Origin of the sequence: Spirosoma utsteinense (genome assembly GCF_014282275.1) — a bacterium.
In the GTDB taxonomy this organism is placed as follows: domain Bacteria; phylum Bacteroidota; class Bacteroidia; order Cytophagales; family Spirosomataceae; genus Spirosoma; species Spirosoma utsteinense.
This window is the reverse complement of record NZ_VFIA01000023.1, coordinates 1-99,958: the sequence shown is the minus strand read 5'-3', so window position 1 is coordinate 99,958 and position 99,958 is coordinate 1. Positions and strand designations below refer to the sequence as shown.

The following is a 99,958-nucleotide window of genomic DNA, read 5'->3' as shown; positions in this document are numbered from 1 at the left end:
GCCCACTGGTAGTCGGTCAGTTTAGTAAATTGTTTGGTCACGGCTTTGTTGCTTGGTCGCTACAAAGGTGACACGACTACCAGCCTTTTTCAATTCCCCAACACGTTCTTAATCCATAGAAATCGGTTCGGTCTGTTGTGGTCCATGCCACAACAATCGGCCTGTTCATCTATCAGTTTTACTTTGCTGATAAACGCAATTAAGCCACTACCTATTTTTTTGGTAAATCTGAATGTGATTTTCGTAAACGGTTCAATCGAATTATTCACTGGTACTGATGGACATTCGAAGGCTATTTCACTGGATACCATCTCATCGATCAGCGCATTAAAGAAAATTTTTGTTGAGCGCCGGAAGCAAACTCACTCGTCGACTTTAGCTCATTTCAACTATAGACTGACATACACCGCTGGTGACCGCTTTCCGGCAAACGCGTCTCAGAAAGCATCCACACTATCCAGGACCGGCACGATCGATTGTGCCGTCCGATTCCACACCATGAAGAAACCGTCGACGAAGACAGACTTATACTTCGCCTGCTTTTTTACTATCTCCGCCAGTGTATTGATGTACCTGCTGTGGCATAACTCGTTTGTCGCCCGGTGGCTGCTGCTGTCCGGTACGGCGGGGATATTCGTTACAATGCTGAAAGCTTGGTATACGGTGGCGACGCGGCCCCATAATCCCGCTTATGATGAAGCCATTCGTTGTAACGAGCAGGACAAGCGGGATTTTCACGACTTCGTCTGCGCTATGGACGAAGATCGCTACTGGGCGCTGTGTGATGAGGTGAGGCCAGAAGCCTTCGAAGCTTATCTGTTCGAGATTTACGAACGGGAAGCCAAACCCAATGGCACCAAGTATTCAGGCAAACCCGTGTACATGTATCCATAATATTTCTGTGCCGACCGCCGGATCATTACAGCCCATAAGCGATGGCTCCGGCATGAACCAGCCCGTTTGGGTCTGACCGTAAAGAGTCAGTTTATGATTGCCTACCCCGCTTCTGCCCCCCACAAAGGGCGTTCGACCACGTGGCCGCATCTGCTCCAGCCATAACCACTACATATCCTCCATCTTCCCATTCATTTTTCGCTAAGCGAGAAGTGAGACGGGTTACAGGACGTTTATAGCCACTCCATCAACTTTTTCTATTCTTACTCAGATAGCGTTTGCCCGTTTGGGTAACATTCGTATATTTGGCACTGTTGGGCAATCGGTTTTTAGGCCAATTCGTTCGTAATGAGCGTCTTTTGTCTTCTCTCTAATGGCCCCGTAACGCTCGCTCCAACGGGCTTCCTCACACGAAACGTTCACCCTCCAGTTAGTCCCGTTGGCCAGGAGCCGATGGGCTGGCTACTGTGTAGCATCATGAAAATCGCGCCCACGCAACCGTTCCAGATCGTTTACTCGCTGCTCAATCACGAGTTTCTGGGTTATCTCATCGAGGCCTTCGTGGTGCAGCGCAACAGCCGGGGCGAACTGACGCTGCTCAACCAGACCCTCTCGACGCAAAACGTAGATGAGTTCGCCAAAGAACTCGACGAGCGCGATTTTGAACTCGTCCGGCTCATCGACAGTATCCAGCAGGATACCATCGTGAAGAAGTTCAACACCCGACGCTTACCCGCCGTTGACTTCTTTCTGAAAATATACGACCCAAACAAAGGCGACAAACTGGTGCAGGAGGCTATCTGCGGTTACCTCGAAACCATGAAGTCGCAGATCATGGCGCTGCTGCCCGGCAAACCTTTTTATGTAATGGGTAATGATGGTAACCCAGCCTGGACGCCCATCCAGTGGATGCCTGAGCCAGCGCGGGTCCATTTTCACTTCGTTCGCAATGCCGACTCCACCCATTATTTTCCCATTGTCCGGTATCCGGTGGGGCGGGAACTGATGACTTCCGATGCGCACGCAAAGGTCCGTGGCGTTCCGGATACGGTCAGGAATGAAATACCCGGCGGAAGCGCCGAAACGGTACGCGTCGATTTCCAGTTCAAGGACGCGCTCATGATCTGCGACGAACCCGCCTGGATGATGGTCGACAACAAACTCTACCATTTCAGTAAGAACGTAGACGGGAAGAAGCTTCGCCCTTTTTTCACCAAGAACCACATTGTCATTCCCCGTAATATCGAGCAGCAATATTACGAGCGATTTGTAACCCAGCTGATCGCAGCTTACGACGTTTACGCGAAGGGGTTCGAAATCAGGGCCGAGTCCATTGAGCCGGTACCCGTATTGACCGTTTCTGAACTGGTAATGACAGGGAAGGGCGTTGCCGTACCGCTGTTCTCCGGCGATTCGGATACGGTTGAAGCAGAGCATGATACCGGGCAGCGTATTGCCTTTGACTTATCGTTCCGATACGGTGATTTTACCTTCCGGTTCGATAGCTTCGGGACGGCCGCTAATGTTAGCCTGGAGAAAAAAGGCGATGACTATGTGTTCCACAAAATTCGCCGGGATCAGCGTTTGGAACGCCAGAAGCTGATATTCCTTCGTGAAACCGGCCTCGACCTGCGCCACGGACGGCTGGCCATTCCGAAGGTAGAAGCCTTCAACTGGCTGTCGGACCATAGCGTTGACATTCGGAATGCGGGCTTTGTGCTTCAACAACATGCTCAGGATACCAAACGCTACTTCCTCGGTTATTCGAGCATCAACGTATCCATTCAGGAGGGCCGCGACTGGTTCGACATTTACGCCAATGTACGGTTTGGCGAGTTCGAAATACCCTTCCTCAAACTCAGGACGCTTATTCTGAACAAGAAGCGGGAGTTTACGCTACCCAATGGCGAAGTAGCCGTTATTCCCGAGGCCTGGTTTACGAAATACTCCGAGCTGTTCGGTTTTCTGGAACACGCCGACGGCATCGATCGGCTGGTACTCCAGAAACACCACCTGGCCCTGGTGCAGGAACTGGAGCGCGATGGGCTGGCAGCAACCATCATGAGCCGCAAACTCGAACGACTGCGCGACTTCGAAGAAATTGAGTCGTTTCCGCTGCCCGCCGAGTTCAGGGGAACCCTGCGCCCCTACCAGCAGGCAGGCTACGACTGGATGAACTTTCTGCGGCAATACCGATTTGGCGGCTGCCTGGCCGACGATATGGGCCTGGGAAAAACAGTGATGACACTCGCTATGCTTCAGGGACGCAAAGAAGCCATTCAGGCAGCCCTGGCAAAAAACGACGAAACAGGCGAGCCGGTAGAGAGCCGACCCAGCCTGCTGGTGATGCCAACCTCGCTGCTCTACAACTGGGAACTCGAAGCGCGTAAGTTCACGCCCGGTTTGCGGGTAATGGTGTATACGGGCACCTACCGCGACAAGAACACAGCCCAGTTCGACGACTACGACCTGATCCTGACCTCGTACGGTATCGTCCGGATCGACATCGGCTTGCTGAGCGACTACCGGTTCGACTATGTGATTCTGGATGAGTCGCAGGCAATCAAAAATCCATCGTCGCATATTACCAAGGCCGTCATGCAGCTCAACACGGCCAACCGGCTTATCCTGACCGGCACCCCCCTCGAGAACAGCACGCTCGACCTCTGGACCCAGATGTCGTTCATCAATCCGGGTTTGCTGGGTAGTCAGTCGTTCTTCAGGAATGAGTTTCAGGTGCCAATCGAGAAACGGCACGATGAGAGCAAGACCGGGCGGCTCTACGGACTTATCAAGCCGTTCATGCTCCGTCGTAACAAATCGCAGGTAGCAACGGACCTGCCCGAAAAGGTGGAAAGTGTGCTGTACTGCGAAATGTCGGCCGATCAGTCGACCCAGTACGAAGAAGCCAAGTCCTATTACCGAAACCTGATTCTGGAGCGCATCGAGGAAGAAGGCATGGCCAAGTCGCAGATGGTGGTGTTGCAGGGACTGACCAAGCTCCGGCAGATTGCCAACCACCCCCGCATGGTCGATGCTGATTACGAAGGCGATTCGGGCAAGCTGGACGATGTGCTGATGCGGCTCGAAAGTGCCATGACCGAAAACCACAAGGTGCTGGTATTTAGTCAGTTTATTAAGCACCTGAACGTAGTGCGCCAGTATCTGAAGGAGAAAAACATCAAATATGCCTATCTGGATGGATCAACATCGGACCGCCAGAGCCAGGTCGAGCTGTTTCAGACCGACGATTCGGTGAAGCTGTTCCTGATCTCGCTGAAAGCGGGTGGGCTGGGTCATAACCTCACCGCAGCGGATTACGTATTTATTCTGGACCCCTGGTGGAACCCCGCTATTGAGGCCCAGGCCATTGATCGGGCGCACCGCATCGGGCAGCAAAAAACGGTGTTCACCTACAAGTTTATTGCCAAAAATACGGTCGAGGAGAAAATCCTGTCTCTGCAACGGGCTAAACAACAGCTGGCTGGCAGCCTGATCACGACCGAAGAAACGTTTATGAAGTCGCTTACCAAAGAAGATATTATGGTGCTGCTGGAGTAAGCAGCCCGAACCACTCGCTTGATTTTTGAGGACGATTGAGCCCATTATACGTTTATCAACTGATCATTCACCAATCACCAACCAACGCAACGTTATGAATACAAAAAGTGTGTTCGGCATCATCCTGACGCTCATCGGTTTAGCCGGTCTGATCTATGCTGGTATAGATTTCACAAAAGGGGGCATAGCGCAGGCTTCATTCGTATACCTCATTCTGGGCGGCATTTTCTTCTTCGCCGGTATCAGCCTCATCCGCAGCACGAAGGCTTGACAAGACAGCAGGAAAAAGATTTAACAACTTTCCCTATTCTAAAGAATGGGATTCGACAGCAGGGAAACTAAAGGTTTGTCCTTATGCTATCCCAATTTAGTGTATGGATGCTGCTTATTAGTGGCATTTATGCACCATGAGCGGATATCCAATACTACCCCCTTTTGAAAAATTACCGAATGCATTCAATAACGCTCGGTGTACTCTTGTTGTACTAAAGTAATCGCTCTAGACGGAAAGCCGGTTACAAACGAGTCTGAGAGACTAACTAAAATTTAGTTAGTCTCTCAGACTCGTTTGTAACCGGCTTTATATCAAATAGTTAAGTTTAAGATAAGGCTTTTTCAGGTTTGCTATATGATTTTGTGAATGTCTTACTTTGACAACTCGTCTGTTAACAGCTGGTACGTCGCAGTCATTAGACCAGCTTGACTGATGGTCCTTGCTCGAGTTGGGTAGCGGTGATGTATGCTCACAACGGTAACAAATGCTTGTTGATTGGATTACTAATGCCACTGGAACGAGTAGAGAGGGTCTGATAGAATTTCTCAGCAACAGAAATAAGCCAACTAAAACAGCCGGTATACTCAAAATTTGACCCATATTAAGGTTCATGCTGTCTTCAAAAGCAATCTGGTTTTCTTTGAAGAATTCCCAGACGAACCTTAACCCAAAGACCCAGACCAAAGATATGCCTAACATCGTACCTGGTGCTGATTGCTTTCGATACGTTTTCCAGTACCAGAACAGCACAACGAATAATATCAGGTAGGATAAGGATTCATACAACTGAGTTGGATGGCGGGGCACCTGGCTAAACTCATGGTCGCGAACAAAAACAAAGGCCCAGGGTACGTTAGTGGGCTTACCAAAAATTTCTGAGTTCATCAAGTTGCCAAACCTAATGAAAGCCCCGGCAAGGGCAGCGGTAATACACATACGGTCAGTGATCCATAAAAACGTTTGACCAGTCGTCTTGCTGGATGAACGTTGCGAATAGAGCCATAAAGCAATAATAGCGCCTATTATGCCTCCATGGCTGGCAAGACCACCAAAAGGAGGGGTTATAACTCGTAATGGATTATGCAGAAATTCGGTAGGTTCGTAAAAAAGAAAATGGCCTAACCTTGCACCCAAGAAAGTTGACAAGACCATGGTTGTCAATAATGGATCGATGTCAGCTAGAGGTTTTTTCTCCGTCTTGAAGATGAACGTCATTAATTGGACTCCAATTAGAAATCCGGCTGCAAAGAGTAAACCATACCACCTTATGGGCCAAGACCCGATACGAATAATGTCTGGATCAACATCCCAAACGATATACTGAAGCATAGTCTCGTGTTATGTAAGTAAACATTATGTTGAGAAACTTACTAACCTTCCGGCCCACTTGCAAAAAACAGCATCTTGGGTGATGCCTCATCTTTTTGGTGCATCCCAGGATCCTAAAATCTCAATGTATTTGGCATTCTTCTTCCGTAATGAATCCATCTTCGTGGCAAATTCGGAATGCTCAGGTTTTACCGTTTTAAAGAGTTCCACCCGGTCTTTGATATGACGTTCAAAACCACTTGGTGTAATCGATAGCAGCAGTTTGACGGGAACACTGGCCAGGTTAGCTTGCCCGTGTGGAGTACCTCGTGGAATTAAAATATAGGACCCCTTCGGCAATGTATAAACCGAGTCGGCAACTTTAGCCGTTAGTGTCCCCTCCAGTACGTAAAACGATTCGTCCCAACTGTTGTGTCTATGCATTGGTGTTTTGTAACCAGGCTGTTCCGTTATTTCTACCAGTGACCAAGCTCCATTGGTAGCTGCACTATCCACTAAGAACCTTACCTTACCAAAATCGTAAGGAAGTGCCGCTGGCTCTCCCGTTTTATAGACCACTAGACCTGTTTTCCCAACCTGTTGCTTTCTTAAATCGTTGGCTGTCTTCTGTGCTCGTAATGGCGGTGTAATCGTGAGGCATAGTGCAAGGAAAAGAAATGCAGGTAAGCCTGTTTGATTGAAGACTTTTCGATTTCTCATGCTCTTAGCTTTAGTAGTGATACTAGGTTAGTAAGGAATTACACTCGAAAAAGCAGGTAACCGATGGCTGAACCAGATAAAAACAACGGTACGGGCATCGTCCCCGTAGCAGGCAGAAGTAACAAAAATAAAATCGGCCCTTCCCTGACTTTACCGTAGATAAACGCCCATCTGGTTTTCATCGCTGAGGATTACCTCGACATGGTCGGTCAGGGTCGTGCTCAACTCGTAGCCCTTGTAGTCGGCAGAGACGGGGAAGCGGGGATAATTACGGTCGATTAATACAGCTACCTGGAGCTTTCGTACCGATACACATAAGAACGGCTGTAGGCTGAAAGCCAGTGTCCGGCCCGTATACAGCACATCATCGACTATAATAACCACTTTGTCGGTGTAGTCCACATCGGGATGGCTGGTCCGAACCGGCGGCTGAGTCAACTGGTTCTTATCCAGCTCTAGTTTAATCAGCTCCACCTGAAAGGGTGCAATTTGCTGCAACTCCTGTGCCAGCGCCTGTGCCAGCACATAGCCCTCCCCCGAAATACCGGCCAGCAACAGGGCTGACTCTTCGAAATTGGTCTCATACATCTGAAACGCGATCCGCCGAATTTTCTGGCGGATTTGTTCAGCGTTCAGAATAAGCGTTGGTGTAACAGTATTCATGCAGCGAAGAAACGGGTTAGTCCTGCAAAGATGAGAAAACTAGTTAGCCAACGAAACAGGCTACCAACTTACCAACGTTCAGATTGACCAGAAAAGCAAAAAAAATCTCCCCGCCTTTGGCATAGTTTTCGCCAATCAGGACATAACGACTTGATTTGACTTCCAGCTATGAACCTTGTTATCTGTTCACTTCTAACCATTACGCTCTGGTCGTCCCGGACCAGACCCGCTGCCGACATTGCGCTGACCAAAACCGTACGAACATCGCTGGCCAGCGGTAATGCCCGGCAGTTATCGACGCATTTTGCCAAAACCGTTGAGCTGGTCATCGACACCGAGAACGTCGATTTTTCGTCGGTAGGCGCTACTCACGCCGAAATCATTCTGCGGTCGTTTTTTCGCAAGCATCCCCCCCACCGGTTTCAGTTCGTATACCGGGGCTCTTCGGAGCAGTTGCTCTACAGTACGGGTATCTACGAAACCGACGGCCAGACATTCGATGTATACATACTGATGCGCCAAACGCGCGACCGGCAGTTTGTTATCAATACCCTCCATTTCCGGAAAGAATAATAGGAAAACGAAACAGAAGGCCAAAAAGAAAGGCCAGTTATTAGCCATCCCAACTTTTCGTTTTTTTCCGGTCTTTCCTCCTTTCCCTTTCCTCCTAACAATCGCTTATCTTTGTGCTTTCTCTCAGAAGTGCTATGATTGTTAAGACAAAAAAATACGCGTTAGACCAAAAAACGTACATTAATATCGCCCTGCGGCAGTGGCTGAAAGACAATTGGAAATGGGCTTTTGTGCCGTTAGGTCTGATTATTCTGAACGCTATCCTGAACGTCACGGGGGCTTATCCGAACATCTGGATTTACGTTGTCATCGTCGTGCTCACGATCTTGTATGTTCTATTCTGGGCCGTCCAGATTACGGGCATTGCGCAGATGGAGCAAAGCAAAGCCCTCTTCCAGAAATACGTTTACGAGATCGACAGTCGCCAGATTCTGATGCGCATCAGCGTAAAAGAAGGCGGTTTGCTGAAATGGGACCAGATCAGCAGTGTCGTCAAAGATAAAGATGCCTATATCCTGTTCCTGGACAATGGCGATGCGCTCAAAAGTGCCAAGGCCAACTGGATTGCCCGGACCGTAACGAAAGGGCTGGCCAAAGCGCAGTTCCTGTACCTGCCGTTCAGCATCTTTACCAGCGAACAGGACCTGAAATTCACCGATGCCATCCTCCGGCGGAAGGGCTTCCTGCCCGACAACGCGGCTATTGCTCAACCCTTGAAGTAATCGGCGCTTTCGGCCACCCCCTCCTACCAGTAAGAATCCAGCCCGACTACAGGTTGGATTCCTTATTTCTGCCAGATTTGTTCGACCTATGACTAACTGCCGCCCGCTGCTCCGGCTTCTCCCGCTGCTGTTTTTACTACCAGCCGTTACACCCGCTCAGGCACAGACACAGCAACCTGTTACGCTCGACGACATCTGGGGTCGGAACCAGGGTGTTTTCGACCAGCGCACCATTGAAGGGGTTAACTGGCTCAAAACAGGGGGTTTTTACACCACCCTCAACGCCGGCAAAATCGTTAAATTCGATATTACTACCGGTTCAGCCGTAGCCACGCTCTTCGACGGACAGCAAGCCCCGGCAGGCGGAAACGCGCTCCGTATCGATGGCTATCAGCTCTCGGCCGATGAGCGAAAACTACTACTGATAACCGAAGAGGAGCCTATTTACCGCCGGTCGAGCAAGGCAACATGCTACGTCTATGACCTGGCTACCAAACAGCTCCGGCCCCTGAGCAAGGGGGGTAAACAGCAGTACGCCACCTTCTCGCCCGATGGCAAACGTGTAGCCTTCATGCGCGACAACAATCTCTTTGTGGTCGACCTGTCCGGATCATCGGCCAGCGGTTCAGCCGCTGGTCAGGAAACCCGGCTCACCACCGACGGCCAGCCGAATGCCATCATAAACGGAGGTGCCGATTGGGTATATGAAGAGGAATTCAGTATGGCGCGGGCTTTTGACTGGTCGCCAGACAGCAAACGACTGGCCTGGATCCGGTTCGACGAAAGCCGTGTGCCCGAATATGATATGCAACTCTGGGGGAAATTGTATCCCGTCGAGTACCGGTTCAAATACCCCAAAGCAGGCGAGGCCAACTCACGGGTAACCGTCTGGATAGCCGATGTGGCAAACGCCAAAAAAATACAGGCGCAAACGGGAGCCGAAACGGATATATACCTCCCCCGTATCCAGTGGACCAAAAACGCCGGTCAGCTGTCGATCCGGCGGCTGAACCGGCTGCAAAACAAGCTCGATCTGCTGCATATCGATGCCGCCACCGGCCAGTCGACTACGATACTGACCGAAACCAGTCCTACCTATGTTGATCTGGAGTTCACGGATGATCTGACCTACCTGAAAGATGGCAAATCATTTATCTGGAGCAGCGAGCGCAGCGGCTACAAGCACCTGTATCTGTATGCCATGAACGGCCAGCTTATCCGGCCTGTTACCCGTCCGGCAGGTGCCGGTAGCCCCGACTTTGAGGTGAGCAGCGTGTCGGGGGTCGATGAAACAACCGGTATGATCTATTACACCTCTACCGCCGTATCACCCCTCGAACGACACCTGTACCGCGTTGGCATAAACGGCCAGAACAACCAGCGACTCACGACACTGGCCGGTACCTATACCGCTAATTTCAGCCCCGATTGTGCTTATTACCTGCTCTACCACACTTCGGCCAGTTCGCCAACTACCGTAACCCTACGCCGTACAACGGCGAACACCGACCTGCGCGTGCTGGAATCGAACCAGGATTTAAAAAACAGACTGTCACGCTACGCCTTAGCACCCAAACAGTTTTTCAAGACCAACGCGGCCGACGGCACCCCCCTGAACGGCTGGATGATAAAACCCGCAGCCTTCGACAGTTCGGGGCAGAAAAAATACCCGGTTCTGATGTTTGTTTACGGTGGGCCCGGATCACAAACCGTTTCGAATGACTGGAACGCGCGGGATTTCTTCTGGTATCAGACCCTGGCTCAGAAAGGATATATCATTGTATCGGTCGACGGACGCGGTACCGGTGCGCGGGGCAACGCGTTCCGAACGGCCACCTACGCCCAGCTGGGTAAACTCGAAACCGACGATCAGATTGCTGCGGCCCGCCAGCTCAAAACGCTGCCTTATGTCGACCCGGCGCGTGTAGGTATCTGGGGCTGGAGCTACGGTGGTTATATGGCCGCCCTTTGCATGACGCTCGGCGCCGATGTTTTCAAAAGCGGTATCTCGGTAGCCCCCGTAACGAACTGGCGTTTTTACGATAGTATTTACACCGAACGCTACCTGAAACGTCCGCAGGAGAATGCCAGTGGCTACGACGACAATTCACCGGTAACACACGCGGCCAGGCTGAGCGGCCCTTTTTTGCTGATCCACGGCACTGGCGATGACAACGTGCATTTCCAGAACTCGATTGCGTTTGAGGATGCGCTGATCATGGCCGGGAAGCAGTTTCAATCATTCTACTACCCCAACCGGAACCACAGTATCTATGGCGGTAATACCCGGCTACACCTTTACCAGATGATGACGAATTTTGTAGAAAAGAACTTGTAGGGCAGAAAGGGGAGGAGGGGGACGAAGGGGAAGAGAGGGAGTCCATACCGATTCCCCTTCCTCCCCCTCCTCCCCTTTCTGCCGTCTTACTTAGCCTGATCCGTAAAATCAACGACAGTCACGTCGGCCAGCCACGCGCCAACAACCGACCCAAATTCCTTATGGGCCGGGTGCGGAAGGTAGGCATCACGGTCTTTCTCGTTATCGAACGTCAGGATAAAGGCGTGGGTCAGGCCCTTGTTGAGATTTTCGGGACTGTTATTGGTACCCCATTTAAAGTCTTTTATTTCCTTGATCTTCGACGGCAATGCTTCAAAAGCCGCCACGATCTCTTTTACTTTTTCAGGCGTTGTTTCGGGTTTGAACTTAAACAGGACAATGTGCTGAACGGAGGTTGCTTTCATAGGTTTACGAGGTAATGGGGTAGCCGTGGCCATGTTTGTCAGAGCCATTACAAACAGGAGGCTTGCAAAAAATATTTTCATTGGCTTTTGGGATTATACTGGCTGACTGGCCCGCAGCCAGTTGTCAGTTGATTATGATATATACGATCAATAAAAATCAATAAACCTTATTTCTACTCCAATACGGGTGGTAAAAACCAGCATACGTTCAACATAAGTTTGCATGCCTGGGGTAGGGAACCGCGTCATTCGGTTCAGGATGCAGGCTGTCTAGCTGCTCCCCGGCATACTTTATTAGCTAAGGGCCACCCGTGCATAGATAACGTATACAGGTAAAAGTGTAATCATATAGACTTACTTACTTTTCCTTCATGGGGTAGGGCAGCTCGTGCTGAAGGCGCTTTTTATTGTAAATTCTATTCTGTTATTTTAAACAAATTTTACTATTTAGTTTCCTCATCATCTGGTTGAGTAAATTCGTAAGTTAATTACCCTTATACTTGAGCGTGTGTATAAGAAAAAGTCAAGCTTTGTATCCGACATATTCTATCGTTCAATCTAGCATGTTGGTAGTATAATCAAAAAATCAAATTTTATATACTAAAGAGACAAGCCCGTTTGGTTTTTCGATTTACTACAAATCTATCTTAGCAATGACGATTATTGAATTTAATTCGGGTACACATACGCTGGCCTGCAATGGATAAGCTTTTACGAAGTTGGTTCGATGCATCCCGGCGAGGAGTGGCATTTGTTGTACCTACATGCCCGGATAAGGACGGAAACACCGGATTTTGCTATCAGCTTGTCAATACCTCACTTGCATCTCTGCTCAATCAAACACCCGACTCACTCATTGGCCAGCCCGTTCGCGGACTTCTTCTCCCGGAACGGGAAGCTAACTTCACTCACCAGCTGCTGACAGTTAGCCGGACTGGCGACGAACAAACGCTGGAGGAACCTCTACAACGGGCTGGCGAACACAGCTGGCTTCATATCACCCTAACCCGGCTCGACGAAGCGGTCCAGATCAGCGTTGAGGTAGTTGACAGACAGAACCACCGGGACAGCAAGCATCACACGCGCCGGACGATCGACTCCTTTGTTTCGACGCTATCGGATTGGTTTCTCTCCGCCAATGCCGACGAACTCGATACGCACGTTGTCCACGCCCTGGGCGAGCTTGGCTGCTACAACCAGGCCGACGGGGTTGCCATCGTCAGCTATGCCGGTGCAGAACAGCCCGGATGTCGTATGTACGAATGGCGGGCCAATAGCCCCGAACCCCGTAAAAATGACCTGTCCCATCTATCACACCATGAGTTCAACTGGCTAAACCACCGACTAACAAACGAAATCCCGCTCTGTCTGACCGTCGATGATCTCCCCCCGGAGGCCATTCAGGAGAAACGCCTGTTCGAGTCTGCGTCAGCCCAATCGATGCTGGCGGTACCCCTGATTCGGGATGCCCACCTGACCGGTTTCGTCGGCTTCTTTACAGAAACCCAATCGAAAAAGTGGCCTAAAATCGACGCCAGTCTGCTACAGACCTTCGGCACACTGGTTGTCAATCTTACCTTCCACGTACAGCATCAGCTAGGCGTAACGCGTCTCAACCAGTATTTAACGGGTCTGCATGCGCTCGATCAGACCTTACTGAGCCGTTACTCAACCGACCACTCTCCGCTGGCAATCATCTTGAAGCATATCAATGCACTGGTGCCCTGCGACCGGTTGCGGGTATTTCGCATCGACGAAGCTGCCCGTAGGGTTATTGCCGATTGTCAGATCGTCAATGGTGTTTCTGAGGAAGAAGCTATGGTCATAGACGCTCCTGACTCCTGCTACAGCTACCTTCTCAAGAATTCCCACGGTATCTATCTACCTGTGCTGGAAGCTGAAATGACCGATGTGCCGTTAGCCCAGGAACTTTACCAGCAGGGCGTTCGCTCGCTGCTGATCATTCCATTATTCCGTCGGCAACGATGCCTGGGTGCGTTCACGTTAGCCTCTTATTCACCTGATTACTTTACAGAAGAGCATTTTCAGATTGCCCGGAAATCGGCCACTCACCTAGGCCTGACCTTATACCAGCGATACCTGAATAACAAACAAAAACAACATACCGAACAGCTGGAGCAATGGGTAGAAGAGCGGACCCAGGAGATTGGACACCTGTCGACCTTACACCAGGCTATTCTCAAACATGCCGGTCAGGCTATTCTGTCTACCGACATTCATGGTATCATCCAGACATCGAACCCGGCCTGTGAAAACTTACTGGGATATGGGCCAAACGAACTTATCGGCCTCGTTTTCCGGATTGATGCTGGCTTACCCGACAAACCGACCCCAATCATTTCATACTCAGCCCCCGGGTCTACCTCCTTATCCATAAATAACGTGGCGCTGGCGGTGGCTAGTAAACGGTATTTTTATGAAGAATGTGTCGCCATAGGGAAAGATGGCAGAAACGCCCCTATGCTGTTGACGATAAATGCGCTTCAGGACGAAGCAGGCACAACGATCGGATATATAGGGATCGCCACCGATATTGCTGCGCTGAAAATGGCTGAACAGAAGTTTCAGCAGAAGAACCAGGAGCTGGATACGTTCTTCAACGGGGCGCTGGACATGCACTGCATATCCGATGCCCATGGCAACCTGTCGAAGGTAAACCAGGCCTTTCAGTCCGTGCTGGGGTATTCGGAAGCCGAGCTAATCGCAATCCCGTTTTTATATTTACTACACCCCGAGGAGCAGAAATACGTCTATCAGCAGTTGCTGGCTGTTATCCTTCAGCAGCCGGTTGAGAATCAGATAAACCAGTTCCGCAAGAAAGACGGCACCTACCGTATTATCGAATGGAACGCCATTGCGATCGACAATGTGGTCTATGGATCAGCCCGCGACATTACCGAACGACAGCAGGCTGAAACGCAGTTAAGAAACCTCAACCAGCGGCTTCAGCTGGCTACCCAGGCTTCAGGGCAGGGCATTTGGGAGAATGATCTGAAGCAGGATACCCTGCTCTGGGATGATCGTATGTGGGAAATGTACGGCATGAGACCGGGTAGGCCAGACTGGCGTTTCGAGAACTTCATCAAGATGATCCATCCCGACGATCTGCCTGGATTTATGAAGCGTTACCAGGAACACTTAGGCAGTGAGGTACTGAGCAATGTGTGTCGAATCATACAACCCAGTGGTGCCATCCGGTATATTGAAGCGAATGGATTGATAACCCGGGATGAACAGGGCCATCCAAACCGGGCTATTGGTGTTGCCTGGGACGTAACAGAGCGCAAACTGGCCGAAGAGAGCCTGCGGGAAAGCGAGCAGCGCTTTCGGGAAATTGCCGAAAATGTCGACGAAGTTTTCTGGATTCACTCGGCCACACCCTTCCGGTTACTCTACGTCAACGCAGCCTATGAACGGGTCTGGAACGTAAGTCGTCAGAGCTTACGTGATAACCCCAGATCGTTTCTGAAGGCGGTTGTGGCTGACGACCGACCAGCGTTTCTTGCGTTTCTCAGACAATACCGCGCGGGCATAGAAGGCCAGCTCTATTGCCGCCTGCACGGCCCGGCCAGATCCATACGCTGGCTGTCGATTCGCACGTTTATCATTCGTGATGAGGCCGGTGCCGTAACCCGGCATATCGGTATTGCCAATAACATTACCAGCCAGAAAGAACAGGAACTCATCCTGCAGCAATCCCTGCATCGGGAGCAGGAACTCAACCAGCTTAAGTCGCAGTTTGTAGCAACCGCTTCGCATGAGTTCCGAACGCCCCTGGCTACGATTCAGTCCAGCGTCGATCTGATCAAACTGTACCTGAACCTGAACACGGCCAGCGCCCGCCAATCCATTCATAACCACCTGGCCGTGATTGAGCGGGAGATCGAGAAATTTGGCGACCTCCTCAGCGACATGCTGACAATTGGCAAGATCGAAGCGGGTAAAGTAGTTTTTCGTCCTCACTGGGGGAATGCAGTTGCCGTCTGTGAAAGCGTTGCGGCCATTCACTTCAGCAGTCGTACCGACGGGCGATCGGTTATCCTGGGCGTAGAAGGTACACCCCGGCCGGTGTGGATAGATGAAAAGTTAATGAGCCATGTTATCGTCAACCTGCTGTCGAATGCGTTCAAGTTTTCGCGGGAGTCGCCCCGTCTGCATCTTCTCTTTACCGACAACGGCCTGCGCATAGACGTTATCGACACGGGCATTGGCATTCCTGAAAAAGACCTTTGCACCTTATTCCAGGCTTTTTCCCGCGCCAGCAACACGGCCGGCATTCCGGGTACCGGCTTAGGTCTGGTCATTGCCCGGCAATTTGTTGACTTGCACGACGGACAGCTCACGATCCAAAGTAAAGAGAACAAAGGCACAACGTTTACGATTACGTTGCCAGCAGGCGTTGGCAGTCAGGTTCAGCCTTTCCATAACCCATAATTTATTTCTTCGCTCCTCAAAAAACAATTTACCGAAAGATGGCCACCAAAATACTAGTTATTGAAGATGAAGCACAGATACGGGAAAATATAGAAGAGATACTACTGTTGCATGGATTTCAGGTAGAAACGGCCTCGAATGGAGCTGACGGTATTAGCCAGGCCCTGCTTCATAAGCCAAATCTGATCCTGTGCGATATTATGATGCCGGTAACCGATGGCTACAAGGTACTGGAGGTGATCCGCGCGAATCGATCGCTCGTTACCGTTCCCTTTATCTTCTTAACGGCTAAAACAGACCCCGCCGATATGCGCCGGGGAATGGTTGGGGGGGCCGACGACTACCTGACAAAGCCATTTACCCTGGAGAACCTGATGAAGGCCATCGACAGCCGCCTTCAACGGGAAGTATCGCGGAAGACCGATATACAGGCTCAACTCAACGAACACCGGCGAACGCTGGCTGCCGTCTCTGTTCACGAATACAACACCAGTCTGACGGGTATCATTGGGTTTACGTCGCTACTGATCGATCAGCATCAGGATATCGATAGCGACGACCTGGTTTCCATGCTCACGATGATCAAAGTATGCGGCCTGCGGCTGAAACGATCGCTGGATAATATCCGGCTGATGGACATTCTCCAGTATCTGGACACCTCGAACGACCACTACAGCCATTATACTACCGGCCAAACAGCTATATCCGGCACGCTCGTTCGCCACTGGGCCGAAGCCGTAGAGTACAGGATGGATCGAAAATCTACGTACCTCATCGAGCTGGAAGCCGCTAACCTGGCTATGTCCGAAGAAAATCTGCGCGTATGCCTGGAGGAGCTGTTCGATAACGCCTTTAAATTCTCCAACTCGGTACAACCCATTCGCCTGACCGGCGAAAAAGTAGAATCCAGTTACCGTATATCGCTAACCAACAGTGGTAACCCCATGAAACCGGAGGACATAGCCCGCATATCCCCGTTTACCCAGTTCAACCGCAGTAAGTTTGAACAGCAGGGCTTTGGTCTGGGACTGGCCATTGTAAAAAAACTCGTGGAGCTGAACAGAGGCCGTACGGAAATTGAGAGCAATGAATCAGGGCTAACACAGGTAACCATCTGGCTACCTCAGGCCAGTGAATAAGGGAGGCTAACCCACATACCCAGGCGTTTTATGGCTCTTATCGGTATACGGCCCGTTTTAACGCATTCGTGCCCCGGCTGAGCGATGTATGTCGTCAGCCGGGGCACGAATTGTGTATGGATCAGGCGTTAAGCCAGTCCCCGCTTTGCTTTCAGATTCGTATCCAGCGCATCGAGGAAATCTTCGGTGTTCATGTAATGCTCACCAGCCGTTAGCTTCGTGCCGACAGGATAGGCCGACAGGGCCAGATCTTTCGTCATTTTGCCGCTTTCAACGGTTTCAACACAAACGGCTTCCAGCGCGTTGGCAAAATCGATCAGCTCGTGGTTGCCGTCCAGCAGACCCCGGAAGGCCAGACCACGCGTCCAGGCGTAAATCGATGCAATCGGGTTGGTCGAGGTTTTGTTGCCTTTCTGGTACTCGCGGTAGTGACGGGTCACCGTACCGTGAGCCGCTTCGGCTTCCATCGTCTGGCCATCGGGCGTAACCAGTACAGACGTCATCAGCCCCAGTGAACCGAAGCCCTGCGCGATAGTGTCCGACTGAACGTCGCCGTCGTAGTTTTTGCAGGCCCATACGAAATTACCTTCCCATTTCAGAGCAGAAGCAACCATGTCGTCGATCAGGCGGTGTTCGTAATGAACTTTACCGGCAAATTCGGCATCGTAGATTTCCTGGAAGATATCCTTGAAACGACCGTCGTATTTTTTCAGGATCGTGTTCTTCGTTGACAGGTAGAGCGGCCAGTTTTTCTGCAACGCCATATTGAAACAGGCTTTGGCAAAACCACGGATCGACTCGTCCAGGTTGTACATACCCATGGCTACACCAGCGCCGGGGAAGTTGAATACTTCATACTCCTGCACCGTTCCGTCTTCGCCTTCGAACTTCATGGTCAGCTTACCCTTACCCGGTACCAGGAAATCGGTAGCCCGGTACTGATCGCCAAACGCGTGACGACCCACGATGATGGGGGCGGTCCAGTTGGTAACCAAACGAGGTACGTTGTTCATCACGATTGGCTCGCGGAACACGGTACCGTCCAGAATATTGCGGATCGTGCCGTTAGGCGACTTCCACATCTGCTTCAGATTGAACTCCTTAACGCGGTCTTCGTCGGGCGTAATGGTGGCACACTTGATGCCAACGCCATATTCTTTGATCGCATTGGCCGCATCGATGGTCACCTGGTCGTTGGTTTCATCCCGGTATTCGATGCCAAGGTCATAATATTTGATATCAACGTCAACGTAAGGCAGAATCAGCTTGTCTTTGATAAACTTCCAGATTATGCGAGTCATTTCGTCGCCATCCAGTTCGACAACCGGATTTGCCACTTTAATTTTTTCCATTGGACCAGGGTATAAACGATTGAAAACTACGATACAAAACTGAGCCGCAAAAGTAGTTATAAAGGCGTTACAGGCTGACGAAAATTACTGTAGCCCGTTTATTGAGTGCTGATTTTTAGAATCAGCAGGAAGATTTAATGATTCCGCACCCACTCATGGCTACCCAAATCAATCTTTTGCCGACACCGGCAGAGGAGTTACGCTTTAAATGGGAAGTTGTCGATGTTCCTGACGCGTACTATGCATAACCCGGATGGCCAACTCGCGCTCGCTTCAGCTGACGGTTAATATCCCCGTTCTCCAGCGCTGAGCAACTCGGAAAAGTCAAATTCGTATAAACAGGATAGTTTCCTTATTTTTAGGAGCTAATCCTCAGAAATACCTCACAAAATTTTGCGATACCTATGAAATACTGTACAAATCTTTTATTGGGATTAATCCTGCTCCCGGTGCTGCTGTTCGCTCAGTCGAAAAAAACGGGTAAGCCAAACGACCGCATCGAAAAACTCAAAGCCGAAGCGGTGGCCGCCGTTGAAGCCAATAAGGTGCAGGCCCAGCAGATTAATGACATGCTGTTTAGTTTTTCTGAACTTGGCTTTCAGGAAGAAGAATCGTTCAAATACCTGACTACCCTGCTGGAAAAAGAAGGCTTTACCGTTCAGAAAGGCATTGCCGGTATCCCCACTGCCTGGATTGCCACCTGGGGGTCGGGCAAGCCACTCATTGCGGTTGGCTCCGACATCGACTGCATTCCAAAGGCCAGCCAGAAACCCGGTGTCGCCTACAAAGAGCCGATTGTAGAAGGTGCTCCCGGCCACGGCGAAGGGCATAACTCGGGTCAGGCTCTCAACATCGTGGCGGTGCTGGCGGTAAAAAAACTCATGGAGCGGGAAAAAATCCCCGGTACGCTCATGCTCTGGCCCGGTGTAGCCGAAGAGCTTGTAGGCACCAAAGCTTTTTACGTGCGCGACGGGTATTTCAAAGATGTAGACGCCTGCATTTTCACCCACGTTGCCAACAACCTCAGCGTTGCCTGGGGCGACAATGGGTATAACGGACTCATATCGGTGAGATTTAATTTCGAAGGGCAGGCCGCTCACGCAGCGGGTGCGCCCTGGCGGGGCCGCTCGGCCCTCGATGCGGTCGAACTCATGAACGTCGGCTGGAACTACCGGCGCGAGCACCTCGAACTCACCCAGCGTTCGCACTACGTCATTCCTGACGGGGGCGACCAGCCGAACGTTGTCCCTTCGAAGGCCGCTGTCTGGTACTATTTCCGCGAACGGACGTACCCCAAGATCAAGAAGCTCTTTGAAACAGGCATGAAAATAGCCGAAGGGGCCGCCATGATGACCGATACCAAGTTCACCTACGAGATCTTGGGATCGGCCTGGCCGGTACACACCAACCGCCCGATTGCAGCGGCCATGTACGAGAATATCAAAAAAGTAGGATTACCTACCTGGAGCGCCGATGACCAGTTGCTGGCGCGAGCCTCTCAACTCGAACTTCAGGCACCCAAAGTGGAAGGACTGGCCGTAAAACTGGACTCGATGGGTATGCCTGCCTCAACGGCCCCGGTTGTGATGATGGGTGGCCAGGCCATGACACCGATGGGTGGCGGCTCCGATGATATTGCCGACATCTCCTGGTCGCTGCCAACTATTGTGCTGCGTTACCCAAGCAACATTCCCGGCCTGCCCGGTCACCACTGGGCCAATGCCATTTCAATGGCGACGCCTATTGCCCACAAAGGCATCGTTGCGGGTGCTAAAGCGGAGGCTATGACGCTGCTGGATATGCTGCTGAAACCGGAGATCATCAAGGAAGCCTGGGCCTATTACAAAGATGAGCAAACCAAAGACATCAAGTATGAGCCGTTGATCTCGCCAAAAGAACAACCAGCCATCTATCTGAACAAGAAGATAATGACCGAGTTCAAGCCGAAACTGGAGAAGTTTTACTACGACCCTTCCAAGTACAAAACGTATCTGGAGCAGTTGGGTATCACCTACCCTACCCTGCGCGACGATCAGCGGGAAGCGGTGAAGAAAGAAGTCGAAAAGTCAGCAGCCGCCAAAGTCTCGTCCTCCCGGTAGGTTTTATGATAGGATAGTCATCATGACTTTTTTGTCTTTTTTTGTCATCCCGACGCTAGGAGGGATCTTCGGACAAGACGAAGTGCTCCAACTTACCGAAGATCCCTCCTGGCGTCGGGATGACAAAAAAAGACAAAAAAAAGACGTCAATGTCAAGCGCCGTAGGTGCGATCTGGGAGTTAGGTCGCCCCTACGGCGCTTGCGTTATTTCACAGGAAGGGTTCTTAGCTATTGACAGGCCACCCCGACGGGGTTGATTCCAATGCACTATTACTTCTGCACTACGCTGATCATCACCGGTTGGTGGTCGGATGGGTAGCGCTGTTCGAAGGCGTCGGTCAGGACACCGTACTTGAGGACGTCGAACTGCTTGCTGACAAAAATGTAGTCGATACGTTTGTCCATGGGCGCATCGAATTTGAAGCTGTTGAAGGTTCCCTCCGGCCCGTAGGGCGCGCTGGCCGATACGCTGCGCGAATCATTGAGCAACGTTCCAATGGTTTTGATCTGCTCCGTTTCGGGCGTCGAGTTAAAATCGCCAGCCAGTAAGACCGGCGTATTCCCGGCAATCTCTTTGATCTTTTTCACCATCAGCTTGCCCGACTCCCGGCGCGCTTCAACACCCTGGTGGTCGAAGTGAACGCTGAAAAAGTAGAACTCTTTCTTCGTTGTCTGATCGTTGAACTTAGCCCACGAACAGATGCGGTTGCAGCAGGTAGCGTCCCAGCCTTTACCGGGTTTGTCGGGGGTTTCGCTCAGCCAGAAATTGCCGGATTGCAGGACCTTGAACCGGTCTTTTTTGTAGAAAATAGCCGAGTGCTCACCGGCTTCCTTCCCATCGTCGCGACCAGCACCGATGAAGGCAAAACCCTTCAGTTCGGCAACGTCGTTCAGCTGGTTGCGCAGGGCTTCCTGCGTACCGAACAGATCGAACTCATGGAAACGGATCAACGCTTTTACCTGCTCTTTCCGGTTGGGCCAGGCATTGATTCCATCGCCTTTGTTGTCGTAACGGAGGTTATAACTGGCAACGATGATGGGGGTATCTTTTTGAGCAAACGAAGCTTCAGAAATCAATAGACTACTTAGCAAGAAAAAAATCAGTACGCGCATTTGTGTTGAGTTTAAACGGTTCTAGTTCGTGGTTTGTCGGCGGGCGCATCCGGCTTTGAACCACAACGCCCAACCAACAAACCACAAGCCTGTCAATTTCTACCAGCCGGGGTTCTGCCCAATTTTAGGGTTCACGAGCCGGTCGTTCTCCGGGATGGGGTAGAGATAGAACTTGTCATCCCACTTCCGGGTAATGTTATTCAACCAGATCAACTCGCCGGAGGTGTCGTTCTTGAGCCGCTGTGGGTTGGGCGTTCCGTTAACCGTTTCGGCCACGTTGATGTAGGTGACGCCCGCCAGTTGGGTAGCTGGTTTCACTTTGTAAAACACGACGTCGTTCTTGCCATCTTCGTTTAAATCGAGTGGTTTATCCAGGGCGGGTACGTAGAAGCCGTTCCAGGTCTGCTCCATCAACTGGCCCCGGTTCCAGCGGATGATATCCGAGAACCGGAACCCTTCCAGCACCAGCTCGATCCCCCGCTCCCGCCGGACTTCCAGCAGCGTCGGGTCCGAAATGTTCGGAAAGTAATTGGCTTTCAGATAGGCATCGGCCACCGTGGGTTTTGTGGTCAGGCCCGCCGTGATACCCGCCCGTTTACGCAGCGCACCCACCGTTTTGGCCCAGTCGTCGTTGGTAAGCGTACCAAGTTCCGTTTTGGCTTCGGCGTAGTTCAAGAGAATCTCGGCATACCGCATCAGGGAAATCGAATTGATATTCCGGGTGCCGCCATCGTAATACGTATCGTCCAGCGACCACTTGATGGGCATGTACCCCGTATAGGTGTAGGAGAAAATGGGCGGAGCGGCTTCTACGGCACCTGCATTCGTGCGGGTGTAGTTCCCCATCCGGATCGTCTGTTGCAGGCGCTTGTCGCGGCCTTTCACCTCGTCCATAAACGTCAGCGTCTGGTAACCCGGCTTATCGGTGAAAGGCGTCCCGTCGATGTTCAGGTAGGTGTTGACGAACGTCCGGATCAGGCTCACCCGTGCTCCGTAGGTCGCGCTGGTCCACCACCAGTTGGCATCGTTATAGACGCTGAGCGTAGGGTCGGCAACGGCCGAGAGCATGATCTCGTTGGTTACCGGAGTGGTATTGATGAACAGCTGCCGGTACGACCGGTCATTGCCTCCCGTTTCGTTCAGACTGAATCCGCCCTCTTTGATCACCATGTCGGCCGCGTTGACGGCTTCGGTCAGCCACTTGCTAGCCGTACTGCCGAGGTTATAGCTGGTGCGGTATTTCCGGAAGGTTCCTTCGAACAGACACACCCGCGACTTGAAGCCATAGGCCACACTTTTCGTGATCAGGCTACGGGAGTTATCGGTCGTAGTTTTGATGTTCTGGGTGGCAAAATCCAGGTCGGCCAGCACCGAGTCCATCACGACCGCGCGCGGGTCGCGGCCATTGTACAGGGCCGGATCATCGATACCAACCGCCTGTCCAATCCAGGGAACGTCGCCAAAACGCTTCACTTTATCGAAGTAAAACCAGGCTCTGAAAAAACGGGCCAATCCGATATAATGCTTTCGCGTGTCGAGCGGAATAGCGGGGTCGGTGCAGTTGGCAATGAAAAAGTTGATATTCCGCAGCGGCCGCCAATCCCAGCCCGTACTTTGACGCGGGCCATAGGCACCATCGCGCAAAAAGTCCGGCACCTGCGTCCGGGCCGCAAAATCGGCCATTTCATCGCTTCGGATGATGTCGTTCCCAGTGGGCAAAACACCCGTGTTGGTCCCCTCGTAAAAGGAATTGACGTACAGATCCAGACCACCGACACTGCCGAATACGGCATCTCGGGTAGCGGTCGATTCGGGTACCTGCTCCAGTTCGCTGCATCCGGCCAGAAAGAGGCCCAGCAGGAAGAGTAAGCTATATCTTTTGTTCATAATCGTTCGCATTTATGGGTTAGAAAGTGGCCGACAAGCCCATCGTGAAGCTTTTCAGAATCGGGTAGTTGTTGCCATTGCCACTGTTGCCGTCTGTTATCACCTGATCAGACCGGCCAATATTCTCGATATCCAGATCGCGGGTGATTTTGTAGAGCGGTGACCAGGTCAGCAGGTTCTCGCCTGATACAAACACACGGGCAGTACTCATCCCTATTTTCTGGATCAGCGTCCGGGGCAGGTTATACCCCACCTGAATGTTCTTCATCCGGAGGTAAGCCGCGTTCTGGAGGTATTTGGTCTGGGCCTGCGCCAGCTCACCGGCCCCGTTCTGCGCTACGTAGCCACGGTAGCGGGGCAGGTAGGCGTTGGGGTTTTCTTCCGACCAGATGTTACCCAGTTGCCACTCCGGCAGCTTGCCGTACGGGCGGTTGTACTGACCCCAGAAAATACCCGCTTCCGAACCCGGCCACCAATCCTGTTTGGCAACGCCCTGGAAGAAAGTCGAGATAAAGAAGTTGTTCCAGTCGGCCCCCAGCATGATGCCGTAAGTGTAACGGGGGGTCGAGTTGCCAATAACCCGCCGGTCGCCGGGGTTGCCAACGGTATTGTCGCCGTTGTTGATAACGCCATCGCCGTTGAGGTCTCGGAACTTGATATCGCCCGGCAGCAATTGCCCCGTGTTCGACGCTTTGTACAGGTTCTGCTTCGGCGAATTGGCAATATCATCGAGCGACGTGAAGTACCCCGCCGTTTCGAAGCCCCAGATCTCGCCCACTTTCTGCCCGGCGTAATAATCCGTCAGGCGCTGGTTGGGGTTGTTGAACTTGTCGATCGTGGCCTGATAGTCGGACATGGTCAGGCGCACTTCGTAATTGAACGGTTTGCTGGCCACCTGCCGCTTGTCGCGCCACGTCAGCACAGCTTCCCAACCCCGCGTCGTCAGGTCGGCGTAGTTACCTTTCGGCACGTCGGTTCCAAACACGGCCGGTAAGGTCATCCCGGTGGTGAACATGCCGGTCGTTTTCCGGATGTAGGCGTCGCCAGTAAACGTCAGGCGGTTGTTGAGCATACCCAGGTCCAGGCCAATATCAGCCGTGGTCGACGTTTCCCAGGTCAGCCCCTCGGGGATAACCGTTGGCTGACCGGTCTTCTGCGGCCTGACCCCGTTCAGCACCCGGCCAGACTGCGAAATGGCGAACTGCTCCTGAAAAGCGTAGGAAGCGATGCTGCCGTTACCCAGCGACCCGTACGAAGCCCTGATTTTCAGATCGGTGATGGCTTTGGGCGATACGTTCCAGAACGACTCGTTAGACAGGCGCCAACCCGCCGACACCGACGGGAAGAAGGCGTAGCGCTGGCTGGTCGGGAACTTCGACGAGCCGTCGTAGCGGCCATTCAGTTCGAGCAGGTAGCGGTCTTTGAAGGAATAGTTCAGGCGGTAGAAACCGCCGAGGATTGCCCATTTCTCCGAGCCGCCACTGGTGTTGATCGACTGCCCCAGGGCCAGGTTGATGTCTGTTGCGTCGGGATAAATGAGTCCGTTGCGAACCAGTTCCAGCCGTTTGAACGACGACTGCTCATAGTTGTACCCGGCCAGTGCTTTTACGTAATGATTAACACCAAGCTGGGGTTCGTATTCGGCATACAGGTTCGTGGCCGTATAGAACGTCTCGCGGTAGAGATTCTGGAGGTCGTTGTAATTGGTACCAACGTATTCAATGACGCCCGGTTTGCGGCTGTAGGGCACCGGTACGCGGGTGCGAAATTCGTTATTGTCGGTGGTCTGGAACGTGAAGTTTCCATTCACCCGAAAGGTGTTGTTGACGAACTTCGTTGAGAAATCGGCCGTGTTCCGGAACACCCGCCGGTCCATGTCGATACCGTTCTTACCGTACCAGAAATCACCGACCGTATAGGCCGCCGAGTAGGTCAGCGTACCATCGGGGTTGAACATCGGCGCAACGGTATGCCCTTCGTCCGAGATGTTCCGCCAGATACTGCCTCCTTCGCCTACGTTCAGTGGGTTGTGGTATTTCATGGACGAGAAATCGGCGTTGTTGCCAATCTTCAGCCACGGGTAAATCTGGATAGAGCCCTTGGCCCGCAGACTCAGGATTTTGTAGTCATCGGAATTGTACTTGAAGATACCATCCTGCGCGTAGTAACGGCCGGTTACGTAAAAATCGGCTTTGCCACTGCTACCCGAGAACGACAGATTATGCTCGGTGGCGCTAGTGCTCTTTTTGTAGAGTTCACTATACCAGTCGGTATTCTCGTAATAGACATACTCGCCCGTTGCTGGATCGACCGTTGTTTTGGGCAGCGATGGGTCGTTATTCCGTCGCTCCAGTTCGGTCAGGTAAGCGGGCGAGAACCGCACCGTCTTGTTGATGTTCTGGGGCGTTTGTGCGTAGTCGTTCCAGGCCGACCAGCCTTCGTTGAACATCCTCGCAAACTCGTAGCCATTCGTTACGTACTTCGGCACCGTCGTCGGGCTTTTGATAGAATGGTTAACCGAGTAGGTGAAGCTGGTCCGATCTTTGGTTGGGCTTTTTGTCGTGATCAGCACCACCCCGAACGCACCCCTCGCTCCGTAGATAGCCGCCGAGGCCGCATCTTTCAGGACCGATACTGTGGCGACGTCGTTTGGATTGAGTCGGCTCGGATCGCCTTCGACCCCGTCGATCAGCACCAGTGCGCTGCCACCCTGCCCAATAGACGTTGTGCCCCGAATGTTGTAGGACGGCGACTGCGTAGGCTTACCATCGCCCATGGTCAGGTTAAGGTTAGGAATGGTACCCTGCAAGCCCTGGCTCAGGTTGGGCAGCGACCGGTTGTCGAGCACCTCGCTCGTCACCTGGTCGACGGCCCCGGTCAGGTTCACTTTCTTTTGCGTACCGTAGCCAACCACGACCACCTCTTCCAGCGATTTTGAGTCGGGTTTCAGCGTAACGCTCAGCGTGCTTTGGTTGCCTACGACAACTTCCTGCGGCAGATAACCGACAAAGGAGAAAATCAGCGTGGCTGACGCATCGGGGACGGTAATAGTGTACTGCCCGTTGGCATCGGTCGTGGTACCGCGCTGCGTGCCTTTTACGACGACGCTTACGCCCGGCAGTACTTCGCCTTTATCATCGCTGATGGTCCCCGTCACGGGTTGATCGGCCCGCCAGTTATGTTCATGAGCTGTCAGGGTAAGGTGCACCCTGTTTCTGAAAGCCCAACTGTCAGCGGCTCCCACCAAATGGGGGGCCATAACGACAAGCGCTAACTGCACGGCCACAGGCGTTGCGGCACGGAACAGCCACCTGTTCCGGTATACGTGTCTCGTCATAGAAGTAGAAAGTTTGAGGAAAATTGAAAGAAAAGTAGATTAAATGTTGATCTATAGGACAGCTCAACTTATTAGCAGCAGTTACTCGATTTTGGCGGCACAAAAGTACGGGCGATCATATTAAGGGACCGTTAACGATGGCTCCCCTATGTTAAGCTTTCCGTTGTGGGTGGGGCCTGAAAAAGCCAGTGCCCAACAGTCTGGATCGACCGTTGGGCACTGGCTTTGGCGTAAGTAAAGTAGTCGTTATTTATTCTTCGTATGCGCGTGTCGTATTTCGCGGGCCATGCCCATGAGTCGTTTCCAGCACCGGCTAATGGTCTTTTTTTCGGCTGGAGCCTCCGTTTTTACCGCAGCCGTCGAGGCCGTAGTACCTGTCTTATTGCTCGTGTTCCGAACGAGAACAGTCGATTTAGCGCGTTTGTTGGTTTCGGATTTTGTTGGCGAATCGGTACTGGTCTTCTCTCTTGGCATACTCTGGTCCGGCCCAGCCGCCTTGGCCGAATTGAGCGACACACACACGATGCATGCACCTAGTAGTAGCCACCCTAGCCCGCGCTCCCTCATCTCAGTTCTCATAGGACAGTGTTATAGAAAGTAGTACAATCGTTTCCAAACAGACCTGTGCGAGCACAAATCGATTAGCCCAAATATAACGTAGATTAATACAATTACTTTATGAAGTACGCGTAAAAAGATGAAATAATTGTCTTACGTTGGGTATCACATAAACAATACCATATTTTCGATAGGTGGTAGGGACCCTATCTCACTGCTTGCCGACAGGTCTGCGTATGCCCGCCGGAAACTGTTATCTTTACGGCATCGTTTGCCATAGACTATGTTCGACACACTCCAGGATAAACTCAATAAGGCCATCAAAACCCTCAAAGGGCAGGGCCGCATTACTGAAATTAACGTTGCCACGACCATCAAGGAAGTGCGTCGCGCCCTTACCGATGCCGACGTAAACTATAAGGTCGCCAAAGACATCACCGACCGGATTCGTGATAAAGCCCTCGACCGCAAAGTCCTGATCTCGGTAGAACCCGGGCAGTTGTTCGTCAAGATCGTGCAGGAAGAGCTGACCGAACTGATGGGTGGCGAAGCCGAAGGGATTAACATCAAAGGCGACCCGGCCGTTATTCTGATCGCTGGTTTGCAGGGGTCGGGGAAAACGACGTTCTCGGGTAAGCTGGCCGCTTATCTGAAAAAGCAGGGCCGCAGCGTGTTGCTCGTTGCCGATGACATTTACCGCCCGGCCGCTATCGACCAGCTCAAGGTGCTGGGCGAACAGGTGGGCGTTGAAGTCTACGCAGAACCGGATAATAAGGACGCCGTCAGTATTGCGCTGAACGGCATCAGCCATGCCCGCAAAACAGGGAAGAAAGTCGTTATTGTCGACACGGCCGGACGTCTGGCCGTCGATGAAGCGATGATGAAAGAGATCGAAGCCGTTAAACGGGCTATCTCCCCCACCGAAACGTTGTTCGTTGTCGACTCCATGACGGGCCAGGATGCAGTCAATACGGCCAAGACCTTCAACGACCGGCTTAACTTCGACGGCGTGGTATTGACCAAGCTCGACGGCGATGCACGGGGTGGAGCGGCCCTGTCGATCAAAAGCATTGTCAGCAAACCCATCAAGTTCATCAGTACGGGCGAGAAAATGGAAGCCCTCGACGTGTTCTACCCCGACCGGATGGCCAGCCGGATTTTGGGTATGGGCGACGTTATTTCGCTGGTAGAACGGGCGCAGCAAGCCTTTGACGAAGATGAAGCGAAACGCATCAACGCCAAGATGCGCAAGAACCAGTTCGACTTCGACGACTTCCTGAGCCAGCTCCAGCAGATCAAGAAGATGGGTAACGTCAAGGACCTGCTCGGTATGATTCCGGGTATGGGTAAGATGGTGAAAGACCTCGATATCGACAATGATTCGTTCAAGCCCATCGAAGCCATCATCAGTTCGATGACACCCAAGGAACGCGCCCGCCCCGACATGATCGACGGTAGCCGCAAGAAACGCATTGCCGCCGGTAGCGGCACCGACCTTACCCAGGTGAATAACCTGCTGAAGCAGTTCGACGAAATGCGAAAAATGATGAAGAAGATGAACACCATGCAGGCATCCGGCAAGCTGAACAAGATGATGAAGTAAGGCCGTTTGCTGAACGTAGTATAAAAGGAGAGGGCTGTTGTCGTGACACAATTAAACGTTGTAACACGACAACAGCCCTCTTTTTAGTCTATTACTTACAGCCACCACTACCAGGGGCTTTGTCCACTGGTTGATTTCTGTCATTTCGTTTCGAGTACGGCTGTACGGCTCCACCACTACGTTGATAAACTATAGGGTACTATACCCACTACAAGGGCTTTCAGCCACTGGCAGGGACGTTGCCACCACTACCAGGGCTTTACCACCACTACCAGGGGCGTTGCCCACTGGCAGGGTGCGCAACGCCACGATAATACTACGTCTTCAATCCTGTCTTCCAGCACCCGCCAGCCATTTATCATGCATCGTGGCCGCTTATCCAATCGACGCAACACGCTCATTCTGAGTTGCATCTTTTCTGCGTATCCGAACGACTCGGGTATGTAAAAACAGATGAAGCGTCATGAGAACGGTTAGAGGTTGGTTCGCAAAAACAGCAGTAATGAGCCTGATGGCCTCGTCGCTGGTCTTGGGTCAGGGTGGCCCTTATTACGAAGAGAAAACGTTTGAAACAGCCATGTACCCGGCCCTTGAACCATCCAAAGTATGGCTCAACATTGAGCGGGTAAATCAGCTTGGACAGATTCGCGTCGATATGTGCGACGCCAAAGGAAAGGTACTTTTCTCGGAATGGCTTCCTAAAAAAGAAGCAAAGTTTCACCAGTGCTTCGACTTGAGCGCCGTTGGCGACGGGGTCTACACCTTTGTCATTACCGATGGCGTTCAACGGCAGGAGCGTACATTCAGGCTCAGCACGCCCGGCTTCCAGGAACAACTACCCAAGCGACTGATAACCATGAAGTAAATCATCGGCGAGCAGCCTTCGTGCTCTCCCGTTCAATAGCGCAAACCCCAAACGTTCCCGATATACCTTTCGACAGTGAGCCTATTTGGGTTCATTCACCCGGCAAACATCACCATGCACTGATCAAGCCCAGCGGGCTACGAAAAAGCCGGACAGTCGTTTTGCACGCTGTCCGGCTTTTTTGTGCGTATAAAGTCGTTGTTTTGCGCCCATGAAAAATACCCTTACCGCTTTGCTTCTTCTCGTTGGCATCACGGCCTTCGGTCAAGCATCCGTTGCCTACTACCCCTTCAACTCGGTTATGTCGGTCAGCACCAACGCCGACCGGGCGCTCTGGCTCGATGCCCGCATCCAGATGAATACCGTATTCGGTTCGCTCAGCACAACGATCTGTCCGATGGTCAATGTGGTTCGGCGGGAAAACATCAGTTATTATACCGGGCTGGGCGTTCGTTTCAATGCCCTGAACGGATTGGACGACCGCGACGTGCTGGAAGGCTACTCGCTGCATGTGGGCATCCGGGCTAAAGTCCCCTTCCTGCCCAACCTGCGTGCCGCCTTTGAGGTCGCTCCCTACGCCCGTCAGGATTTCAAGATCGGGGTCATGCAGTCATACCTGGGCCTGGTATACCAATTCAGCAAACGCCCAAAGCCGTTGGAATAAGGAGAAAGGGAGGAAGGAGGAGAGGGAGGATGGAGAAAAGGGATTGCTTTCGCCAGCATGCGTCAGCTCCTTTTCCTCCATCCTCCCTCTCCTCCTTCCTCCCTAAAAGCTACTTCCTCTCCGGGGCGTTATACGTGAACGTGCCGCTTTCGAGTTTGCCGGCCCGGTCAAAAAGTTTCAGCGCTTTCTGGTACGTATCATCCGACTCACCGATGACTTTGAAGAATTCGTTGTTCTGACCGGCTTTATTCTTTTTCTGATAGACACTCCGCGCGACCAATGCTTTGATCTGTGTCCGGATGTAGTTTTTTGAGCGGCCGTATTCTTTCTCGTTAAACTTGATGCCTTCAGCAGACGCAGCTTTCACCAGCCGATTCATCTGCTCATCATTGATCAGCGCCGACCGGTCGAAATCGGCGAACGACATTTTGTCGAGTTTGGCCCGGTTGTCGTTGGCGTATTCCATGGCAAACTCGCGGATGATGTTCTTGCCGTATAACTGAATGAGGTACGGCGTCTGCCAGGTTGAATCGCGCGGGATAAAATAGTCCGGGGTTATACCGCCACCGCCATAGACCACCCGCCCACCGTCGGTTTTGAACTTCAGTTTCGGGTCGTTCTTTATGGAGTCGGCGATATAATATTCACCGCGTTTCGAGCGTAGTTCGAGGTCTTTCTCGTAGTCACCTTCCTGGCCCATCACATAGGGTTTCTGGATGCTGCGGCCGCTGGGGGTGTAGTAGCGCGAGATCGTCAGACGCAGTTCCGAACCGTCGGATAGCTGTACCGGCATCTGCACCAGTCCTTTGCCAAACGACCGCCGACCGGCAATCAGAGCCCGGTCGTGGTCCTGTAACGCACCGGCCACAATCTCCGATGCCGATGCGCTGCCCTCGTCGACCAGAACAACCAGCGGTCCCTCTTCAAACTGACCGGCAATACGGGCATGGGTCTGGCGGTCATACCGGTTGTCTTTGCCATCGGTATAAACCAGCAGCTTGTTGCCCGAAATAAACTCGTCGGCAAGGCTTGTAGCCCGATCCATGTACCCGCCGGGGTTGTTGCGCAGGTCCATTAACAACTGGGTCATTCCCTGCGCTCTCAGCGAGGCCAGCGCGGCTTTAAACTCATCGTACGTCGTTTCAGAAAAGCGGTTGACCTTGATGTAGCCCGTCTTGCTATCGACCATGTAAGCGGCATCAACAGAATAGGTTGGGATCCGGTCGCGGGTAACGGTAAACACCTTCGGATCTTTCTCGCCTTTACGAAGAATGGTCATCTTCACATCGGTACCGCGTTTGCCACGCAGGGCTTTGAACACCATGCTGTTCTCGATCTTACCACCAACGAGGGGCGTATTATCGACTTTTATGATGCGGTCGCCACTCAGCAGCCCGGCCGTTTCCGATGGACCGCCTGAGATGGGCGTTACGACATAAACGGTGTCTTTATAAATATTGAACTCCACCCCGATCCCATCGAAACCACCTTCGAGCTGCGAACGGGCGGCAATAGCATCCTGCGGATTCATGTAGGCCGTATGCGGATCGAGCTTATGGAGCATTTTCTCGATGGAGTAATCCACCAGCTCATCCGTGTTGACCGTGTCGACGTAATTATTTTCGATCAATTGCAGAATCTCGCGGTACTTGGTATATCCCCGCCCGATGTTGTTTAGGCTTTTGGCACCACCGAAGAACGTAGCCCCGATAAGCATCCCTCCTGCCAGGGTAATCCCTAGTAGCATGGGTATCCGGACAGTTGCTTTATTATTCTGAATAGGACTCCCGGCATTTTTGCGTGGGTCACTATTCTGTCCGGTCGATTCACTGCCGAAGTTAGGTTCCTTTTCCATCCCGTTGTCTTCCCCCTGTAACGTATCTCGTATAACTTATAAACGCGTGGAAGATAGCGAAATGTTTACCAGAATGGGGATTGGATAATAAAAAAACGAAGCCGTTCAAAAACAACGGCTTTCCTTACCATAAATACACTGATTATCAGCCACTAAACGGGCACCCTGTTTTCTATCGGAATCAGTGAGTTACCCTCCGGCGCAATCATAGCCGGGATGGATTACCGCTCGATCACAAATCCGGCAAACTGATCCAGCGCAGCCGGATTCCGAAGCGTGTCTTTGCTGGTCACCAGCGACGGATCGACCCCGGAGAGGATCTTCTTGATAGGTGTTTCGAGCTTCTTGCCACTGATCGTATAGGGAACTTCGCTGATGGCGTATACGGCGTCTGGCACATGCCGGGGGCTGAACTGTGTGCGCAGGGCCTGCTTGATGCGGGCTGTCAGATCGGCGGAGAGGGCGAAGCCATCCCGCAGAACGACAAACAGCGGCATATGGTAGCCCCCGTCGGGTTGCTCCAGTCCAACAACCAGGCTATCGGCAATTTCAGGCAGGCTCTCGACGGCGCTGTAGATTTCGCTTGTACCAATCCGGACGCCATCGCGGTTCAGGGTCGCATCCGAACGGCCGTGGATGATGATGCCGTTGCGTTCGGTAATGCGGATATAATCGCCGTGCCGCCAGATGCCTGGGTATTCGGCGAAGTAGCTTTTGCGATAGATTTCATTCCCCGCCGGTCCGTTGTCATTCCAGAAATAGATCGGCATCGATGGCATGGGCTCCAGAATAACCATCTCACCCAGTTCGCCCCGTACAGACTTCGCGTTTTCGTCGAACGCTTCTACTTTGCAACCCAGCAGCCGACACTGGATTTCGCCTTCGTAAACGGGCAGCAACGGGTTACCGCCCACAAAACCACTGCATATGTCGGTGCCGCCACTGAACGAGATCAACCAGACATCCGGCTTTACGGACTCATAGATCCAGCGGAAGGCTTCGGGCGGCAAGGGCGAACCGGTTGAGCCAATACTACGCAGATGAGGCAGCCGAACGGTACTCACGGGCTTGAGTCCCTGCCGCATACAAGCGGTGTAATAAGCGGCTCCCCCACCAAAATGAGCGATTTTGGCCTCTTCAGCCAGCTTCCAGAGTACATCGAGGGCAGGGTAACCGGCGGCTCCGTCGTAGAGTACCAGGGTGGCCCCAACGAGCAGCGACCCAATGGCAAAGTTCCACATCATCCAGCCGGTAGTAGAATACCAGAAATACCGGTCCCCGACCCGTACGTCCTGGTGCAGGGCCAGCACTTTGAGGTGCTCCAGCAAACACCCGCCTACACTATGGGTAATGGCTTTGGGCTTGCCCGTGGTCCCCGATGAGTAGAGCACCCAAATAGGATGACTGAAGGGAACAGCCTCGAACACAATACCATCCGGGGCGGGCGTGTTCAGGACATCCTGCCAGAGCGTAACCATACCAGGCCGGGCCCAGACAGGCTTACTATCCGGCTGCAGGTAAGGCACCCACACCAACCGGCGCAGTGTCGGAAGGCTCTTGCGCAAATCGCCCATAGCCTCTGCTTTATCGATCGGTTTGCCATTGTAGGTATAGCCATCGGCCGCAATCAGCACCTTCGGCTCGATCTGTCTGAACCGGTCAACTATGCTGGCCGTCCCAAAATCGGGGGAACAGCTCGACCAGACAGCCCCAATGGCGTTGGTTGCCAGAAAAGCCACGACAGCTTCGGGGCAGTTGGGCAATATCGATACGACCCGGTCGCCTACGCCTACACCCTGCTCCCGCAACCAGGTAGATACAGCCGCAACCTGATCCTCCAGCTCTTCCCAGGACAGGGCGGTCAGGCGGTGGCGCTCCGACGCAAACATCAGGGCTGGCCGCTGGGGCGTAGCATGGCGAAAGATATGTTCAGCGTAGTTGAGGGTCGCCCCCGAAAACCACTCCGTCCCAATCATGTCGGCTTCGCTGGGTCTGAAAATGACCTGATTATAGGCATCATGGCTCTGTACGTCGAAAAACTGCCAGATGCTCTCCCAGAAATCTTCCAGGTCCGTAACCGACCAGTCCCAGAGGTCGTCGTAATCCCGGAAATACAAGCCTTTTTTAACGAATAACCAGTTCATATACTGTTTCATCAGCGACTGGTCAGTGACTCGCCGGGCGGGCGTATAGAGCGGAGTTAGTGGTGGGCGGGTCATGGAGTTGAGAAGGAAGTCGTAATTGGGTAACGATTCAGACAGGACTTCTCGCGTCTACGGATTGTTTTTTCCGTAAAATACGTTCTGGCTCCGAGGGAGATAGCAGGGCTTCTACGAAAAGCATTAACTTTGCATCCCTTTCTCCCCTCGCTTTGGCAACTACGCTGACAATCAGCACATAAATTACACATCACAGTACGATTTACTGTATTATTCCATGAATAAGGATTCAGACAAGAACGAGAATCGCCGTGACGGTGACAACAGTCGTTCCTTCGGTCGTCGGGATGACGGCCGCACCAGTAAGCCTGCCGGATCACGCGGCAGCGACTCCGATCGTCCACGTTTCAGCCGTAATGACGGACCACGTAACGACGGACCGCGTAATGACGGACCACGTAATGACAGACCGCGTAACGACGGTCCACGTAACAACGACCGGCCTTCGTTTGGCCGTAGCGCCAACGGACCGCGTAACGATCGCGATGGCGGAGCCAAACCACGTTTCGAGCGTAGCGATGATCGCCCCCGGTTTGGCCGTAGCGACAGCAATGCTTCCGATCGCCCCCGCAGCAATGACCGCAACCGCGATGAGCGTCCGGGTGGCTCACCATTTGGAGCACGGGGCCGCAGCGACTCCGACCGCAGTCGGCCCGACCGCCCTGCCGGTCCTTCCCGCCCCTCGTTTGGCCGGGATCGGACCGATTCAGACCGGAGCCGTACCAATGATTCCTCACGGCCACGCTTTGAGCGCAACGACCGTAGTGAGGGTCCGGCACGCCCCCGTTCGACGGATTCAGACCAGCGCCGGGCCCGTCCGGAAAATGACCGCAATACCGACAAACCCCGTTTTGACCGCAACGAGGGCGGAGCTAAACCCCGTAATGACGGACCACGCTTTGAGCGCCGGGACGATTCGGACCGCCCCCGCAACAACGATACACCAAGACCACGTACATTCAATCGCGATGACAAAACCGACCGTCGTCCGGCAGACGCACGGCCCCGGTTCCCGCGTGACGACAACCGGGCCGACAAGCCAGCGGGCCGGGGTACCGCATCGCCCGATCGCTTCAAACGCGTAGGTGGTTTCAGCCGCGAGGCCGACGAGCGGAACCGCGAGAACTGGTCAGCTCCTGAGAAAGAGGATAGCCCAGGTGCCGGTTCGGGATCGAAAAACACCCGTTTCACCCCGGAGCAGCGCAAAGATTCCGGTGATCGGCGTACAGGCTTTTTCGTAAAAGCACCCAACTACGAACTCGAACAGAAACGTATTCAGCGTATCCCGGGCTTCAAAGCAGGCGGGCGGGCGGCAGATGCCGGCGCACGTCCCCGCACAGAACGGTCGGCCCCCAAAGGTCGCCCGGACCTACGCAAGAACACCAGCGAACCGGAACAACCCTCTGCCCGGACGCCTACCGGCGAACCCGGCACAACGCGGCTGAACCGGTATATCGCCAATTCAGGTGTGTGTTCCCGCCGGGAAGCCGACGAACTCATTGCCCGGGGCGACATCTCGGTGAATGGTAAAGTCGTAACCGAAATGGGTTTTCGGGTGAAAGAGGGCGATATGGTGAAATACGGCACCAAAGCCCTTACGCCAGAGCGTTTCGTTTATGTGCTGCTGAACAAGCCAAAGGATTACCTCACAACGACCGAAGATCCAGAAGAACGTAAAACCGTTATGGAACTGGTGGCCGACGCGGGTAACTTCCGCATGTATCCGGTAGGACGGCTCGACCGTAAAACCACGGGCTTGCTGCTGGTAACGAACGATGGCGAACTGGCCGATAAGCTGACCCACCCCTCGAACAACGTCCGTAAAATCTACCAGGTAGAACTGGATAAGCCCATTACGGAGGAGCACTTCGACGCGATCAAGAAGGGTCTCGACCTCGAAGACGGTCCTATCAAGCCCGACGCCCTCAGCATCGTTACCCCTGATGCCTACGTGGTGGGTATCGAGATTCACTCGGGCCGTAACCGTATCGTGCGCCGGATCTTCGAGAGTCTTGGCTACGACGTTACCAAACTTGACCGTACGACCTATGCCGGGCTAACCAAGAAAGAGCTGCCACGCGGCAAATGGCGGTTCCTGGACCCTAAAGAAGTTGTGAAGCTGAAATACCTTAGCTAAGTAAAAAGTAAAGGAGCGAATGAGTGAAAGAGCGACGTATGTTTAGTCGCTTTTTCACTCATTCGCCTTTTTAACCGTTTAGGAAAGAGGGCACCCCCGCGCCTGGCCCGGAGGATACAGGACTATTATGAACCACTTATTCCCTTATATCGAGCGAACGCTGCTGCACCCCGGCGTAACGATCAACGAGCAATACAGTGCGCTCGATGATGTAACGCAGCTTGGTCTGGCTGGCTTGACCGTTGCGCCATTCTGGGTAAAGAAGATCCGGCGCGAACTCGGCGATGACCATCCGGCGGTGCTCTCGGCGGTGGTGGGGTATCCGTATGGCTACCAGCGTACCGAAGTCAAGCAGCTCGAAATTGAGCTGGCCCTCAACGACGGGGCTACCGAAATCGAGGTGGTTCTGAACACATCCGCCCTGTTTTCGCCCTCGTCGGTCTGGCTTAAGATCGAGTTTGCCAAACTGGTCGCCCAGGTGCACCAGCAGGAGAAGTTATTGACCGTCGTGCTCGAACCGTCGCTACTGGATCAGGAGCAGCGGTTGAAGGTGATCAAACTCGCCACCGACGCGGGCTGCGACTTTCTCAAAAACGCGACGGGTGCCGTTTTAACCGATTTTTCGCTGGAGCAGGCGCTACAGTTCCGGCAGGACGTCTCTAAATCGGTCGGCGTCAAGATCATTGCCGATGGCGCAACGGACGAGGAGTTGGAACGACTGGTTGCGGCTGGCGTAGAGCGGCTGGCGCTGGGTCAGGCGCTGCGGTTGACGTGATACCTGCGGTTGACGTGATACCACCACTACCAGGGGCGTTGCCCACTGGCAGGGTGGATGGGTTGCGCACCCTGCCAGTGGGCAACGCCCCTGGTAGTGGTGGTATAGTGGTGATATTATTACAAGGCTTCGGAAATTTCGAGCACAACGCTCGTCCGGCGGTCGTTAACGGCCGGGTTCAGCCCCACCGTCATCAGGAAATCACCCGAGTAGGTGACCGAGCCATCGATGGGCGATTTTGTGCCCGGCATCAGGTTCGTTTCCTGAACCGTATACCGTTTGCCGGGTTGCAGGCCCCGCAAACGGATGGGCGGCAAGTCGCTACCAGCTTTGAAACGGCTGTTTATCAGATACGAAAACCATACCGCCTTATCCTGCTTTTCGCTGACGTACATAACCGACCCCACATCGTTGGTATGGGGCGACTGGAGCCGAAACAAATCACCCTGATAGATGACGGGTTTGAGCCGCCCGTAATTTTTCAGCGCCTGCTGACTGAAAGCCAGATCGTTGGCGTCCAGCTTGCTCACGACAATATCATATCCCATTTTGCCCATCATCGCCACATCCGTACGGAACTTGATTGGAAAATTACCCCAGTCGGTAATGTGGTTGCAACTGGCGATGGCCGGGAAGAAAGCCGAATAATTGTACTGGATAAATATCCGTTCGGCCGGGCTGGTGTTGTCGCTGGGCCAGTACTCGGTAAAATATTTCAGCGCGCCGTAGTCGACTCTCGCCCCGCCCCCCGAGCACAGCATCATCGGTACGGTCGGGTACTTGGCGCGAAGCTTTTCCAACACCCGGTATAAGCCCCGCACGTAATCTACGTACAGGTGACTGGTTTGATTGACCGACGAATAGGCATTATAAATCACGGCATTACAATCCCACTTGATATAGGCCAGTTTCGGATTTTTCGTAAACAGATCGTCGACTACCCCGTACACAAAGTCCTGCACCTTCGGGTTCGACAGGTCAAGCACCTGCTGATTCCGGAACACCGCATCGGGCCGGTTCGGCAGTTTGATTACCCAGTCGGGGTGTTTCGTGTAAAGTTCGCTCTTGGGGTTGACCATCTCCGGCTCAATCCAGATCCCGAATTTCACACCAGCCGCTTCGGCCTGCTGTACGAGATAGCCGAGACCGTGGGGCAGTTTGGCTTTGTTTTCCTGCCAGTCGCCCAGACCCGCTTTGTCGTCGTTGCGGGGGAACTTGTTGCCAAACCAGCCATCGTCCAACAGGAACAGGTCGACGCCGAGTTTCTTACCGTCTTTGAACAGATCGACCAGTTTTGGCTCGTCGAAGTCGAATTGGGTGGCTTCCCAGTTGTTGAGCAGCGTAAGCCGGTCGCCGGTACCCTGCGGAATCCGGTGGTTTCTGGCCCAGCGGTGCAGGCTGCGGCTGGCTCCACCCGTACCCTGGTTCGAATAGGTGTAAATCAGGGCGGGTGTCGTGAAGTCGCGGCCCGGTTCCAGCGTGTACTCCGATGCATACGGGTTGATCCCGGCCAGTAAACGGACATTGTGGTAGGGGTCGATTTCAAACTGAAACTGAAAATTGCCCGACCACGCCAGCGTACCGGCCACCACCTCACCCTGCTCTTCCTGGGCGGGCTGGTTCAGCGAAAGCATAAACATGGGAGCCTGGAGCATCTGTGCGCGCGTCCCCAGCTTACTATCGATCACTTTCATGCCCGCTGTTAGCTGAACCTCTTCGGGACGCACCTCGCTGGCCCAGTTGCCGTGATAGTGGGTCAGATAATACTGACCCGCCGATAGATACAGATTGGCCGAGGCATATTTCTGCAACCGAACGGCCTTTTTCTCCGTATGCCGGATCGTCGACCAGCTTTCCAGCACGTCCTCATTCTGGTAGGCCTTGTAGTTCAGCGTCACCTCAAACGCATACTGCGGATCCTTCAGCAAAATAGTCGTCAGCGTCACGCCCGTCCCGGCGGGTTTGGTTTCATGCCGAACATATACCAGATCGAGCGACGGGTTGCCGTCGGCGTGGGTGGCCTGGATAGCCGGTTCGAGCAGGTTGCGTGACCCCGCAGGCGTGTAAACCGAGTTATAATACTCCGAATAGCCTTCGTTCAGGTGGGTTATACCCCGCAGGCGGGCATACTCGGCCGTCTGCTGCAAACGTTTCCCGTGGTGGACCGTCACCAGGTGGCCGTCATTATCGACACGCAACACAAGGGCCGTCCGGCTGGTTTCTATGGGAATGTCGATGGTTGCGGCAACCGCCGAACTGGAAATGAGCGAAAATAAAGTGAGCAGAAAGCGCATAGACAATAACGTCGACAGAATCAAATGAGCAGGTAGTCTTGAGATGCGGCAAGTTAAGCCGGAAAGCAACAAAAGGCGGCAGACGAGGCTGTATTACCGGCAGGAGCTATTTCTTTTGTGTACTCGCCGTCGCTTTGGGCCGCGCGGTGTATTCCGTTAGCCGAAACACCTCCTGCCGCACCACGTCGAAAGTCCGCGTGGCCTGACTCCGCACCTTGTCTCCCTCAGCCGATGCCCCGGTCGTAGCAGGACCAGCGAGGACGTTCAGGTTAGCAACGGTTTGTACAATGGCCATACCGTAGCCCTTTTCGCTCCCGTTCGGCACCACGAGCCGGGACATATCCCAGCCACCAATGGCGTTCTCCTTAACCCGGGCGGCAGCTATCCGTTTCAGCGGGCCAACCAGACTGAACCAGTCGGCTGCGGGGTCGCGGAGCCGGATGTAGTCGAGCACGACGAGTGGCGTTTTGTCGGGCGCAAAGTCCGGACTGAACACGGCATCGACCGTTTCCCATATTTCCATTTTAACGACGGGTGCCGTAGCCCGGTCACGCTTCTGGAGGTCGGCCATGCGTATCTGTACGCTATCGCCATATACTTTCGCCATACCCGCCGGCGACGCCCCTTTGATGCTCATCGTCGGCGTTACGATGACCGTTACGTAGTCGTACTCGGTCGGGTTGGTATTGGAACTCATCTGCTTGGCCATCATATACCAGCCAATCAGGTTACCTTCATCGACGGAGGCCTGGTTAACGGCTTTCCACTCGCGTTCGACCGGCAGCGCATCCTGTATGGTCAGGCCGGGCGACAGTTTATGGTAGATAAGATAGGTGTACGCCTTGGTTTGAGCGGAGGATGAGACGGCTATCGACAGACAGGCACTAAGCGATAAAAGGGTCAGGTACAGAGAACGGATCATGTTGAACGACGGATGTATGATTGGACGTTAGTTACCGGCCGAAAAGGCAGAACGGTTTACGGAACGTAAGCGGAGAAAGCAGCACAAATACTATTGAACCTTGCAAAAACTGCGATCAGGGAGCATCTGCATGCGACATTCCAGTTTTCTAAGGATTTTCTAAGATTCACCTAAGTCCTTTCTACGTTGAAAAAGCGTAGTTTGTTCTGGTTCGACCCTGAACCCCTAACTCCAACAGCCATGCTTGCATCACTACTGACCTTACTGATTACCATCCCCCGCAGCTCTTTTACTGGTTGTTTTTAATCTATAGAAGCTTGTCCAGTTGATCCTGGAACGTATCCGGGCGGAGGGCTTTTTTGTTTAGTATCTGTACCGCTCACTAACAACCGGCCGTTCGGGTAACCAACTAAATGGTTGATTACCTGTTTTACCGTAACAACATAGTTCGTAGAGGATGAACCAGACAACAGTAAGCAGACGATCAATCGGTGTTACGTTCCCCACCGAACAGGAAGCGAATGTCGTGGTATGGGCTCCGCGTGCGAATCAGGTCGTTATTTCCGTAAATGGCGACGCCCACAGCCTTCCCTTAGCGAGTGACGACACCGGCTACTGGACCGTCACGACCGATCAACTTAAACCCGGCGATTTGTACTCGTTCGTAATCGACGGCGAAAAAGAGTACGCCGACCCGGCTTCGCTGGCACAGCCCCAGGGTGTGTACGGCCCCTCGCAGGCATTCGACACCCGCACGTTTTACTGGGAAGAGTCGTGCTGGGTCAACCCGCCCCTCGACGAGTACATTTTGTATGAACTCGATACGTATACCTTCACACCCGAAGGAACCTTCAAAGCTGTCGTGAAGAAGCTGGGTTACCTGAAAACGCTAGGCATCAATGCCATTGTTATCAGGCCCGTGACGCCCTTTCCGGACTCCCGCAACTGGTCGTCCGATGGGGTGTTTCTGTATGCCGTGCAGGCTTCGTATGGCGGACCGGCGCAACTTCAGCAGCTCATCAACGCCTGCCACGTGAAGGGTATAGCGGTGGTGATGGACCTGGCCTATAATCACCTCGGCAGCCAGGGTGACACCTTCAGCGACTGCCGCACCTACTCCAGCCGCAAGCTAAGCCCCCGCCCCGGCAAGCCGACTTATGTCAGCGAGGCACAACGCGAAGCCGGACGGCGGTATCTGGTTGAGAATGCCCTGATGTGGTTCCGTGATTTTCACGTAGACGCCCTCCGCCTGCATGCCGCTCATACCCTATCTAACCCGGAGCAGCTGCTTAAAGAAATCAGGCAGAAAACCAATGAACTGTCTACCACCACCAACCGTCACCATTACCTGCTCATCGAGAATGGCGTGAACCTGACATCGCCGGTAGAACAGGGTGATGAGCAAGCCAGCCCGCTGGCCGATGGACTCGACCAGATGAGGCAGGGCGAAAGCTATACTACTTATTGCGCGGAACACGAACTCAGCCGACACCTGACCAAAACCTACCGGGAAGATTATCTCTACGATGAGCCTTTTTCAACGGTTTTGCAGGAGTCGTTCGACCGGCATTCAGACACAGAACCCGCGTCAGGCAAGTCGTTTGTGTTATTCTCGCAACCGTATAAGTCGCCGTCAGCAGCTCCCCCCTGTTCAGACCAGACCATCAGCTTCGAGCAGCTGAAGCTGATGGCCGGTTCCATCATGGTCAGCCCCTACGTACCTACCCTGTTCATGGGTGAGGAATGGGGCGTTACGAACCCGTTTGAGCTGGACCAGCCGACGCAGACTGAGTCAAAGCGTAGCGATACCCCAGCCCATCCGGCCTTACCCTGGGAGATGCTCGATCAGGTTCCCAACAAAACCCTGTTCGAATACTACCAGGCGCTCACGAGTCTGCGTCGGCAGCAGTCGGCGCTTCACCATCTGAACCCGAAAGAAGTAGCTGTTATCCAGCACAAAGAACAACAGACGATGCTTTTACACCGCTGGCATGCTAAAAACGATATTGTTTGTCTGATGAATTTCTCGGCCGATCCGCAGGCGATCACCTTGCCGGCACTCGACAGGGAATGGCAAAAACTGCTGGACTCGGCTGACCCCCGCTGGTCGGGGCCCGCTGCCTCACCGGATTCTCTGTCCAACGCTGATACCCTCACGCTACAGCCTGAGTCGATCGTGGTGTATAAAGCCCGGCAATAGGGAACAAACAGAAGGTCGATCGGACGAATGCTATTACTCCAGGTAATGGCATTCGTCCGATCGACCTTCTGTTCTACCAGCGCGTGTTACTTATCCATTACTGATTTGATGATCTGCAACGGTACCCGTACCCAGTCGGGACGGTGGCTGAGTTCATACGTCAGGCTGGAAACCGCCTTTTCGAGCAGATACGTTTCGAGCATCATTTGCTGTTCTTCAGGCTCTTTTGGCACAAACGAACTGTCTCTAACCGTTTCCAGATACGCTTTCACGAAGAATCCCCTCATAGAATTCACCCAGAATTCGGCGAAGGGCAGCAGCCGTAACGTCTCCTCCTGCGGTACCTGATTGTTGTACAGGAAACCTTCGTAGGTGGTGTAGTAGAACGAATGAATCATGGACGCTACGTCGCGCAGCGGTGAACGCTTCAGCTGACGTTCACTGTAACTACGGGCGGGGTCACCACCAAAATCCTGGATGGCAATATCCCGGCCGGTGACCATGATCTTCTCCAGCTTCAGATCACCATGAATACGAATCTTGGTGGTATCCAGCTTCTTGCTGTAGATCCGCCGGAGGGTGGTCAGTACCCTTTCTTTCTGCTCCATCAGCTGTTCTACCTGCTGCCGAACGTCGGGAGGGAGCGATGCCAGCGCTCCTTTATGAATCTGGTGGCTCTCGCGAACCAGCGACTGCAATCCCGAGAAAAGCGAACGCTGGTAGTGAAGCGAAAAATCTTCCGGCGCAAAATCCTTCTGCGACTTACTGGAAGCCAGCGCTTTGTGCATTTGTCCGATCCGGATACCCAACAACCGCGCCTGATCAGCGGCCCGGTTGCCCAGCAGCTCCTGCGTTTCAAAGGGCAGATCGGCAAACGCAACCGGTTCTACCAGCGTCCCCGGCGAGGTGTCTATAGCCAGCGCGAGCTGTTCTTTGTCACGCGCCAGTATTCGCTCGATGTAATTGTTGATCCGTTCCAGCACGTAGCCTTTCCCGTCGCCGTGATTATCAACCATTTCCTGCATGGTTCCCAACATAACCGGCTTGTCGGCCGTCGTCATTTCCAGGGCACCGGCAAAGGCTGGAATAGACTTGAAGTGGGCCGTTTCTGAAAGGAAGCGCGTAATTTCGGTATCGGGGTTGATCGACCGGTCGACTTTCCGGTACAGTTTCAGCAGGAAGCTGTAATCGTAACTGATCGATGCATAGCCGGGACCGTTGGGAATCAGTTTCGACTTTATGTCCGGATGCTCCTCAACATAGGTATCCAGCGCCGGAACGCTCTGGAACGTAAGGTTATTTGCCCGGCCGGCACCTTTCCTGGTCAGATTCATCAGGAAAGCCTGCTGAACAACGGCCATGTACAGACCATCGCACAGCACACCCGTCTCAGCACCAACGTTCAGCGTTGCCAACACAGACTGCGGGCAGTTTTCGCTCAACTTTGTAGCTGCCGACTCGCCCGCAAACGCCACCACCAACTGGAAGAGTTCGGGCAGTCCCCGTTCATACGAAACCTCGATCAGCAATACATACGCTGACCCTTCAGCTAGCGGCAGTGTAGCGTGGTTCACGATGGAAATGCCGTGTAGCACCTGCCCCTTGCCGTTGAACCAGTCTGTTTTCGGCAGATAGTCCGGCAGCACGTCCGTTTCCAGCGTCTGGCGGTTCCGGCCGCTTAGTAACTGATCCCAGCCAGCAATCTGTACCGATGGCAGCGTGTCGGCATTGACGGCTCCGGCACCTGTTTTCTCCAGAACGAACCACTGGTAATCGTGGGGAGCGAGGGTAAAAAAGTAGGCTTCGGTGTCGGAAACGGCTGGGAACGCATTTTTGCTGAATACTTCGACCGGCACATAGCCTTTGAAACCCTTCAGTTCTACCTCCGCTGGCTGAGCGTATTTCGACAGGTTGATAACGATCAGCAGCGTTTCGTCTTCGTAGGTCCGCGTAAACGCCAGCACTTTGGAGTTTTCGACGTTCAGAAACACCAGGTCTCCCCGCCCAAACGCCTTGTGCATCTTGCGCAGGTTGATCATGCGTTTCATGAACCAGAACAGCGAGGAGGTATTGCGTCGCTGGGTTTCTACATTGACCGATTCATAGTGATATTCCGGGTCGAGCACGGTAGGCAGGTAGAGTTTCTGCGGATTCGTACTTGAGAAGCCGGCATTCCGGTCCGGTGACCACTGCATAGGCGTACGCACCCCGTCCCGGTCGCCCAGGTAAACGTTATCGCCCATCCCGATTTCGTCGCCGTAGTAGATAACGGGCGTACCGGGCAGGGAGAACAGGAGGCTGTTGAGCAGTTCTATCTTCTTGCGGTTGTTGCCCATCAGTGGCGACAGCCGGTGCCGGATACCCAGGTTTATTTTTGCTTTCGGGTCCTGAGCGTAAGTCTTGTACATGTAGTCCCGCTCTTCGTCGGTAACCATTTCGAGGGTCAGTTCGTCGTGGTTACGCAGGAAAATAGCCCACTGGCACGTATCCGGAATAGCCGGTGTCTGGTCGAAGATATCGGTGATCGGATACCGGTCTTCCATTTGCAGGGCCATGAACATACGGGGCATTACCGGAAAATGGTAGTTCATGTGGCACTCGTCGCCATCGCCAAAATACGAAGCCGAATCTTCGGGCCACATATTGGCTTCGGCTAGAAACACGACGCTGGGAAAATGATCGTCGATGTGTTTACGGAGCTTTTTCAGGAACGCATGCGTCTCAGGCAGGTTCTCGCCATTGGTACCTTCGCGTTCGAATAAATAGGGAACGGCATCCAGGCGAAACCCATCGACGCCCAGTTCACACCAGTAGTCGATCATTTTGAACACTTCGCTCTGCACGAGCGGGCTGTCATAGTTCAGATCGGGCTGGTGGTAGAAGAAACGGTGCCAGTAATACTGCTGGGCTTCGGGGTCCCAGGTCCAGTTAGACGTTTCGAAGTCCTGAAAGATAATCCGGACATCCTTGAATTGCGTCGGGTCGTCGGTCCAGACGTAGTAATCCCGTTCGGGCGACCCTTTGGGCGCACGCCGGGCGCGCTGAAACCAGGGATGCTGATCGGACGAGTGATTGATTACCAGCTCTGTAATGACTTTCAGATTACGCTGGTGGGCCTCTTCCAGCAGCGTTTTAAACTGCTCGATGGTCCCGTAAGACGGGTTGATGGTGTAGTAATCAGCAATGTCATAGCCATCATCGCGCAGGGGCGACGGATAAAAGGGCAGTAGCCAGATGGCCGTAACCCCTAACTCCTGGAGGTAATCTAACTTTTCGAGTAGCCCCTGAAAATCGCCGATCCCGTCGCCGTTTCCGTCGCGGAAGGCTTTAATGTGCAACTCATATATAATAGCATCTTTATACCAAAGAAGGTTTTCATGTATCTCAGCGTTACTTTTTGTCATAACTAATTACGATTAAGGCTTATTAAGTAGCAGACCCCACGTTTCTGCACCATGCGTCAGTTTCCGCACTTTTAAGTGAAACATTGAGCAATACGGAAGGTTTAGATAAAGTATCGAGTAAGTAGAGCAATACACAAAACCCGGCAACGTGCAGTCTCAAGGTGAGAATCTGCCTGTCATCACACTAGAACTTGCTCAGTGTGGGCTTCTGCCCCCTGGCAAGTACGACGAACCGGCGATTGGCGTTCTAAGGAGTTTCTAAGGTTTACTTAACGCTCCTCTAAGCAGACCTGCCGTATTTTGTTGTACTACGCTGAGCGTTCAGTAACGCATAAATCCAATGAAATCCTTTGAGTCTTCCTTTAAACGTTTACTTATCGTTTCCTATCGTCTACCGTTTACGTTTCAGCAAACCGATGAAGGTGTCGAGCTGGTCCAGAATTCAGGGGGCCTGGTATCGGCGGTACTGTCAATGGCTGAGCGGATGGGCCAGCGGCAGGATGATGTAACATCGAAGATTCACTGGGTAGGGCACTGCGATCCGGCGTTTCAGCATATGGACTCGTCGGCCTTTGAAAACGATACCTTCATTGCACACCCGGTTTTTATGGACAAAGCTGTTCATAAGGGGTTTTATGAGGGCTTCAGTAATGACCTTATCTGGCCTCTGTTCCATTATTTCACGTCCTATGCTTCTTTCAACGAAAGCGACTTCGATAATTACCAGCAGGCCAATACGCGTTTCCTGGAGGAACTGACGGCCCTGATCGAGCCCGGCGATCTGGTCTGGATCCATGATTTCCAGCTGATGCTGCTGCCCGACATGGTGCGCCAGGCCATACCCGACGCTACCATTGGCTACTTCTTCCATATTCCGTTTCCGAACTATGAAATCATCAAACTGCTGCCCCGTACCTGGCGTCAGGTGCTGATAAAAGGCATTTTGGGCGCTGACGTGGTGGGCTTTCACACGACCGATTACGTCCAGCACTTCATGCAGAGCGTTTCGGAAGTACTGACCCTGCCCATCATCGGGCAACGAATCGTCTTTCCCGAACGCTCTGTCGTGGTCCGCGACTTCCCCATCAGCATCGATTTCAACAAGTTCAACCGGAGCGCTCAGGAACCGGCCGTTGTGGAGGCCCGCCAGCAGGACCAGGCCCTGCTTCGGGGTACGAAAATTATCTTCTCCGTCGACCGGCTCGATTATACCAAAGGGATCACCTCCCGCCTACAGGGCTACGAACGGTTTCTGATCCAGCACCCGGAATGGCATGACAAGGTCACGTTTGTCATGACCGTTGTGCCGTCGCGTGATCAGATCGGGCAGTATCAGGAGATCAAACGGGAAATCGAAGAAACCGTTGGCCGCATCAATGGGCTGTTTGGCAGCATTGGCTGGCGTCCTATCGTTTACTCGTATTCCTCACTCGCCTTTACCGAGCTGATGGCCTTGTATACGGCCTGCGATGTGGCCCTGATCACTCCCATTCGCGACGGGATGAATCTGGTTTGTAAAGAATTCGTAGCCAGCCGGTACGACCAGCGGGGCGTCTTGATTCTGAGTGAACTGGCCGGAGCGGCCCAGGAACTGCGCGACGCGGTCATTATCAATCCCACCGATACCCAGGAGGTTGCCGACGCCATCAGGCAGGGGCTGGATATGACTCCGCAGGAACAGGAACGACGGATGATCCACATGCGGAAGCACCTGCAAAACCACGATATTTTCCGGTGGAGCTATAATTTCCTGGCCGCCTTCGACGATATGATGGGCCATCAGCCCGATCTGGAAACCGACCTCGCCATCCAGCCCTTCATGACCGCCTTCCGCGATGCTCGCCAGCGGCTGTTGCTGTTTGATTTCGATGGCACCCTCGCTCCGCTGGTCAATGACCCGGCCGATGCGCGACCATCCGATACGCTCAAAAAAGCCTTGCAGAACCTGGCCGAGAACAGCGACCTGGTCGTTATCAGTGGCCGTAACCGGTCGTTTCTGGAGAAAACATTTGCGGGAATTCCTCTTCATCTGGTAGCCGAACACGGCGCTTTCATGAAAAGACCCGACCAGGACTGGGAACGTCTCGATCTGTCGGCAAGTGACTGGGTAGACCCGGTTCGATCGACAATGAACCAGTTCGTCGACCGGTACCCCGGTTCGTTCGTTGAGCAGAAGGAGACCGCCATCGCCTGGCACTACCGGACAGTCGACGCCGACAACATCGAAGGGCAGGCCATCGAACTGGCCACCCAGCTACGAATGGCCTCTTCCCCCATTCCATTGACGGTAATTCAGGGCAGCAAGGTCGTTGAAGTCAAACCCGCCCAGCACAGCAAGGGTACGGTAGCCCTCAAGATCGTTGAGCAGACTACCTACGATTTTATTGTCAGTATTGGCGACGACACAACCGACGAAGACATGTTCAGGCAGTTGCCAAACTGGGCTTACACCATAAAAGTAGGATCAGGCATTTCGTTTGCCCGGTATCGGCTGGCCCGGCAACGCGACGTCGAAACGTTGCTGCAACGCATGAGCGATGTGCTCATTGAGGTATAATAGCAACCAGCCCACAACTTCAGTTGTGGGTTACGTTCAGTTGCGGGTTACGTTCAGTTGCGGGTTACGTTCAGTTGTGGGTTATTTAAAAATACAAGTTTACGTTATATAAAAATCCAAATAAGCACAATACCATTTAGTACTATTTTACACTGATTATCGTCATTTATAGTTACTTAGCGCTTTAATCAACTATGAATGACAGGCTTAGACTCATCTACGGAAGAAAGGCGGCTTGAAGCGCTGGCGAGTTACGATATTCTCGATTCGCTGCCAGAATCAGATTATGACGCTATCACCCAGATAGCGGCCCATATTTGCCAGACGCCCATCGCGTTGATCTCGTTACAAGATGCAGATCGGCAATGGTTCAAGTCGGAGCATGGTCTAAATATGGGACAGACGCCCCGGGCTATTTCCTTTTGTGATCACGCCATCCGGGTACCTGACCAGATGATGGAGATTACGAACGCACTCCTCGACGAACGGTTTGCTAACAACCCCTTTGTTGTCCAGGCACCCCATATCGTTTTTTACGCGGGTGTTCCCCTGGTAGACGCTGAAGGACATGCCCTGGGTGCGCTGTGTGTGATGGACCATGCGCCCCGCCAGCTCTCGGCTGAGCAGACCCGGCTCTTCAAATCGTTAGCTCATCAGGTAGTGACCCAGCTTAAACTACGCCGGAACCAGGCTCAACTGGCAAAAGCCAGTTTGTCATTACAATCGTTGAATCACGATTTCAAGCGCAGCAATCAGTTGTTGAATACAGTCGTCACTACCTGCCCGGTAGAGATGGTACTTTGGCAGGCCGTGCGGCATAATGGCGCCATCGTCGATTTCCGGTCGTTGTTCACTAACGCCCCGGCTACTTTCAGCGCAGGGGCACCAGGAGAAGCCCTACAGGGAAACTCCCTGAAAGAACAGTTCCCCAGCATGGTTACAGCCGGCTTTTTCGACCGTCTGGTTACCGTTGTTGAAACCAATCAGCCACAGCAGTACCAGGATCGTTTGAACCTGACCATTCCCTGGGGCGACCTCACCCTGACGCCTTGTGGCGATGGGGTTCTGTTTACCGGCCAGGATATAACCCATCTAAAAAAGACCGAAGAACAGTTACGTTCTCATCGGGATGATTTGAATCAACTCGTAGCGGAGCGAACAGCAGAGATCTATCGACTGTCTGCCTTAAAACATGCCATCCTGCATCATGCGGGCATCGCCATCGTGTCTAGCGATATCGATGGCCTTATTAAAACCTTCAACCCCGCAGCCGAACGGCTGCTTGGTTACCAGGCATCCGAACTGATTGGTAAGAAAGAAGTTACGTTCTTACACGACCCGCAGCACCTCCGGAAACTGGCCCAGCCTTTGTTGCCACAAACGAGCCAGCCGCTTCGGGTGGACTTCAGCCTGCTTAAATTATTTACCGATAACCAGGCCCGGGAATACGTTGTGGTAACAAAAGATGGTCGGCACGTCCCGGTACTCCTTACCCGAACGGCGCTCCGGAACGAAGCGGGCAACATAACGGGCTACGTAGGCATGGCTACTGACATTACCCGGCAGAAAGAGAGCGAGCTGGCTCTTCAGCAATTGCTACAGCGCGAGCAGGAACTCAACAGGTTAAAATCCCAGTTTGTCTCCACCGCATCCCACGAATTTCGTACGCCACTGGCCACCATCCAATCCAGTGTAGAGCTGGTTCGGATGCACCTCCAGCGTTTTTCGCTCGAAACCCAGTCGCCCGTTTTCCGCCACTTGGGAATTATCGAAAAACAGGTAATCAATTTCAGTGAATTGCTTTCTGACGTGCTGACACTCGAAAAAATCGAGGCTGGCCGGGTCACGTTCAACTCCCAGCCCAGTGATTTTGTAGCCCTTGTTTACGACATCATCAACACACACTTTGCCGAACGGAAAGACGAACGGCGGTTGCGGTTGGTGATTACCGGACAGCCCACGTTGATCAAGCTGGATGTTCAATTGATGACGCATGTGCTGGTAAATCTGCTGGGGAATGCCTTTAAGTTTTCCAGTTCCAATCCCGAGTTACACATAGCGTTTGACAGCCATCAGGTAGTGGTCCAGGTTATCGACACCGGCATTGGTATTCCGGCAGCCGAGATGCCTCAGTTGTTTGACACCTTTTTTCGGGCCAGCAATGCCGTTAACGTTCCGGGTTCAGGATTGGGACTGGTCATTTCGCGCCAATTTATGGCGCTCCACGGTGGTCAGCTCCATATTGCCAGCCAGGAACATGTAGGCACAACCAGCACCCTGACCTTACCTATCTAGCCGTTCATGCCAGCAACCATTAAAAGCTATGCTTATGCCCACACAGCTACTACTGATCGAAGACGATGTACAAATACGGAACAACCTGACCGAAATACTGACCTTGCAGGGCTATGAAGTCGAAGCAGCATCGAGCGGTCATGAAGGTCTTGAATGCGCCCAATCAAACCGACCCGACCTGATCCTGTGCGATGTTATGATGCCACAAATCGATGGGTATCAGGTGCTGGAAGCCATTCGTACCGACAGCTCCCTGTCGGCTATTCCATTCATCTTCCTGACCGCCAAAGCCGATAGTACAGACATTCGCTTTGGTATGAATCTGGGTGCCGACGATTACCTGACCAAACCGTTCACCAGTGACGATCTGATTTCTACTATCGAAAGCCGCCTGAAGCATCGGCAGTACTGGATACCGCCCAAAACGCCATCGGTAAGCTACCTGACCAGCCTCCGGGGTAGCAACTGCTGGGGTAGTATGACGCTCAACACGGCCGACTGCCTTTACTTTTTCATCCAGGAGCGGGGGTGTTATGTCCTCCATCCCAAAGGCACATTTCGGGTCGACGGTAGTATTGAGGAGCTAGCAACGCACCTGAGTCCGATCCTGTTCTTTCGGGTTAATCGAAAAGAGATCATTCACCGAAGTGTTATTCAGCGATACACCTACTGGGAGAAGGGTAAGTACTGTCTGTTTCTGACGATCAGCGGGCAGGACAAAGAAGTGATTTTACCACGGGCCCGGTACCGGCCCTTTCTGGACTGGCTCAAATTCTGAGTAGCGCTGTTATAACCAAGCTATTTATTCCACGATTAATTTTATCCGTTTGCTTTTTGTCCGGCTCTGCAGCCATCGCTGTATTCGGTTCCGCTCGGCCGTCGTGTGCCGCCGGGAGAACCGCGCATACACCAGCATTACGGTATCGGGCTTTTCGCTGGCAGCACTCATGATCAGCGAGTTGGTAGCCGTAAAAGTTTGTACATCAGGCATAAGCGTTTTTAGCTCATTGCGTAAGTCGGCAACGGGGAGTTGCGTCCTCTGCGCTCGTTCGATGTGCCGACGCAGCGAGTCGATAATCTGATCCTTACGGGCAATCGAAGACTGGCTGTATTTGATGACCTGATCGGTAACGGTATTCTTTATGGCATCGACATCGATCTCCGCATCTTTAAAATTTCCCTGCCGAACAACCAGGTTAGCCTCCTGTAGTCCATAGGCAGCCATCTTCGCGCGCAGCAGGTTTATCGAATCGGCTGGCAGCGGCTCTCCCACCAGCGACAGTTCCAGCGTACTGTGATTTCGGTTGAAACGCGCGGCATAATTGATCACCTGCCGATACTGAAAATTACATTCAGTGGTAACGAACCGTTTCACGGCCTGCTCAAATATTGTTTTGCGAACGATCTGGTAGCCCAGGTAGCTACTGGGTACGACCACGATCAGGACCGCCAGCCAGATAGTATGGCGAACCCGGCTTTCGACTTCCGACGTTGGGTATTCTTTCTGATGGTAGCCCAGAAAACGGACGATCAGCAGCGTGGCCAGACTGATACACACGCTGTTGATAAGAAACAGGTAAAACGCACCGGCGAAGTAATACAGGTTTCCCGTTGCCAGACCGTAACCGGCCGTGCAGAGCGGTGGCATGAGCGCGGTAGCAATGGCTACCCCCGGTATCACGTTGGTCACTTTATCGCGCCGTGAACCGGCAACGATACCGGCCAGCCCCCCAAAGAAGGCAATGAACGCATCCCATACGGTGGGCGATGTGCGGGCCAGCAGCTCAGACTGAGCAATGTGAAGGGGACTTACTAAAAAATAGAGTGTCGATGTCAGCAGGCTGATAAAAACGGCAATGCCCAGATTTTTCAGCGCCCGCTGAATCATGGTCAGGTCGTTGATTCCAATTCCCAGCCCGACACCCATGATAGGCCCCATTAACGGAGAGATAAGCATGGCTCCGATGATGACAGCCGTGGAGTTGACATTCAGGCCGATGGAGGCAATGAAAATGGCAAATATCAACGTCCACAGATTGACGCCCCGAAACTCAATGCCGCGACTTATCGACCGGATGATTGCCCCTTCTTCTTCTTTGTCCTCCTCCAGACTGAAGCGATCGCGCACGAGCGATCCAAAGCGGGTAACTAACGAGGGGCGGCCGGATGGTGGTTCACTCGGGTCTTCCAGTACCATATTGCGACGTCGTTCTGTAGGTTTACCCGTTGGTGCTCGTTCAGGTTGGCATACTGCTATCAACGGGACAGACCCGGCTTTGTTCCGCTCCGGTCGATACTACCAATCAGACAGTTACCGATTTGGTATCGCCAAGTCCATCCTGAATATAAAGCATTTTAACCAGCACCAGCACAATCACCAGCAGCGGAGCGGCCATGGCAAGGCCCAGCGTACCGGCAAAGGCCCCGACGATGATCTGCACCAGCAGCAACAGGGCGGGGGGAATGTCGTTGAGCCGTCGTTGAATGATTGGCGTGATAATATTACTCTCCACAGTCTGGATGCCCACATACAACAGAACCACATAGAAGGCCTGCTGCGGCCCGTCGAGCAGGGCAAACAGCAGGGCGGGAATAAGGGCCAGTATAGGGCCCAGATTGGGGATAAACGTGATCAACGCGGCAAAAAGGGCCAGGATTCCCGCCAGCCTGACGCCCAGCAGCCACAAACCGATCCCGCTCAAAATGCCTACAATGGTCATCGACATTAATGTGCCCGTCAGCCAGCCCAGCAGCGATTCATTGAGTTTATCCAGAACGCGCCGGGCGCGCTGCCGACCTGCCGGGGGAATTAAAAGCACAAATCCGTCGACATACAGCGCAGGCTGAGCGGCCAGGAACAGCGCCAGAAAAAAGACGACATAGATATCCGTCACGGCACCGAACGTAGTCGATACCACGCCCAGGGCCCGACCGGCCAGCTTACTGCCTCCGCTGCCTTGCTCCATCAGTTTTTCGGGCGATTCGGGAATGCGGTCAACTAACTGGCTGCCCCAGGCGGTTTGCTCCAGCTGCTTGCGGGCGTTTTGTAGCACATTGGGCAGTTCGCTCTGTAGCTCCTTCGCCTGTTCGCCAACCAGCGGGGCTACCAGCGCCCCCACTCCCACCAGCACGCCCGCTACGCCCAGGCCAATTACGGCCAGAGAGATACCTCCCGGCCAGCCCGTTTTTCGGGCCAGCCAGTTGGCACCCGCCCGCAGGGGCAACGCAATCAGCATCGCGGCCAGCAGCAACAGTAGTATATCGAACGAAGCACCCAGCAACCAGACGAGCAGGACACCAAAAAGGGTTATGCTGACGACGATGCAGACACGCCGAACAAAATTCACCGGAGACGGGGGTGGTTGGTTCATGAGAGTTCCTGTTTACTGATTGGGTATGTCGGCCTTGATAACCGTATCGAAGCCCCCGACGACCGCTGCATTCCATCCGATCAATGGATCGACAACCGGGCAGCATAAGCACCGGGTCACAATCAGCGCACGGCAATGCCTTCTTTGATATCTTCCCGGGCGTTGATGATCACCTGATCGGTTGGGCGTAAGTCGCCGAACACTTCGATCATGTCGCCCGAAGCCTGCCCCCGCCGAACGTCGACCTTCCGGGCCCGGCCATCCTCGACCTTAATTACGTACTGCCCTTCGGTTGAGGCCACGATAGCCGATGTCGGCACCGCCAGCGCACCGGGCGTTCCGGCCGCCGACACAATAATCTCGGCAAACATGCCCGGCCGGAGTGAGCGGTCTTTATTGGCAACATCGATTTCCACAGTTTCTGAGCGAAACTGTTTGTTCATGCTCCCCGACCGGCGACTGATCTTGCCGGTAAAGGTCTTGCCAGGCATGGCGCTGACACTAAAAGTCAGTACCTGACCTTCCCGCAACTGGCTGCTGTATGCTTCGGGAACATCGACAACCAGTCGCAGCCGGTTTTGCTGTTGCAGAATCATCATAGGGAGATCCTGTTTAGCCCCCGATCCCACCAGCGCACCCGGATGCACATTCCGCTCGGTGATATAGCCATCGAACGGAGCCACCACCCGGAGGTACGATTTCAGTTTGGCCATGGCCCGGTAGTTAGCCTCCTCCCCCAGCATCGACGCGCTGTCGGCCTGAACCCGCGCCTGCGCCGTTTCCAGATCCAGGGCCGATACGGAACCGGGCACCTGGTTACTGGCCACCAGACGCCGGTAGTGTTCACGGCTGGCAACGAGCATCGCCTTGGTTTTGAGCGTATTGGAACGGGCAGCCGCGAGTCGTTCTTCTGTTTCAGGCGCATCGAGAACCATCAGCACCTGCCCCTTCCGAACGGCCGACCCCCGATCGACCAGCACCCGCTCCACAAAACCGGTGGCGCGGGGATAAATGGTAACCTCCTGATAAGCCTGAAATTCGCCCGGCAGTTGCACCGTCTGCCCAACGGGTTTTCGCGATACAGTCATGATGCGATAACTCGGCTTGACGCCTTGTTTTGGTATCTTTTTCTGACCTGATTCGGTCGAGTCCGAAGACGTGCAGCCGCTAACGGCATGTACAGCCAGCAAGGCCAGTAAATGGTAATATCCGCTAATTTTCATGCGCTTAGGAGTGAGCAGGTTGAGGTTCATAATCAGGCGCTTCGGGCGGCTGGCGGTCGGCAGGTTCATCGTCCGGCAGTAGCGATGGTTCGGCGTAGTCGGTGCTTTGCTGCAACCACACATACACCTGTGGCACCACATAGAGCGCAGCCAGCGTGGAAGCAATCAGCCCGCCAATAACGGCCCGGCCCAGGGGCGCTACCTGCTCCCCCGCTTCACCCGTACCCAGGGCCATGGGGATCATGCCGGCAACCATGGCGAACGAAGTCATCAGTACCGGCCGCAGCCGCAGGCCTACGCTATCGATGGCGGCCCGGTTCACGTTCCGGTACTCCCACCGCAGCCGCTCGGCATTGGTAACGATCAGGATGGCATTGGCAACCGAAATCCCCGTCGACATAATAATGCCCATATACGATTGCAGGTTGAGCGTACTCCCCGTTAACAGCAACAGCCCGATAGAGCCTACGATAACGGCGGGAACCGTGCTGAGCACCACAAACGACAGCTTGAACGATTGGTAGTTGGCCGCCAGTAAGAGAAAAATAACCAGAATGGCTATACCCAGCCCCAGCTGTAAACTATCGAGCGTTTCGGTCAGCAGCGACGACATACCTTTCACCTGGGTGACCAGGCCTTTAGGTACTTCACCCAGGTTGGCAATTGTCGTTTCCACCGCCTGCGTGGCCGTGCCCAGATCCTGGTGGTGAACATTGGCCGACACGGTTACAAACCGCCGGGGACCAATGCGGTCATACTCGCCGGGCAGCGTATCGATCGAGAACGTAGCCACATCGCCCAGCACAGGCCGCGACTGTCCGGCTACCAGCGGAATCTCCTGTAGCTGCGAGAGGTTACGCATATCATACTCCGGAATCTGCACCTGTACCTGATAGGTATAAGCCGCCTGCTGATCGAGCCACTGGTTCTTTTCCGTATATCGGCTCGATGAGGTCGACGCGGTAATGGAGCGGGCGGCCTGCTGGATATTCAAACCCATCATCGCCAGTTTCTGCCGATCGAGAGTAATGTTGATGACCGGAAACTTCAGTGGCTGGAGAATCCGGACGTCGCGCAGGTAGGGAACTTCGGCTAAACTGTCGACCAGTTTGTTGGCGTAGCCGGCAATCTGTTTCATATCGCGTCCGGCTACCTGCACTTCAATAGGTGTGCTGGCTCCCCCGCTCATAAGCTTTTCGGTAAGGTCGGCGGGCTCGAACGACAGGGTGAGGTCGGGCAGCCGGGCACGAACAGCATCACGAATACGCTCTTTGAGGTCCTGTATGTTGGTGTGAAAACCCTCGGTCAGTGCCACTTTGATAACCGCATCGTTGGTGCCGGTAGTACTCACGTAGAGATTGGACGTGGCATAGTTGGTAGGCACCACACCCACATAGGCCGACGAAACAGCCAGATTACCACCCGATACCTCATCGACGAGGGCGAGCAGTTCGCTCACCCGCTCCTCCGTTCGTTCGAGCCGGGTGCCATCGGGTGTTTTCATCCGGATCACCATCTGACCCGAGTTGGTCACGGGCAGCATGTCTTTACCGATCAGCACAAAGCCAGTGCCCGCCAGCGCCAGAATACCCACAAAATAAAGACCAATAAGCAGCTTGTTATGATGCAGCAACCGCCTGGTCTGTTGAACAAACCGGTTGCGTATCCGATCGAAAAACCCTGGTTTCGTTTCGGTATGTGCCGGCTTGTGAACGTGGTCTTTCATAAGCCAGTTGGCCAGTATCGGCACCAGGCTCTGTGCCAGAAAATAAGAAACCGTCATCGCAAACCCGATCGACAGCGACAGTGGCAGGAACATGGCTCTGGGTACACCGGTCATGATGAACGAGGGCGCAAATACGGCCAGAATACACAGCAGAATCAGCAATAAAGGCAGGGCTACTTCTTTGCAGGCATCATAAATCGCCTGCTTCTTGGGCTTCCCCATATCCAGGTGCTGGTGGATATTCTCGATTGTTACCGTTGCCTGATCGACCAGTACCCCGATAGCCAGCGCCAGCCCCGACAATGTCATGATGTTGATCGTTTGCCCGGCCAGACTAAGGCCCAGCACGGCGGCTATGATCGAAACAGGAATAGTAATGATGACGATCAGCGACGAGCGCCAGTCGCCCAGAAACAGCAGTACCATCAGCCCCGTCAGGATGGCACCCAGCCCCCCTTCGAAGAGCAGACTCTCAACAGCGTTGATCACGAAGACCGACTGGTCGAATTCGTAATTCACTTCGATATCTTCGGGGAGCAGGCTCCGCATTTCCGGCAGTTTCGCTTTCAGCCGCGTAACCACGTCCCAGGTTGAGGCATCGGCCGTTTTAACGACGGGTATATACGACGACCGGCTTCCGTTGACCAGCGCATAGCCTGATGTCACGTCGGAGCCATCCTGCACGGTGGCTACGTCGCTCAGGAATATAGTGCGGTGACCATCGGTAATGACCGGAATACGGCCAAAGTCGGCCACCTGATCTTCCAGCGAATTAAGCGTCGTGATGTAGGTTGTATTGCCAACCCGGATATTACCGGAAGGCGTCATGGCGTTGTTGGCCGCCAGCGCTTTTACAACCTCATCGGGCGAGATGTTCATACTGCGGATCTTACCAGGGTCCAGGTTAATGACCACCGTGCGCGAATTCGTACCGATCGGGGGCGGGGCCGTCAGGCCCGGCACCGTTGAGAACAGCGGCCGGATACGCGTCACGGCCAGTTCATGAATTTCCTTGAGCGAACGCGTCTTGCTCGAAAATACCAGATCACCGATCGGCACCGACGACGCATCGTAGCGGACAACCTGCGGAGGCAGGGCCCCCGGTGGGAAAAACTTCATGGCCCGGTTTACCTGAATGGCTACCTCAGCCGCAGCCTGAGCCATGTCGGAGCCTTCGTAAAAAGCCAGTTTCACAATAGTCAACCCCTGAACGTTGCGACTCGAAATTTCCTGAACACCGCCGATGTACAGAAACTGATCCTGCATCCGGGTCGCAAAGAAACCTTCCATCTGGGCCGGCGACATGCCGCCATAAGGCTCGATCACATAGATCATCGGCGAATTCAGACGCGGAAAAATATCGATGGGAATCCGCAGGGCCGCCATAACCGAAAACGCAACCATCCCGGCTACCAGCACCAGCACCGAAATGGGTCGTTTCAACGACGTTGATAATAAAGACATGGGCAGGTGGTTTAGGATGAGCTAGCGTCGGAAGAGCGCATAAAACGTGTCGAAATCATTGGTCGCCTGGGCACGCTGGAACCGGAGCCGGACAGCCTGCATCCGGGTCTGCACCGCTTCCTTTTCTACGGTAGTAAGCAGCGTCAACGCATCGGTCAGGCTCAGGATCGTTTCCAGGCCATTGTTATAGAGCGACAGGCGCTGGTTGTAGGCGTCCTGAGCCGACCGAATGACCAGGGGCAGTTCGGCCAGCTGGGTCTGAACAACGGTCAGCTGCGCATCAGCGATGCCGAGCGCATTCTGTATCTGTAGTTGGGCCAGCGCCAGTTGGCTACGGGCCTCTTCTACGCGGAACCGCTGGAGCCGGGTGCGGCTAGCGGCCCGCCTGAAATCCATCAGGTTTACTGTAGCCGCCACCCCCAGCAGGTAATTAGTGCGGCTATAGCCTAGGCCCGAGGCCACAGGGCCGAAATTATTTTCAATGTCCAGACTCGTGCCACGCGCCCAGGCCGAGGCCAGCAACGACACCCTTGGCAGCGCCGACTTCCGGATCGTCGCAATCTCGGCCGCTTGCCGGGTAACGAGTCGCTCCTGTAGACGCAGCAATGGATGGCCCGGTACCGCAACGGAAACCGCAACCGGAATCAGCAAAGGTTCGATTTGAAACGTAGTGTCGATCGCGATCTGTTCAACAGGACGCCCCGTTAGTGTGGCGAGCTGCACCTGGGCCCGCTGACGTTCTTCCTGCATCCGCAGGTAAGCCAGTCGCGCCCGGGAGAACGCCACATTGGCCAGCGAGGAATCCAGCCCCGGCCTGATCCCGTTACGGACCAGGTTGCCAATAATCCGCCGTACCGTGTCGACCCGGGCCAGGTTACGCTCCTCAATAAAGAGGCTCTGCTCCGTCCAGAACAAGTCCAGATACGTGCGAATAACGGTCTGACGTAGTTCGAACTGTTCCCGTTCCAGGCCCGCTTCGCCGACGCCCACATCGGCCCGAATGAGCTGGTCCTCGGCCGTAAACCGACCGAAGTTAAAAACCTCCCAGTCGGCACTGGCCAGCGCTATATTTCCCGATGCCAGATCGCCGTAGTTCCCGGGCCGGCGACCGCCTGAAGTAGGCACGATCAGGCCGAGAGAGAAATAAGAACCCGACAGGCCATTGGCGGTACCCACGTTGATCTGGTCGTGTACCCGTACATTGGGCAACCGGTTGTCGCGAACGACCTGGGCATTGGCCCGAATCGCTTCCAGCGCCGACCGCCGGGCAGCCAGCGTAGGGTATTGGGCAAAGGACGCGTCGATAGCGCTTTCCATCGTCAACACCTGCGCTGATGCAGAAACCAGGGCGCAGCCGATACAGCCAAAAAGACTAATCCAAACAAGATAACACCGAGCAATTCTGGGCATAGCTGAACAAACCGTTGAGTACCTGTGGCCGACCGGCTTTGGATCAACCAATACCAAAATAACCAGTTGACTCATTAGAGATTGGTGAGAGACTTATTACAATCTGATTAGAGTGATCAGACGGTCTCGACCGATAGCCACTTAGGCTGTATTTTCGAACCCGTAATTCACGTACAGTTATGCAGGTACTAGTCGTTGAAGATGATGTTGAACTAACGCAGTTCATTCAGAAAGGCCTGGTCTCGGAAGGAATTGGCGTATCGGTGGCGTTCGACGGCATTATCGGCCGATCCATGATCAACGAGCGACAATTCGACGTGGTGGTGCTGGACATCAATATGCCGGGCATGAACGGGTATGACCTGTGTCGATTTATCAAAGTGAACTGGCCGGCTATTCCGGTTATCATGCTGACAGCCCTGGGAAGCCTCGACAGCAAGGTGCTGGGGTTTGAATCGGGTGCCGACGATTACCTGGCCAAGCCGTTTGCGTTCAAAGAGCTGGTATTCCGGCTGAAAGCCCTGGCCCGTCGGCATCCCTCCCGCGCACCCATGGCCAAACGGCTCGAACTCCTCGACCTGACTGTCGATACCGAGTCCCATCAGGTATGGCGGGCGGGCCAACGCGTCACCCTCACCGCCCGCGAGTATGCCCTGCTCGAATATTTGATCGTCAACCAGGGGAAGGTGGTGAATCGGGTCGATCTGCTGGAAAATGTCTGGGATGTCCATTTCAACACGAACACCAACGTCGTCGATGTGTACATCAACTATTTACGCCGTAAAATCGATCACGTCGAGCCTAAACTGCTGCATACGGTATTTGGTGTGGGGTATATGCTGCGCGCCGAGCCATGAGTATCAAGCAGAAGATAACGGTCGGTTTCGGGGTTCTGGTAGCCGCGCTGCTGCTGTTGTTTTCGCTGTTTATTTACCAGACCTACGAGTCCTACCGGCGGACCCAGATGCGAACCCGGCTTCAGCGACGGGCGCTGTCGGCACAGCTCTACCTCCGGGATCGCCAGGAATTCCTGCGCTACAATTACCTAACCCTGCCCGAGCAGCATGAGTCGCTGTTCGACACGCTGAATCGCCGGTTCTATTCGTCGTCCGGCCCGGACGATTATCAGCTAACGAAGGAACTGCTGAGCAGGGCCCGGCAGGAGGAAGTTTATTTCACCTATAAAAGCCGCCAGTGGGAAGAACTTAAAGAAGGCGTTGCCCTGTCGTTTGCAAGTCAGAACAGGCGGTATGTTGCCGTAATTACCGCCTATGATCTGGCCGGGCGGCAAACCAGCCGAAACCTGCGCCTTATCCTGACGGTGGGCAACGTGCTGTTACTGATGGTTATCGCCCTTGTCGGTTTCTTGTTTGCCCGACGGGCCATGCGCCCGTTCGATCAGTTGATCAGCCAGTTGGATTCAGCAACGGTCAATGATTTTTCGTTTCGACTCATTGAGGGCAAAAACCCGGACGAAGCAAGCTATCTGGCCGTCTCGTTCAACCAGCTGCTGGGTAATCTTCAGCAACTGGCTGCGAGTCAGGAAAACTTCGTGGCCTATGCCTCTCACGAAATCCGTACACCCCTGACGGTGGTTAAAGGCATGCTGGAAACATCGCTGGCTTACGACCAGGAGCTGTCGGTTGTACGTCAGAGTATGGAACAGGCCCTGAGCCGGCTGGAAGGTGCCATTGACCTGGCCAATTCCCTGCTGCGGCTGGCGGAGGTCGAAGGGCTGAAAGCCACCCAGCTGATGGAGGACGTCAATGTGGTTGATACCATTCTGGATACGGTGACCTATTTCAAGGAAAAGTACCCCCAGCAGGACATCGAATTGCAACTCACCGATGAGTTTACCGAGCAGAGTTCCGTGTTCCGGCTTATCGGCAACGCCACATTACTCCGCACCGCGTTGATCAACATTATGGACAATGCGGCCAAATACTCGTCCTTCAAACCGATATCCGTCCGGGTACAGTATGAGTCGGCCTGGATCGTAATCGATGTCACAGATCAGGGCATCGGTATTCCCCACGCTCAGCTAACCAACGTTTTCCTGCCGATGATGCGGGCCGAAAACGTCGGACGGATTTACGGTTTCGGTCTTGGCCTGACGTTGTCCAAAAAAATCATTGACCTGCATCAGGGCCAGCTGACGTTAAGCTCCCCGCCCGATGCAGGCACGGTAGCCTCCCTGCGCTTACCAACGCGACCTCTATAGAATAAACCACCCTCACGCCATTGCGGTTTACTAGCCATGAACGAGCTGAATGCCCCGAACAAATTACCCTGGACCCTGACCGAACAACTGGCCGCCGACCGCACGAGGCTGGCCAATGAACGTACGTTGCTGGCTTATGGGCGGGCGGCCCTCGGTCTGATCGTGAGTGGCACCGGCTTCGGTCAGTACCTGGATTCAACCCTGCTGCGCATCCTCTTCCTTACCTTCATTCCGATGGGCCTTATCCTGCTGGGAGTCGGGATCGTTCGGTTCCGGCAGCGCAACAGGCAACTCCGTCAATACCGCAGTCCACTCAATCAGGAACAGAGCTTGTAAGTGAACTGGGCCAAAGCGGCCTAATTCGGGCTACGGGCTCACCAGGGGGGTTACCTGTTTAAAGGCCAGATTGAACTTCATCGTCATCACATCTTCCACCGGTACCATCATCAGCGAGGGCTTCTCGATCTGGTAATCCGTCAGGCTGATGGGGAACGTGCCCTCGACCCGGAACCCATCCGTGGTTTCCTGCCGGGTTGCCTGGATGGTCAATGGCCGGGTTACGCCATGAAACGTCAGCTTACCCACTATGGCCAGTGTTCCGTCGGGATTGGACCGAATATCCTGCGCTGTAAACGATACCGTCGGGTACTTAATGCCATCCAGCACTTCGATAGCGTGGGAGTCCCGATTGGCATTTTTCGTGTCGAAGCTGGCCACTTTAACCACAATGGCCACATTTTCGATCTGCTTTGTATCGGCGTTATAAATTAACGCACCGTTCACATCCCGGCTCACGCCATCCCAGGTATGCATCGGGTGTTTCATGGTATAAGTTGCCGTTGACCGGGTTTTGTCGATCACCAGTTTCGTGCGGCCTGCGGCAGGCGTTCCTGCGGCAGGAACGCCTGCCGCAGGCGAACCGGCAAGGCTGGGCAAGGTAGCCACCAGACTTACTAAAAGAATGATGTATCGCATGGAATCAAAATTTTATGGCAATGATCGATAAGGCAAACGCGCCGAAGGTGAAGTAAGCCGCAGCCCGGTGGTAGGGCTTGAGTTCAGCATTAGATTCGAGCATACCCGCCAGCACGTTCGTCGCAATCATACCGGCGATGTGGGCTACGGCCAGGTATTTATGGAGCTTGATGGAGCTGTAGCCCCGGCGTTCGGACAGCATTTTGGGCGGTGCCGTCAGCGACAGCAGGGCCGTTGTTGCGTAGGTGATGTTTACCCCGGCCGCCAGCGCACTATGCACATCCAGCAACTGGCGATACCGATCTCCCGTGGCATGGTACAGTTGAGCGCCGACGATACCCTGGGCCACAAATCCCGCCAGCGTAACAAAACCCATGACCTGGTGGCTCACCAGCATTGTTCTTCGAATTTTCAGTTCGTGGGCGCGTCCTTCGGGCGTCAGCGGGGCAATATCGGTTACCCGAAGGAGCCCTTTTGGTCCCCAGAATACCCGCTGGGTAAAAATCATTTTCGACGGCAGCAACGGTTGGTCTGTAACCGACGAATCGCTCAGCAAATCGGCCATCAGGCTGTCGGAAGCCATATCGGGGCTCAGCGTATCGGCAGGAATCGTCTGCGCATGTCCCATCAGTAAAACGCTCAGCAGGCTCAGCGTCAACACAAGTTTTCTCATTGGATCAGTTCAGGATACGTGGTTTATCGACCCACCTTCTGGCTTACAGGAGGCTGGGTTGACAAACCGCGGTGGTTACGAAATCGTGAGGGTATTGCCGGATTGTTTTACCGTGTAGGTTGTGAGGCCGCGACTGCCTTCACCGTTCAGGCCTTTCCCCGCCAGGTCGTAGTGCGCACCGTGTTCGGTACAGTAAAACTCGTTGTTGCGGAGCTGGACTTTCTTTTTATTCTCATGACTGCATACGACCGTTACGGCTACATACCCGTTGGTTGTATTGGCCACGACAATGTCACTGATAACGATATAACCGCCCTGCTTCAAGAGGGCCGCATTGGCCGAACTGGTCAGGTCGACGGTTAATGGACTGGCTAGTGGCGCAGGCGTAACGCTGTCCTTGCTACAGCTTATCAATGACTGACCCGCGCAGTAAACGGCCAGCAGGGCCGCCCCTTTCAGGCCAATGGATTTAAGGAACTCATTCCGGTTAATCGCTGCTTGGTTTGACATGGTTCGGCAGGTATTTTGTTTGGACAAAAACACTTAAAATCATCTGAATTTAGTACGCTAGTGAGCTGCGCAACGTTGCGAAAGACCGGGGAAACAGGTGGCGGGCATGGCCCCTCACCGGGGAATGACGGGTCATAAATCAGTTGCATCCGTTTAAGCGATTAATCGTAGGATCAAGCCCCGAACAGACGGGCAACACCGAACGCAGCCGCAGCCGCCAACGCGCCAATCAACATCACCTTGAACGCCCCGCCAAGGGGTGGCTGGCCCGTAAATTTGCTTTTGACATACCCGAACACGAACAGGCAAAGCAGTGTCAGCCCGCTCGAATACAACAGCGCCTGGGTGGGTACGTCGATCAGAAAATAGGGCAGCAGCGGCAACAGCCCACCGGCCATGTAGGAACCGCCAATGGTGAAGGCACTTTGCGTAGCCCGGTTCGGGTTGGGTTCGTCGAGGCCTAGCTCATACTTCATCATAAAATCGACCCACTTGGTCTTGTCCCGGGCCATTTCGTCGGCAATAGCAACTTGCAGCGTAAGACTGAGGCCCATGTCGGCAAAGACGGCGCGGACCTCTTCTTTCTCGCGCTCGGGCACAGTGTCTACCTCGATCTGTTCACGTCGGCGTTCCGACTGGTAGTGATCCGATTCGGTACGGCCCGCCAGGTAGCCACCCAGCCCCATAGCGATAGCCCCCGCCACAATTTCGGCGATACCGGCAGTAACGACCAGCGATGAACTGGATACGGCTCCACTCAGTCCAGCCGCCAGGGCAAACGGGACGGTCAGCCCATCAGACATGCCAATGACCACGTCAGTAATAACGTCGGAACTGCGGAGGTGCTCCTCCCGGTGCAGATAGGTGCTTGTAGTTGTCATACGGTTACTCGTCTTCGCTGTTGTTTAGTTTGGCCAGCAGGCTATACGCGCCACCCACCACAACCGGTGTCCGGGCGGGGTCGATACCAGCGGGTAGGGTTACCGCCACGTAGCCATTTTCCCGAATACCAGGCTGAATAGGTACCTGCCGGAAGTGATACGTTACGGGATTACCCTGCTTTTTTTCCAGAATATAGCCGTAATAACTACCGCCAAAACTCACCACGGCGGCTTCGGGCAGGGCCAACAGGGGCTGTGTTTTCACCTCGACCTGTGCCGACACGTAGCCCCCCGGTGTCAGGTTGGTCGTTGGTTCGCGGTCGGGATGCGCCAATACGGCCACTGTACGATCGGCCGTAAACGCCTTGCCGATCAAAAAGATAGTCCCCTTCTGCGGCAGGCGGTCGCCCGCGTCGGCACCCAGCCCGAAGCGAACCGTTTGCCCCACCCGGATCTTGCTCAGGTCTTTCTCGAACACGTTTAACTGCACGTGCAGGTGGCTCACGTCGGTGAGTTGCACCAGCACATCGGCGGGATTCACGAAGCGGCCATTGTTGACGGGCACGTCGGTCACATAACCCGACACGGGTGCCGGAATGGTTATGGTGCGGGTTAGCCGGGCAGGGCTCAGCGTGGCGGGGTTGATGCGGAGCATCGTCAGCCGTTGGCGAAGGCCCGCCAGTTGCGCCTGCAAACTCTGCCGGGTAGCGCGCGCCTGCTGGAAGGTCTTCAGGGCATTGACGTTGTCACGGCTCAGTTCCTCCTGGCGGGCATAGTCCAGGTCGGCGTACTCCAGCTTTGCCCGGGTATCGAGATAATCCTGCTGCAACTGGATGTAGTCAGGGTTTTCGAGCACCACCAGCGGCTGGCCTTTACGAACCCGCATCCCCGGTTCTAGCTGGATACTACGGATGTAGCCACCCATGGGCACCGATACCGATACCCGGTTCTGGGCCGGCACGTCGATGACGCCGTTGAGTTTCAGTGTTGTACTGAGTGGGCGTAGCGTTGGCTGTCCCAGTTGGATAGCCGCCATATCGTACTGAGCCTGACTCAGGCTAACCGTCTGAGCGGCTGGCTTGGTTGCTGTCGAATCGACCGGTGCTGCCTGAGCCATTTCGGTCGAGCTACCCGATTGGCAGCTGGCCACGGCTAACCCCACGATAACCAGCGGAACAAACGCGCTGAAATGACATCGATTCAATTGATTTGGACGAATATGCATGGTTGAATGGATCGCTTATAAGTTGCCCAGCAGGTAGTTGATGTACAGCACCGACTGGTTATACTGGCTCAGTAAGTCAAGGTGATTGGTTCGGATGGTGAGCGCCTGTTGCAGCGCCAGCGTAAACTCGACGTAGCCGATATCGCCCCCGCTGAAGGCCCGGCGGGCATTGGTCTGGATGAGTGCGGCCTGGGGTAGTGCCTGCTGCTCGTAGGAAGCCAGCGCATCGCGCAGCTGTGTGTATTGCTGAACGCCCTGTTCCAGCTGCCGTTCCAGCGCAAACTGGCCGCTCTGGAGCTGGGTGCGGGCAAGTTCCTCACCCAGACGGGCGGCATCGATACGGGCGCGTTGTCCTTTGCCCAGCAAGGGCCAGCTTACGCCCACCTGCGCGCCGTTGAAGCGGTAACCGGGTCCGAAGTACAGTTCCTGCCCACCAATCAACTGGTTACCGATGAGCGTCTGCGTAAATAGTCCCGCCATAAAATCCGGCTTCAGTCGGGCCTGCTCCACCAGCCGGGTTTGCTCGGCAACCCGGATCTGTTGCTGAAACTGCGCCAGCAGCGGATTACGGGTTAGCTGCGAACTGTCGGCGGACAGGTTCAGCGACAGGCGGGTCAGGGGTTCGTTGGGCGTATCGACCGGCTCAGTCGTGTAGAGCAACGTCTGCAGGCGCGTCCGGGCCGCCGAACGCTGTACCTCGTTCTGGGTCAGCCGTACCCGCGCATCGGCTAGCTGGCTCTCGGCGGTGGCCCGCTCCAGACTGCCCGTTTCGCCGGTACGGAGCCGCACAGTTGCCGCCTGCACAAATTCGGTCAGCAGGGTGTCCTGCCGCCGGATCAACCGGCTGCGCTGACTCAGATATAACAGATCATAATACGCCGACCGAACCTGATACACAACGTCGTTGCGCGTAACAGCCACCGTTGCCTGCCGGCTGGCGACGGTCTGATCGTTCAAATCGGCCAGTCGACGCATCAGAGTCGGATTCGGAATGGTTTGTTGCAGGGTAAGGTTATTATCAAACCGGCGGCTGTTATACTGGCCCAGCATCGCCATAGCCGAAAAGCGACCGGCTTCGTAGGCCGTTGCCCGCAGGGCTTCCTGCTGCCGTACACCCAGGTTGCCCTGCTGAAGCTGGAGATTGCGTTCACCCGCCCGTTTCAGGGCCGCGTCAAGGGTCAGGGTTTGCGCCGGAGCCATTTGGGCGCTGGCGCTTCCAGCGCACAACAGCAGCAGTACCGTTGCTGCCGCACCCGCTTTGGAACCTGCCTGCTTCGCTTCCTTTGCAATGGCCCGTTTCTCGGTCAGGGCATATAGGATAGGCAGTACGATCAGCGTAAGCAGCGTCGCCGTCAGCAAGCCGCCAATGACGACCGTCGCCAGTGGTTTCTGCACTTCGGCCCCCGCCGAGTTGGAGAGCGCCATCGGCAAAAATCCGAACGAGGCCACCAGGGCCGTCATGATCACGGGTCGAAGCCGCACTTCGGCCCCTCGCCGGATGATCTCGGTCAGATCGGTGAGTCCTTCTTCGTGGCGCAGGCGATTAAATTCGGCAATCAGTACGATGCCGTTCAGGACAGCCACGCCGAAAAGGGCAATGAAGCCCACGCCCGCCGAGATACTGAACGGCATCCCGCGCAGCAGCAGGGCAAATACCCCGCCGATAGCCGCCATCGGGATAGCCATGAAAATCAGGGCACTCTGCCGAATGGACTGAAACGTAAAAAACAGGAGCACAAAAATTAAAGCTAACGCCAGCGGTACGGCAATACTCAGCCGCTGTTTGGCCTGAATCAGGTTCTGAAACTGACCTCCATACGTGATTGAGTAACCGGGCGGGAGTTTCACCCGTTGATTTACCTGTTGCTGAAGTTCAGCCACAACGCTCTGTACATCCCGGCCCCGCACGTTGAACCCCAGCGTAATCCGCCGGTGGGTGTTGTCGCGCTGAATCTGGTTGGGTGCCTGTCCAATGGCTACGTCGGCCAGCTGGGCCAGCGGAATCTGACCACCAGCGGGCGTACTGATGTACAGGTTTTTGATATCGTCAATACTCTGGCGTTTTTCGGCCACCAGTCGTACCACCGCATCGTAGCGCCGTTCGCCCTCAAAAACCAGACCCGCCGACTGCCCGGCGAACGCGGTGTTGATGGTCTGGTTCACGTCGGCCACGTTCAGACCGAATTTGGCCAGCTGTTCCCGGTCGAGTTTGATCAGAATCTGATCCAGCCCGGCAACCTGCTCCACATAAATATCTTTGGCCCCATCGATGGTGCGAACGAGGCCACCCACCTGATTGGCCAGTCGCTCCAGCTGGACGAGGTCATCGCCGTAAATTTTCAGGGCCACATCCTGCCGCGCGCCGGTCATGAGTTCATTGAACCGCATCTGAACCGGCTGCTGGAACCCGAAGGTTACGCCCGGAATGACCGCCAGGGCCTCCGCCATTTTACCCATCAGTTCATCGCGGGTGGTGGCCGATGTCCACTGGTCTTTGGGTTTCAGAATCACCATCTGGTCGGCGGCTTCGATAGCCATCGGATCGGTGGGAATTTCGCCGGAGCCAATCTTGGCAACCACCTGCTCCACCTCTGGAAACTGTTTCAGCAGAATCCGCTCGGCTTTGAGCGTGGCATCGACCGTTTCCGACAGTGAGCTGCCGGTTAGCGTGCGGGTGTCAACGGCAAAGTCGCCCTCGTCGAGCTGCGGAATAAACTCGCCCCCCATGCGGGTAAAGAGAAACACCGAAAAAAGCAGCAGCGCCACCGCACTCGCCAGAATAACCACTTTATACCGTAGCGCCCGTAGCAGCAGGGGTTCGTAGTAACGATACAGCCACGCCATGATCTTGTCGGAGATCGTTTCTTTGTGCGTGATATTCTTGTTCAGCATCAGCGCCGAAATCATGGGCACGTAGGTCAGCGAGAGGATAAATGCCCCCAGAATGGCGAAGGCGACCGTCAGGGCCATAGGCCGGAACATCTTGCCTTCGATACCGGCCAGGGCCAGAATAGGCAGGTAAACGATCAGGATGATGATTTCGCCAAACGCGGCCGACGAACGGATCCGGCTGGCGGCTCCAAACACCTCATCGTCCATCTGCTCCTGGGTGAGCGTTTTATCGCGGTTGCGCAGCATGATATGATGCAGGGTGGCTTCCACGATAATAACGGCTCCGTCGACGATCAGGCCGAAGTCGATAGCACCCAGGCTCATGAGGTTGCCCGATACGCCGAAGAGGTTCATCAGGGAAATAGCGAACAGCAGCGCCAGCCGAATAACAGAAGCCACCACCAGCCCCGCCCGCCAGTTACCCAGCATCAGGACCAGCACAAAAATGACGATCAGCGCTCCTTCCATCAGGTTACGCTCAACGGTACCGATGGCGCTGTTGACCATCTTGGTACGATCCAGAAAGGGAACGATTTCGACACCCTCGGGCAGCGTTTTGGCGATCTCGGCCATTTTAATCTTTACCCGCTTGATCACCGCCGAAGAGTTTTCGCCCTTGATCATCATCACGAGTGCCCCTACCGTTTCGCCCGTTCCATTACGGGTTACGGCCCCGTAGCGCACGGCCGCACCGATGCGCACCTGGGCAATGTCGCGCACCCGGATGGGTAGCTGCTGGCGGTTGAGCCGCACCACAATGTTGGCAATATCATCGGTAGAGCCAATGAGGCCATCGGAGCGGATGAAGTAGGCATTCGGTTTTTTGTCGATATAGGCTCCGCCCGTATTCTGGTTATTCTGTTGCAGGGCGGTAAAAATGTCGGCTACTGTTACGCCCGCGCTCCGCAGCCGGTCGGGGTCGACGGCAATTTCATACTGCTTCATCAATCCCCCAAAACCACTTACGTCGGCCACGCCGGGGGTACCCAGCAAACCCCGCCGGATAATCCAGTCCTGAATAGACCGCAGTTCGGTCAGGGAATAGCGGCTTTCATAGCCCGGTTTGGCATTGACGGTATACTGGAAAATCTCGCCCAACCCCGTCGTCACCGGTGCCATGGTAGGCGTACCGACACCCGGCGGAATCTGACCGACAACGTTCTGGAGCCGTTCGGCGATCTGCTGACGGGCCCAGTAGACATCCGTCGCATCCGAAAAAACGACCGTCACAATAGACAGGCCAAATCGTGAAAACGAGCGGAGTTCGGTGATAGCGGGAATACTCGACAGACTTACCTCGATGGGAAAGGTCACCAGCCGCTCGATATCCTCAGCCGCCAGCGACGGGCTGCTGGTAATGACCTGCACCTGGTTGTTGGTAATGTCGGGAACGGCGTCAATGGGCAGCTGCGTCACCGACCAGGTGCCCCAACCCACCAGCGCCAGTGTCAGCAGGCCAATGATGAGCTTGTTCTGAATCGAGAAACGAATAATTGCATTAAGCATGGATAAGGCACTTAAGGGTTGGGAGAAACAACGACGGGGGTACTCACTGATTCCGTGCGCAACTCCTGGTGCATGATCAGACCACCCAGTCGGCCGACATTGGCCATCAGCCCGAACGTGATGAGCGACAGCGCGAAGATGACGGCCGGCAAGAACCGCAGTTGCTTCGCCCGTTGCCAGACCAGCGCCAGTAAAGAGAGCAGGCCCGTCAGGTACATCCCGATATTGGCCAGATCAGCGGCTTCCTCATGGGCGTGCAAAAGCGGCCGGTTCAGCTGGTTGATGGATTTAAGATAGTGCTCCGCGCTTTCGCCGGTTTGATTCGTGATGGCCGTTGCCACACACATGAGCACGAACAAGCCGAAGCCGAGTTGACTGACAGATGGATTACGCCGGATCAGGCCGTAGCCCAGAATAAGCATGGCCAGCAGGCCACCAATAATTGGTAAATGGTTGACCAGCAAGTGCCAGTGTGCGCCGTTTAGGTTCATGATCGTATAGAAATTAAGTGTGACTCAATAGCGCACAGCCTGACAAAGAATGGCGGACGCAACGGGTAGACAGAAGAAAAGAAACGGGAGCTGGTTTATTCTGCCGTGGTGACAGAGCCGCAGAACAGCCGCACAGGTAGCGATACCAGATGCACAGGCCCGCGAAAAAACCTCGACAGACCGGCGTCGAAGCAGCAACCAGTTGTGCCGCTACAAGCAAACACACTTCGGCCAGAAGTAATACCAGACTAGACTCGGGGGGGATTGATCAGGGCAGAAATGGCCTGAAACGAATACAGATCAGCTTTGCGGAAGAAAGCAGCTTTGGTGATCCGCACGAGTTCAACCGTGGGCACGCTGACCAGACGCAGGGGCTGGGGCGAGAAAACAGGCACCGAATGACCTACGGAAGGCAAATTCTGATGCGAGTGATTGTGATGTTTCTGGTGCTCGGAACCGGCACCGTAGTGCATCGCCATAAAATCGATGAAACCTAAGCCCGGTTTCTCCTGCCGATGCTGCTGATAATGCTGAAGCACCTCGGCCCACTTGGCCGACTGGTCAAGGCTAAATACGGGGAGCATACTGCTTCCGAGTAATAGCGTGGCCAGAAAAAGTGCAGTCAACGATTTCATACGACTTTCGTAAATCTACGTACTCAACGTCTGTCAGGCAGGAAAATTCCGTCTGATTCTCTAAAGACATCAATTTAGAAGCAGTCTATTACCGTATTCAGTACAAGAGTATTACTTTCTTCACCTTTTATCAAGCCATCTACACATCCGATACGCCTAAGTATATACCACTATAACCAGGCCTTATACGAGTTAGCTGTTTAATAACAGTACATGGTTAACTGATACATCTATGTAATCACAAAGTTTCAGTTGCGTATAACTATCGTGACTAGCTGGGCAGGGGGGGTATTTACTACTTTTTGATGAAAAAATAGACCATTATTGCTAAATTACTATACATTTGCTAAATACCTATAGATACTGACGTACCCAAAATGGCCACTGTAAAATGTCCGAAGTGTGCAGCGATCGGTGCCGTTCGAAACGGAGTAATAAACCAACGGCAGCGCTTTCGGTGTAAAACCTGCCAATACAACTTCACGGTAGACAAAGTTGGAAAGAGTATAAGTACTTACTATGTTATCAAGGCGCTTCAGCTTTATATAGAGGGTGTAAGCTTTCGGGAGATCGAACGCCTGCTGGGCATAAGCCACGTTTCGGTAATGAACTGGGTTAAGAAATATCAGATAAAAGCCCCCGAGAACAACACCTACCACCCAACCTATAAAATACTGAATCACAAGGAGTTGATCGATTTTTATTCGGACAGGAAGAATATTGAAGGAGCCGGTATGATCGTAACGGAATTGGGTGATAAGTTTATGATTATCAAGTGGGAACGATTCAAGGAATAGGTGTAATACAGGCTTATCTATAGATGTTTAGCATATCAACCTCAAGCATTAGGACGAGCTAGGGAATAATTTGTGTTTTGCGGAGTAATATTTCCCACCTATTCCCCCGCAACTTGCATGAAAACGTATCTTCCTGTTATTCTTTTGGTCAGTATATTTCTCGTCAATGGAGCGCAGCCGGTCCTGGGCCAGGGATCAATGGATTATGGGGGTGGACTCAAAGTAAACATCAACCCCGAAGGCACCAAGTACGTACGCTTTATTATCTGGAATCAAATTTGGTTTCGCTCGATGGAAACAAACCCGGGAACATCCGTGAATGGTGCTCCAACAGAAAACATCTCGGATGTTATGGCCCGCCGGGTGCGTTTTTTGGCGTACGCTCAGATCACTCCGCGCTACCTGATTATGAGTCATTTCGGCATAAACAACCAGACCTTTGCCAGCGGGGGCGGCTCAGCTACCAGTGGAACAGGCGGGTATGGCCAGGGCAAGAAACCCCAGATTTTTTTCCACGATTTCTGGAATGAGTATGCCGTTATTCCGGCGGGAAAGAATGCCAGCGGGAACACGAACAAGAGGACGCTCTATCTGGGAGCCGGTTTGCACTACTGGCATGGAATTTCCCGGATGACGTCGGCCAGTACGCTCAACTTCATGGCGGTCGATGCGCCCATCTTCAACTGGCCGCTGATTGAAAACTCCGATCAGTTTGCCCGGCTTTTCGGCATCTACGCCAAGGGGAAACTGGGTAAACTCGAATACCGCGTAAACTACAACAAGCCATTCGCCACCAACCTGGCCCTGCCCGTTAGCGGCACCTCCGTGGTTCCTAATGTAGCTGTCGACAACAACGGGGCCAGCAAGATGTCGTACGGAGGCTACCTGGAATACCAGTTCCTGGACCAGGAAGCCAACGTGCTTCCGTTCAAAGTGGGTACGTATGTCGGCACAAAGCGAGTATTTAATATTGGGGGCGGGTTTTATACCCAACCCCAGGGTACACAGAGCTTTGTTCGCGAAGGGGCGGTAACTACCAGCCCATCGAGCAACACCCAAAAACATACGATTTCGTTGATGGCCGTCGATGCGTTTCTGGATATGCCCGTTGGAAAGCCCGAAAAGAACATGGCTATAACCGCCTATAGTGTGTATTACAACTATGATTTCGGACCAAACTATCTCCGCAATTTAGGCATTGCGAACCCGGCTCAGGCCGACCCCGCCTTTGCCGGACAACGGGCCCTGGCGGGTCCCGGCAATGCCAGAGCGTTTGTCGGTACCGGCAGCATCTGGTACACGCAGGCCGGCTTGCTGTTACCCAAGGCGACCGAGAAGCCCAAGATGCGGATTCAGCCATTTGCGGCTTACACCTATAAGAATTTTGAAGCCCTCGGTAAAGCAGGTAATTACTACGACATTGGCGCTAACTTTTACCTGGATGGTCACCACGCCAAAATAACGCCACAGTACTCGACCCGGCCCGTATATACCGATCGTAACACCATCAGCGGCAACAAAGGTGAATTTATTCTTCAGGCACAGATATACTTATAATCATACCCCTCTAACTGACAAACCTTTTTCCCTATGATCTCAGAAACAAATCCTAAATCCGCTACAAAGGCGAGTTCCTTGATCAGCGTTATCGGCGCATCCTCTGTCGGAACGCTCATCGAGTGGTATGACTTCTACATCTTCGGTTCGCTGGCAACCGTACTGGCAACCAAGTTTTTTCCTGAAGGCAACCCCACAGCGGCCTTCCTGTCAACGCTGGCCACCTTCGCAGCCGGCTTCGTGGTTCGTCCGTTCGGTGCTTTGTTTTTCGGTCGATTAGGTGATCTTATTGGCCGGAAGTATACGTTCATGGTCACCCTGATGCTGATGGGTGGGGCCACGTTTGCTATTGGTCTGATACCGAGTTACGAAACGATCGGGTTCATGGCCCCGCTGCTGGTGCTGATCCTCCGACTCCTGCAGGGGCTGGCCCTCGGTGGCGAATATGGCGGAGCTGCTACCTATGTGGCCGAACACTCCCCGGCCAACAAGCGGGGATTCTGGACCTCCTGGATTCAGACAACCGCTACCATTGGCCTGTTCGTATCGCTGCTGGTGATCCTGGTAACCCGGAAATCGCTTTCCAAAGAAGATTTCGATGAGTGGGGCTGGCGCATACCGTTCCTGGTTTCGATCTTTATGGTGTTCATCTCCTACATCATTCGGCGCAACATGAGCGAATCACCGCTCTTCGCGAAGGTAAAAGCCGAAGGAAAAACGTCGACCAACCCGCTGAAAGAAAGTTTTGGCAACAAATTGAATTTCAAGTTCGTGTTGCTGGCGCTCTTTGGGGCAACGATGGGGCAGGGCGTGGTCTGGTATACCGGGCAGTTCTACGCCATGAACTTCATCAAGACCGTTTGTAACGTCGATGCCATTCAATCCGACGAGCTGATGACAGTAGCCCTGCTGATGGGTACGCCGTTCTTCGTCGTGTTTGGCTGGCTATCGGATAAGATTGGCCGCAAAGGCATTATGCTGGCCGGTATGCTGATCGCGATTCTGACCTACCGACCCATCTACGAGAAGATGTACCAGACGACGAACCTGAAAAACAAACAGGAGATCACGGCCAACTTCAGTATCGACTCAACCCTGGCCCCGGACCCCAAAGTAGAGGGCGGCTCAATAAAGACGACAACGACCAAACGCGCCTATACCGATGGCACATTGCTAACAGAGGTATCCAGACTAAAAATAGCCGCCGATGTCAACGCTGAACCAGCCAAACCCGAGATCAAGAAGACCGTACTCATCACCGATACCGACCGGTGGGCGCTGATCTGGCTGGTGTTTATCCAGGTACTTTACGTGACGCTGGTATACGGTCCTATTGCCGCTTTCCTGGTTGAGATGTTCCCGACCAAAATTCGCTACACGTCCATGTCGCTGCCGTATCACATCGGTAACGGTGTCTTTGGCGGCTTGCTGCCTGCCGTAGCTACCTACCTGGCTACCGGCGCGAAAGAGGTGAACCTGGCCGCCGAAAAAGCCGGAACAGCCGCTCCCTACGCAGCTCCGTACCTGGAAGGGCTCTGGTACCCTATTCTGGTAGCGGCCGTAAGTCTGGTAATTGGTATTTTCTACATCAAAAATCGCCCGCAGGCGGCCGAAGAGGCCTGACCTAACTAACCCATTCCTGATACCCTTGCCTTTTCTTAAATCGAAGTTAACCGATTAAAAATACATCCATAAGATGAACACAATCAAACGATATCTCGGCATTGTCTGGCTCGCGCTGGCTGCTCTTTGTGGTTATTTCACCATAACGTCGATGGGGATTCCGAAACTGACATCGGGCAAAACCGACGACCTGGTCTTTGGCATTATCATCGTATTCGTACTCATGCCCATCATCGTTGGTGGTCTGGTTACGTTCGGGCTTTATGCCCTGCAAGGCGAATACGACGATTAGCCGTAACCGATTGCCTGCCGGGCAACAGCTTAGCTGCCGCCCGGCAGGCAATCGGTTACTCCACAAATTACCCTACCCACCGTAACACTGTCGCCATGAAAGAAGCCCGGCTCCTGATGCTAAGTGTGCTGTTCATGCTGCTGCTGAACGTCCCGATTTTAACCATAGCCAACCGCCCCGAACGGCTGGCTGGCATTCCGGTACTGTACCTCTACATATTTTCGGTTTGGGCCGCCCTGATCGGCTGCATCGGCTGGCTGATTCACCGCAGTCAACCTCCCGGCAATTCGCCCGCTGCCGATGAATAGCCTGACCGTACTACTCTGCTCGGTGCTCTACCTGAGCCTCCTGTTTGCCGTGGCCTACTGGGCTGAACAACGGCCTCAGCTGGGGCGCAGTCTTGTCAACAACCCTTACATTTATGCCCTGTCGATATCGGTTTACTGCACGGCCTGGACGTTCTACGGCAGCGTGGGCCGGGCGGCATCGGGCGGCATTGAGTTCCTGACCTCTTACATAGGCCCTACTCTCGGCGCGCCCATCTGGTGGAGTGTGCAACGCAAGATCATCCGTATCTGCAAAACCCAGCGCATCACCAGCATTGCCGACTTTATCTCGTCCCGCTACGGTAAAAGCCGCCTGCTGGGGGTTCTGGCAACGCTCCTCTGCGTGATGGGTATGATCCCGTATATTTCCATCCAGCTCAAAGCCATTACCACCAGCTTTGCCGTCCTGTCGGGCCAGGCGGTGGGGGGGGCGTCCGGTGCTTCCCTCAGTACGAAAGCACTCTTGATCAGTTTGCTGCTGGCGATGTTTACTATCCTCTTCGGTACCCGCAAACTGGAAGCCACCGAACGACACGAAGGTATGGTTACCGCCATTGCCTTCGAATCCATCGTTAAACTGGTGGCGTTCCTGACGGTGGGTATCTTTGTTACGTTCTTCCTGTTCAGGGGACCTTCAGACCTCTTTGAACAGGCTGCGGCCGTCCCGTCCCTGGAACGGCTGTTTACCTTCAACAGCACGACCTCCACCGCCAACTGGTTCTGGAACGTCTGTCTCTCTATGATGGCCATTCTCTTTCTGCCCCGGCAGTTTCAGGTAGCCATTGTCGAAAATGTCGACGAAAAGCACCTCAATAAGGCCATGTGGCTGTTTCCGCTTTATCTATTCCTCATCAACCTGTTCGTACTGCCCCTCACCTTTGCCGGAAAGTTACTGCTCGATCCGGGCGTAGACGCCGATAACTACGTGCTGGCGTTACCTCTGCAGTTCGGGCAGAGTGGCCTGGCGCTGCTGGCCTACATCGGCGGTTTTTCGGCGGCTACCAGCATGATCATCGTTGAAACGATTGCGCTCAGCGTTATGATCAGCAATAACGTCGTGATGCCACTACTCGTGAGTCGGCCCGGCTGGCAGGCCCGCTTTAGTGCCCTGGACGGCGAGTCGTCGTGGAGTCATGTTGTCATAACCATTCGGCGGCTCACCATCGTTGGGCTGTTACTGCTGGCTTTTCTGTATTATCACTTTGTGGCCAACCACTATTCACTGGTATCGGTTGGTGTCATTTCCTTCGTGGCCGTCGCTCAGTTTACCCCCGCCATGATTGGTGGCCTGTACTGGAAACGCGGCTCCCGGGCTGGTGCCAAACTAGGGCTCACGGCCGGGTTCACCCTTTGGCTATACACCCTCATCCTGCCCTCTCTGGCGTCAACTGGTTTTCTGCCCGGCTCCTTCCTGACGGATGGTCCCTTCGGGCTGGCGTTTCTTAGACCTTATGAACTGTTTGGCCTGACAGGACTGGATAGCATCTCACACGCCCTCTTCTGGTCGTTATTTTTCAATATTGGTGGCTACGTCTGGGGAGCGCTCAACCACCCGCAGACATCGCTCGACCACGCCCAGGCTGTCCTTTTTGTCGATGTGTATCGCTACGCCCAAACCGGCGACCAATCCGTCACCTGGAAGGGCCAGGCGTTGCTTAGCGATCTGCGCATCCTGCTGGCAACGTTCTTCGGGGACGAGCGGGCCCGCCGAACGCTCGACCGGGTTGCCCGACGCAATCACCTCACCGCCAATACTATCTACGCTGACCCACGGGTTGTAGCGTATGCCGAAAAATGGCTGGCAGGCGCTATCGGCGCAGCGTCGGCCCGCATCATCGTATCGTCGGTAGCCAGCGAAGAGCCGCTGTCTGTCGATGAGGTGATCCATATCCTGAAGGCATCACAGGAACTGATGATGGTAAATAAGGAACTCACCCGCAAGTCGACGGAACTTCAGCAGACGACCGAGCAGCTCAGCCAGGCCAACGAACGGCTCAAGCTGTCCGATCAGCAAAAAGACGATTTCGTCTCGACCGTAACCCACGAGATACGCACCCCGCTGACGTCAATTCGGGCTTTGTCGGAAATACTGTACGATCAGGCCGACATGGACGAGGTCGTACGGCTTCAGTTTTTGGGGCAGGTTATCCGGGAAACAGAACGGCTGTCGCGGCTCATCAACCAAGTCCTCGATCTGGAGCACTACGACTCGGGACGGTACCGCCTGACTACAGAGCCCCTTCTGATCGATGAACTCGTAAATGAATCGATCGAGAGCGTGGCGCAGCTGGCGCGCGACAAAGGGGTTTCGCTCCGGGTTAGCCCAACGCCGGGTCAGCTACCGATCCTTGAAGGCGACCGGGACCGGCTCACGCAGGTGCTCATCAATTTGCTGTCGAACGCCATCAAATTTTCACCCGCCGATACCGGGCAGGTTACGGTCAGCCTGGCCTTGCGTCAGAACTGGCTCGACCTGAGCGTTACCGATAATGGCGTTGGTATCGACCCCGCCATGCAGCAACTCATCTTCGAAAAGTTTTATCAGGCCAGCAACCAGACCGTTCGCAAACCCAAAGGCAGCGGACTGGGACTGGCAATATCGAAAAAGATCATAGAGCTTCACCATGGAACAATCAGCGTAAGCAGTGCGCTCCAACAGGGCGCCCGATTCACGTGTTCGTTACCTGTTCATTAATCGCGTTTATAACCTAACGTTCAACGTTTATGATTAAACTAGCTGACTGGTAACGGCAAACTAAAACCCAATATTCATGAAAGTACTGATTGTAGACGACGAACCCAATATTTTGCTTTCGCTCGAATTTCTGATGAAAAAGGAAGGGTATCGGGTGTTTATTGCCCGCGACGGGGCCGAAGCGTTCGATATCATTCGTCAGGAAGTTCCGGATCTGCTTCTGCTAGACGTGATGATGCCGCGGGTAGATGGGTATGAGGTGTGCCAGTTCGTGAAGCAGTCGCCTGAATACCAGCACTGCAAAGTCATCTTTCTGAGCGCTAAGAGCAAGGAGATAGACGTGAAGCGGGGACTTGCGCTGGGGGCAGACCTGTACCTGCCAAAACCGTTCTCGACCCGCGAACTGGTTGCTAAAATTCACGAATTACTACCCCAGACAGCCTCGTCTTCGGGGCGTTGACCGTTCCATTGAAATACAGGACTAACCGCCTGCCGCCTGCCTATGCCTTACGCCGATACCTACCACTACAGCCTGACAAACCCTGTTGAGTTCTGGGCAGAGCAGGCCCGCCAGATTCCCTGGTTCACGCAACCGGAGCGTATTCTGTCGACAGCCCAACTTGACTATACCCAGGCTCATCAGGACCCGGCCTGGACCGAAGCCGTCAACCGGGGGCAGGCCCGCTGGTTTGCCGACGGGCAGCTCAACACCTGCTACGCAGCCGTCGACTACCACGTTGACCAGGGCCGGGCCAACCAGCTGGCGCTGGTTTATGACTCCCCCGTTACCAACACGGTCAGACAGTTTACGTATGGACAACTACAGGATGAGGTAGCCCGGCTGGCCGGTGCTTTACAGGCGTTGGGGGTAACCAAAGGCGACACCGTTGTGATTTATATGCCGATGATTCCCGAAACGGCCTTTGCCATGTTGGCCTGCGCCCGGCTGGGGGCTGTTCACTCGGTGGTGTTCGGTGGTTTTGCGCCCCACGAACTGGCCCTCCGCATCGACGATGCCTGTCCCAGGGTGGTACTGTCGGCTTCCTGCGGCATTGAATTCACCACGACAATTCCTTATAAACCGTTACTCAACGACGCGCTGCAGCGCGCTGTGCACCAGCCCGATCACTGCCTGATCCTGCAACGCCCGCAGTGCACCGCCGAACTGCAACCCGGCCGCGACCACGACTGGCAGGCGCTTGTCGACGCGGCTCAACCCGCCAATTGCGTCGCCGTAGCCGCCACCGACCCGCTGTATATTCTTTATACATCCGGCACCACCGGTAAACCCAAAGGCATCGTGCGCGACAACGGCGGTCATGCGGTGGCCCTTAAATTCAGTATGAGCGCTGTTTACAACCTGCAACCGGGGCAGGTCATGTTTACGGCTTCCGATTTCGGCTGGGCGGTAGGACACAGCTATTCGGTCTATGGACCCCTGTTGCATGGCTGCACGTCGGTTATTCTGGAAGGAAAGCCTGTTCGCACACCCGATGCCGGTACGTTCTGGCGCGTCGTACAGGACCACAAGGTCAATGTTCTGTTTACGGCCCCAACGGCGTTCCGGGCCATAAAAAAAGAAGACCCCGACGCGCACCTTCGCCAGGCTTACGATCTATCATCATTACAGGCCGTCTTCGTGGCGGGTGAACGCTGCGATCCACCAACCCTGAACTGGCTGGAATCCATCGTGAATGTGCCCGTGATCGACCACTGGTGGCAAACCGAATCGGGCTGGCCCATGGTTGCCAATTCAATGGGTATCGAACCGATGCCGGTGAAACCCGGCTCGGCCACCAAACCGGTTTGCGGCTATGACCTGAAGATACTGGACGAAGACGGACACCCGGCCAGCCCCAATGAAACCGGCCTGGTTTGCCTCAAATTACCCTTGCCGCCCGGTTGCCTGCCAACGCTCTGGCATGACGACGAGCGGTTTCGGACCTCCTACCTGAACCGCTTCCCCGGCTACTACCTCTCCGGCGATGGCGGGTTTGTGGATGCAGACGGGTATGTGTTCATCATGGGCCGCGTCGACGATGTTATCAATGTGGCTGGGCACCGGCTGTCGACGGGCGAGATGGAAGAAATGCTGGGGAGCCATCCGGCCGTGGCCGAGTGCGCCGTGGTGGGTATCGCCTGTCCACTGCGGGGCCAGCGCCCGCTGGGGTTCGTGGTCCTGAAAGACGGCATTCAAACCGATGAGGCTACCCTTGAAACAGAGCTGGTTATGCTGTTGCGCGATCGGATCGGGGCGGTGGCCTACTTCCGTAACGCACTCGTGGTGCAACGGTTACCTAAAACACGGTCGGGCAAGATTCTGCGCAAAACCATCCGGCAGATCGCCGACGGCGAAGCGTATACCATGCCATCCACCATCGATGACCCGCTGATTCTTGACGAAATCAGTCTGGCACTAACCCTGCGTCAACTCGGTATCGCTTTTAGTATAGACCAGACGTGAAAGGAGGAAGGAGGAAGGAGGAGAGGGAGGAGAGGAGAGGAAGGAGAGGAAGGCTGTCGCGTGCATTTCCTCCCCTTCCTCCTTCCTCCCTCCTCCCTTTCCTCCCCCTCTTCCCCCTGCTATCTATATCAAATTAGCAAAAAAGCCAGATGAACGGCGACGTCGTTTCCGGTTAAGTTTATACCTTTAATCCTTTATTTTATACGTCCTATACCCATGTTTATTAAAACCTTTGACGAATACCAGGCCGCCTATCAGCAGAGCGTTGACGATCCGGAATCCTTCTGGGCCGGAATTGCACAGGAGTTTCAGTGGCGTAAACCCTGGAAGAAAACGCTGCAATGGAATTTCGAAGAACCTGACATCAAATGGTTCGTAGGCGGTAAGCTCAATATAACAGAAAACTGCCTCGACCGCCACCTCGCCGAGCGGGGCGACCAGGCCGCTATTATCTGGGAGCCTAACGACCCGCACGAAGCCGGCGTCACGCTCACCTACCGGATGCTCCATGATCAGGTGTGCCGGTTTGCCAATGTGCTCAAGCGCAACGGCGTTGTTAAAGGCGACCGGGTGTGTATCTATATGCCGATGGTGCCCGAACTGGCCATTGCCGTACTGGCCTGCGCCCGGATCGGCGCTATCCACTCGGTCGTATTCGGTGGCTTTTCGGCGCAGAGCATCGCCGACCGCATCAACGATGCCGCCTGTAAACTCATCATCACCTCTGACGGGGCCTACCGGGGCAACAAGGAAATACCAATGAAAAACACTGTCGACGATGCCCTGATCGGGTGTCCGACGGTGAAACGGGTGATTGTACTGACCCGTACCCGCACGCCGGTATCCATGCTCAAAGGCCGCGACGTGTGGTGGGAGCAGGAACTCAAGCAGGTCACGGCCGACTGCCCCGCCGAGGAAATGGACGCCGAAGACACCTTGTTTATTCTCTACACCTCCGGGTCGACGGGCAAGCCTAAAGGCGTTGTTCATACCACCGGGGGCTATATGGTCTACGCAGCTTACACCTTCCAGAACGTGTTCCAGTACAAGCCGGGACAGGTGTTTTTCTGTACCGCCGACATTGGCTGGATTACGGGACACAGCTACATCGTCTACGGACCCCTGGCCTGTGGCGCTACGTCGCTGCTGTTCGAGGGCGTCCCGACCTACCCCGATGCGGGCCGGTTCTGGGACATTATCGACAAGCATAAAGTCAGTACACTATATACGGCACCAACGGCCATCCGGTCATTGATGGGCTTCGGGCTGGACTATGTGAAAGGCCACGACCTGAGCAGCCTGGAAGTGCTGGGTTCGGTGGGCGAGCCGATCAACGAAGAAGCCTGGCACTGGTATGACGACAACATTGGTCATAACCGCTGCCCCATTGTCGATACGTGGTGGCAAACCGAAACCGGCGGACTGATGATTTCGCCTATCGCCAACGTAACCCCCCTCAAACCAGCCTTTGCCAGCCTGCCCCTGCCCGGTGTTCAACCGATTCTGGTAGACGAGAACGGCAAGGAGATCGAAGGCAACGGCGTAAGCGGCAACCTCTGCATCAAGTTCCCCTGGCCGGGTATCCTCCGCACGACCTACGGCGACCACGAACGTTGCCGCCAGACCTACTTTGCTACCTACCCCGGCCTGTACTTCACCGGCGACGGTTGTCTCCGCGACGAGGATGGCTATTACCGCATTACAGGCCGCGTCGATGACGTGCTAAACGTATCGGGCCACCGCATCGGCACCGCCGAAGTGGAAAACGCCATCAATATGCACACAGGCGTGGTCGAGAGCGCCGTGGTGGGCTATCCGCACGACATTAAAGGGCAGGGTATCTACGCCTTCGTCATCACCGACCAGACGGCAGGTGACCATGATGCCGACCTGACCAAGCGCGATATTCTGGCAACCGTCAGCCGGGTAATTGGCCCCATTGCCAAGCCCGACAAGATTCAGTTTGTCAGCGGCCTGCCTAAAACGCGGTCGGGTAAGATCATGCGCCGGATTCTGCGCAAAGTGGCCGAAGGTGACTTCAATAATCTCGGCGATATCACGACACTACTCGACCCAGCGGTTGTTGAAGAGATCAAGACCGGTAAACTATAGGGGTCTTTAGAATAGCGTGGTCAGGGGTTTGGAATGGCCGGTAGTCGTAGCGCGACTATCGACCATCCTAAACCCCTGACCCTTTTTTGCGCGTGCAAAAATCATCGTTTGGGTTGATAATCGTCAGGTTGACACGGTGCGTCGCAGGCTTGTTTTGTAGCATCATTCAAACAGAAAAGCTCATGGCAACGCTCAGTCAATCAACACCCGCCTATACAATTACCCCAACCACGAACAACTGGTTGGCAACTTATAATACCTTCATCGAAGAAGCAGACTTCAACCGCGTGGGCTGGGCCGCTACCACCATCATTGTGCAGGGCTGCATCCTCACGCCCGCTTTCCTGCTCATTATGTTCATGTATGGCGGGGGCGACTGGCAGTTACTAACGGCTAACCTGAGCTTTTTGCTCGTTCTCGTTCCGGTTCTGTCGGCCATGTCGGTAAAATACATTCTCCCGGCTTTTGCGTTCAGCACCCTGCTCCATCTGGCGCTTATCCTGATGGATATCCTGTAAGATCCTGTTGATCCTTTTCCGCTCAGACATATCCCCTATTCGGCATGAAAACCATCGTTGTAGCTACAGACTTTTCACCCAATGCGAACCGGGCGGCCCACGTGGCCATGCAACTGGCCCAGGCGCAAAAGGCGTCGTTGATCCTGATGAATGCGTTTCATTTCTGGCCAACGAATCCGTCAGAAACGGGCACAAACTTCCCGCTCAGTATACAGGAAATGCGTAACGACAGCCAGCACGCGCTCATGAAACTGGCTCACGAACTCCACAAGCAGCACGGCGCAGAGGTACCCATCCGCTGCCTGACCAGAGAAGGGTATCCAATACCGTCTATTCGTGAGGTAACGAAGGATGAGAAGGCCGATCTGCTGGTCATGTCTACCGTTGGAACGGCTCCGCAGAGTACCCAGCTAATGGGCAGCGTGGCAACCAGCATGGTAGCCGAAACCAACGTGCCGCTCCTGCTTATACCCCCATCGGCCGTTCATGCCGACATCAAAAATGTTGTACTCGGCGTAGACCTCGACACCCCGCCCGATGCCGTAGCACTCGATACCGCGCTTCGGTTTGCCCGACAGTTTGGGTGCGTGGTCAACGTGCTGTGTATCAACGACCATCCCACCGATGCCGCCGTACGCACGAAGGCCGAACACATCCGGCATTTGATGGCCTCCGTACCGCACACCCTGACGATCCGGCCCGGTGAAGAAGTGTATGAAACGTTGCTGACGTTTTCTCATGCCAACAAAGCCGATCTGATCATGATGCTGCCGCAGCCGCACAACTGGCTCAGACGACTCTTCGACGAAGGCAATACCGAACGGATGGCCCGCCTGACAGATTTACCACTGCTGGCTATCGTCTGAGGGGTTGGTAATAAGTTATTTCATAGAAGGCGACTCAGTAACAGCCGGGACATTCAACCCCATAGGGGTGTTCTGTTAATCGGAAGGGGTCTATTTATTCAACTCTAGCCCCGTAGGGGCGGCCTCAAAGAATAGGTCGCCCCTAACGGGGCTACATTGTTTTTGGTCCATTAATTCCTATTGCCAAAATACCCCTACGGGGCTAAACCTCCGACGTATAGCTTACCGGTCATGTACTGACCGTTTAACCCCATAGGGGTGTCCTGTTAATAGAAAGGGCACGGTTTAATTAATGCTAGCCCCGTAGGGGCGACCTCAAAGAATAACCTATTAAAACGGTCGCCCCTACGAGTACTAGGTTGCTTTTAAGACATTAATTCCTATTGCCAAAATACCCCTACGGGGCTAGAAGCCCAGTTAATCCCCTACCCCAATCTCAAACTGTGCTGGAAAACAGCGGTTTGGCTGAAACAGAAGGCTGATTAGACAGATACCGGTCGAACACCATACAGATATTGCGAACAAAGGGCCGCCCCTCGGGCCGGACCCACAGGGCGGTTTCGTCATAATCGATCAGCCCATCGGCAACAAACCCATCGAGTTGCTGAGTCAGCCTGTCCCATTCGGCATCTGTCCAGTCTTCGACTGCCCAGCTCGTCTGAAAGCGGCACATGATATCCAGTATCAGCCGCCGTATCAGGCTGTCGTCTTCAGAAAGCAGATGGCCCCGCATGATGGGCAACTGGTTCGAGAAGACCCGCTGCTGGTAGGTACTGATGTCTTTTTCGTTTTGCATGAACGCCGTACCTACATCGCTGATGGCCGATACACCGAGCCCGATCAGTACCTGAGTCTGGGTTGTGGTATAGCCCATGAAATTACGGTGCAGCTGCCCCGTCTCTCTGGCTTTATTCAGGGAATCGTGCGGCAGGGCAAAATGGTCCATCCCGATTTCGGTGTATCCCCCGGCTTCGAGCAGGGACCGGCCGGCTTCATACAGCGCCCGTTTCTGATCGGCCGTGGGCAGGTCGCTATCGGCAAAGCCCCGTTGCCCGGTTCCTTTTATCCAGGGAACGTGCGCATAGGAATAAAAGGCGATGCGGTCGGGACGCAGGAGCAGCGTCTGAGCGACGGTATCAGTAATGGAAGTAAGCTGCTGGAAGGGCAGGCCAAAGACTAGGTCGTGGCTGATAGAGGTGTACCCTATTTCGCGCGCCCAGCGGGTAACCTGCGCTACATGAGCAAAAGGCTGATGCCGGTGGATAGCTTGCTGTACTACCGGATCATAGTCCTGTACGCCGAAGCTCACCCGGCGAAAGCCGAACGCATAGAGCGTTTGCAGGTGCTCGCGGGTCGTATTGTTGGGGTGGCCCTCCCAGCCGAAGTCAGGATTATCAGTTGGGTCGGCCCAGCGGAAGAGGCCTGTGAGCAACCGCCGGAGCTGATCAGGAGCGAAGAAACTAGGCGTTCCTCCCCCAAAATGCAGTTCGGCAATGCGGGGCCGCTCCGGCAACCAGACGCAGTAGGCTTCCCACTCTTCGAGCAGCGCGTCGATATACGGTTTTTCGACACTGTGGTTTTTGGTGATGCGCTTATTACAACCGCAAAAGGTACACAGGCTCTCGCAGAAAGGCAGGTGAACATACAGGCTGATGCCGGTCAGGTGGTTGGTTGTGGCGAAGGCCGTCGTCAGGCGTTGTTTCCAGGCCTGCAAGCCAAAAGCCGTTGTGTTCCAGAACGGTACGGGTGGGTAACTGGTGTAGCGCGGTCCGGCTACGTTGTATTTTGCAATCAGCGAATCGGTCATAAACAAAACAAGACCGATTTCCAGGCACGGTCAGGTTCAGCAAAATTCGGCTATCCCGATTGTCCGAAACCGCACCAGAATCAGCCGACAACCTGATTTATATCAGCCAATGCCACCGGGGACCGGGCCAATTTTGAGGAAATTTACGGTACTTATGATCACCACCAGTCCCACCAAAACTGTCTGCTATCACTGCGGCAGCGACTGCCCTGCCGATACCGCCCCGCTATTTTTCGACGATAAACCGTTTTGCTGTTCAGGTTGCCAGACCGTTTACCAGTTACTGAGCGATCACCAGCTTTGCCAGTATTACGACCTCAACCAGACACCGGGCCAGGCTACGCCCGGACAAACGCCCGCCCTCGACCGGCTGGCGTTTCTCGATCTCCCCGACATTGCCGGTCAGCTCATCGACTTTCAGAACGACAACGTAGCCCACGTTACCTTTTACATACCGGCTATTCACTGCTCTTCCTGCCTGTGGCTGCTCGAACACCTGTACCGGATTGAGCCCGCAGTTCAGCAAACGCGCGTCGACTTCCTCAAAAAACAGGTACATCTGGTCTATAACCCCGCCGATCTGTCCCTGCGGCAGGTGGCCGAACTGCTCACCTCGCTGGGCTACGAGCCGCTCATCAGCCTGAACGATGTGGTGAAACAGGGCAGCAAACCCACCTACCGCCCGCTGCTTTACCGGCTGGCCGTGGCGGGCTTCTGCGCGGGCAACATCATGCTCTTCAGCTTCCCCGAATACCTCGGCCTCGATGACCCGTCGTTCAAGCACCTGTTCGGTATTCTCAACCTGCTGCTGGCAACCCCTGTCGTTTTTTATTCAGGATCGGGCTATTTCGTATCGGTCTGGAAAAGCCTACGGCGAGGCATTATCAATATCGATTTCCCCATCCTGCTGGGCATATTGACCGCCTACAGCCGGGGCACCTACGAGGTGCTGGCGCTGGACGGGGCGGGTTATTACGACTCCGTAAGCGGCCTTATTTTCTTTTTGCTGTGTGGCAAATGGTTTCAGCAGCGTACCTATGATTTTCTGTCGTTCGAGCGCGACTACAAATCGTATTTCCCGCTGGCCGTACAGCGGCTAACGGCGCAGGAGCAGGAACTGGCAACCCCCGTGGCCGACCTGCACAAAGGCGACCGGATACGGATACGACATGGCGACCTGATTCCGGCCGATGGCCTGCTCTACCGGGGTTCCGGTTTGATCGACTACTCGTTCGTTACCGGCGAATCGGAACCGGAGGCTAAAGAACCAGGTACGCTCCTGTATGCGGGTGGCCGGCAGATGGGCGGGGTCATCGACCTAGAAATTGTGCGCGACGTGTCGCAGAGCTACCTGACCCAGCTTTGGAACAACGACGCCTTCCGGAAAGACCAGCCGAGCCGAGCCCAGACGTTTGCAGATGCGGTAGGAAAGTATTTTACGATTACCGTGCTGACACTGGCTACGCTGATCGGTGCTTACTGGTATTTCTGGGTCGGCCAGCCTGCCACAGCGGTCAATGCGTTCACAGCGATCCTGATCATTGCCTGCCCTTGTGTGCTGTCGCTATCGTATCCGGTGGCGCTCGGTCATGGCCTGCGGCTGTTGAGCAAGCACGGCTTTTACCTCAAAAACGCCGATGTGATCGAGCAGCTCACCCAGTGCGACACCCTTGTTTTCGATAAAACCGGCACCCTCACCACACCGGCGTCGGAGGCCGTAACCGAAGCCTTTAGCCCGGCGCTGACGAACGCCGAGCGGACACTCATCCGGACACTGGTCAGCCAGTCGGCACACCCGCTGAGCCGCCAGTTGAGCCAGCATCTGGCCGACTCCCCAGTCCTGTTTATCAACGACTTTACCGAAGTTCCCGGCCAGGGCCTGGCCGGGCTGGTCGATGACCGGCTCGTTACCGTGGGCAGTGCCGCCTTTGTGCGTGGCCCCGTTGAGTCTGTTGGCACGTCAATTCATGTCAGCATCGACGGCAGCTACCGGGGCCATTTCCGGTTTGCCGGGCAACTGCGCGACGGACTGGCCGACATGCTGACAGCGTTTACCAGGCAGGGATCGGGCACTCCGGGAATTGACTCCGGCCGGCCGAAACTATACCTACTGTCGGGCGATACGAGTGCTGCCCATACCGACCTCAGTCCCTGGTTTACGGAAGATGCCATGCGGTTCGGATGTAGCCCGGAGGACAAACTCCGGTTCATCAGCCAGTTGCAGGCCAACGGCCACCGCGTGCTGATGATTGGCGACGGTCTCAACGATGCCGGAGCGCTGAAGCAGGCCGATGTGGGCCTTGCCATTACGGATGATACACTCCGGTTCACCCCCGCCAGCGATGCCATTCTGGAGGCTCATTCCTTACCGGCGCTACCGGCGTATCTGCGCTACAGCCGGTTTGCCATGCGCCTTATCCGGTTCAGCTTCGGCGTATCGCTGCTTTACAATTTTATTGGGCTGTCATTTGCGGCTACAGGCCATCTCTCACCGGTTGTAGCGGCCATACTGATGCCCCTCAGCTCCGCCACGATGGTGCTGATCGCTACCGTTGGCATGCGGCTGGGCCGCCCCGCGTCTTGGTCTTGTAACGCATAGCCTGATACCGTTTACTCAAACCATCCCTGCACCTGTTTCCCTGAGTCGTTTCCCCGCGACTAACGGTTTAGACAATTAATGTATCTAAACCATGAGAACAGTATTATTTTTTGGCCTGCTACTCGGAGCGGCCAGCCTGACCGGTTGCACATCTACCGAGAAAGAGACCGTAAAGCCTACCGAAAACGCGCTGACGAGCTTTATAAGCGCTGAAAGTACCATTTCATCCGGTGTACGTACATCAGGCCCCTGGGAGCTGGGAGTCGTATTCAGCTCGTCGGTGGCGGGGAAGCTCACGCAGGTTGGCAGCAAGATGCCGGAACCGGGCAGCTACCGGATCATTGTCTGGGATTTTGACAGCAAGCAGGTCCTTCGGCAGAAAACCGTAGAGCAAACGGCACCCGACAAACTAACCCTGGATGCTATTGAGTCACTGGCGTTGACAGCTAACAAAAAGTACATTATCAGCATCAACAGCCAGTCGGGGGGGACTAACAAGAAATACGGTTTCGCTTACAAGACAGGTTCAGCCGATTTCATGCCATTCACGAAAGGGAGTATTCTGGTTTACAATTCCTGCTACCGAAACGCAGCTACGCCTTCATTTCCCGACAATGTTACGAACGTAAAATATGAACTCTACGGCTTTCCCGAGTTCACATTCATTCCAGACTAAGTAGTGTAGGGTTAGGTTGCGTACAGTTCGCTAATGGGGCTAATGCGCAACGTAAACCAGGTGTAGCAGGAGTGAGTCAGGGGTTCTTCCTTACCTGACTTCTTATGTTAATGTGCGTCATGGATAAGGTAGGCGCGGCTTAAGTTCAGCCTATGGTACGTTCGAGGCCAGGCGGTTGCCTGGAAGGGCACCGTTGGTGCAGTCAACTGACGCAAATGACGAAATGATCCGGGTTTTTGACCCACTCCTACCGTTCCCTAAGGCATTGGTGCGAAGCACGGATTGATTTATCATATTGACCTGACAATCAACTTACTGCCATCTCCTCTTTAAATCATTCTCCCTCCATGGAAGCTATGCTCTCTCCTGCATCTGATGAGTATGTTGCGGCAGTTCATCCTGTTAATCAGACCGAACGCATAGAAACGCTCGATGTGCTGCGGGGAGTTGCCCTGCTCGGCATTTTGTTAATGAGTATTCAGGCTTTTGGGCTTACTGAAGCCAGTGTGCAACAACTGGTTCGGAATCCACATGGTGGCAATTATTGGCTGGTGACGCTGGTTCATGTGTTGTTCGAAAACAAGATGCGCGCCCTGTTTTCGATGCTGTTTGGCGCAGGCATCCTCCTCTTTCTGAACAAGAGCCGAAGCAGTTCGGGGATGGAAGTGCCTGAGCTATTCATCCGGCGTCAGCTATGGCTCATCGTTTTCGGGCTCATCAACGCCTGGGGCTTGCTGTGGCATTATGATATTCTGTTTCACTACGGGATTGTGGGTATTTTTCTTTTTCCATTCATGCGGCTATCCCCCCGCACATTGCTCGTTTGTGCCGTAGCGGTCGGGTTGATTTATAGTGGAAAGCTCTATTGGCAGTTTGCCGAACAGAAACAGAAATACGAGAAGTTTCAACAGGTGACGGCCCTGGAGAAAAAGAACAAAAAGGTGAAGCTGACCGACGAGCAGAAAGACGACAAGTCGGCCTGGGAAGGAATGGTAAAAGGGCGACAATACGACAGTAAGGCCGACAAGGCCGATGTCGTAGCGATGCGCTCCGACTACGCTACCGTATGGAGCCATCAACTGCCCAAAACCAAGCGGATGGAAGCTTCTTTTTTCTATCAATTTGGCCTATGGGACATTGTCTCGATGATGTTGCTGGGCATGGCTTTGTTCAAATGGGGATTTTTTTCAAATCGGCTTACCACCCGTCACTATACGTTTCTGGCCATTGGCGGGATCCTGATTGGTCAGGCAATGGCCTGGTTTTCATTATCCAACCATGAGCTGGCGATTGTCAATTTTACGCGTTATGTCAGCACCAACAGCCTCCCGGTCGCGGAGGTGTTGATGCCCTTCGAACGAGCTTTTGTGGCCATTGGCTGGGCCAGTCTGGTGTTGTTAGCCTATCGGTCTGGAAGGGGGGCCTGGTTATGGAAAGCGCTGAGTGCCGTGGGGCAGATGGCCTTCACCAACTACCTCATGCAGAGTATGCTATGTACGCTGTTTTTCTACGGTTATGGCTTGGGTTATTACGGCGATATGAAGCTGTACCAACTCTACATCGTTGTAGCAGAGATCTGGCTCATCCAGCTGGTATTCAGCCTTATGTGGCTTAAGACGTTCCGGCTTGGCCCACTCGAATGGCTGTGGCGTTCGCTGACCTACGGCAGGCGACAACCCATGCTGCGCACGGAAACGAGTCCGCAGGTTACGCCCGTTTTTTCCTGATCCACCCCTTTTACCGACTCGTTCAATGGAAGCAAATCCAGTTTTCCCTATAACTTCTGACACCTCTGTATCGGGTCTGACCGCCACGCTACCGGCCGATTATCAGGAGGGCGTTCAGGCGCAGGCGGCTCCCCGTCCAGTGGCCAAAGCCGATCGTATTCAAACCATCGACCTGATCCGGGGCGTGGCTCTGCTGGGTATTCTGATGATGAATATTCCGGGATTCGGCTTCCTGGCATCGGGTTTCAATACGCTACTGAATAATCCAACCGGAGCCGACTTTTATACCTTCGCGGTAGTGGGGGTAGCCTTCGAAGGAACGATGCGCGGGTTGTTTTCGATGCTGTTTGGCGCGGGTATGGTCCTGTTTACCCAGAATAAACGCGAACAGGCCAATGGCCCCACCGTCGCCGAGTACTATTACCGCCGACTGTTATGGCTGGTCTTATTCGGGGTTATCAATGCCTATGTGTTACTCTGGCGTGGCGATATCCTGTTCTTTTATGGTCTATGTGGTATGCTGCTGTACCCCTTTCGCCGGATAAAAGGCGTTTGGCTCATTGGGCTGGCCGTTTTATGCATGGGTTTCAATTCCATTCGTTCGGAAATCTGGTATGGTGAGTTACGCGAAAACAGGGCGGGTTATCTGGAGGCTAAGAGTCAGGAAAAAGCGCATAAAAAGCTAACCGACAAGCAGAAAGAAGCCAAAACCGCGTGGGAGAGATTTGAGAAGAATTTCAAACCCGATCCTAAAAAAGACACCAAAGAACTAACCAATATGCGCGGTGGATACGGTACGGTCTTTATGCATCTACTGCCGGAGAACAGCGCGTCTGAAATTTACTACACGTATTACGGCAGCTGGGATATGCTGCTCATGATGTTCCTGGGTATGGCCCTGCTGGGCTGGGGCTTTTTCTCCAACAAACTACCAACCTCCACCTATGTCGTCACGCTGCTCATAGGGTACGGAATTGGGTTGCCAATCAGTTGGTTTTATGTAGCGTCACAGGTAGACTGGTCACAGCACCCCGGCCAGATTGTTGACAATTACCGGACAATACCCTTTCAGGTGTATGACATCCGGCGGGTCTTGCTGGCGCTTGGTCATGCGAGTCTGGTGTTGTTAGTCTATCGCTCTCAACTGGTGCCCTGGCTCATGCGGGCTCTGACGGCGGTGGGGCAAATGGCTTTCACCAACTACCTGATGCAGTCGATCATCTGTACCCTGATTTTTCACGGCTATGGCCTGGGCTATTATGGAAAGCTGTCCTACTATGAGTTGTATTATGTGGTGGCCGGCGTGTGGGTTTTTCAGTTGATTTTATCACCCATCTGGTTGCAGTATTTCCTGTTCGGGCCGTTCGAGTGGCTTTGGCGTTCGCTAACCTATTGGCAGCTGCAGCCCATGCGCCGGACGATATCGGCGACCTGAGCCATGGCGGTGATGCCAGTTATCATCGACTTTCCTGAACCCGAAAGAAAAGGCCCCTGTTTATGACCGTTATGGTCTAAGACAGGGGCTTTCGTTCAACTGGGTGTGGATAAAACAGTAGCAAATGGCAACTCGCCACAACAGGTACTACGACAGCTACTAGTATCTATATATTTTATCATTCATACTATTCCCAACGGTCACCAAGCGTCTCACTACATCTGGTACAGGAATACCGGAATGTCGTTATTAAATCAGGTTTAGTTTGACCAGGCCGGTCAGATACTGATAGCAGGTATCGCGCATGCGGCCGATCTCATCGCGTAGCTGCGTAAAAATTACCGGCATCGCCTGGTACTTCGCAAACTGGTTGTCGTTACAGGGAACCGGCGCAACAACACCGCTACAGGCATTGCTGGCGCACAAATGTACAGACCGGACCTCTTCGATCCGTTCTTTCAGCTGGTGCAGACTACCGTAGTAATCGATGGCCCGGTGCTGCAGCTGGCTGTTCTGCTGCTCCAGCAGATCGGCCAGCAGACTCAGCAGCCCATCGATTTCAGCTTCATTGGTATTGAGCGTAGCCGTCCAGGCCTGATTCTGCGCCCGGCAGGTCAGTAGCGTTGGTACCGTATTGGTCGATGGAGGGGTATCAATAATGGATTGCATAACAGAAAAGCGTTTGGGCGAATAATATGACCGTAAAAGTAGCGGAGCCGCCCCCCGGCTTACCTGATGCTGGTCAGCCCGTCGACTGATTCATATCAGGCACCCTGTTCAGCTGAACTTAATCAGCCTGACACCTGACGAATCTCATCGGTAGCGTAGGGAATGAACCTCAATTTTGGGGCATCAAACGCTACCGGGTATGTCCACAATCTTCTTTATGATCGGAATAAGCTTGCTGATGGCGCTGGGATTTCTGAGCGCATTCATCTGGTCGATGCGCACCGGTCAGCAGGACGATTTGTATACGCCCTCACTCAGAATGCTGCTCGACGATACGCCCCCCGACGAACCCGCTCTTTTATCCGAAAAACCAATGACCATCGATTCAAGCCACCGGACCATCCAGAAAAATTCTTCTACTGCCCTATGAACGTCACTACCAACCCACCAATCGTGATCATTTCGCCGGACCGGGCGGCTATTGGACAGCCCCCGCCGGGTCAGCGACTCGTTGCCGAACGATTTGCGTACGACAACACCATTGTTCGCAACTTTGCCGTAGCAACCATTATCTGGGGTATCATCGGTATGCTCGTAGGTGTTATTGCTGCCAGCCAGCTGTTTGCGCCAGCCGCCAACCTGAGCAACCAGTACACCACTTTCGGACGCATACGGCCGCTGCATACCAACGCGGTTATTTTTGCCTTTGTAGGCAACGCCATTTTTATGGGCGTTTACTACTCGCTCCAGCGGCTCTGTAAAGCGCGGATGTTCTCCGACCTGCTGAGCAAGATCCACTTCTGGGGCTGGCAGTTGATCATCGTGTCGGCGGTGGCCACATTGCCGCTGGGCCTGACGACCTCCAAGGAATACGCCGAACTTGAATGGCCCATCGACATTGCCATTACGCTGATCTGGGTGGTGTTCGGTATCAACATGTTCGGTACGATCTTCAAACGGCGCGAACGGCATCTGTACGTCGCCATCTGGTTCTATATCGCCACGTTCGTGACCATTGCCGTCCTGCACATCATCAATTCGCTGGCAATTCCTGTTACGCTGTTCAAGAGCTACTCGCTCTATGCCGGGGTTCAGGATGCGCTGGTTCAATGGTGGTATGGCCACAATGCGGTGGCTTTCTTCCTGACCACGCCCTACCTGGGCATGATGTATTACTTCCTGCCTAAAATGGCGAACCGGCCCGTTTACTCCTACAAACTGTCGATTCTGCACTTCTGGGCGCTGATTTTCCTGTATATCTGGGCTGGTCCTCACCATTTGCTCTATAGCTCACTGCCCGACTGGGCGCAGTCGCTGGGCGTTGTTTTCTCCATTATGCTCATTGCTCCATCGTGGGGCGGGATGATCAACGGTCTGCTGACCCTGCGCGGGGCCTGGGACAAAGTGCGCGAAGATGCCATCCTGAAGTTTATGGTCGTTGGCCTGACGGCCTACGGTATGGCCACCTTCGAAGGGCCGATGCTGTCGCTCAAGAACATCAACGCCATTGCCCACTTTACCGACTGGATCGTGGCTCACGTTCACGTTGGCGCGCTGGGCTGGAATGGCTTTCTGACGTTTGCCATGCTGTACTGGCTTATCCCACGCATGTACCACACGCCACTGCACTCCAAAAAACTCATCAATATCCACTTCTGGCTCGGTACGCTGGGCATCCTCTTCTACGCCGTTCCGATGTATATCTCGGGCTTTACGCAGGGGATGATGTGGAAAGAATTTACGGTTGAAGGCACCCTCCGGTACAGTAACTTCCTGGAGACGACACTACAGTTACTGCCCATGCACCGGATGCGGGCCATTGGCGGAACGCTTTACCTGATCGGGGCTATCCTGATGGCGTATAATCTCTTCAAGACCATGGCTGCCGGTACGCTGACGGCCAACGAGCCCGCCGAAGCCCCCGCCCTGGAGAAAGCGTATGTTCCCGTTGGCAACGATACGTACTGGCACCGCTGGCTGGAACGTAAGCCTATTCCGCTGCTGGTTGGCTCACTGGTCGTTATTCTGATTGGCACGCTCATCGAGCTGATACCCACGTTCATGGTGGAGAGCAACGTACCAACGATCTCGGCGGTGCAACCCTATACCGCGCTGGAAGTAGAAGGCCGCGACCTGTACATCCGCGAAGGCTGCGTCAACTGCCACACCCAGATGGTCCGCCCGTTCCGCTCCGAAACCGAGCGTTACGGCGAGTACTCCAAAGCGGGCGAGTTCGTCTATGACCACCCATTCCTGTGGGGCAGCAAACGTACCGGCCCCGACCTTCACCGGGAAGGCAACAAATACCCCGACTCCTGGCACTATCATCACATGAACGACCCGACGTCCATGTCGCCCGGTTCCATCATGCCGCCCTACCCCTGGCTGCTGGAGCAGAAACTCGATGTTTCCCACACAGGCGGCAAACTGAAAGCCCTCCAGCAGGTAGGCGTTCCGTATGACGACGTAGCGATAACCTACGCCAATGAGGACCTTCAGAAACAGGCTGGTGCGATAAGCGATAAATTAGCCAAAGACGGCATCAACGTAAAATCCGACCGCGAAATCGTAGCCCTCATCGCCTACCTGCAACGGTTAGGTACGGACATCAAGAAAATGGAAACCGCCACCGCCACCCCGTAGAGACGCGACCCTTCGCGTCTATGAGGTAGCCCCCATAGAGACGTGACCCCTCGCGTCTGATCGCTACCCAACAGAGGGTCAAACCAACAGAATCATCACACAGACGCAAAGGCCGGGCCGCCGGGCGGTTGCGTCTCTACCAATCGACAATCATGTTCAAACAATTTATATCCAAAATTCCCGGCGCAGACCTGTACATGGTCGGGTCGTTCATGACCTTCTTCGTCTTTTTCGTGCTGGTAGGGCTGTACTTGTGGCTAGCCGACAAGAATTACCTCCAGCAGATGAGCCGCCTGCCGTTCGATGATTCATCCACCGATTAACTGATCCCACCCCTCATGAATCTGCTTCTTAGTTTACAACTGGGCGAACCGTCCAAATCCATGTGGAACATTACCTCCGCGCAGGAGCTGGTGCTGGTCATGCTGGCCCTCATCGTGCTGGTGGGGATGGCGCTGGTGGGCGTTGTTGCGGTTTACCTGCTGCTGATTGTCCGTAAAGCCCTGGAACCGGCCCCCCTGCCCCTGGCCAAACCAGCCGATACCCGTTCCAGCTGGCAGCGTTTTGCGGGTCTGCACACCCTCAGCCAGGAAAAAGACCTGGTCATGGAGCATGCCTACGATGGCATCCTTGAACTGGACAATCCAACCCCGCCCTGGTTTATGGGTCTGTTTTACAGTACCATCGGCTTCGCCTTTGTTTACCTGCTGCTGTTCCACGTATTTGACGTCGGCAGTCTGCAACTGGCCGAATACACACAGGAAGTCGCTATCGGCGAGCAACAGCGTGAAGCATTCATCAAAAAAGTGGCCGGCTCTATCAACGAAAATACCGTCGCGTTTACGAAGGATGAAAAGTCGCTGGATGCGGGGAAGGCCCTGTTCATGCAAAACTGCCTGGCCTGCCACGGCCAGCAGGGACAGGGGGGCGTTGGCCCCAACCTGACCGATGAGTTCTGGCTGCATGGCGGCAACGTAAAATCTATTTTCCACACCATCAATGAAGGCGTTCCTGCCAAAGGGATGATGTCGTGGAAAAAACAACTCAACCCGTTGCAGGTGCAGCAGGTTGCCAGCTTCATTCTGTCGCTGCAAGGCACAAAACCAGCCGGAGCCAAAGAGCCCCAGGGAGAGAAAGTAGCGGTTAATTAACGATTCACGATGCCATGAACACCCCCATAAACACCCCTGTCGACGATTATTTCAGGTCACACGTACCGAACCAGAAAGAAAACGGCGGACGTCAGTGGCTGTATCCCCGGGCTACATCGGGGAAATTCACGCAGTGGCGGAGGGTGGTAGCGGTGGTGTTGCTGGTAGCGTTGTTTGCCGGTCCATTCGTTTGGGTAGACGGTCACCCGCTGTTTCTGTTCAATGTGCTTGAGCGCCGGTTCATCTTTTTCGGTGTCACCTTCTGGCCACAGGATTTTTACCTGGTTGCCATTGGGCTGATCACCTTCATCATGTTCATTGCCCTCTTTACAGTCGTATACGGACGGGTCTTCTGCGGATGGGCCTGTCCACAAACGATCTTTATGGAAATGGTTTTCCGGACGATCGAAGGCTGGATCGAGGGCGACTTCAACGCCCGCAAACGGCTCGATGCGGCTCCCTGGACAGTAGAGAAGATCGTTAAGAAGACCAGCAAACACGGCGTTTTTCTACTGATCTCATTTGTGATCAGCAACACCTTCCTGGCCTATATCATTGGCCGCGACCAATGGCTGACGCTCATTACCGATAGCCCCACCCAACACGTTACCGGTTTGTTTACCATGCTGGTGTTTACCGGTGTCTTCTACGCGGTGTTTGCGTACCTGCGTGAAATAGTCTGCACGACGATTTGCCCCTATGGTCGCCTGCAGAGCGTGATGCTCGACAAAAACTCACTCGTCGTTGCCTATGATTACATCCGGGGTGAACCGCGCGGAAAGATTAAAAAAAGCGAAGTGGCCGCCCCCGTAAAAGGTGACTGCGTCGACTGCAAGCTCTGCGTCCATGTCTGCCCAACCGGTATCGATATCCGTAATGGCACCCAGATGGAGTGCATCAACTGCACCGCCTGCATGGATGCCTGCGACGAGGTGATGGTAAAAATAGACCGGCCGAAGGGTCTGATCCGGATGGATTCGCTACAAGGGATCGAAACCCGGCAGCCCTTTCGGTTTACAGGACGGATAGTTGCCTATACGGGTGTGCTGGTGGCCTTGATGGCGGTGCTGGGATTCCTGCTCATCAGCCGCCCCTCGCTCGACGTAACGATATTACGGGCACCGGGACAACTGTTCCAGCGCGAGCCGAACGGCCGGATAGCCAACCTGTATACAGTAGAGGTGATCAACAAAACCTACCGCGCCCTGCCGGTGCAGTTCCGACTCAGCCGCCCCGATGCGACACTGGCGTTCGTGCAGAAACTGACGCAGGTCCAACCCGGCGAACTAACGAAAACGATGTTCTTCATCTCGCTGCCCCAAACCGCTATCCGGCAAAGCAACACCAAACTAACCATCGACATTATCTCAAACAATACGGTGGTCGACCAGATAGAAACAAACTTCCTGGGACCGGAATGAATGATGAACGATGAGTGATGAACGAGTGAGTGATGAACGAGTGAGTGAATGTAGCTCTTTATCACTCATCATTCATCATTCATCACTCATCACTCATCACTCATCACTCATCACTCATCACTCATCACTCATCACTCATCACTCATCACTCATCACTCATCACTCATCACTCATCACTCATCACTCATCA

General features: G+C 54.1%; 70 protein-coding genes. 41 read left to right on the top strand and 29 right to left on the bottom strand.

Features of this window, described 5'->3' with window-relative positions; genetic code table 11:
* Positions 1-498: 498 nt before the first annotated feature.
* From FH603_RS17955 to FH603_RS17945, 3 genes are all read left to right on the top strand, one after another.
* The gene (locus tag FH603_RS17955) at positions 499-894 is read left to right on the top strand and encodes a hypothetical protein (RefSeq protein WP_186738972.1); all 396 of its coding nucleotides are present in this window, start codon (positions 499-501) and stop codon (positions 892-894) included.
* A gap of 477 nt (positions 895-1,371) precedes the next feature.
* Positions 1,372-4,455: a DEAD/DEAH box helicase gene (locus tag FH603_RS17950; protein WP_186738971.1), complete on the top strand. Its 3,084-nt coding sequence runs from the start codon at positions 1,372-1,374 to the stop codon at positions 4,453-4,455.
* Between the two features lie 94 nt (positions 4,456-4,549).
* Positions 4,550-4,726 (top strand): hypothetical protein, encoded by a 177-nt coding sequence (locus FH603_RS17945; protein ID WP_186738970.1) that lies wholly within the window; start codon positions 4,550-4,552, stop codon positions 4,724-4,726.
* 309 nt (positions 4,727-5,035) lie between these two features.
* On the opposite strand, the gene lgt is transcribed toward FH603_RS17945, so the two are convergent.
* The 3 genes from lgt to FH603_RS17930 all read right to left on the bottom strand — a co-directional run bounded on the left by lgt (position 5,036) and on the right by FH603_RS17930 (position 7,420).
* Positions 5,036-6,058: a prolipoprotein diacylglyceryl transferase gene (lgt, locus tag FH603_RS17940; RefSeq protein ID WP_186738969.1), complete on the bottom strand. Its 1,023-nt coding sequence runs from the start codon at positions 6,056-6,058 to the stop codon at positions 5,036-5,038.
* An 87-nt stretch (positions 6,059-6,145) separates the two neighbouring features.
* On the bottom strand, positions 6,146-6,757 hold the full coding sequence (locus FH603_RS17935) for a cupin domain-containing protein (protein ID WP_186738968.1): 612 nt from the start codon (positions 6,755-6,757) through the stop codon (positions 6,146-6,148).
* 150 nt (positions 6,758-6,907) lie between these two features.
* Entirely contained in the window at positions 6,908-7,420 is a 513-nt protein-coding gene (locus FH603_RS17930) for a phosphoribosyltransferase family protein (protein ID WP_186738967.1), read from the bottom strand.
* A 168-nt stretch (positions 7,421-7,588) separates the two neighbouring features.
* On the opposite strand from FH603_RS17930, the gene FH603_RS17925 reads away from it, so the two are divergent.
* From FH603_RS17925 to FH603_RS17915, 3 genes are all read left to right on the top strand, one after another.
* Positions 7,589-7,993 (top strand): DUF4783 domain-containing protein, encoded by a 405-nt coding sequence (locus tag FH603_RS17925; RefSeq protein ID WP_186738966.1) that lies wholly within the window; start codon positions 7,589-7,591, stop codon positions 7,991-7,993.
* Between the two features lie 134 nt (positions 7,994-8,127).
* Entirely contained in the window at positions 8,128-8,715 is a 588-nt protein-coding gene (locus tag FH603_RS17920) for a YcxB family protein (RefSeq protein WP_186738965.1), read from the top strand.
* Between the two features lie 88 nt (positions 8,716-8,803).
* Entirely contained in the window at positions 8,804-11,053 is a 2,250-nt protein-coding gene (locus tag FH603_RS17915) for a S9 family peptidase (protein ID WP_186738964.1), read from the top strand.
* A gap of 86 nt (positions 11,054-11,139) precedes the next feature.
* Here FH603_RS17915 and FH603_RS17910 read toward each other — a convergent pair whose 3' ends face one another.
* Entirely contained in the window at positions 11,140-11,490 is a 351-nt protein-coding gene (locus FH603_RS17910) for a Dabb family protein (RefSeq protein WP_235985576.1), read from the bottom strand.
* A gap of 666 nt (positions 11,491-12,156) precedes the next feature.
* Between FH603_RS17910 and FH603_RS17905 the strand changes: the two genes are divergently transcribed.
* Positions 12,157-15,912 (top strand): PAS domain S-box protein, encoded by a 3,756-nt coding sequence (locus tag FH603_RS17905; protein WP_186738962.1) that lies wholly within the window; start codon positions 12,157-12,159, stop codon positions 15,910-15,912.
* A gap of 38 nt (positions 15,913-15,950) precedes the next feature.
* Complete coding sequence (locus FH603_RS17900) at positions 15,951-17,051, top strand: hybrid sensor histidine kinase/response regulator (protein ID WP_186738961.1); 1,101 nt, start codon at positions 15,951-15,953, stop codon at positions 17,049-17,051.
* Between the two features lie 128 nt (positions 17,052-17,179).
* Here FH603_RS17900 and FH603_RS17895 read toward each other — a convergent pair whose 3' ends face one another.
* A complete protein-coding gene (locus FH603_RS17895; RefSeq protein WP_186738960.1) occupies positions 17,180-18,403 on the bottom strand; it encodes an NADP-dependent isocitrate dehydrogenase in 1,224 nt (407 codons plus the stop codon).
* A gap of 404 nt (positions 18,404-18,807) precedes the next feature.
* Between FH603_RS17895 and FH603_RS17890 the strand changes: the two genes are divergently transcribed.
* Positions 18,808-20,502 carry an amidohydrolase gene (locus FH603_RS17890; protein ID WP_186738959.1) on the top strand — a complete coding sequence of 565 codons (1,695 nt, stop codon included), beginning with the start codon at positions 18,808-18,810 and terminating at the stop codon, positions 20,500-20,502.
* Between the two features lie 270 nt (positions 20,503-20,772).
* Here the strand turns inward: FH603_RS17890 and FH603_RS17885 are convergent, their stop codons facing one another.
* The 4 genes from FH603_RS17885 to FH603_RS17870 form a co-directional block, all read right to left on the bottom strand.
* Positions 20,773-21,615: an endonuclease/exonuclease/phosphatase family protein gene (locus FH603_RS17885; protein WP_186738958.1), complete on the bottom strand. Its 843-nt coding sequence runs from the start codon at positions 21,613-21,615 to the stop codon at positions 20,773-20,775.
* A gap of 99 nt (positions 21,616-21,714) precedes the next feature.
* The gene (locus FH603_RS17880) at positions 21,715-23,502 is read right to left on the bottom strand and encodes a RagB/SusD family nutrient uptake outer membrane protein (RefSeq protein ID WP_186738957.1); all 1,788 of its coding nucleotides are present in this window, start codon (positions 23,500-23,502) and stop codon (positions 21,715-21,717) included.
* Between the two features lie 19 nt (positions 23,503-23,521).
* The gene (locus FH603_RS17875) at positions 23,522-26,839 is read right to left on the bottom strand and encodes a SusC/RagA family TonB-linked outer membrane protein (RefSeq protein WP_235985575.1); all 3,318 of its coding nucleotides are present in this window, start codon (positions 26,837-26,839) and stop codon (positions 23,522-23,524) included.
* Between the two features lie 246 nt (positions 26,840-27,085).
* On the bottom strand, positions 27,086-27,418 hold the full coding sequence (locus FH603_RS17870) for a hypothetical protein (RefSeq protein WP_186738956.1): 333 nt from the start codon (positions 27,416-27,418) through the stop codon (positions 27,086-27,088).
* Between the two features lie 262 nt (positions 27,419-27,680).
* Between FH603_RS17870 and ffh the strand changes: the two genes are divergently transcribed.
* The 3 genes from ffh (at position 27,681) to FH603_RS17855 (ending at position 30,529) form a co-directional block, all read left to right on the top strand.
* A complete protein-coding gene (gene ffh, locus FH603_RS17865; RefSeq protein WP_186738955.1) occupies positions 27,681-29,000 on the top strand; it encodes a signal recognition particle protein in 1,320 nt (439 codons plus the stop codon).
* A 463-nt stretch (positions 29,001-29,463) separates the two neighbouring features.
* Positions 29,464-29,865, top strand: coding sequence for a hypothetical protein (locus FH603_RS17860; protein WP_186738954.1), 402 nt, complete (start codon positions 29,464-29,466; stop codon positions 29,863-29,865).
* 211 nt (positions 29,866-30,076) lie between these two features.
* Complete coding sequence (locus tag FH603_RS17855) at positions 30,077-30,529, top strand: hypothetical protein (protein WP_186738953.1); 453 nt, start codon at positions 30,077-30,079, stop codon at positions 30,527-30,529.
* A gap of 109 nt (positions 30,530-30,638) precedes the next feature.
* On the opposite strand, the gene FH603_RS17850 is transcribed toward FH603_RS17855, so the two are convergent.
* The gene (locus FH603_RS17850; protein ID WP_186738952.1) at positions 30,639-32,384 is read right to left on the bottom strand and encodes a S41 family peptidase; all 1,746 of its coding nucleotides are present in this window, start codon (positions 32,382-32,384) and stop codon (positions 30,639-30,641) included.
* A 221-nt stretch (positions 32,385-32,605) separates the two neighbouring features.
* The gene (locus FH603_RS17845; protein WP_186738951.1) at positions 32,606-34,603 is read right to left on the bottom strand and encodes an acetoacetate--CoA ligase; all 1,998 of its coding nucleotides are present in this window, start codon (positions 34,601-34,603) and stop codon (positions 32,606-32,608) included.
* 217 nt (positions 34,604-34,820) lie between these two features.
* On the opposite strand from FH603_RS17845, the gene FH603_RS17840 reads away from it, so the two are divergent.
* Together FH603_RS17840 and FH603_RS17835 are read left to right on the top strand one after the other, a co-directional pair.
* A complete protein-coding gene (locus FH603_RS17840) occupies positions 34,821-36,740 on the top strand; it encodes a pseudouridine synthase (protein WP_186738950.1) in 1,920 nt (639 codons plus the stop codon).
* A 127-nt stretch (positions 36,741-36,867) separates the two neighbouring features.
* Complete coding sequence (locus FH603_RS17835; RefSeq protein WP_186738949.1) at positions 36,868-37,515, top strand: deoxyribose-phosphate aldolase; 648 nt, start codon at positions 36,868-36,870, stop codon at positions 37,513-37,515.
* A gap of 119 nt (positions 37,516-37,634) precedes the next feature.
* Here FH603_RS17835 and FH603_RS17830 read toward each other — a convergent pair whose 3' ends face one another.
* On the bottom strand, positions 37,635-39,809 hold the full coding sequence (locus FH603_RS17830; RefSeq protein WP_186738948.1) for an alpha-galactosidase: 2,175 nt from the start codon (positions 39,807-39,809) through the stop codon (positions 37,635-37,637).
* Between the two features lie 106 nt (positions 39,810-39,915).
* Positions 39,916-40,731 carry a hypothetical protein gene (locus FH603_RS17825; RefSeq protein WP_186738947.1) on the bottom strand — a complete coding sequence of 272 codons (816 nt, stop codon included), beginning with the start codon at positions 40,729-40,731 and terminating at the stop codon, positions 39,916-39,918.
* 457 nt (positions 40,732-41,188) lie between these two features.
* On the opposite strand from FH603_RS17825, the gene FH603_RS17820 reads away from it, so the two are divergent.
* On the top strand, positions 41,189-42,931 hold the full coding sequence (locus tag FH603_RS17820) for an alpha-amylase family glycosyl hydrolase (RefSeq protein ID WP_186738946.1): 1,743 nt from the start codon (positions 41,189-41,191) through the stop codon (positions 42,929-42,931).
* Positions 42,932-43,017: 86 nt separating this feature from the next.
* Here the strand turns inward: FH603_RS17820 and treS are convergent, their stop codons facing one another.
* Positions 43,018-46,335: a maltose alpha-D-glucosyltransferase gene (gene treS, locus FH603_RS17815; protein ID WP_186738945.1), complete on the bottom strand. Its 3,318-nt coding sequence runs from the start codon at positions 46,333-46,335 to the stop codon at positions 43,018-43,020.
* 340 nt (positions 46,336-46,675) lie between these two features.
* On the opposite strand from treS, the gene FH603_RS17810 reads away from it, so the two are divergent.
* The 3 genes from FH603_RS17810 to FH603_RS17800 all read left to right on the top strand — a co-directional run bounded on the left by FH603_RS17810 (position 46,676) and on the right by FH603_RS17800 (position 51,965).
* Positions 46,676-48,892, top strand: coding sequence for a bifunctional alpha,alpha-trehalose-phosphate synthase (UDP-forming)/trehalose-phosphatase (locus FH603_RS17810; protein WP_186738944.1), 2,217 nt, complete (start codon positions 46,676-46,678; stop codon positions 48,890-48,892).
* Positions 48,893-49,090: 198 nt separating this feature from the next.
* Positions 49,091-51,187 carry an ATP-binding protein gene (locus tag FH603_RS17805; protein ID WP_186738943.1) on the top strand — a complete coding sequence of 699 codons (2,097 nt, stop codon included), beginning with the start codon at positions 49,091-49,093 and terminating at the stop codon, positions 51,185-51,187.
* Positions 51,188-51,221: 34 nt separating this feature from the next.
* Entirely contained in the window at positions 51,222-51,965 is a 744-nt protein-coding gene (locus FH603_RS17800; RefSeq protein WP_186738942.1) for a response regulator, read from the top strand.
* A 24-nt stretch (positions 51,966-51,989) separates the two neighbouring features.
* On the opposite strand, the gene FH603_RS17795 is transcribed toward FH603_RS17800, so the two are convergent.
* The 5 genes from FH603_RS17795 to FH603_RS17775 all read right to left on the bottom strand — a co-directional run bounded on the left by FH603_RS17795 (position 51,990) and on the right by FH603_RS17775 (position 60,381).
* Positions 51,990-53,384, bottom strand: a complete 1,395-nt coding sequence (locus tag FH603_RS17795; protein ID WP_186738941.1) for a TIGR00341 family protein — start codon at positions 53,382-53,384, stop codon at positions 51,990-51,992.
* 106 nt (positions 53,385-53,490) lie between these two features.
* Positions 53,491-54,558: an AI-2E family transporter gene (locus tag FH603_RS17790; protein WP_186738940.1), complete on the bottom strand. Its 1,068-nt coding sequence runs from the start codon at positions 54,556-54,558 to the stop codon at positions 53,491-53,493.
* Positions 54,559-54,680: 122 nt separating this feature from the next.
* Positions 54,681-55,850, bottom strand: a complete 1,170-nt coding sequence (locus tag FH603_RS17785; protein ID WP_186738939.1) for an efflux RND transporter periplasmic adaptor subunit — start codon at positions 55,848-55,850, stop codon at positions 54,681-54,683.
* Positions 55,786-58,971: an efflux RND transporter permease subunit gene (locus FH603_RS17780; RefSeq protein ID WP_186738938.1), complete on the bottom strand. Its 3,186-nt coding sequence runs from the start codon at positions 58,969-58,971 to the stop codon at positions 55,786-55,788. The genes FH603_RS17785 and FH603_RS17780 overlap by 65 nt, the downstream gene beginning before the upstream one ends.
* A 21-nt stretch (positions 58,972-58,992) precedes the next feature.
* Entirely contained in the window at positions 58,993-60,381 is a 1,389-nt protein-coding gene (locus tag FH603_RS17775) for a TolC family protein (protein WP_186738937.1), read from the bottom strand.
* 179 nt (positions 60,382-60,560) lie between these two features.
* Between FH603_RS17775 and FH603_RS17770 the strand changes: the two genes are divergently transcribed.
* The 3 genes from FH603_RS17770 to FH603_RS17760 are packed head-to-tail and all read left to right on the top strand — an operon-like array spanning position 60,561 to position 62,938.
* The gene (locus FH603_RS17770) at positions 60,561-61,238 is read left to right on the top strand and encodes a response regulator transcription factor (protein WP_186738936.1); all 678 of its coding nucleotides are present in this window, start codon (positions 60,561-60,563) and stop codon (positions 61,236-61,238) included.
* Positions 61,235-62,602, top strand: coding sequence for a sensor histidine kinase (locus tag FH603_RS17765; protein WP_186738935.1), 1,368 nt, complete (start codon positions 61,235-61,237; stop codon positions 62,600-62,602). Before FH603_RS17770 ends, FH603_RS17765 begins: the two co-directional genes overlap by 4 nt.
* 36 nt (positions 62,603-62,638) lie before the next feature.
* The gene (locus FH603_RS17760) at positions 62,639-62,938 is read left to right on the top strand and encodes a DUF202 domain-containing protein (protein ID WP_186738934.1); all 300 of its coding nucleotides are present in this window, start codon (positions 62,639-62,641) and stop codon (positions 62,936-62,938) included.
* Positions 62,939-62,968: 30 nt separating this feature from the next.
* Here the strand turns inward: FH603_RS17760 and FH603_RS17755 are convergent, their stop codons facing one another.
* From FH603_RS17755 to FH603_RS17720, 8 genes are all read right to left on the bottom strand, one after another.
* On the bottom strand, positions 62,969-63,577 hold the full coding sequence (locus tag FH603_RS17755) for a YceI family protein (RefSeq protein WP_186738933.1): 609 nt from the start codon (positions 63,575-63,577) through the stop codon (positions 62,969-62,971).
* Between the two features lie 4 nt (positions 63,578-63,581).
* On the bottom strand, positions 63,582-64,250 hold the full coding sequence (locus FH603_RS17750) for a hypothetical protein (protein ID WP_186738932.1): 669 nt from the start codon (positions 64,248-64,250) through the stop codon (positions 63,582-63,584).
* 75 nt (positions 64,251-64,325) lie between these two features.
* Positions 64,326-64,760, bottom strand: a complete 435-nt coding sequence (locus FH603_RS17745) for a Rieske (2Fe-2S) protein (RefSeq protein WP_186738931.1) — start codon at positions 64,758-64,760, stop codon at positions 64,326-64,328.
* A gap of 173 nt (positions 64,761-64,933) precedes the next feature.
* Positions 64,934-65,641, bottom strand: coding sequence for a VIT1/CCC1 transporter family protein (locus FH603_RS17740; protein WP_186738930.1), 708 nt, complete (start codon positions 65,639-65,641; stop codon positions 64,934-64,936).
* 4 nt (positions 65,642-65,645) lie between these two features.
* A complete protein-coding gene (locus FH603_RS17735) occupies positions 65,646-66,866 on the bottom strand; it encodes an efflux RND transporter periplasmic adaptor subunit (RefSeq protein ID WP_186738929.1) in 1,221 nt (406 codons plus the stop codon).
* Positions 66,867-66,881: 15 nt separating this feature from the next.
* Positions 66,882-71,264, bottom strand: coding sequence for a CusA/CzcA family heavy metal efflux RND transporter (locus FH603_RS17730; RefSeq protein WP_186738928.1), 4,383 nt, complete (start codon positions 71,262-71,264; stop codon positions 66,882-66,884).
* Positions 71,265-71,275: 11 nt separating this feature from the next.
* Positions 71,276-71,755 carry a hypothetical protein gene (locus FH603_RS17725; protein ID WP_186738927.1) on the bottom strand — a complete coding sequence of 160 codons (480 nt, stop codon included), beginning with the start codon at positions 71,753-71,755 and terminating at the stop codon, positions 71,276-71,278.
* A 248-nt stretch (positions 71,756-72,003) separates the two neighbouring features.
* On the bottom strand, positions 72,004-72,390 hold the full coding sequence (locus tag FH603_RS17720; protein WP_186738926.1) for a hypothetical protein: 387 nt from the start codon (positions 72,388-72,390) through the stop codon (positions 72,004-72,006).
* A 377-nt stretch (positions 72,391-72,767) separates the two neighbouring features.
* Between FH603_RS17720 and FH603_RS17715 the strand changes: the two genes are divergently transcribed.
* The 11 genes from FH603_RS17715 (at position 72,768) to FH603_RS17665 (ending at position 85,640) form a co-directional block, all read left to right on the top strand.
* Complete coding sequence (locus FH603_RS17715) at positions 72,768-73,187, top strand: IS1/IS1595 family N-terminal zinc-binding domain-containing protein (RefSeq protein WP_186738925.1); 420 nt, start codon at positions 72,768-72,770, stop codon at positions 73,185-73,187.
* Positions 73,188-73,304: 117 nt separating this feature from the next.
* Positions 73,305-74,744, top strand: coding sequence for a porin (locus FH603_RS17710; protein WP_186738924.1), 1,440 nt, complete (start codon positions 73,305-73,307; stop codon positions 74,742-74,744).
* 33 nt (positions 74,745-74,777) lie between these two features.
* Positions 74,778-76,367: an MFS transporter gene (locus FH603_RS17705; protein ID WP_186738923.1), complete on the top strand. Its 1,590-nt coding sequence runs from the start codon at positions 74,778-74,780 to the stop codon at positions 76,365-76,367.
* 73 nt (positions 76,368-76,440) lie between these two features.
* Entirely contained in the window at positions 76,441-76,659 is a 219-nt protein-coding gene (locus FH603_RS17700) for a DUF6814 family protein (RefSeq protein ID WP_186738922.1), read from the top strand.
* Positions 76,660-76,754: 95 nt separating this feature from the next.
* Entirely contained in the window at positions 76,755-76,967 is a 213-nt protein-coding gene (locus FH603_RS17695) for a hypothetical protein (RefSeq protein ID WP_186738921.1), read from the top strand.
* Positions 76,960-79,680: a sensor histidine kinase gene (locus FH603_RS17690; RefSeq protein WP_186738920.1), complete on the top strand. Its 2,721-nt coding sequence runs from the start codon at positions 76,960-76,962 to the stop codon at positions 79,678-79,680. Before FH603_RS17695 ends, FH603_RS17690 begins: the two co-directional genes overlap by 8 nt.
* A gap of 76 nt (positions 79,681-79,756) precedes the next feature.
* Positions 79,757-80,140, top strand: a complete 384-nt coding sequence (locus FH603_RS17685; RefSeq protein ID WP_186738919.1) for a response regulator transcription factor — start codon at positions 79,757-79,759, stop codon at positions 80,138-80,140.
* A gap of 42 nt (positions 80,141-80,182) precedes the next feature.
* Positions 80,183-82,144 (top strand): propionyl-CoA synthetase, encoded by a 1,962-nt coding sequence (locus FH603_RS17680; RefSeq protein ID WP_186738918.1) that lies wholly within the window; start codon positions 80,183-80,185, stop codon positions 82,142-82,144.
* 216 nt (positions 82,145-82,360) lie between these two features.
* Complete coding sequence (acs, locus tag FH603_RS17675) at positions 82,361-84,256, top strand: acetate--CoA ligase (RefSeq protein WP_186738917.1); 1,896 nt, start codon at positions 82,361-82,363, stop codon at positions 84,254-84,256.
* Between the two features lie 182 nt (positions 84,257-84,438).
* Positions 84,439-84,774 carry a hypothetical protein gene (locus tag FH603_RS17670; RefSeq protein WP_186738916.1) on the top strand — a complete coding sequence of 112 codons (336 nt, stop codon included), beginning with the start codon at positions 84,439-84,441 and terminating at the stop codon, positions 84,772-84,774.
* Positions 84,775-84,818: 44 nt separating this feature from the next.
* Positions 84,819-85,640 carry a universal stress protein gene (locus tag FH603_RS17665; RefSeq protein ID WP_186738915.1) on the top strand — a complete coding sequence of 274 codons (822 nt, stop codon included), beginning with the start codon at positions 84,819-84,821 and terminating at the stop codon, positions 85,638-85,640.
* 436 nt (positions 85,641-86,076) lie between these two features.
* On the opposite strand, the gene hemN is transcribed toward FH603_RS17665, so the two are convergent.
* On the bottom strand, positions 86,077-87,447 hold the full coding sequence (hemN, locus tag FH603_RS17660) for an oxygen-independent coproporphyrinogen III oxidase (RefSeq protein WP_186738914.1): 1,371 nt from the start codon (positions 87,445-87,447) through the stop codon (positions 86,077-86,079).
* 154 nt (positions 87,448-87,601) lie between these two features.
* On the opposite strand from hemN, the gene FH603_RS17655 reads away from it, so the two are divergent.
* The 4 genes from FH603_RS17655 (at position 87,602) to FH603_RS17640 (ending at position 93,884) form a co-directional block, all read left to right on the top strand.
* Positions 87,602-90,046, top strand: coding sequence for a heavy metal translocating P-type ATPase (locus FH603_RS17655; protein ID WP_186738913.1), 2,445 nt, complete (start codon positions 87,602-87,604; stop codon positions 90,044-90,046).
* 91 nt (positions 90,047-90,137) lie between these two features.
* The gene (locus FH603_RS17650; protein WP_186738912.1) at positions 90,138-90,722 is read left to right on the top strand and encodes a DUF4082 domain-containing protein; all 585 of its coding nucleotides are present in this window, start codon (positions 90,138-90,140) and stop codon (positions 90,720-90,722) included.
* A 347-nt stretch (positions 90,723-91,069) separates the two neighbouring features.
* Positions 91,070-92,449, top strand: a complete 1,380-nt coding sequence (locus tag FH603_RS17645; RefSeq protein WP_186738911.1) for a DUF418 domain-containing protein — start codon at positions 91,070-91,072, stop codon at positions 92,447-92,449.
* Between the two features lie 25 nt (positions 92,450-92,474).
* Positions 92,475-93,884, top strand: a complete 1,410-nt coding sequence (locus tag FH603_RS17640) for a DUF418 domain-containing protein (protein WP_208493154.1) — start codon at positions 92,475-92,477, stop codon at positions 93,882-93,884.
* A 249-nt stretch (positions 93,885-94,133) separates the two neighbouring features.
* Here the strand turns inward: FH603_RS17640 and FH603_RS17635 are convergent, their stop codons facing one another.
* Entirely contained in the window at positions 94,134-94,553 is a 420-nt protein-coding gene (locus FH603_RS17635; protein WP_186738910.1) for a hypothetical protein, read from the bottom strand.
* A gap of 199 nt (positions 94,554-94,752) precedes the next feature.
* Between FH603_RS17635 and ccoS the strand changes: the two genes are divergently transcribed.
* The 5 genes from ccoS (at position 94,753) to ccoG (ending at position 99,768) form a co-directional block, all read left to right on the top strand.
* Positions 94,753-94,983, top strand: a complete 231-nt coding sequence (gene ccoS, locus FH603_RS17630) for a cbb3-type cytochrome oxidase assembly protein CcoS (RefSeq protein WP_186738909.1) — start codon at positions 94,753-94,755, stop codon at positions 94,981-94,983.
* Entirely contained in the window at positions 94,980-97,196 is a 2,217-nt protein-coding gene (gene ccoN, locus FH603_RS17625; protein ID WP_186738908.1) for a cytochrome-c oxidase, cbb3-type subunit I, read from the top strand. Before ccoS ends, ccoN begins: the two co-directional genes overlap by 4 nt.
* Before the next feature lie 152 nt (positions 97,197-97,348).
* Positions 97,349-97,519, top strand: coding sequence for a hypothetical protein (locus FH603_RS17620; protein ID WP_186738907.1), 171 nt, complete (start codon positions 97,349-97,351; stop codon positions 97,517-97,519).
* A 15-nt stretch (positions 97,520-97,534) separates the two neighbouring features.
* Complete coding sequence (locus FH603_RS17615; protein WP_186738906.1) at positions 97,535-98,347, top strand: cbb3-type cytochrome c oxidase N-terminal domain-containing protein; 813 nt, start codon at positions 97,535-97,537, stop codon at positions 98,345-98,347.
* Between the two features lie 14 nt (positions 98,348-98,361).
* Positions 98,362-99,768, top strand: coding sequence for a cytochrome c oxidase accessory protein CcoG (gene ccoG, locus FH603_RS17610; RefSeq protein ID WP_186738905.1), 1,407 nt, complete (start codon positions 98,362-98,364; stop codon positions 99,766-99,768).
* Positions 99,769-99,958: the final 190 nt, after the last annotated feature.

Excerpts from the sequence above, each read along its gene's own strand:
- FH603_RS17955 (WP_186738972.1), top strand. The coding sequence starts at position 499 with ATGAAGAAACCGTCGACGAAGACAGACTTATACTTCGCCTGCTTTTTT.
- FH603_RS17950 (WP_186738971.1), top strand. The coding sequence starts at position 1,372 with ATGAAAATCGCGCCCACGCAACCGTTCCAGATCGTTTACTCGCTGCTC.
- FH603_RS17945 (WP_186738970.1), top strand. The coding sequence starts at position 4,550 with ATGAATACAAAAAGTGTGTTCGGCATCATCCTGACGCTCATCGGTTTA.
- lgt (WP_186738969.1), bottom strand. The coding sequence starts at position 6,058 with ATGCTTCAGTATATCGTTTGGGATGTTGATCCAGACATTATTCGTATC.
- FH603_RS17935 (WP_186738968.1), bottom strand. The coding sequence starts at position 6,757 with ATGAGAAATCGAAAAGTCTTCAATCAAACAGGCTTACCTGCATTTCTT.
- FH603_RS17930 (WP_186738967.1), bottom strand. The coding sequence starts at position 7,420 with ATGAATACTGTTACACCAACGCTTATTCTGAACGCTGAACAAATCCGC.
- FH603_RS17925 (WP_186738966.1), top strand. The coding sequence starts at position 7,589 with ATGAACCTTGTTATCTGTTCACTTCTAACCATTACGCTCTGGTCGTCC.
- FH603_RS17920 (WP_186738965.1), top strand. The coding sequence starts at position 8,128 with ATGATTGTTAAGACAAAAAAATACGCGTTAGACCAAAAAACGTACATT.
- FH603_RS17915 (WP_186738964.1), top strand. The coding sequence starts at position 8,804 with ATGACTAACTGCCGCCCGCTGCTCCGGCTTCTCCCGCTGCTGTTTTTA.
- FH603_RS17910 (WP_235985576.1), bottom strand. The coding sequence starts at position 11,490 with ATGGCCACGGCTACCCCATTACCTCGTAAACCTATGAAAGCAACCTCC.
- FH603_RS17905 (WP_186738962.1), top strand. The coding sequence starts at position 12,157 with ATGGATAAGCTTTTACGAAGTTGGTTCGATGCATCCCGGCGAGGAGTG.
- FH603_RS17900 (WP_186738961.1), top strand. The coding sequence starts at position 15,951 with ATGGCCACCAAAATACTAGTTATTGAAGATGAAGCACAGATACGGGAA.
- FH603_RS17895 (WP_186738960.1), bottom strand. The coding sequence starts at position 18,403 with ATGGAAAAAATTAAAGTGGCAAATCCGGTTGTCGAACTGGATGGCGAC.
- FH603_RS17890 (WP_186738959.1), top strand. The coding sequence starts at position 18,808 with ATGAAATACTGTACAAATCTTTTATTGGGATTAATCCTGCTCCCGGTG.
- FH603_RS17885 (WP_186738958.1), bottom strand. The coding sequence starts at position 21,615 with ATGCGCGTACTGATTTTTTTCTTGCTAAGTAGTCTATTGATTTCTGAA.
- FH603_RS17880 (WP_186738957.1), bottom strand. The coding sequence starts at position 23,502 with ATGAACAAAAGATATAGCTTACTCTTCCTGCTGGGCCTCTTTCTGGCC.
- FH603_RS17875 (WP_235985575.1), bottom strand. The coding sequence starts at position 26,839 with ATGACGAGACACGTATACCGGAACAGGTGGCTGTTCCGTGCCGCAACG.
- FH603_RS17870 (WP_186738956.1), bottom strand. The coding sequence starts at position 27,418 with ATGAGAACTGAGATGAGGGAGCGCGGGCTAGGGTGGCTACTACTAGGT.
- ffh (WP_186738955.1), top strand. The coding sequence starts at position 27,681 with ATGTTCGACACACTCCAGGATAAACTCAATAAGGCCATCAAAACCCTC.
- FH603_RS17860 (WP_186738954.1), top strand. The coding sequence starts at position 29,464 with ATGAGAACGGTTAGAGGTTGGTTCGCAAAAACAGCAGTAATGAGCCTG.
- FH603_RS17855 (WP_186738953.1), top strand. The coding sequence starts at position 30,077 with ATGAAAAATACCCTTACCGCTTTGCTTCTTCTCGTTGGCATCACGGCC.
- FH603_RS17850 (WP_186738952.1), bottom strand. The coding sequence starts at position 32,384 with ATGGAAAAGGAACCTAACTTCGGCAGTGAATCGACCGGACAGAATAGT.
- FH603_RS17845 (WP_186738951.1), bottom strand. The coding sequence starts at position 34,603 with ATGACCCGCCCACCACTAACTCCGCTCTATACGCCCGCCCGGCGAGTC.
- FH603_RS17840 (WP_186738950.1), top strand. The coding sequence starts at position 34,821 with ATGAATAAGGATTCAGACAAGAACGAGAATCGCCGTGACGGTGACAAC.
- FH603_RS17835 (WP_186738949.1), top strand. The coding sequence starts at position 36,868 with ATGAACCACTTATTCCCTTATATCGAGCGAACGCTGCTGCACCCCGGC.
- FH603_RS17830 (WP_186738948.1), bottom strand. The coding sequence starts at position 39,809 with ATGCGCTTTCTGCTCACTTTATTTTCGCTCATTTCCAGTTCGGCGGTT.
- FH603_RS17825 (WP_186738947.1), bottom strand. The coding sequence starts at position 40,731 with ATGATCCGTTCTCTGTACCTGACCCTTTTATCGCTTAGTGCCTGTCTG.
- FH603_RS17820 (WP_186738946.1), top strand. The coding sequence starts at position 41,189 with ATGAACCAGACAACAGTAAGCAGACGATCAATCGGTGTTACGTTCCCC.
- treS (WP_186738945.1), bottom strand. The coding sequence starts at position 46,335 with ATGACAAAAAGTAACGCTGAGATACATGAAAACCTTCTTTGGTATAAA.
- FH603_RS17810 (WP_186738944.1), top strand. The coding sequence starts at position 46,676 with ATGAAATCCTTTGAGTCTTCCTTTAAACGTTTACTTATCGTTTCCTAT.
- FH603_RS17805 (WP_186738943.1), top strand. The coding sequence starts at position 49,091 with ATGACAGGCTTAGACTCATCTACGGAAGAAAGGCGGCTTGAAGCGCTG.
- FH603_RS17800 (WP_186738942.1), top strand. The coding sequence starts at position 51,222 with ATGCCCACACAGCTACTACTGATCGAAGACGATGTACAAATACGGAAC.
- FH603_RS17795 (WP_186738941.1), bottom strand. The coding sequence starts at position 53,384 with ATGGTACTGGAAGACCCGAGTGAACCACCATCCGGCCGCCCCTCGTTA.
- FH603_RS17790 (WP_186738940.1), bottom strand. The coding sequence starts at position 54,558 with ATGAACCAACCACCCCCGTCTCCGGTGAATTTTGTTCGGCGTGTCTGC.
- FH603_RS17785 (WP_186738939.1), bottom strand. The coding sequence starts at position 55,850 with ATGAACCTGCCGACCGCCAGCCGCCCGAAGCGCCTGATTATGAACCTC.
- FH603_RS17780 (WP_186738938.1), bottom strand. The coding sequence starts at position 58,971 with ATGTCTTTATTATCAACGTCGTTGAAACGACCCATTTCGGTGCTGGTG.
- FH603_RS17775 (WP_186738937.1), bottom strand. The coding sequence starts at position 60,381 with ATGCCCAGAATTGCTCGGTGTTATCTTGTTTGGATTAGTCTTTTTGGC.
- FH603_RS17770 (WP_186738936.1), top strand. The coding sequence starts at position 60,561 with ATGCAGGTACTAGTCGTTGAAGATGATGTTGAACTAACGCAGTTCATT.
- FH603_RS17765 (WP_186738935.1), top strand. The coding sequence starts at position 61,235 with ATGAGTATCAAGCAGAAGATAACGGTCGGTTTCGGGGTTCTGGTAGCC.
- FH603_RS17760 (WP_186738934.1), top strand. The coding sequence starts at position 62,639 with ATGAACGAGCTGAATGCCCCGAACAAATTACCCTGGACCCTGACCGAA.
- FH603_RS17755 (WP_186738933.1), bottom strand. The coding sequence starts at position 63,577 with ATGCGATACATCATTCTTTTAGTAAGTCTGGTGGCTACCTTGCCCAGC.
- FH603_RS17750 (WP_186738932.1), bottom strand. The coding sequence starts at position 64,250 with ATGAGAAAACTTGTGTTGACGCTGAGCCTGCTGAGCGTTTTACTGATG.
- FH603_RS17745 (WP_186738931.1), bottom strand. The coding sequence starts at position 64,760 with ATGTCAAACCAAGCAGCGATTAACCGGAATGAGTTCCTTAAATCCATT.
- FH603_RS17740 (WP_186738930.1), bottom strand. The coding sequence starts at position 65,641 with ATGACAACTACAAGCACCTATCTGCACCGGGAGGAGCACCTCCGCAGT.
- FH603_RS17735 (WP_186738929.1), bottom strand. The coding sequence starts at position 66,866 with ATGCATATTCGTCCAAATCAATTGAATCGATGTCATTTCAGCGCGTTT.
- FH603_RS17730 (WP_186738928.1), bottom strand. The coding sequence starts at position 71,264 with ATGCTTAATGCAATTATTCGTTTCTCGATTCAGAACAAGCTCATCATT.
- FH603_RS17725 (WP_186738927.1), bottom strand. The coding sequence starts at position 71,755 with ATGAACCTAAACGGCGCACACTGGCACTTGCTGGTCAACCATTTACCA.
- FH603_RS17720 (WP_186738926.1), bottom strand. The coding sequence starts at position 72,390 with ATGAAATCGTTGACTGCACTTTTTCTGGCCACGCTATTACTCGGAAGC.
- FH603_RS17715 (WP_186738925.1), top strand. The coding sequence starts at position 72,768 with ATGGCCACTGTAAAATGTCCGAAGTGTGCAGCGATCGGTGCCGTTCGA.
- FH603_RS17710 (WP_186738924.1), top strand. The coding sequence starts at position 73,305 with ATGAAAACGTATCTTCCTGTTATTCTTTTGGTCAGTATATTTCTCGTC.
- FH603_RS17705 (WP_186738923.1), top strand. The coding sequence starts at position 74,778 with ATGATCTCAGAAACAAATCCTAAATCCGCTACAAAGGCGAGTTCCTTG.
- FH603_RS17700 (WP_186738922.1), top strand. The coding sequence starts at position 76,441 with ATGAACACAATCAAACGATATCTCGGCATTGTCTGGCTCGCGCTGGCT.
- FH603_RS17695 (WP_186738921.1), top strand. The coding sequence starts at position 76,755 with ATGAAAGAAGCCCGGCTCCTGATGCTAAGTGTGCTGTTCATGCTGCTG.
- FH603_RS17690 (WP_186738920.1), top strand. The coding sequence starts at position 76,960 with ATGAATAGCCTGACCGTACTACTCTGCTCGGTGCTCTACCTGAGCCTC.
- FH603_RS17685 (WP_186738919.1), top strand. The coding sequence starts at position 79,757 with ATGAAAGTACTGATTGTAGACGACGAACCCAATATTTTGCTTTCGCTC.
- FH603_RS17680 (WP_186738918.1), top strand. The coding sequence starts at position 80,183 with ATGCCTTACGCCGATACCTACCACTACAGCCTGACAAACCCTGTTGAG.
- acs (WP_186738917.1), top strand. The coding sequence starts at position 82,361 with ATGTTTATTAAAACCTTTGACGAATACCAGGCCGCCTATCAGCAGAGC.
- FH603_RS17670 (WP_186738916.1), top strand. The coding sequence starts at position 84,439 with ATGGCAACGCTCAGTCAATCAACACCCGCCTATACAATTACCCCAACC.
- FH603_RS17665 (WP_186738915.1), top strand. The coding sequence starts at position 84,819 with ATGAAAACCATCGTTGTAGCTACAGACTTTTCACCCAATGCGAACCGG.
- hemN (WP_186738914.1), bottom strand. The coding sequence starts at position 87,447 with ATGACCGATTCGCTGATTGCAAAATACAACGTAGCCGGACCGCGCTAC.
- FH603_RS17655 (WP_186738913.1), top strand. The coding sequence starts at position 87,602 with ATGATCACCACCAGTCCCACCAAAACTGTCTGCTATCACTGCGGCAGC.
- FH603_RS17650 (WP_186738912.1), top strand. The coding sequence starts at position 90,138 with ATGAGAACAGTATTATTTTTTGGCCTGCTACTCGGAGCGGCCAGCCTG.
- FH603_RS17645 (WP_186738911.1), top strand. The coding sequence starts at position 91,070 with ATGGAAGCTATGCTCTCTCCTGCATCTGATGAGTATGTTGCGGCAGTT.
- FH603_RS17640 (WP_208493154.1), top strand. The coding sequence starts at position 92,475 with ATGGAAGCAAATCCAGTTTTCCCTATAACTTCTGACACCTCTGTATCG.
- FH603_RS17635 (WP_186738910.1), bottom strand. The coding sequence starts at position 94,553 with ATGCAATCCATTATTGATACCCCTCCATCGACCAATACGGTACCAACG.
- ccoS (WP_186738909.1), top strand. The coding sequence starts at position 94,753 with ATGTCCACAATCTTCTTTATGATCGGAATAAGCTTGCTGATGGCGCTG.
- ccoN (WP_186738908.1), top strand. The coding sequence starts at position 94,980 with ATGAACGTCACTACCAACCCACCAATCGTGATCATTTCGCCGGACCGG.
- FH603_RS17620 (WP_186738907.1), top strand. The coding sequence starts at position 97,349 with ATGTTCAAACAATTTATATCCAAAATTCCCGGCGCAGACCTGTACATG.
- FH603_RS17615 (WP_186738906.1), top strand. The coding sequence starts at position 97,535 with ATGAATCTGCTTCTTAGTTTACAACTGGGCGAACCGTCCAAATCCATG.
- ccoG (WP_186738905.1), top strand. The coding sequence starts at position 98,362 with ATGAACACCCCCATAAACACCCCTGTCGACGATTATTTCAGGTCACAC.